Genomic DNA, 115,343 nt, shown 5'->3' on the forward strand with positions numbered 1-115,343 from the left:
GAGTAGCTGAGTAGCTGAGTAGCTGAGTAGCTGAGTAGCTGAGTAGCTGAGTAGCTGAGTAGCTGAGTAGCTGAGTAGCTGAGTAAGCTGGCCGCTGAGTGATTAACGTTGATCTGAACAAGGTTGAGCAAAGAAGCCGTTAGCCGATTAGTGGAAGATAGTTGCGCTGGATCAAGAACTGCGATCTGACAGAGGACTAATGTAAAGCGAATTCAAGCAAGGTTACTCGTTTGTTTAGCTCATAAAAGAGGTCGCTATGTCCCTGAAACTGTCGCTCGGTCTTATCATGCTGGTCTGGCTGGCCTATGTCGCTTTCGCCAGCAATTTCTATATGCACACTTTTGCGCTGTTCAGCTAAAGCCGCCCCATAGCTGGATGCTTTTTCTGAACTGCCCGCCGATAACGGCAGCGCCCCCTATGAGACGACTGCCGCTTAGCGATAACTTTAGCGGCTTGCCGCCAGCCGGTTAACCCTCTTCAGCCTTCTCTTTCTTATCACGCTTTTTCTTCGCTTCGGCTTTCGCTTTCGCCTCCGCTTTAGCGCGGGTGCTCATATCGTTGCGGATCTGCGCGTGGCTAATCAGTGCAAAAATAAAGGTGCCGCCGATAATATTGCCGACCAGCGTAGGAAGAGCAAAAGGCCATAAAAATTCCTGCCAGCTGATAAGACCGTTAAAGACCAGATAAAGGACTTCTACCGAACCCACCACGATATGCGCCAGGTCGCCCAGCGCCACCAGCCAGGTCATCAGCACAATTACCCAAATTTTCGCGTTGCCGGCGGAAGGAAACATCCAGACCATCGTAGCGATAATCCAGCCGGAGATCACCGCATTGGCAAACATCTCGCCCGGCGTGTTTTCCATCACTTTCTGGCTGATAGCCACAAAAGCCTGCCGCGTGGCATCGTCAAAGATCGGCATATGGGTAAAGGCCAGCGAAGCCAGCGCCGTTCCGATCAAATTGCCGAACAGCACTACGGCCCACAGCCTCAGCAGCAGGACCAGATTGCCGCCGGTTGGTTTGTGCATAACCGGCAGTACGGCGGTCACGGTGTTCTCTGTAAACAGCTGCTGGCGCGCCATAATGACAATGATAAAACCAAAGGTGTAGCCAAGATTTTCCAACAGAAAAGCGCCGGGCACGTCGTCAAGATGCGCCTGAAAAATCCCTTTCGCCATCAGCGAGGCGCCCATAGAAAGCCCCGCAGCGATAGCCGAAAACAGCAGCGCCAGTCCGTCGCGCTCCAGCTCTTTCTCGCCGTCCTGGCGTATCTCCTCATGGATAGCCGCCGCACGCGAGGGCAGCGCTTCCTCATCCACCTCTATCTCTTCTCCTTCACGTTCTTCACTCTCGACTTCCACATTATCTTCTTTCATTCTTCCTGCTCCCGTAATCGACACTCTGCCTAAGCGTAGCGGGTTTTAGCGTTGCTGAAATGTAACTGCGTTTCAGAATAAACGTAACAAGGATTTAACGAAGCGGCATTTTTCGCCATTAAGCGGCCTGCACAGGGCATAATAGCGGCAACTTAAGCATCCAGTGATACCGCGCAGGCTGCGATACCATTATCAGCTGTGGTACTATTTCACGCACTATTAACAAGCGCGATGCCACCTGATGCTCCAGGCCCACAATCTGACCTGCGTTCGTGATGAACGTATGCTGTTCAGCGAACTCAGTTTTACCGTTTCCGCAGGCGATATCGTTCAAATAGAAGGCGCCAACGGCGCGGGAAAAACCTCGCTGCTGCGCATTCTGGCGGGCTTAAGCCGGGCTGAGCAGGGCGAGGTGCTTTGGCAGCAGCAGCCTGTGCGCAAACAGCGAGAAGTCTGGCACCGCGCGTTACTCTATCTGGGGCATCAGCCCGGCGTGAAAGCGGTGCTGACCGCACGGGAAAATCTGCAATTTTTTCATGCGCTGGAGCCGGAAGAAAAACTGTGGCAGGCGCTGGAAGAGGTCGACCTGGCGGGATATGAAGAGGTGCCTGTCGCGCAGCTTTCCGCGGGACAGCAGCGTCGCGTTGCGCTGGCCAGGCTCTGGCTGAGCCGTTCCCCGCTGTGGATCCTTGATGAGCCGCTGACCGCTATAGATAAATCAGGCGTGACAAAGCTGATGGCGCTGTTTGCCCGTCATGCCGATAATGGCGGTTCAGTGATCCTGACCACCCATCAGGAGCTGCCGGGATCGGCGCAGCGCGTGCGCAAAATTCGGCTTTCCGTCACGGAGGCGGGATGATGATCGGACGCATTATTATGCGGGAGCTGCGCGTGGCTTTTCGTAGCGGCGCGGAAGTGGTTAATCCGCTGTGGTTTTTCCTGATCGTTATTACGCTGTTTCCGCTGGGGATTGGTCCCGAACCGCAGCTATTAGCGCGTATCGCGCCGGGCATTGTCTGGGTCGCGGCGCTGCTCTCTTCGCTGCTGGCGCTGGAAAGGCTGTTTCGCGATGATTTTATCGATGGTTCGCTGGAACAGCTGCTGCTGTTGCCGACGCCGCTGCCGATAACGGTATTGGGGAAAGTGATCGCGCACTGGCTGGTGACCGGCCTGCCGCTGCTGCTGCTTTCGCCGCTGGTGGCGCTGCTGCTGTCGCTGGATTTCGCCACCTGGCGTGCGATGGCGCTTTCTCTGCTGTTGGGCACCCCGACGTTAAGTTTCCTGGGCGCGATAGGCGTAGGATTAACGGTCGGGCTGCGACGCGGCGGCGTTTTACTGAGCCTGCTGGTGCTGCCGCTGGCGGTGCCGGTACTGATTTTCGCCTCGGCGGCCATTGACGCTGCGGGAATGGGCCTGGCGATAAACGGCCAGCTGGCCATCCTCGGCGCGATGCTGGTCGCCAGCGCAACACTGGCGCCTTTCGCTACGGCTGCGGCACTGCGGGTTAGCGTACACTAACAATAACAGACAGAAACGCGTTTCTTTTTAGATGAGCAATTAACAATGTGGAAATGGTTACATCAGTCAGGGAAGCCCGACAGGCTTTACCAGTTATGTGGTCGCCTGCTGCCCTGGTTTGCAGTTGCCGCGACGGTTACGTTAGCCACCGGCTGGATATGGGGATTTGGTTTTGCGCCGTCCGACTATCAGCAGGGCGACAGCTATCGCATCATTTATATTCATGTTCCCGCCGCGATGTGGTCAATGGGTATCTACGCCGCCATGGCGATTGCCGCGTTCACCGGCCTGGTCTGGCAGTGGAAAACGGCCGATCTTGCCGCTGCGGCGATGGCGCCCGTCGGCGCGGTGTTCACCTTTATCGCGCTGGTCACCGGCTCCGCCTGGGGGAAGCCGATGTGGGGAACCTGGTGGATCTGGGATGCGCGCCTGACCTCGGAACTGGTGCTGCTGTTCCTCTATATGGGCGTAATCGCGCTTTATAACGCCTTTGACGATCGCCGTATGGCGGGCCGGGCGGCCGGCATCCTTGTCCTGGTGGGCGTGGTAAACCTGCCGATAATCCACTATTCGGTGCAGTGGTGGAATACGCTGCATCAGGGCTCTTCCGGCGTCTTCCAACAGGCGATAGCGCCTTCCATGCGCACGCCTTTACGTTGGGCTATTGCGGGCTTCTGGCTGCTGTTTATCTCGCTGACGCTGATGCGTCTGCGTAATTTGCTGCTGTTGAGCGAGCGCCATCGTCCCTGGGTAAGGGAAGTGGCGGAAAAAGGAGCGCGCCAATGACGGCTTTCTCATCCTGGCAGGCCTTCTGGGCGATGGGCGGCTACGCCTTTTACGTCTGGCTTGCCGTCGCCTGCACGCTGATGGCGCTGGGCGCGCTGGTGCTGCACACCATCATTAGCCGTCGGCGGCTGTTGGCCGACATTCGCCAGCGCGAGTCGCGGGAGCGCCGCATCAAAGCGGCAAAAATGAAAAAGCAGGGAGCATCATCGTGAATACCCGTCGTAAAAATCGCCTGCTCGTAGCGATTGCCATCCTGGCCGGACTCGGGCTGGCGACCGCGCTGGTTATGTATGCGTTACGTTCGAATATCGATCTGTTCTACACCCCCAGCGAAATCCTGAACGGCAAAGGCGAAAGCCAGCAAAAACCGACGCCGGGCCAGCGTCTGCGCGTCGGCGGCATGGTGATGCCCGGCAGCGTCAAGCGCGATCCCAACACGTTACAGGTTTCCTTTAAACTCTACGACGCTAACGGCGTGGTCAGCGTGAGCTATCTTGGCATCCTGCCGGATCTGTTCCGGGAAGGGCAGGGCGTAGTCGCGCAGGGCGTGCTGGAGCAGGGCAACCTGGTCGAAGCGAAAGAAGTGCTGGCGAAGCATGATGAAAAATACACGCCGCCGGAAATTGAGGATGCGATGAAAAAGAACCATAAGATTGCGGTGAACCAGCCATGATACCGGAAATCGGCAGTTTTCTGCTTGCACTGGGCGTGGCGCTGGCGCTGCTGCTGAGCATCTATCCCCTGTGGGGCGCTTCCCGTCAGGACAGACGGCTGATGGGGCTGGCCAGGCCGCTGAGCTACGCGCTGTTCGCCTGCGTGCTCGCCGCTTTTATCGTGCTGGTGCACGCCTTTGTGGTGAATGATTTCAGCGTCGCTTACGTCGCCACCAACTCCAACACGCTACTGCCGGTCTACTACCGCATTGCGGCGACCTGGGGCGCGCACGAAGGTTCGCTGCTGCTGTGGCTGCTGCTGCTCAGCACCTGGACGCTGGCGGTCGCGTTGTTCAGCCGCGCGATGCCGCTGGATTCCGTGGCCCGCGTGCTGGCCGTCATGGGCATGATCAATCTTGGCTTTTTGCTGTTTATCACGCTGACCTCAAACCCGTTTACCCGCACGCTGCCTGACTTCCCGATCGACGGCAGCGATCTTAACCCGATGCTGCAGGATATCGGCCTGATCTTCCATCCGCCGCTGCTTTATATGGGCTACGTCGGCTTCTCCGTGGCTTTCGCTTTTGCCATCGCCTCGCTGATGACGGGCAGGCTGGATACCGCCTGGGCGCGCTGGTCGCGTCCCTGGACCACGGCGGCCTGGGTTTTTCTGACCGTCGGTATCGTGCTCGGCTCGGCATGGGCCTATTACGAGCTTGGCTGGGGCGGCTGGTGGTTCTGGGATCCGGTAGAAAACGCCTCCTTTATGCCGTGGCTGGCGGGTACGGCGCTGATCCACTCGCTGGCGGTAACGGAAAAGCGCGGCACCTTTAAGGCCTGGACGGTGCTGCTGGCTATCACCGCGTTTTCGCTCAGCCTGCTGGGGACGTTCCTGGTGCGTTCGGGCGTGCTGATTTCGGTGCACTCTTTCGCCTCCGATCCGGCGCGCGGCATGTTTATCCTGGCTTTTCTGGTGATCGTTATCGGCAGTTCGCTGCTGCTGTACGCCATCAAAGGCAGCAAGGTGCGCGGCCGCGTACAGAACGAGCTTTGGTCGCGCGAATCCTTCCTGCTGGGCAACAATATTCTGCTGATTGCCGCCATGCTGGTGGTGCTGCTCGGCACGCTGCTGCCTTTGGTGCACAAGCAGCTGGGCCTGGGCAGCATCTCTATCGGCGAACCTTTCTTTAATACGCTGTTCACCTGGCTGATGGCGCCGCTGGCGCTGCTGTTGGGCATCGGGCCGCTGGTGCGCTGGCGTCGCGACGAGCCGCAAAAGCTGTGGAAGCGGCTGGCGCTGGCGCTGGTTGCCACGCTGGCGTTGTCCATTTTGCTGCCGTGGCTGATGCAGGACAGCATTGAAGCGATGACGGTAGTGGGACTGCTGATGTCGCTGTGGGTTATCTTCCTGACGCTGATGGAGCTGCACGAGCGCGCTACCCATCGCCATCGCTTTTTCACCGGGCTGCGTCACCTTTCACGCAGCCACTGGGGCATGGTGCTGGGGCATCTTGGCGTCGCCGTGACCGTTATCGGCATCGCTTTCAGCCAGAACTACAGCGTGGAGCGCGATGTCCGTATGCGTGCGGGCGATACGGTTGATATCCATAACTATCACTTTATCTTTCGCGATGTGCGTAACCTACAGGGCGCAAACTACACCGGCGGCGTGGGCATCATCGACGTAACGCGCAACGGCAAGCATGAAGCAACGCTGCATGCCGAAAAGCGCTACTACAGCGTGGCGCACACTATGATGACCGAAGCGGCAATCGACGGCGGCTTTACGCGCGATCTCTACGCGGCGCTGGGCGAAGAGCTGGAGGATAATTCCTGGGCGGTGCGTATCTATTACAAACCATTCGTGCGCTGGATCTGGTTCGGTGGCCTGTTTATGGCGGCCGGCGGCATATTATGCCTGCTCGATCCGCGCTATCGCTCGCGTAAAAAGGTGCCGGCATGAAAAAGACCCTTTATATTCCGCTGGCGCTGTTTCTGCTGCTGGCCGCCGCGCTGATGTGGCAACTCACCCGCAACGCCAACGGCGACGATCCGACAAAGCTGGAATCGGCGCTGGTAGGCAAGCCCGTACCGGTTTTCCGGCTGGAATCGCTGGACAGGCCCGGCAAAATCTACGACCAGTCGGTACTGCATGACGGTAAACCGATCCTGCTCAACGTCTGGGCGACCTGGTGTCCTACCTGTCGCGCCGAACACCAGTATCTCAATACGCTGGCGGTACAGGGCATCCGCGTCGTGGGGCTGAACTACAAGGACGATCGCAGCAAGGCCGTTAACTGGCTCAACTCGCTGGGTAATCCTTATGCGTTGAGTCTCTACGATGGCGACGGTATGCTGGGGCTTGATTTGGGCGTCTACGGCGCGCCTGAAACCTTTTTAATCGATGGCAAAGGGATTATTCGCTATCGCCACGCCGGGGATATGAACGACCGGGTATGGAACAGCGAAGTAAAGCCATTGTGGGATAAATACAGCAAGGAAGCAGGCCAATGAAACGCGTTTTACTTCTCGCCGCACTGATCTTCTCTTTCGGCGTACTGGCGGACAACATAGACACCTACCGATTCTCATCGGTAACCCAGGAGCAGCAGTACCGGCATCTGACGGAATCGCTGCGCTGCCCCAAATGCCAGAACAACAGCATTGCGGATTCAAACGCGATGATTGCCGCCGATATGCGGCTGAAGGTTTATCAGCTGCTGCAAAGCGGCCAGACGCCGGAGCAGGTCAAAGCCTGGATGGTGGCGCGCTACGGTAATTTCGTCACTTACGAGCCGCCGGTGATGGCCTCCACGCTGATCCTGTGGGCTGGCCCCGTGCTGTTTGTAGTCGCGGGCGCGGTGGTGATGGTACTACGCAGCAGAAAACGCACCGGTTCCGGGCTGGATGCGGAGCAGCAGGCGCGGCTTGACGCGCTGTTAAATAACAGGAAGCAACCATGAGTGAATTCTGGCTCACCGTTCTGGCTTTACTGGTGGCCGCCAGTACGCTGCTGCTGATCGCCGGAGGCCGCAAGCGCGCGGCGCTGGCGACAGACCGTGACACGCTGAACAAAACTTTTTACCATCAGCGCCTTCAGGAGCTGGAGCAGGACGAAGCGCAGGGCGTCGTGGCAGAGCGCGCGGAGATGATCCGCGAGCTACAGCAGACGCTGCTGCTGGACATTCCTCAGGAAGCGCCAACCCACGAGCGCGCGCTCAGCCGCTGGGTCTTGTTGCCCGGCGTGGTGATTCTGGTGGTCGTCAGCCTGGGCGTCTATTTCAAAACCGGCGGCTTTGCGCAGGTGCTTGCCTGGCAGCAGGTCAATAACGAACTGCCCGCGCTGCGGGCGCAGCTGATGGATCCGCAGGCAAAGCCGCTGACAATGGAACAGCTGGCCCGGCTTGGGCTGGGGATCCGCACCTCGCTGCAACAGGATCCGCGCAACGTAAGCGACTGGCTGATGCTGGGCCGTATCGGCATGGTGCTGAACAACGCCGCTACGGCAACCCAGGCTTTTCGCCGCGCCATGCAGCTTGCTCCCACGGATCCGGAAGTAAAGCTAAGCTACGCCGATGCCCTGACGCGCTCGCAGGATCCGCAGGATAATCGCCAGGCAACGGCTATGCTCAACGAGATGGTGAAAAGCGACGGCGACAATATTCGCCTGCTCAGCCTGTTGGCATTTAATGCTTTTAGCCAGCAGCGTTACGCGCAGGCCACAGCGGTCTGGCAAAAGATGTTACAATTGTTACCGGCCGACGATAAGCGGGTGGCGGCGATCCGCCGCAGCATCGAGCAGGCTAAAACCGAGTCCGGCGGACAAACCAGCCGCCTGGCGCTGACCGTGACGCTGGCCGCCGGCGCGGAAAAGCAGCTGCCCGAAGGCGGCATGCTCTATATTTCTGTTTCCGACGGCGTGGCGAAAGTGCCGGTGGCGGTGAAAAGAGTGCCGTTGAGCCATTTCCCGCTCTCGCTAACGCTGGATGACAGCAACGCCATGATGCCGGAGCGTCTGCTCTCGGCGCAGCATCAGGTTCAGGTGCGCGTGCGCATCTCGCGAGACGGCAGCGCCAATCCGCAGGCCGGCGACTGGTTCGGTGCCAGCGCGGTCACGCCTTTCGATGGTCATCAACAGCTGGCCGTTGAGATTAACCAACAGCAGCCGTAGTCGGCTTGATTTAACAGGGAGAGAGAGATGAACTACCGCGTGATGGGCGTGGCGTTGGCCAGCGTACTGCTGATTGGCTGCGCCAGTTCGCAGACGGCGGATGAACCCCAGGGGCGCTCCGATCCCCTGGAAGGGTTCAACCGCACGATGTTCGACTTTAATTACAACGTGCTGGATCCCTATGTTGTTCGTCCCGTCGCCGTCGCCTGGCGCGATTACGTGCCGGTGCCCGCGCGCAGCGGCCTGAGCAACTTTCTCGGCAACCTGAGCGAGCCGTCTACCATGGTGAACTACTTTATTGAGGGCAAGCCCTATAAAGCGATGATCCACTTTAACCGCTTCTTCCTGAATACCATTCTGGGTCTGGGCGGCTTTATCGACGTGGCCGGCATGGCCAACCCGACGCTGGCGAAGGAAGAGCCGCGCCGTTTCGGCAGCACGCTGGGCAACTATGGCGTGGGTTATGGCACCTATGTTGAATTGCCGGGCTACGGCAGCTTTACGCCGCGTGAAGACGTGGGCGGCATGGTCGACGATCTTTATGCACCGCTGAGCTGGCTGACCTGGTGGATGACCGCCGGTAAGTGGGCGCTGGAAGGCGTGGAAACCCGCGCGCAGCTGCTGGATTCCGACGCTATTCTGCACAACAGCAAAGATCCCTATGCCTTTGTCCGCGCGGCCTATTTCCAGCGCCACGATTTCCTTGCCAGCGACGGCAAGCTGATCCCGCAGGAAAACCCGAACGCCGCCGCCATTCAGGGCGATTTGGACGATATCGACGCCAACTGATTTGCCGCATGCTGTTTGCAAAAAAGGCCCGAATCGGGCCTTTTTTATTGGCTTAAGCCTCAGAACTTGTAGTTAAAGTTAGCGCCGTAAAGCCAGGCTTTGCCGGTGGAACGGAAAGTATAGGGGCCTTCCTCTACCGTGACGTGCTGGCCGTGCATATAAGAAAGCCCCACGTCCACGGACGCATCCTGATTAAAGGCGTAGGACGCGCCGGTGCTTAGCCACAGGCGATCCTGATCGGGGATAGAGATGGAGCGCTGATCGGCAGGTACCGGGCTGTCATCAAACGCGATACCGGCGCGAAACGTCCAGTTATCATCGTAGAAGTAGGACGTGCCCAGCGCGAGGCGGTAAGCATCCTTATAGCTCTCTTCCTTATAGAACAGCGTCTGACCGCCGCTGCCGGTGGCCTTCAACTCCTGGAACTGGCTCCAGCTGGTATAGGTCAGGCTGTAGTGTACGGCCCACTGCGGGGCAACTTTATGGTAGCCCGAGACTTCCCACATTTCCGGCAGGTTTAGCGTCAGCGCGCCGGGAATGGTCGATCCGCTGGTGCCATAGGGCAGGCCCAGGTTAAGCGCCTGATTAAGCGGGTTGATAGCGCCCGGAATGCTGCTTTTATAGTCGCCGTCGAAATCGACTTTAACCTCGGAACGGTAAGTAAAGCCGAAGCGGTTATCCTCATCCACTTCGTACAGGATGCCCGCGTTCCAGCCGTAGCCCCACTCATCGCCCTTCAGGTGCGCAATTTGCGTATCGGTTGGAAAGCCCAGCGCGCGGCCCGCTTCGCCTGCGTAACGTTCAATCTTCGCGCGCGCATAGACGGCATCAAAGCCGACGCCAAAGCTGAAATGCTGATTCAGTCTATAAGCGGTGCTTAAGTTAAAGTTAACGGTTTGCAGATCCGTTTTACCGGCATACGGCCCGGCGGCGTAATCATTATTAAATTCCGTCGCCAGTCCATAATTAGCGGTCGCGGACGCGCCCAGCCACCACTGGTCGTTTAGCGGCTGCACGTAATGGAGATTGGGCACCCACTGCGTGGGCGCGATATTGTCCGCGTTCAGACTCTGGCCGGACAGGCTGCTGGTGCCGTCAATACTGACGCCCGGATCGATAAAAACCGCGCCTGCCGAAAACATTGGACGATCCATCAACGCCATGGTCGCCGGGTTACGGCTGGCGGAAGCGGCGGTATCGCCCATTGCGCCTTCGCCAGAATAGGCACGACCTAATCCGGCAGAGGAAAATTCATGAAGTTGAAAGCCGGCTGCAAAAGCATGGGAAGAAACAATGGCCACTGCGGCTGCAAGAGCAGACTTCGCAAACAGGTTTTTATGGTTCATGACCACAACCTCTTTATCTGATTTTATTAATACCGTTACGCAGGCAACGGCAGGACGCTACAGAGGGGCTGAAAGACGGCTAACTAATCAGACCAGTGGCCCCAGTATAGGTCTGGCCCCTGTAGTTGTTGCAATATTGTTTTATAAATATTTCTAAATTGATCAATAAAAAGCGATCTGCTTAACAAAAACCTGCGAGTCACAACAGGCGGCGTTGAGTCTAGCCTGTTTCAGATCAAATTTATCTTTGATTTTCATTACCGGATGACGCTTATTCACTGAATCACCGGACAGAAAAAAAGGGCAGGCGTAGAATAAAAGCATTATGACCTTAAGTCCGCCCCGAGCGGCCGCTAACCGGAGGATCTTATGACCCACGCCATCAATAAATGTAGCGCCAACGAAACCGCCGCCTGTTGCTGTGTGGATGTCGGTACTATCATGGATAACACCGACTGCACAGCCAGCTGGCGTCACCTGTACGAAAATCGCCAGCAGGCTGAAGCCGCCCTGCAGGAGCTTATCGGCAAGGCGCGCCAGGTGGAATCCGAACCTTGCGATATCGTCGGCCGTTTCGAAGAGAAGCCGGACGGCGTGCAGCTGGATGCAGATTTTACTTTTAGTTGCCAGGCAGAAACGATGATCTTTCAGCTGGCGCTGCGCTAATTGTTCAACGCGGAACCGCCGGGCCTGGCCCGGCATTCTTAAAAAAATGAGTGGGCTACGCCCGCTCATGGTTCCCAAAACCGTGGTTTCCCTCGCACTTTTCTTTTCCACATTATGCAAAATGTAAAAATCTGGTTAACAATAAACAGGTCTGACCTCTTTTGGCAGTGATGCCGCTGATTTTTACAGGTGAATAATGAAAGCGCTCCCCTTGCTGACGCGTCAGGGTCAACGCATAGCGATAACGCACGGTTTACGCACCCCTTTTGCTCGCCAGGCCACGGCGCTTCAGGCTATCCCGGCTATTGAGCTGGGGCGAATGGTGGTCAGCGAACTGCTGGTACGCAGCGATATCCCGCCCGACGTTATTGAACAGCTGGTGTTTGGCCAGGTGATCCAGATGCCCGAAGCGCCGAATATCGCGCGCGAAATCGTCCTCGGCACTTCCTTAGGTGTACATACCGACGCCTATAGCGTAAGCCGCGCCTGCGCCACCAGTTTCCAGGCCGTCGCTAACGTGGCCGAAAGCCTGCTGGCCGGCACCATTCAGGCCGGTATTGCAGGCGGCGCGGACTCCGCTTCCGTCTTGCCCATCGGCGTCAGCAAACAGCTGGGCCGCGTGCTGGTGGACCTCAGTAAAACCCGCTCTCTGGTACAAAAATTACGGCTGCTCAGCCAGCTTCGCCCGCGCGATTTGCTGCCCGTGCCGCCTGCCGTAGCGGAATATTCCACCGGCCTGCGCATGGGCGATACCGCAGAACAGATGGCGAAAAGCTACGGCATCACGCGCGAGCAGCAGGACGCGCTGGCGCATCGTTCGCACCTGCGTGCGGCAAAGGCCTGGGAAGAGAACAGGCTGGCGCAGGAGGTAATGACGGCCTGGGTGCCGCCGTGGCGCAGCCCTTTACAGCAGGATAACAACGTGCGTCTGCATTCCAGCCTGAAAGATTATGCCCGGCTACGTCCCGCTTTCGACCGTAAACACGGTACGGTAACGGCGGCTAACAGCACGCCGCTCACCGACGGCGCGGCAGCGGTAGTACTGATGACGGAAGCGCGCGCCAGAGAGCTGGGCATTACGCCGCTGGGCTATCTGCGCAGCTACGCCTTCACCGCCATCGGCGTGCAGGAGGATATGCTGCTTGGCCCGGCCTGGGCATCGCCGCTGGCGCTCGACAGAGCAGGCATTACCCTGAAGGATTTAACGCTTATTGATATGCACGAGGCATTTGCGGCCCAGACGCTGGCCAACCTCAACATGTTCGCCGATGAGCGGTTCGCTCGTGAAGTCCTGAACCGGCCTCATGCGCTGGGCGAGGTGGACGAAGAAAAATTTAACGTGCTGGGCGGCTCTATCGCCTATGGACATCCTTTTGCCGCGACCGGCGCACGCATGATCACCCAGACGCTGCACGAGCTACGGCGTCGCGGCGGCGGCCTGGGGCTGGTCACGGCCTGCGCCGCTGGCGGTCTTGGTGCGGCTATGGTTCTGGAGGCGGAATAATGACGGCATCCGCATTTACATTCAGCCTGCGTGCCGACAACGTGGGCGTCATTACTTTCGATGTGCCGGGTGAAAAGCTCAATACGCTAAAGGCAGAATTCGTCGGGCAGATCCGGGAAGTGATTGCGCAGGCGCGTCGTCAGCCGGAGCTGGCTGGCCTGGTTTTTATCTCCGGCAAGCCGGACAGTTTTATCGCGGGCGCGGATATCACCATGATTGCTGCCTGCCGCTCGGCAGAAGAGGCGGCTGCGCTGGCGCGACAGGGGCAAAAGGTCATGGCAGAGATCGCCGCCTTGCCTTTTCCGGCGGTGGCCGCCATTCACGGCGCCTGTCTGGGCGGCGGGCTGGAGTTGGCGCTGGCCTGCCACCAGCGCGTCTGCACGCTGGACGAGAAAACGCGGCTGGGCCTGCCGGAAGTGCAGCTGGGCCTTTTGCCCGGCTCCGGCGGCACGCAGCGGCTGCCCAGGCTGATTGGCGCCTCTCACGCGCTGGATCTGATGCTGACCGGCAAAACGCTGCGTGCAAAGCAGGCGTTAAAGCTGGGCCTGGTGGAAGAGGCCGTGCCGCAGACAATTCTGCTGGAAACGGCGGTGGACATGGTGCTCAGAGGCCGACAGCCGCGCCGCGTGCTGCCATTGAGCGAGCGGATGCTTAACGCGCCCATGGGACGCGCGTTGCTCTTTAAGATGGCGACCAGACGGGCGGAAGCGAAAACGCGCGGTAACTATCCGGCCACGCGCAAAATTCTTTCGGTGGTGCGTACCGGCCTGCAGCAGGGCCGTAGCGCCGGTTACGCCGCCGAGGCTAAAGCGTTCGGCGAGCTGGCGATGTCGCCGGAATCCATCGCGCTGCGCGGCCTGTTCTTTGCGACCACGGAAATAAAGAAAGAGAGCGGGGCACAGGCGGCGCCGCAAGAGGTGAAATCCGTTGCGGTGCTGGGCGGTGGACTGATGGGCGGCGGCATTGCTTACGTCACCGCCTGTCGGGGAAATCTGCCGGTGCGCATCAAAGATGTGCGGCCGGAAGGGATTACGCATGCGCTGAAATATAGCTGGGATCTGCTGGAGAAAAAGATCGCGCGCCGCCAGCTGACGCCGGGTCAGCGCCAGCGGCAAATGGCCCTGATTAGCGGCGGCCTGGACTATCAGGGATTTCGGCGTCGCGACCTGGTGATCGAAGCGGTATTTGAAGACCTTTTTTTGAAGCAGAAAATGGTGGCGGAAGTGGAGGCCAACGCGTCGCCCGACACGATTTTCGCCTCCAATACTTCCTCGCTGCCGATTAGCGATATCGCCGCGCACGCCCGCCGCCCGGAGAATGTTATCGGGCTGCACTATTTCAGCCCGGTCGACAAAATGCCGCTGGTGGAGGTTATCCCCCACGCGCAGACCAGCGAGCAAACCCTCGCTACCACGGTAAAGCTGGCGAAATTGCAGGGCAAAACGCCGATAGTGGTGGCGGACAGCGCCGGGTTTTACGTTAACCGTATTCTGACGCCGTGCATCAACGAGGCGCTGCGCTGCCTGCTGGAAGGCGAGCCGATAGAAAACATTGATGAGGCGCTGGCGGACTTCGGCTTTCCCGTCGGGCCGATCCAGCTATTGGATGAGGTCGGCATCGATACGGGCGCCCATATCCTGCCGGTGCTGGCCGCAGCCTGGGGCGAACGCTTTCAGGCGCCGCCCGCGCTGGACGCCGTCCTGAACGATAACCGCAAGGGACGCAAAAACGGGCGGGGATTTTATCGCTACGGCAAGAAAGGGGGCGGCAAAAAACGGCCCGATGCGACAATTTATAAATTACTGAACGTTCATCCAAAAGCGCACCTGAGCAAAGAGCTTATCGCGCGACGCTGCGTAATGATGTTGCTGAATGAAGCGGCGAGGGCCTTTGATGAAAACGTGATTCGCTGCGCGCGCGACGGCGATATTGGTGCGGTATTCGGGATAGGTTTTCCGCCGTTTACCGGCGGCCCGTTCCGCTATATGGACGCGCTGGGCGCGGGGCAGATAGTGGCGCAGCTGGAACAGCTTTCCCGCACCTGCGGCGCGCGTTTTACCCCCTGCGAACGCCTGCAAAAAATGGCGCAAACGGGAGAAACCTTTTACAAAACTACAGGTAAGGCGAATACCCAGCCTGTTTCAACGGGTTAGAACGGACGCTTCTGAAAGGTGCTGATAACCGTTTGTCAACAGGCGGTTATTTAGTAAACAATCGGTTGACTTGCCTTCTGGCATTAGGGTACAACACAGCGTTCATTCACAGAGTGAAGAGTCGGAAAACCTGATTTTCCGGCGTTTATGTTTAATAACAGCGGTGCAATATGCAAGTTTTCATTATGCGTCACGGCGATGCGGCACTGGATGCAGCCAGTGATGCGGTAAGGCCTTTGACCCACTGCGGCTGCGACGAGTCGCGGCAGATGGCAGGCTGGCTCAACGGTCAGAAAGTGGATATCGATCGGGTGTTGGTCAGTCCCTATTTGCGAGCTGAGCAGACGCTCTCTACGGTACGTGAAGCGCTGATCCTGCCCGTGGAGCAGGAAGTGCTGCCGGAGCTGACGCCGGGCGGCGATCCGGCGCTGGTGGCCTGCTATCTTCAGGCGTTGGCGAAGGAAGGCGTCAAAGCGGTGCTGGTGATTTCCCATCTGCCTCTGGTGGGCTATCTGGTGTCCGAGCTTTGCCCGCAGGAAACGCCGCCGATGTTCGCCACTTCCGCCATCGCCAGCGTCACGCTGAACGACGAAAGCGGCTGCGGCAAGCTGGAATGGCAGGTCAGCCCTGGACGGCTGGCAAAAGCGATGTGATCGCACCGGGCCGGTTGAACCGGCCTGCTTCGTGGCTGGCGTCGCGTCGTAAGATAAAGCGGCCAGCCCCAACGCTGTTCGCCGGGAGGCGGCCTGACTAAGGCAGCTCCGGCGGCTGCCACTCTTCTACTTCAATCAGCACCAGCAAAGCGGCATCGCCGCCAAACATTTTCGGCGCCTGATGAAAGGCCATCACCATAGGATGCTGCGCCAGCCACAGCGGCGTCTGCTGCTTGAGCACGTGCTTGCCGTGACCGTGCATCACGCTGGCGCAAAAGATATGCTCGCGGCGGCAGGCGGCTATCAGCGCGCCCAACTCCTCTTTTGCCTGTTTCTGCGTCAGCCCGTGCAAATCCAGAAAAATCTCCGGCGTATAGTCGCCTCGCCTGAGCTTCTTCAGCTCGTAATGGCTGACGTCGCTTCTGACGTAGCGCACTGGCCCTTCAGCGGACAGCAGAGGCTGAAACTCATCGGAAAAATAGTGGCTGTTGTCTATCTGCTCGGACAGCAGGCGCTTTTGCGGCACCTGCGAGAATGTTTTCCGCAATGGCTTATGCACTATCGTGTCCTGAGCCAGCTTACGCGTGCCGGTCATTAATCCACGGAACAGCGCTTCATCTTCGGCGCTCAGGGGCTGTTTTTTACTCATCTGATCCTCAGGCGGCACGCGGCGGCGGGATTTTTAACAATAATCCCATCAGTTTACCCTGTCTAATCCCTGCAAATAAACAAATGTCAGTTTTTTCACGCCTGCGCGCTGGATTCTCGTCAGCTTCATGGCAAACTAGCTGCCGAGTTGAGTTTGGCCTGTGGAGGGCACTTTGGACAAAATTTTCGTTGATGAGGCAGTCAGTGAGCTGCATACCATCCAGGATATGCTGCGCTGGACGGTGAGTCGGTTTGCCGCCGCGGAGATCTGGTACGGCCACGGCACCGATAACCCCTGGGACGAAGCCGTTCAGCTGGTGCTGCCCACGCTGTATCTGCCGCTGGATATCCCGGAAGATATGCGTACCGCGCGCCTGACTTCCAGCGAGCGTCACCGCATTGTCGAGCGCGTTATTCGCCGCATCAACGAGCGTCTTCCCGTCGCCTATCTGACCAACAAAGCCTGGTTCTGCGGCCACGAGTTTTACGTGGATGAACGCGTGCTGGTGCCGCGCTCGCCGGTCGGCGAACTGATCAATGACCGCTTCGCCGGCATTATCGCGCATGAACCCAGCCATATTCTGGATATGTGCACCGGCAGCGGCTGCATTGCCATCGCCTGCGCCTATGCCTTCCCGGAAGCGGAAGTGGACGCCGTAGATATTTCTGCGGACGCGCTGGCCGTGGCCGAGCAGAATATCACCGCGCACGGTATGGATCATAACGTGACGCCGATCCGCTCCGATCTGTTCCGCGATCTGCCAAAGACCCCTTACGATCTGATCGTCACCAATCCGCCCTACGTGGATGAAGAGGATATGGGCGATCTGCCGGAGGAATATCAGCACGAGCCGGAGCTGGGGCTGGCCGCCGGGCGCGACGGCCTGAAGCTGGCGCGCCGCATTCTGGCCTGTGCGCCGGACTACCTGAGCGAAGAAGGCGTGCTGGTCTGCGAAGTGGGCAACAGCATGGTGCATATGATCGAACAGTATCCCGACGTGCCGTTCACCTGGCTGGAATTCGCCAACGGCGGCGACGGCGTATTTATGCTGACCCGCGAGCAAATTGTTGCTGCGCAACATCATTTCGGCATTTATAAAGACTAAAAAACATCACAGGCATCCCCGGCGCAGGCGGTTTTGCTCCGATCAGCGCGGAAACCGTAGCCTGTGCACGGATTTCGCGCTGGCCGGAACGGAAGCGGCAAACGGGATGGCCTCCTGAAAAGTTCAGAGGACTTCATGGCTGGTAATACGATTGGACAGGTTTTCCGCGTCACCACCTTTGGTGAATCGCACGGGCTGGCGCTGGGCTGTATTGTCGACGGCGTGCCGCCCGGCATCCCCCTGACGGAAGCCGATTTGCAGCACGATCTGGATCGCCGCCGTCCCGGCACCTCACGCTACACCACCCAGCGCCGCGAGCCGGACCAGGTCAAAATCCTCTCCGGCGTGTTTGAAGGCGTCACCACCGGCACCAGCATCGGCCTGCTGATTGAAAATACCGACCAGCGCTCGCAGGATTACGGCGCCATCAAAGACGTCTTCCGTCCCGGCCACGCCGACTATACCTATGAACAAAAGTACGGCCTGCGCGACTATCGCGGCGGCGGGCGCTCTTCCGCGCGTGAAACCGCTATGCGTGTGGCGGCGGGCGCTATCGCCAAAAAATACCTCGCCCTGAAGCACGGCGTGAAGGTGCGCGGCTATCTGGCGCAGATTGGCGACGTGGCCTGCGAGCTGAAGGACTGGGATCAGGTGGAACAGAACCCGTTCTTCTGCCCGGATCCGTCAAAAATCGAGGCGCTGGACGAGCTGATGCGCGCGCTGAAGAAAGAGGGCGATTCTATCGGCGCTAAAGTCTCCGTAATGGCGGAGAACGTGCCGGTTGGCCTGGGCGAGCCGGTTTTCGATCGTCTGGACGCGGATCTGGCGCATGCGCTGATGAGCATTAACGCGGTGAAAGGCGTGGAAATCGGCGACGGCTTTGCCGTGGTCAACCAGCGCGGCAGCGAACATCGTGATGAAATTCGCGCGGGCGGCTTTCAGAGCAACCACGCGGGCGGCATTCTGGGCGGCATCAGCAGCGGCCAGCCGATCCTGGCGACGCTGGCGATGAAGCCAACGTCCAGCATTACCGTGCCGGGCAAAACCATTACCCGCACGGGCGAAGAAACGGAAATGATCACCAAAGGCCGTCACGATCCCTGCGTAGGGATCCGCGCCGTGCCGATCGCGGAAGCCATGATGGCGATCGTGCTGATGGATCATTTACTGCGTCATCGCGGACAGAATGCGGACGTGCAGACGAACATTCCACGCTGGTAATCACCATGAAAAAGACGCTGTTCGCGCTTTGCGGCCTGCTGCTCAGCGCTTCCACGCTGGCGGCTACGCCCTGGCAATCGATCCGGCAGCCAATAAACGGCGCGCCGCACGCTATCGGCTCTTTCGCCAACGGCTGTATCGTCGGCGCGCAGGCGCTGCCGCTTAACGATCCGACCTATCAGGTGATGCGTCAGGACCAGCGTCGCTTTTATGGTCATCCCGATCTGATCCTGTTTATTCAGCGGCTGGGCGCTCAGGTGCATAATTTGCAGCTGGGCGAGGTGCTGATTGGGGATATGGGCATGGCGGCGGGCGGTCGCTTCAGCAGCGGCCACGCCAGCCACCAGACCGGGCTGGATGTTGATATCTGGCTGCAGTTACCGCAGACGCGCTGGAGCTCACAAATGCTGCTGAAGCCGCAGCCGCTGGATCTGGTGGCGGCAGACGGGAAAAACGTGGTGGCGCGCCACTGGCAGCCGCAGATCGACAGCCTGATCAAGCTGGCGGCAAAAGATGACGACGTCACGCGTATCTTTGTGAATCCGGCGATTAAAAAACAGCTCTGCGCCGATGCGGGCAGCGATCGCGACTGGCTGCGCAAGGTACGCCCATGGTTCGGCCATCGGGCGCATATGCACGTGCGCCTGCGCTGTCCTACGGACAGCCTGGAGTGCCAGGATCAGCCCGCGCCGCCGCCAGGGGATGGCTGTGGCGCAGAGCTGGCAAGCTGGTTCGCGCCGCCAAAACCTTCCGGCGCGCCGATAAAACGCGAGCCGCCGCCGTTGCCGCCTTCCTGTCAGGCGCTTCTGGATAACCATCAGCTTTAGGAAGAAAAAATGGAATGGTTTGCCGTCAGCCCGCTGCTGCTTGGGCTACTGTTTTGCATCGCCGTGCTGGCCGCTTTTATCGATTCTATCGCCGGCGGCGGCGGGCTGCTGACCGTACCGGCGCTGCTGGCGGCCGGGCTTTCTCCGGCGCAGGCGCTGGCGACCAACAAGCTTCAGTCCGTCGGCGGCTCTTTTTCCGCCAGCCTCTATTTTATTCGGCGCAAGGCGGTGGATCTTAAAGCGCAGCGGCTGAATATCCTGATGGCGTTTATCGGCTCGATTCTCGGCGCAATGCTGATCCAACACATTCAGCCGGGGCTGCTGCGCCAGGTGCTGCCGCTGCTGATTATCTCGATCGGCCTCTATTTTCTGCTGATGCCTAAGATCGGCGAAGAAGATCGCCATCGTCGCCTGCACGGCCTGCCGTTTGCGCTGGTGGCGGGCGGCTGCGTCGGCTTTTATGACGGCTTTTTCGGGCCGGGCGCAGGCTCCTTCTATGCGCTGGCCTTCGTCACGCTTTGCGGTTTTAACCTGGCGAAATCTACCGCGCATGCCAAGGTGCTGAATTTGACCTCTAACCTGGGCGGCCTGCTGTTTTTTATTTTCGGCGGCAAAGTGGTGTGGGGCACCGGCCTGATTATGCTGCTCGGCGCCATTTGCGGCGCACGGCTCGGCGCACGGCTGGTGCTGAGCCGGGGGCAGCAGCTGATCCGCCCGATGGTGGTCACCGTTTCCATTGTCATGAGCGCTAAGCTGCTCTACGACAGCCACGGCGCAGAGATCGCCGCCTGGTTTCACCATCTGTTTAGCTGAATCTTAATGTTGACGCGTCGCAAGACGTGAAATTTTTGCAGAAGAGAACAATGCGTACTCACGACTATTCGCAGCTGATCGAGATTTTCGACCGCTGTTTTTTTGACGATTTTCAGACCCGCCTGGTGAAGGGCGATGACGAACCCATCTACCTGCCCGCCGATGAGGAAGTCAGCTATCACCGCGTGGTGTTCGCCCACGGCTATTACGCCAGCGCGCTGCATGAAATCTCCCACTGGTGTATCGCCGGAGCCGAGCGGCGCAAGCTGGTGGATTTCGGCTACTGGTATTGTCCCGACGGCCGTGACGCCATGACGCAAGGCCAGTTTGAAGCGGTGGAGGTCAGGCCGCAGGCGCTGGAATGGCTGTTTTGTGTAGCGGCGGGCTTTCCCTTCAACGTAAGTTGTGACAATCTCAATGGCGATTTCGAGCCGGACCGCATTGCGTTCCAGCGCAAGGTACACGCGCAGGTAATGGCTCATCTGGAAAAGGGAATTCCGTCACGGCCAGCCCGTTTTATCACCGAACTGGGTCGCTACTACTCAACGCCGCCGCTGACCGCAGCGCAGTTTCCCTGGCCGGAAGATCTCTGACCAGCATGGTAAATAAGGAATTGTATGATTGATGAATTTGAAGCGCGTATCCTGGCCCTGATCGATAACATGGTGGAGAGCGCCAGCGATGACGAGCTGTTCGCCAGCGGCTATCTGCGCGGGCATCTGACGCTGGCCGTGGCCGAAATTGAGCAGTCGGGCGAGCACACGCCGGAAGCGCTGCAAATCCAGGTGCTGAACAGCCTGGAGACGGCGATCCACGCCGGAGAGCTTTCGCCGCGCGACCAGGCGCTGGTGCTGGGCATGTGGGATAATTTGTTCCTGCAGGCGCGCCATCCCTCCTGATCCCTGACGGCGCCGTCGGCAACAAGCAAGGCCGCCGTGATTTTAGCGGCCTGATGCGTCCGGCGTCTCCGGTTTCCAGTCTGCCCTGGGCGGCATCCCCAATTTCCTGTCTGCTCTACGCGACGTCTCCGGTTTTCTGTCTGCCCTCCGGGGCGGCAGCGGCTTTCAGCCTGCCGCCTTCACCGCTTTACCTTTCAGCAGCTTGCGCACCCAGTAGCGATTAGGATGGGTGGCCGCCAGCGTCTGCCTGTCCAGCGGGATCGGTTCGCCGCACAGCTCCGCCGCCAGCGCTTCTGCCGCCAGCGGCGCGCTGCATAATCCCCTGGAGCCTAACGCGCCCAGCACAAACAGGCCGCGCCAGAGGGGCGCCGGCTGCGCCGTGGCTTTGTTTTGCGCCAGATCTGCGTATTGCGCCAGCGTTTGCTGATAGTCCGGCAGCGGGCCAATCATCGGCAGATGATCGCGGGTGGCGCAGCGCACGCCGTTGCGGGCGCTGCCTGCGCTAACGTCCACTTCGCGAGGCCATTCCGCCTCCGGCAGACAGCGGAGCAGCCGCTCGCGGTTTTCCTGCTGATCTTCTTCGCGATAGGCGGTAGCGCTGTCGGCGCGATGATAGCTTGCGCCGATACAGTGCTGCTGATTATGCGGATTAACCGGCGTCAGATAGCCGTCGTAGCATAAAACCTGTTTAAGCTGGCCCAGCGCGGGCGTAGTCGGGATATGGCTGACCTGGCCGCTGACGGCATAGGCGGGCAGCTTTTCACTCTGCGGCAGCGCGGTCAGCGCGTGGCCGGTCGCCAGCACCACGTTGCGGTGAGTCTGCGCGGGCCGATCGGCAAAATCGAGCTGCCAGCCCGTCGGTGTTGCGGACAGTGCGGTCAGCCTGTGATGCCAGCTCGTAATCAGCCCCTGCTGCTGCGCCAGCGCAAACAGCGCAGGCGTCAGCTGGGCGGGTGAGAGCCAGCCGCCAGCCGGATAGGTAATGCCGCCAAAGCCGGTTTCCACCCCGCACAGCGCTTCGGCTTCCTGCCTGTCCACACCGCGAGCGATGGTTTCCGGCAGCTGCATGGTCAGCATTTTAGTGATTTTGTCCGCGCTTTTTTCATCCCAGCCCAGCTGGGTAACGCCACACCACTCGTGATCGAACGCGACCGGCAGGCTATCGTAAACACGACGGGCAAAGGTAAATGCGGCCGGAAAAAAGCGCGCCAGCGCCGGATCGTGATGGTTCAGCAGCGGATAAAGCGCGCCCTGGCGGTTGCCGGAAGCGCCCCGGGCCGGTTCGCCGTCGGCGCTGTAGAGCGTGACTTTTTTACCGCGACGCAGCAGCGCCAGCGCCAGCAGCGCGCTGGCCACGCCGCCGCCGATTACCGCAATGTCGTCGCCTTCCGCCGCCGGACGGTGATACCACGGCGCTTCGGCTGGCGCGTCGATAGCGTTCTCCAGCACGCCCGCCAGCATTTCCCGTTTGGGGCCGAAGCCTTTACGCTTGCCGACGGTAAAACCCGCCTCCTGCAATCCGCGCCGCACAAAGCCTGCCGAGGTAAAGGTGGCCAGCGTGCCGCCGGGACGCGCCATTTTCGCCATGCAGGCGAACAGTGCCGGCGTCCACATGTCAGGATTTTTCGACGGCGCAAAGCCATCCAGAAACCAGGCGTCGACCTGATGATTGAGGCTGTCATCGAAGGTCGGGATCAGCTGGTTAATATCGCCGAACCAGAGATCGAGCGTGACGCGACCCTCGGCCAGCAGCAGCCGGTGACAGCCGGGCAGGGCGGCTGGCCACTGTTCGCGCAGCGCGCGCGCGTATGCTGCCAGTTCAGGCCAGCTTTGATGCGCGCTGGCGAGATCGTTGACGCTGAGCGGATACTTTTCACAGCTGATAAAGTGCAGGCGCTGCAAACGAGCCTGCGGCTGCTCGGCGCAAAAGCGCTCGAAAGCCTGCCAGAGCGTTAAAAAATTCAGGCCGGTGCCAAAACCGGTTTCCGCCGTGATAAACAGGTCGCGAGAATGGTGCGCAAAACGGTCGGGCAAGCCGTTGCCGCCAAGAAACACGTGACGCGTTTCCTCCAGGCCGTTTGCGTCGGAAAAATAGACGTCGCCAAAGGTTCGGGATACAGGTGTACCCTGTTCATTCCAGCTTAGTTCTGCATACTCTATTGGGGCGCTGTTCACGGCAAAAGCTCAGTTATCTCGCGGTGCGGCGATTGTAACTCTGGGGGTACGCCTACGCAAATTTACAAAAATCAGGCGCTGGTTGGACTTGTTCGGCTTACAACTGTACGCTAAAGTGCGTGTCGAATCCTAATATAAGTAGTTAACGAGGTATTGAATGAAACGTGCAGTGATTACTGGCCTGGGTATCGTTTCCAGCATTGGTAATAACCAACAGGAAGTCCTTGCATCCCTGCGTGAAGGCCGCTCCGGCATTACCTTCTCTCAGGAGCTGAAAGATTCCGGTATGCGTAGTCACGTCTGGGGCAACGTCAAACTCGATAAAGACGAAATCTCCAGCCTCATCGATCGCAAAACCCTGCGTTTTATGAGTGATGCGTCCATTTATGCCTATATTTCTATGCTGGAAGCGGTAAAAGATTCCGGTTTGACCGTTGAACAATACCAGAACAACCCGCGCGTGGGTCTGGTGGCCGGTTCCGGCGGCGGCTCGCCGATCAACCAGGTGGCCAGCGTTGACGGCATGCGCGCCAAAGGCCTGCGCGGCGTCGGCCCTTATATGGTGACCAAAGCGATGGCGTCCGGCGTTTCCGCTTGCCTGGCGACCCCGTTCAAAATCCACGGCGTAAACTACTCCATCAGCTCCGCCTGCGCGACCTCGGCACACTGCATCGGCAACGCCGTTGAGCAGATCCAGCTGGGCAAACAGGATGTGGTATTTGCAGGCGGCGGCGAAGAGCTGTGTTGGGAAATGTCCTGCGAGTTCGATGCGATGGGCGCGCTGTCCACCAAATATAACGAAACGCCGGAAAAAGCGTCCCGTACCTATGACAACAGCCGCGACGGCTTTGTTATCGCAGGCGGCGGCGGCATGGTTGTTGTGGAAGAGCTGGAGCACGCGCTGGCTCGCGGCGCGCACATCTACGCAGAAGTGGTTGGCTACGGCGCCACCTCCGACGGCGCAGACATGGTAGCGCCATCAGGCGAGGGCGCAGCACGCTGTATGCGTCTGGCTATGCACGGCCTGGATACGCCAATTGACTACCTGAACACGCACGGCACCTCTACGCCGGTAGGCGATGTGAAAGAGCTGGGCGCCATCCGCGAAGTCTTCGGCGACAACACGCCGGCGATGTCGGCCACCAAAGCCATGACCGGCCACTCTCTGGGTGCGGCGGGCGTGCAGGAAGCTATTTACTCGCTGCTGATGCTGGAGCACGGCTTTATCGCGCCAAGCATCAACATTGAAGAGCTGGATCCGGCGGCGGAAGGTCTGAACATCGTGACCAAACCAACCGAGCAGCAGCTGACTACCGTGATGTCCAACAGCTTCGGCTTCGGCGGCACCAACGCCACGCTGGTGATGCGCAAGCTGTAATCAGTAAGCAATTTCATAAAAGGATGCTCCGCAAGGGCATCCTTTTTTTATGGCCGCAGTATGCCGATGTATAAGATAAGCCTCGCCAGAGACAAAGGTTAGCAGCCATGCCGTAAGGCCAGGCGTTAGCGTCAAATACGTTAACCTTCCCACTCCGCCGTAATCACAGAAGCGTTGTAGCCGGATGATCATCAGGCATATCGCCCGGCTGAGGGCGCAGGGACATCCACCGTTTCGCGCGGGCTGAATGGCGAAGGCCGCGTCAGTCAGAAAACGCGTGAGAAAGCGGAAGCCGTTAGCCTGCAAAAACACGGGCCAGCTTTTCCACCGCGCTGACAATCTCTGCTGGCGCCAGGGCGGAAAAACCCAGCAGCCAGCCTTCCTGCTGCGCATCTCCCTGATACAGGGGCGACAGGCGCGGCAGCACCAGGCCTGCCTGCAAAGCCTGACGCGTTAATTTTTTTTCGCCGCCGTCCGGCAGCGTGGCCGTCAGCTGTAGCCCATGCTGGTGGCTCAGCGGATGCAGCCTGTCTCCCAGCTTTGTCGCCAGCTCTGTCAGCAGCAGTTCGCGGCGGCTGCCGTAAAGTTTGCGCATCAGCCGCAGATGCGCCTGAAAATGGCCGCGATCGAGAAAATCCGCCGTCACCGCCTGCATCAGCTGCGCGCTGTGTCCGTCCATCACGCTGCGCATCCGGCAGCAGGCGTCAACCAGCGCGGGCGGCACCGCCAGATAAGCCAGCCGCAGGGAAGGGAACAGCGTTTTGGAAAAGGTGCCGAGGTAGAGCACGCGCCCGGCCTTATCCAGCCCCTGAAGCGCGGGCGCAGGCTGTGCGCCGTAATAAAATTCGCTGTCGTAGTCATCCTCAATCAGCCAGCTACCGTGGGCGCGCGCGTACGCCAGCCAGGCCAGACGACGCGTCAGGCTCATGGTCGCGCCGGTGGGATACTGATGGGATGGGGTCAGGTAGATCAGCTTCGCCGCTGGCCGGTCGGGTATTTTTGCGCCCTCGTCGTCCAGCTCCAGCGTGCCGATGGTCGCGCCCGCGCTGTTGAAAGCATGATAAGCGCCGCGATAGCCCGGCTCTTCCAGCCAGATGGTATCGCCCGGATCGCACAGCAGCATCGCCAGCATCTGTAGCGCCTGTTGCGAGCTGGTCAGGATGATAATTTGTCCGGCATCGCAGCGCACGCCGCGCGCCTGGGCAAGATAACGCGCCACCGCTTCACGCAGTTCAGCCAGCCCCTGCGGCGCGCCATAGCCCATCATTTTTTCCGGCGTATGGCGCAGCCGCTGCGCCACCAGCCGCCGCCAGATAGCGTGAGGAAAAGCCCGCAGATCCGGCGAACCGGCGGCAAAAGCCAGGGGAAAAAGCGGATCGTCGCAGCCGCCAGAGGCGACAATGTTGCTGCCGCGTGACGAGAGCGCGGGAGCCGCTGTCGATGACGCTGGCGTGGGGCGTCGCGGCGCCGGCAGATCGGCGGCGACGAAAGTGCCTTTGCCGCTGTGCCGCAGCAGGCAGCCTTCGCTTTCCAGCTGCGCATAGGCCGCTTCCACCGTCACTCGGGACAGCGACAGATCGACGGCAAGCAGCCGGGAAGAGGGTAGCCGCTCGCCTTGCCGCAGCGTGCCATCGGTGATGAGCTGACGCAAGGCGGCGCATAGCCTGTCCCGTCGGGTGCGGGCCTGCTGCGAGGCGAACAGCTGGATTAAGGGCACGTTGGTCAGCGGCATAATGGTCTTATCACCTGATTAAAATGGGTATCCTTTTTAAGGCCGTTTTACCCTATCATCAGGCAGACCTTAAGCAAAGGAGTACACATGATGACCCTGTCCGCCGTTTTACAATTTCCACCGCCTGACGCCGCACGCAGCGAAGCATGGCTACGCGAAAAGCTGGCTTACTACAGCGATGCCTGGGATCTGGCGCAGGATCTCGCCAACGGCATTACCGATATCGTGGTGATCGATACCCGTGCGGCAGAGCAGTATCAGGCCGCGCATATTCCCGGCGCGATAAGCTTTCCTCACCGCACCATGAGCGCAGAAACGCTGGCGGCGCTGGACGGCAGCAAAGTTTACGTGACCTACTGTGACGGCATTGGCTGCAACGGCTCGACCAAAGGCGCATGGAAACTGGCCTCGGCGGGACTGCGGGTTAAAGAGCTGATTGGCGGGCTGGATTTCTGGCTGCGCGACCGTCATCCGGTCGCGCAAGGAGAAGAAGCGGGCAGCTGGCCGCAACAGGATTTACAGGCGTGCGGCTGTTAAGCCTAAAGGAACAGCCACAGCAGAAAAATAAACAGCACCAGCGCGGCAAAAGCGGTTACGGCCGGACGCGTCGCCAGCGGCCTTAGCACCGGCGGCACGTAGCCGGAAATAATCGGCTGCGGATGGATCTCGCTGTCGGCCAGCGGCATCTCCTTCAGCCGTTCGGCCCGCCGCGCAAACAGCAGATTCATCAAATCCTGCGCCTGGGCTGCGGTAAGGATCGCCTGCGGCGGCAGCTGGAAGCGCTGCTGGCTGGCCTCCTCCAGCATGCGCTGCTCTGCATGATCGGAAGGCACCTTCAGCGAGGCGAGAAGCGTATGCAGCGTCGGGGCAGGCTGCTGGCTCAGCGTCTGGCTAACCTGAAGATACTGGGTCAGCAGCGGGAACAGGCGTGAAGGAATGGGATCGCCGCTGTGCAGGTTGACCACCTTCAGCACGGAAGTCCACAGCTTCACCGGCTGTTCGCCGGTAACGGCAGCCAGGCGAGCGACCTGCTGATTGAGCGCGTGGTGCTCCGCAGGCAGCAGCGAGCGATCGGTGACGCGGTTCTGCTGCGGCTGCGGGATCGCCATCTGGCCATTTTGCAGCATGGTCAGCACCTGTCGCAGCTGATCGGGATTCAGCGAGCTGAGCACCGTATGACCAAACTGCTGCCGGATAAAATCGCTCACCGCCTGGCGATTATTGCCCGCAGGCAGCAAATCGCTCAGCTGCTGAAACAGCTGTCGGGTCGCGTGCGTGTTCTGCACCTGCGCAAGCCGCGTATTAAGAAACTGCTCCGCCGCCGGAAAATGACGCGCCAGCAGACCGGCATCGTTCTTCACGCCCACTTCATGACGCAGTCCGGCCCATAGCTCCGGGGCCTTTAGCGAACTGAGCGACATGATTTTGACAATCAGCCTTTCCAGCGTGGTGCGCTGAGCAGGGGTCAGCGGCTGATCGCCCGGTCCGGTTCGGCCGGTATCAGCGACCGTCGCTCGTTCGCCGGGTAATGGCGCGCCTGGGCCATTAAGAGGTTGCATGGCAAAATCCTTAACTCAACACTGTCCGGAAAGCGCCGGAAAAAAGGGGGATTGGCTATGATAACAATCCCGTTACGCGATAGGTAGTAGCGGCGCGCCGCGCGGCGGATTATTTTTCAGGGATCCGCCGTCGCGCGCGCTGTTTTGCCGATCCGCAGCGGCGTACGCAGCCGCTGCGCCAGGATCACGCCGCATAACGTGACGCCGCCGCCGATAAAGTGATAGCTGTGCAGCTTTTCATGCAGAAAAAGCACGGCGATAACTGCTGTAAAGACAGGCGTCAGATTCATAAAAATCGAGGCGGTGCTGGCGCCCATGCGCATCACGCCCTGGATCCATAAAAACGGCGCAAGAATAGAAGCCGGAAGCGCGGCAAACAGCACCAGCGGCAGGTTATGCGCGTTCAGCGCCACATCTTTTGCCAGTAAAAAGCCCGGCAGCAGCAGTATGACGCCAAACACAATTTGCACGTACAGGCTTTGCCAGTTTGGCAGCGGGATCGCCCAGCGACGGGTCAGCACGCCATACAGCGCGTAAGAGGTGGAAGCGGCAAACAGCATCAGCTCGCCCGTGCCCATGCCCTGCGTCAGCAGCCGTTCGGGACTGCCCTGGCTAATCAGCCACACCAGCCCACCAAAAGAGAGCACGCTGCCGATAAGAATGCCCAGCGTGGGCGCCACTTTCAGCAGCACAATGCTGATCAGCACGGTCAGCAGAGGGATCAGCGAAACCAGAATACCCATCGAAAGCGCGCTGACGCTGTGCGCGGCATAGTAGGCAAGGCTTTGATAAAGCACCATGCCGAGCAGACCCAGCGTCAGCAGCCGCCACCACTGCTGCCTGACCTGCGTCCGGTTGCGCCATACCGCAGGCAGCACGAAGGGCGTCAGCGCCACCAGCGCTATCAGCCAGCGATAAAAGGAAATAGCGGCAGGATCGATAACGTTCGCCGAGACTTTGCTGACGATGGCGTTAAACGACCAGATCAACACCGCCATCAAAGGATAAAGAAAATTCATTGTCGAGCCTGAATCAGTAATAAGAGCCGAGAGTGTACCCGTCTGCGGCTACAAATAAATAACCTTTATTACCGCTGCCTGATTTCTCTCCTGCCTCTTCTCTGCATAGTAAAGCGTCACTGCGTAAAACCCTCCAGGCGGAAATAAGAAAAGGCTATGGCAAAACGGCCTGAAGCCTTTTACTCCTTTTTCGGCAACGTCCAGAATTAATTCAGGAAATGACAGTTTTATGACGGCAAAACTGAAAAAAGGAATTTGCACGAGCTAAGCGCTAACGTCCACTACGCTAAGGCAGGAATTACGATGAGTTATTCAGCAAAACCGCCATCCACGCTGGGCGATGGGTTATCCAGTCGCCAGGTCACCATGATTTCCATCGCCGGGATTATCGGCGCCGGTCTGTTTATCGGCTCTGCCAGCGCCATTGCCACCGCAGGGCCGGCTATCTTAATTTCTTATATATTAACGGGTTTTTTGGTGCTGCTGGTGATGAGAATGCTGGGAGAAATGGCGGTTATGCAGCCTGACTCCGGCTCCTTTTCCACCTACGCTTCACGGGCGCTTGGCCCCTGGGCAGGCTTTACCATTGGCTGGCTCTACTGGTGGTTCTGGGTGCTGGTGATCCCGGTGGAGGCGATAGCCGGCGCGAACATCCTTCATACCGCTTTACCCGCCGTGCCCGCCTGGGTTTACACACTCTCTATTATGACTCTGCTGACCTGCACCAATCTTTTCAACGTGAAAAACTTCGGCGAGTTCGAATTCTGGTTTTCCCTGATTAAAGTGGTGGCTATCCTGGCTTTTATCGCGGTGGGCATCGCGGCGGTCGCGGGCTACTGGCCTCTGGCACACGTCAGCGGCGTGTCGCGCCTGTGGGATAGCGGCGGCTTTATGCCACACGGCGGCGGCGCGGTGCTTTCCGGCGTGCTGATCACCATCTTCTCCTTCTTTGGCGCGGAAATCGTGACCATTGCCGCCGCCGAGACAAAGGATCCGGGGCAGCAGATCCGGCGCTCGACTAACCTGGTGGTTTACCGTATTGCCTTGTTCTATCTGCTGTCGATTTTCCTGGTGGTGTCGCTGGTCGCCTGGAACGATCCACAACTGAAAGAACAGGGAACCTTTCAATACGCGCTGAACGTGCTGCATCTGCCGGGCGCGGGTATCCTGGTCAGCTCGGTAGTGTTTATCGCCGTATGCAGCTGCATGAACTCCGGGCTGTATACCGCCTCCCGCATGTTTTACTCGCTGGCGCAGCGTGGTGATGCGCCGCGGGCCGGCGCGCGAATTTCCGCCGGCGGCGTGCCCCGCGTTGCCGTACTCAGCTCAACGCTGGCCGGTTTTGCAGGCTGTTTCGCCAACTACGCTTTTCCCGGCAGGGTTTTCGACTTTCTGCTTTCCACCACCGGCGCCATCGCGCTGCTGGTCTATCTGGTTATCGCCGTTTCCCAGCTGATTATGCGCCGCAGGCTGGAACGCAGCGGCCGGACGCCGGAATTTAAGATGTGGCTGTTTCCGTGGCTGACGCTGTTTACCATCGGCATTATTCTGGTGGTATTGGGCTATATGTTTATTTCGCCCGATTATCGTTATGAAACGCTGATGACCGCCGCCGTGGCCGCTATCGTGCTGATGCTGAGTTTTATTGTCACGCGCAGGCGCACGGCGCAGACGCAAAAAATCGGCAGCGGCAAAATGCAGCCTCGCGCGGTGCAAACGATGCGTTAACGGAGGTTGCTGACAAAATCATCCTCTGTCATCAAGTCGCGTTCAGGCCGGTGAAAAGCAGCGGAGGCCGGAACAACTCGTCCACGGGGGCTCGTTTCGCGCATCCATGCGCGAACGGCTGGCCGTTCAGCCTCTGCTGCTGTGAAGCTGCCGTTTCGCGGCAAAAAATCCAGGCCGTACGAACCCTCTGGCTTTGTCAGCAGTCTGAGCCATTCCTGCGAATGGATTTTTTAATGGCTGCAAGCCGGCTGCGGACTAGCTGCCGGCCCGCTGCGCAAACAGGCGAAAAACAGGGCGAATAACCGGCCGCCGGGCGCTATGCTTGAAGAAAGGCTTTCGCTGTTTAGGCGCCCTCTATCATAAGGCCAGACTATGACCCGGTTTAGTTCACCCGATGCGATCCGCGACGCCTTTTCCAAAGCGATGTCGCTGATGTACCAGCAGGAAGTGCCGCAGTACCGCACGCTGTTGCAGTTAGTGAAAGAGGTGAACGCCCGCTATTTGCAGGCCCATCCCGAGACCTTTGCGGACGCCGACAGCGCGCCGGAGCTGAACCGGCTGGCCGTTGAACGGCACGGCGCTATCCGCCTTGGCAAAGCGCAGGAGCTGGCGACCATGCGCCGACTGTTTGCAGTAATGGGCATGTATCCGGTCAGCTATTACGATCTTTCTGCGGCAGGCGTGCCGGTGCACGCTACCGCTTTTCGCCCCGTCGACGCGCGCTCGCTGCAATATAATCCTTTCCGCGTGTTTACCTCACTGCTGCGCCTGGAGCTGATCGATGATGACGGACTGAAGCAGAAGGTGAGCCAGATCCTCGACCAGCGGAATATCTTTACGCCGCGTCTGCTGGAACTGCTTGAGATCGGCCATGCTCAGCAAGGCTTAACCGCCGCACAGGCGGATGAGTTTGTCGCCGAAGCGCTGAAAACCTTTCAGTGGCACAGCGAAGCGCAGGTGGACGGGGCAACTTATCAGTCGCTGCTGGATCAGCACCGCCTGATTGCGGACGTGGTTTCTTTTAAAGGGCCGCACATTAACCACCTTACGCCGCGCACGCTGGATATTGACGCCGTGCAGCGGCAGATGCCCGCTTATCAGATCGTGCCGAAAGAGAGCATTGAAGGGCCGCCGCCGCGTCGCGTGCCCATTCTGCTGCGTCAGACCAGCTTTAAGGCGCTGAGCGAAAAAATCACCTTTACCGACAACAGCGAGGGCAGGCACACCGCGCGCTTTGGTGAAATCGAGCAGCGCGGGCTGGCGCTGACGCCCGCAGGCCGTGCGCTTTACGATCGGCTTTTGCAACAGCCGACGGCGGGGGATAAAGCCGCCGGGCTGGCCGCGAACTTTGCCGCTTTCCCGGACGATATACACGAGCTGCGTCGGCAGAAGCTGGGCTATTTTAGCTATCGGCTGTCGGCGGGCGCGACGCTGCCGGAGCAGGCCAGCCGTGAGCAGCTGCAAAGCCTGATCGACGACGGCACCATAGAGGCCAGGCCAGTGGTTTATGAAGATTTTCTGCCGGTCAGCGCCGCGGGCATTTTCCAGTCGAACCTGGGCAGCGAAAGGGGAGCAGCGGGCAAGGGCCATCCCAATCAGTTGGCCTTTGAGCAGGCGCTGGGCTGCGCGGTTATCGACGAGTTTTCGCTGTATCAACAGCTGGAAGAGGCGTCGCTGGCGGCCATTTTCGATCGCCCTTGACCGCGCTCTGTCTTTGACGTGGCTGCCGACTTAAGCCTAAAGTTAGCGCGGCGCACAGGCCGCTTTTCAAGGAGAATTTTATGTATACCCGGCTGGCTATTCTGCTGCTATCCCTGTTTCTCGGCATGGGGAACGCTTATGCAGCCACGGCTCAGGAAGTGGATCAGCGTCTGGATTTTCTGTTTGGCTCCCATCAGAAATACCAGGATTTTCTTGGCGAACTGCAACAGGCGGTGGCGGCAAAAGACAAAGCCAAAGTGGCGACGATGATTGCTTATCCGCTTGAGGTCGGTTTAAAAGGGAAAGCGAAAACCTATCGCACTGCGGCAATGTTAAAGAAGCACTACGGCAGCGTATTCACGCCCGATTTAAGCCGCGTCATTATCGCGCAGAAATATGAAGATCTGTTCGCCAGGGATCAGGGCGTAATGGTGGGCGACAGCGGCCAGCTGTGGTTTAGCGAAGTGTGTCAGGACAAAGCCTGTCACAACACCCGCGTGCTGATTACACGCATCAATCAGTAGCCGATAATGCTTCAAGGACTCAATCATTTAACGCTGGCCGTTACGGACTTACGTGTTAGCCTGGCATTTTACCAGCGGCTGGCGGCCTGTCGCAAAAACCCTTATGCAAAAATGATCTTTAAATAGGGCGGCTTATTGGCTCGCCGCACCACGGGCTTATCCCTTTCCCGGCTTTATGGCAGAATAACGTCCCTCACTGTTACCGAGCAGGAACCCCGATTGTGAAAATTCTCGTTGATGAAAACATGCCCTATGCGCGCGAACTGTTTAGCCGCACGGGCGATGTAGTGGCCGTTCCCGGCCGTCCCGTCCCGCAGGCCGAGCTGGATGACGCTGACGGCCTGATGGTGCGCTCCGTGACCAAAGTCAATGCGGAGCTGTTAAACGGCAAGCCGGTAAAATTTGTCGGCACGGCCACGGCAGGCACCGATCATATTGATGAGGCTTTTCTGCAACAACAGGGGATCGCTTTTTCGGCGGCACCGGGCTGTAACGCCATCGCCGTGGTGGAATACGTTTTCTCTGCGCTGCTGTTGCTGGCGGAACGCGACGGCTTCGCGCTGAAAGATCGCACCGTCGGCATTGTCGGCGTCGGCAACGTCGGCGGGCGCCTGCAGGCTCGTCTTGCCGCGCTGGGGATCCGCACTTTGCTTTGCGATCCTCCGCGTGCCGATCGAGGCGACGAAGGGGACTTCCTGCCGCTTTCACAGCTGGTGGCGGAAGCCGATATCCTGACCTTCCACACGCCGCTGTTTAAGCAGGGCGCCTACAAAACGCTGCATCTGGCCGACGAGGCGCTGCTGCGGGCGCTGAAACCCAACGCTATTCTGATCAACGCCTGCCGTGGGCCGGTAGTGGACAATCAGGCGCTGCTGAAGGTGCTGGAAACGCGCCGCGATCTCAGCGTGGTGCTGGACGTGTGGGAGCCGGAGCCGGAGCTTTCCCTGCCGCTGCTGGAAAAAGTGGATATCGCCACCGCCCATATCGCGGGCTACACCCTGGAAGGGAAAGCGCGCGGCACCACCCAGGTATTTGAAGCCTGGACGCAGTTTTTAGGCAACCCGCAGCAGGTGGCGCTGGAAACCCTGCTGCCCGCGCCGGAATTCGGCCTGATCACGCTGCGCGGCGAGCTGGATCAGCCGACGCTGAAAAGACTGGTGCATCTGGTGTATGATGTGCGCCGCGACGACGCGCCGCTGCGAAAAGTGGCGGACGTACCGGGTGAATTCGATCGCCTGCGCAAAAATTATCTGGAACGTCGCGAATGGTCTTCGCTGCGCGTGCAGTGCAATAGCGAAAGCACCGCGACGCTGCTGTCGGCGCTGGGTTTCAGCGCGTACTGGCAGGCCGATTGCTAAAAATTTCAGGCGTCGCGCCCCCACGTAAGGGCGCGACGCCCGCTACGAACAATTCTGAATCGTCGGGCGGTGTCGTCACCGCCCTCTGTTTTTTATGTACATTATCTGGAGTAAACCAACATGTCTGACGGCTGGAATATTGCGCTACTGGGCGCGACAGGCGCAGTAGGGGGAGCAGTACTGGAATTACTGGCCGAGCGTCAGTTCCCGGTTGGTGAGCTGTATCTGCTGGCGAGCGAACGCAGCGCGGGCGAAAACCTGCGTTTTGAAGGCAGAACGCTGCTGGTTAACAACGCCAGCGAGTTCGACTGGTCGCAGGTGCAGCTGGCCTTTTTCGCCGCCGGTCGCGAAGCCTCGGCGCGCTATGCCGAAGAAGCCGCGAGCGCGGGCTGCCTGGTGATCGACAGCAGCGATCTTTTCGCGCTGGAGCCGGACGTACCGCTGGTGGTGCCGGACGTGAACCCGCAGGTGCTGGCCGACTACCGCAACCGCAATATCATCAGCGTGGCCGACAGCGTCACCAGCCAGCTGCTCTGCGCGATCAAACCGCTGGTGGATCAGGCGGGCCTGGGCCGTTTGCAGGTGACCAGCCTGATTGCCGCTTCGGCACACGGCAAGGCCGCCGTGGACTCGCTGGCGGGCGAAAGCGCGCGGCTGCTGAACGGGATGCCGGCGGAAGAGAACTTCTTCGGTCGCCAGCTGGCTTTCAACATGCTGCCGCTGCTGCCGGACGCCGAAGGCAGCGTGCTGCAGGAGCGCCGCCTGATCGATCAGGTGCGTAAAGTGCTGCAGGATGAAGGGCTGCCGATTTCGGTCACCACCGTTCAGGCGCCGGTTTTTTACGGCAACGCGCAAATTGTGCACGTGGAAAACCTGCGCCCGATGTCGGCGGAAGAGGCGCGCGAAGCGCTGATGCAGGCGGAAGATATCGCGCTTTCCGATGAAAACGACTATCCGACGCAGGTCGGCGACGCATCGGGCAGCGCACTGCTCAGCCTGGGCTGTGTGCGCAACGATTACGGCATCCCGGAGCTGCTGCAATTCTGGTCGGTAGCGGACAACGTACGCTTTGGCGGCGCGCTGATGGCGGTGAAAACCGCTGAGAAACTGGTACAGGAGTACTTCTGGTAATGTCGGCGCCGCAAACGTACAAACTGGCGCTGGGCATTGAGTATGACGGCAGCCGCTATTACGGCTGGCAGCGGCAGCAGGAAGTCAGAAGCGTGCAGGAGAAGCTGGAAAAAGCGCTCTCTAAAGTGGCCGATCATCCGGTGGTGGTGTTCTGCGCAGGCCGAACCGATGCGGGCGTGCACGGTACTGGCCAGGTGGTGCATTTTGAAACCACCTCGCTGCGTAAAGATGCCGCCTGGACGCTGGGCGTCAACGCCAACCTGCCGGACGATATCGCCGTGCGCTGGGTGAAGCCGGTTGCGGACGATTTTCACGCCCGCTTCAGCGCCACGGCGCGGCGCTATCGTTACGTCATCTATAACCGTCGTCTGCGTCCGGCGATTTTGCACGGCGGCGTAACGCATTTTTACCATCCGCTGGATGTGGAAAAAATGCAGCGGGCAGGGCAGGCGCTGCTGGGCGAAAACGACTTTACCTCTTTTCGCGCGGTGCAGTGCCAGTCACGCACGCCCTGGCGCAACGTCATACACCTTAATGTCAGCCGTCACGGGGCTTACGTGGTGGTGGATATCAAAGCCAACGCTTTTGTGCACCATATGGTGCGCAACATTGTCGGTAGCCTGATGGAAATAGGCTGTGGAAATCAGCAGGAAAGCTGGATGGCCGAGCTGCTGGCGGCGAAAGATCGCACGCTGGCGGCGGCAACGGCGCGGGCCGAAGGGCTTTATCTGGTCGCGGTCGATTACCCGGAACGTTATGATTTACCCCGTCCGCCGATGGGGCCGCTATTCCTCGAGGATTAACGCATTAAGGAACCTGTATGGAAGTGATTCACACCGTCATCGACTTTATTTTGCACATTGATGTGCATCTGCAGGCGATGGTTGCACAGTATGGCGTCTGGATTTATGCCATTTTGTTTTTGATTCTGTTTTGCGAGACGGGGCTGGTGGTGACGCCTTTCCTGCCCGGCGATTCGCTGCTGTTTGTGGCGGGTGCGCTGGCGGCTATCCCGGACAGCGCGCTGAACGTGCACGTGATGGCGCTGCTGCTTTGCGTGGCGGCGATTGTCGGCGATGCGGTGAATTACACCATCGGACGCCTGTTCGGCAATAAGCTGTTCAGCAATCCGAACTCAAAAGTTTTCCGCCGCAGCTACCTGGATAAAACGCATCAGTTCTATGAGCGTCACGGCGGCAAAACGATTATCCTGGCGCGCTTTGTGCCGATAGTCCGCACATTTGCGCCGTTCGTCGCCGGTATGGGCAAAATGTCCTATCGCCATTTTGCGCTGTTCAACGTGGCGGGCGGTATTCTTTGGGTGGTGCTGTTCTCTTATGCCGGCTACTTCTTCGGCAACCTGCCTGCTATCCAGCAAAATCTGCACTATCTGATCGTCGCTATTATTCTGGTTTCGGTTCTGCCAGGCGTGGTGGAAGTGTTACGTCATCGCCGCGCGGCGCGTCAGCAGAAGCCGCAATAGCCTCTCTGTTATCGTCCGTCCGCCGGCAGCGGCGGCGGACGAGTTCCTTCCTGATGCTTTTGCTCATAAAATACGTTTTCATGGTCGTTGCTGACCGCTTCGCGGCATGATAAATAAACAGCCCGGCCCGCCCGTGCGCGGTGGTGCAAAAGGGAAACGCGGGCCGTTGACGAATTGGTAGCGCGCAAAACGGTTTTATGATGTAATACCGCCTAATTCTCAGGCGATAATCTGTGTTAAGTATCTGATTTAGCACAATAAACAACATAACAGGTCATCAATGAGCTGGATTGAAAGAATTCTCAACAAGAGCACAATCACCCCATCGCGCAAAGCCAGCATTCCGGAAGGCGTCTGGACCAAATGCGACAGCTGCGGCCAGGTTCTCTACCGTGCCGAGCTGGAACGCAATCTGGAAGTTTGCCCGAAATGCGATCACCATATGCGTATGCACGGACGTGACCGTCTGCACAGCCTGCTGGACGAAGGTTCGATGACCGAACTGGGCAGCGAGCTGGAGCCGAAAGATGTGCTCAAGTTCCGGGATTCCAAAAAATACAAGGATCGTCTGGCCGCGGCGCAGAAAGACACCGGCGAGAAAGACGCGCTGATTGTGATGAAAGGCACGCTGCACGGCATGCCGGTTGTGACGGCCGCGTTTGAGTTCTCCTTTATGGGCGGCTCAATGGGCTCCGTGGTTGGCGCTCGCTTTGTGCGTGCCGTTGAGCAGGCGCTGGAAGACAACTGCCCGCTGATCTGCTTCTCCGCCTCCGGCGGCGCCCGTATGCAGGAAGCGCTGATGTCGCTGATGCAGATGGCGAAAACCAGCGCCGCGCTGGCGAAAATGCAGGCGCGCGGTCTGCCTTATATCTCCGTGCTGACCGATCCGACCATGGGCGGCGTTTCCGCCAGCTTCGCCATGCTGGGCGATCTGAACATCGCCGAGCCTAAAGCGCTGATCGGCTTTGCCGGCCCACGCGTGATCGAACAGACCGTGCGTGAAAAACTGCCGCCGGGCTTCCAGCGCAGCGAATTTTTAATCGAGAAGGGCGCTATCGACATGATCGTGCGCCGTCCGGTGATGCGCTTTAAGCTCGCCTCCGTGCTGGCGAAGATGATGAATCTGCCGGCGCCGCAGGAAGAGCGCGTGCCAGAGGTGGAAGAGGCGCCACAAAGCCCTGAAGCCTGACCGATGTCCGAAAGGGCGCGCGTCGCCCTTTCACCAATGAACCGTAACTTGTGAACGGGATACATGGATACTCTTCCTCAAGCCACGTCGCCTCTGGCCACGTGGCTTCATTATCTTGAGAATCTGCATTCTCAGGCTATCGAACTCGGGCTGGCGCGCGTTCAGCGCGTCGCCGCACGGCTTGACCTTCTTAAACCTGCTCCGTTTGTTTTTACCGTCGCCGGCACCAACGGCAAAGGCACCACCTGCCGGACGCTGGAAACGCTGCTGATGGCCGCCGGCTATCGCGTCGGCGTCTACAGCTCGCCGCACCTGGTGCGCTATACCGAACGCGTGCGCATTCAGGGGCTTGAGCTGGCCGAAGCGGAGCATACCGCCTCATTTGCCGATATTGAAAAAGGGCGCGGCGACACTTCGCTGACCTATTTCGAGTACGGTACGCTTTCCGCGCTCTGGCTGTTTAAGCGTGCGCAGCTTGATGTGGCGATCCTGGAAGTGGGGCTGGGTGGCCGCCTGGACGCGACCAATATCGTGGATGCCGACGTATCGGTAATCACCAGCATCGCGCTCGATCATACCGACTGGCTTGGCCCGGATCGTGAAAGCATTGGCCGCGAAAAAGCGGGCGTCTTTCGTGGCGGCAAGCCTGCTATCGTTGGCGAACCTGATATGCCGCATACCATTGGCGAAGTGGCCGATGAGCTGGGCGCGCAGTTATTGAAGCGTGGTCGCGACTGGTCTTACCGCGTTGGCGAGCACGACTGGAGCTTTACCGACGCGCAGGGCACGCTGAACGGCCTGCCGATGCCGCAGGTGCCGCTGCCGAATGCCGCCACCGCGCTGGCCGCGCTGCGCGCATCATCGTTAAAAGTTGATGACGCCACGCTTTACGAGCTGGACAAAGCGATTTTGCCCGGTCGTTTTCAGACCGTTGCACAATCGCCGCGCATTATTCTGGATGTCGCGCATAATCCTCATGCGGCTGGCTACCTGGCCGAACGCCTGGGCGAGCTGCCGAAAGCCGGAAAGGTCCATGCGGTGGTCGGCATGCTGCACGACAAAGATATCGCCGGGACGCTGGCCTGCCTGGCGCCGCAGGTCGACTACTGGTACTGCGCGCCGCTGGCAGGGCCGCGAGGCGCAAGCGCGGAGCAGCTGCTGGCGCATTTGCCGGGCGCGCAGGCCTGTGCCAGCGTGGCGGCGGCGTTTGACCAGGCGCGGCGACAGGCCGGGCCGCAGGATATCGTGCTGGTGTGCGGTTCTTTCCACACCGTAGCGCAGGTAATGGAAACGATGGAAACGGAGAGTGGCAGTGGCAAGTAAGTTTCAAAATCGTTTGGTCGGAACGGTGATCATCGTGGCGCTGGGCGTTATCGTGCTGCCGGGCCTGCTGGACGGTAAGAAAAAGCACTATAAAGAAGAGTTCGCCGCGATCCCGCTGGTGCCTAAGCCTGGCGATCAGCAGGAAACGGAGATGGTGCCGCCGGTCACGCAGTCGCTGCCAGCCCAGCCGCCGGAAGGCGCAGGCACAGCGATAGCGGGCCAGACCAATGAAAATACCTCGCAGGCTGAAAGCGGCTCTACCGCGCCGCAGGCGGGCAACCAGCCGACCGTGGTGTCGCCGCCGCCGGTAAGTCATGTGGTGACGGAAAAACCGGTCGAAAAACCCAAAGCGCAGCCAAAACCCGTAGAGAAGCCGAAGGCGGAACCTAAGCCGGTAGCGAAGCCGGAAACCAAACCGGAACCGAAACCGGAGCCGAAGCCCGTACAGCAGGAGAGCGCGCCGGCAGGTCAGGCGTGGGTCGTGCAGCTGGGCGCGCTGAAGAACGCCGCTAAGGTTAACGAAATCGTCGCCTCGCTGCGCCTTTCCGGCTATCGCGCCTTTACGGTGCCGTCAACGCCAGTGCAGGGCCAGATTACCCGCGTTTATGTCGGGCCGGACGCTTCAAAAGCGAAGATGCAGGCCGCCGTGGGCGAGCTGAAAGGCATCTCCGGACTGAGCGGCGTGGTAAAGCCTTATAGCGCACGTTAGGCTGTTGCTATCGCAGCAAGAGACGGCGCCTTTCAGGCGCTGAAATCGGGCTGTCGTCGTGCCGTTTCAGGCGAGGCGGCAGCCCGTAAAGCAAAGTAAATCAAACAGTTGCCGGGGCGAGTCGGCCAGCCTGTTTTCCCGTTATCTCTGCAGGTTTTGCGCTGGTTTTTTTCACGCCCGGTTTTCATCAGGACGGTTAAGGAAAAGCTACGCAAACGTTTTCTTTTTCTGTTAGAATTCGCCCCGAACTCAGGTTGTGTCCCTGTGCTGCCCGTGCCGACGCGGCAGACAGCAGAGGGATGCAGCCTGATCAGAGGCACAGTCGCTGGAAGAGTTCATGGTCTGGATAGATTACGTCATTATTGCGGTTATTGGTTTTTCGGCTCTTGTCAGCCTGATCCGCGGGTTCGTTCGGGAAGCACTTTCGCTCGTCACCTGGGGTTGCGCATTTTTTGTCGCCAGTCATTATTACTCCTTCCTTGCTGTCTGGTTCACAGGTTTTGAAGACGAACTGGTTCGAAATGGAATCGCCATCGCGGCATTGTTTATCGCCACGCTGATTGTCGGCGCGATAGTCAACTATGTGATTGGCTCGCTGGTTGAAAAAACCGGCCTGTCGGGAACCGACAGGGTGCTGGGAGTCTGTTTCGGGGCATTACGCGGCGTACTGATTGTGTCGGCCATGCTGTTTTTCCTTGATACCTTCACCGGCTTTTCCAAAAGCCCGGACTGGCAGCAGTCCCAGCTGATTCCCCAGTTTAGCTATATAATCAGGTGGTTTTTTGACTACCTGAAAAGCACGTCGAGTTTTTTACCCCGGTAATTGAGCCGGGGTTGCGGCTTATGAGGAAATGACCACATGTGCGGTATTGTCGGGATCGCCGGTTTTATGCCGGTCAACCAGTCGATTTATGATGCGTTAACGGTGCTGCAGCACCGTGGCCAGGATGCCGCAGGCATCGTTACCATTGATGCCCTGAACTGCTTCCGCCTGCGTAAAGCAAACGGCCTGGTGAGCGATGTTTTTGAAGCCCGCCATATGCAGCGTTTGCAGGGCAATATGGGGATCGGCCACGTCCGCTACCCGACCGCCGGCAGCTCCAGCGCTTCTGAAGCGCAGCCCTTCTACGTTAACTCGCCTTACGGCATTACGCTTGCGCACAACGGTAACCTGACCAACGCCCACGAGCTGCGCAAGCAGCTGTTTGAAAGCGGCCGCCGTCACGTGAACACCACTTCCGATTCGGAAATCCTGCTGAATATTTTCGCCACCGAGCTGGATCGTTTTCAGCACTATCCGCTGGAAGCGGAGAACATCTTCGCGGCGGTGGCGGCGGTGCACCAGCACGTGCGCGGCGCTTATGCCTGCGTAGCGATGATTATCGGCCACGGCCTGGTCGCCTTCCGCGATCCCAACGGCATCCGTCCGCTGGTTATCGGCAAGCGCGCAATGAAGGACGGCCGCAGCGAGTATATGGTGGCTTCCGAAAGCGTGGCGCTGGATACGCTGGGCTTTGAGTTCCTGCGCGACGTGGCGCCGGGCGAAGCGGTTTACGTCACTGAGAAAGGGCAGCTGTTCACCCGTCAGTGCGCGGAAAACCCCAAATGCAACCCGTGCCTGTTCGAGTACGTCTATTTTGCCCGCCCGGATTCCTTCCTGGACAAAATTTCCGTATACAGCGCCCGCGTGCGCATGGGCACCAAGCTGGGCGAAAAGATCGCCCGCGAATGGGAAGACCTGGATATTGACGTGGTGATCCCGATCCCGGAAACCTCCTGCGATATCGCGCTGGAGATGGCGCGCATTCTGGACAAGCCTTACCGTCAGGGTTTTGTGAAAAACCGCTACGTGGGCCGCACCTTTATTATGCCGGGCCAGCACCAGCGCCGCAGCGCGGTGCGCCGCAAGCTGAACGCCAACCGCGCGGAGTTTCGCGGTAAGAACGTGCTGCTGGTGGACGATTCCATCGTGCGCGGCACCACGTCGGAACAGATTATCGAAATGGCGCGCGAAGCCGGGGCGAAAAAAGTCTATCTGGCTTCCGCCGCGCCGGAAATCCGCTTCCCGAACGTCTACGGCATCGATATGCCAAGCGCGACCGAGCTGATTGCGCACGGGCGAGAAGTGGACGAGATCTGCAAGCTGATCAAAGCCGACGCGCTGATTTTCCAGGACCTGGACGATCTGATTGAAGCGGTGCGCGAAGAAAATCCGGATATTGCCCAGTTTGAATGTTCGGTGTTTAACGGCGTCTACGTGACGAAAGATGTCGATCAGCGCTATCTGGAGCATATCCAGTCGCTGCGCAACGACGATGCAAAAGCGCTGGCGCGCCAGAACGAGGTCGAAAACCTGGAAATGCACAACGAGGGCTGATGCGCTCGCCGCTTTCCTGGTATCATGGGTCGGAAGCTATTCCGGCCCATTTTTTTTGGGCCGGCCCCAGGAAGGTTAAGGATTATTATGAAACGACTTATCATCGGCATTTCGGGCGCCAGCGGCGTAATTTACGGCATTCGCACGCTCCAGATACTGCAACAGGTCGACGGGGTGGAGACGCATCTGGTGATGAGCCAGGCCGCGCGGCAGACGCTGGCGCTGGAAAGTGACTATTCCGTGCGCGACGTGCAGGCGATGGCGGATGTGGTGCATGACGCGCGGGATATCGCCGCCAGCATCTCTTCCGGCTCGTTCAAAACCGACGGAATGGCTATCCTGCCCTGTTCAATGAAAACGCTGTCCGGCATCGTCCACAGCTACAGCGACGGTCTGCTGACGCGTGCGGCGGACGTGATCCTGAAAGAGCGTCGTCGTCTGGTGCTCTGCGTGCGGGAAACGCCGCTGCATCTTGGGCATCTGCGGATGATGACCACGGCGGCGGAGCTGGGCGCGATTATCATGCCGCCCGTACCGGCCTTCTATCATCGTCCTGAGAACGTCATGGACATCGTTGACCAGACGGTCAACCGCGTGCTGGATCAGTTTGATATCGAGCTGGATAACGATCTTTTCACGCGCTGGCAGGGTGCATAGAAGCCTGTCTCCTGCGCTTTTTTGGTGCGCCCGCTCCCATAAACACGCTTTGCGTGCAGAAAATGCACCAAAGCGAGGCATTCTTCTTCCATAATCCTGCTGTCGGGTCGCGTTTTTTTAACTTCTTTATGCGCCGGTGCGCTTTCGTGACCCTCTGGTAAAGGTGGCATGAAAGCTGCACGTCTTTACGCTGGCCCCTCCATAATAAAAGTGACTCTGAGGATAATCTATGAAGAAGCAGGTGATGGCTCTTTCTCTGCTGCTGGCGTTCTCTGCCGGTAGCGCGCTGGCCGCCGTGCCCAAAACGCTGCGTATCGGCACCGACCCAACCTATGCGCCGTTTGAATCCAAAAACGCGCAGGGCGAACTGGTGGGCTTTGATATCGACCTTGCCAACGAGATCTGTAAGCGTATGGCAACGAAATGTACCTTCGTCGAAAGCGATTTCGACGCGCTGATCCCGTCGCTGAAGGCGAAAAAAATCGATGCGATTATCTCTTCGCTTTCTATTACCGAAAAGCGTCAGCAGGAAATCGCCTTCTCTGAAAAACTTTATGCCGCCAACGCCCGCCTGATCGCCCCTAAAGGTGCCAAAATCGAACCGACCGTGGCGTCGCTGAAGGGCAAAACTATTGGTTTGCTGCAGGGCACAACGCAGGAAACCTATGCCAACCAGTACTGGCGCACGCAGGGCGTAACCGTAACGCCTTATGCCAATCAGGATTTGGTTTATCAGGATCTGACGGCGGGACGTATCGACGCCGCGTTTCAGGATGAAGTGGCCGCCAGCGAAGGCTTCCTCAAGCAGCCCGTTGGTAAAGACTACGCTTTTGCCGGCCCGGCAGTGAAGGACGAAAAAATCTTTGGCGTCGGCACAGGTATGGGGCTGCCGAAAGAAAGCACCGAGCTGAAAGCCGCTATCGATAAAGCCGTGGCGGCGATGCGCCAGGACGGCACCTATGACAAGCTGGCGAAAAAATATTTTAACTTTGACGTCTACGGCGGCTAAGAAAACCTGTCAGGGGGCGGCGCTGGCGGCTCCCGATTTGCCCCCGGCGTTGGGGCAAACGCCTTAAATCAGACAGGAAACTGCTTATGCTGTATGGCTACTCTGCAATCATTTTCAAAGGCGCGATGGTGACGCTGGAGCTGGCGCTCTGTTCGGTGCTGCTTTCGGTGGTGCTGGGCCTTATTGGCGCGGGCGCAAAGCTTTCCGGCCGTCGTCCGCTGGCAATGCTGTTTGAAGGCTACACCACGCTAATCCGCGGCGTGCCCGACCTGGTGCTGATGCTGCTGATCTTCTATGGGCTGCAAATCGCGCTTAACCAGGTTACCGAGCTGATGGGCCTCAGCCAGTTTGATATCGATCCGATGACGGCGGGCATTATTACGCTGGGTTTTATCTACGGCGCCTATTTCACGGAAACGTTTCGCGGCGCCTTTATGGCGGTATCGAAAGGGCAAATCGAAGCGGCCACCGCGTTCGGTTTTACCGCGTCGCAAACGTTCCGCCGCATCCTGTTCCCGGCGATGATGCGCTATGCGCTGCCCGGCATCGGCAACAACTGGCAGGTGATCCTCAAGGCGACCGCGCTGGTGTCGCTGCTGGGGCTGGAGGATGTGGTAAAAGCCACGCAGCTGGCGGGCAAAAGCACCTGGCAGCCGTTTTATTTCGCCATCGTCGCCGGTGTGGTTTACCTGATTTTCACCACGCTTTCTAACGGCGTGCTGTGGTGGCTTACGCGTCGCTACTCCGTGGGCGTGAAAAGGGCGGACTTATGATCGACATTTTGCAGGAATACTGGAAGGCCCTGCTGTGGACGGACGGCTACCGCTTTTCCGGCGTGGCGATTACGCTCTGGCTGCTGATTATCTCCGTGGCGCTGGGCGGCTGTCTGGCGATACTGCTGGCGATCGCCCGCGTGTCGTCCATTAAAGCCGTACGCTTTCCGGTCTGGCTGTTTACCTATCTGTTTCGCGGCACGCCGCTGTATGTCCAGCTGCTGGTGTTCTACTCAGGCATGTATACGCTGGACGTGGTTAAAGGCAACGATCTGCTGAATACCTTTTTCCGCAGCGGCCTGAACTGTACGCTGCTGGCGCTGACGCTGAATACCTGCGCCTACACCACGGAAATTTTCGCTGGCGCCATCCGCGCCGTGCCGCATGGCGAAATCGAGGCGGCGCGCGCCTATGGCTTCTCTACCTTTAAGCTCTATCGCTGCATTATTCTGCCTTCGGCGCTGCGCATCGCGCTGCCCGCCTACAGCAATGAGGTAATTTTGATGCTGCACTCTACGGCGCTGGCCTTTACCGCGACCGTGCCCGACCTGCTGAAGGTCGCGCGCGATATCAACTCCGCCACCTATCGGCCTTTCGTTGCTTTCGGCATCGCGGCGGCGCTGTATCTGATTATCTCTTATGTATTGATTAGCCTGTTCCGCAGGGCGGAAAAACGCTGGCTGGCGCATATGAAACCTTCATCGACCCATTGAGTAGACCTATGTCCAATAAACTAAACGTCACCGAGCTGCATAAACGCTATGGCGATCATGAAGTGCTGAAGGGCGTCTCGCTTCAGGCAAAGGCGGGCGATGTCATCACCATTATTGGCTCTTCCGGCTCGGGGAAAAGTACCTTTTTGCGCTGCATTAACTTTCTGGAGAAGCCGAGCGAAGGCTCTATTGCCGTTAATAATCAGCTGATTAATCTGGTGCGCGACACCGACGGCCAGCTAAAAGTCGCCAATAAAGAGCAGCTGCGGGCGCTGCGCACCAGCCTGACGATGGTGTTCCAGCACTTTAACCTCTGGAGCCATCTGACGGTGCTGCAAAACGTGATGGAGGCGCCCATCCAGGTGCTGGGCCTGAGCAAGGCCGACGCGCAGTCGCGGGCCATTCGCTATCTGGATAAGGTCGGCATCGACGAGCGCGCGCGGGCAAAATATCCGGTGCATCTCTCCGGCGGCCAGCAGCAGCGCGTTTCCATTGCCCGCGCGTTGGCAATGGAGCCGGAAGTGCTGCTGTTTGATGAACCAACCTCGGCGCTCGATCCGGAGCTGGTGGGCGAAGTTCTGCGGATTATGCAAAAGCTGGCGGAAGAGGGCAAAACCATGGTGGTAGTGACGCACGAAATGGAATTTGCCCGCCACGTCTCCAGCCACGTGATTTTTTTACATCAGGGCCGGATAGAAGAGCAGGGGCCGCCGGAGGTGCTGTTTAACCATCCGCAAAGTCCGCGGCTGCAGCAGTTTTTAGCGGGCGCATTGAAATAGGGCCGTTACACCACGTCCGCCAGCGCTTCGTCCAGCTGATACCAGCGAAAGCTGAAGCCTGACGCTTCCAGCCGCTTCGGCAACACGTGCTGACCACCCAGCACCAGCACCGCGGATTCGCCCATCATCAGCTTAATCGCGCTGGCGGGCGTGCGCATAAAGGCTGGTCGGTGCAGCGCATGACCCAGCATGGCGGCGAACTGCTCGTTGCGTACCGCGTAGGGCGAAACCATATTGAACGGCCCGCGCAGATCCGGGTTATCCAGCAGCCACAGGATCGCGTTCAGCATATCGTCCAGGTGGATCCACGGCATATATTGCTGTCCGCTGCCAAGGGGGCCGCCGATGCCTAGTTTGAAGGGCAGCTTCATTTTGCTCAGCGCGCCGCCGGTTTTAGCCAGCACGACGCCGGTACGCAGCAGGCAAACCCGTGTTCTGTCGCTGTCGGCCGCCATCGCCAGCGCTTCCCAGTGCGCGCACAGCTTATGGGTAAATTCCGCATGGCCGGGATCGTCTTCAGTGATCACCACATCGCCGGTATCGCCGTAAAACCCCGTTGCCGAACCGGAGATAAAAACTTTCGGCGGGGTCGTACTGGCATTGATCAGCGTGGCCAGCTTTTCGGTCATCTGCCAGCGGCTTTCACAAAGATGCTGCTTTTGCTGTTCGGTCCAGCGCTTGTCGGCGATAGGCTCGCCGGCCAGGTTGATAACGGCATCCACGCCGTCAAGGTTACGCTGCTGATCCAGCCCGGACCACAGGCTAACCTTTTCCCCCAGTTTCTGCCGTGCGCTGACGACGTCGCGCGTGACCACGCTCACGCTGTCGCCCCGGGACAGAAGACGAGGGATCAGATGGCTGCCGATCAGACCGGTGCCGCCCGTGAGTAAAATGTGCATTTTTTTCTCCTCAAAGGGTGTCGTCAATGCCATAAGCTTAGGCGAAGTTGACGGGAAAGCGCGACGCGCGTCGGCAAAGTAACCGACGCCGGTCAGGAGAGATTGCCTTCTGTTAAAAAAATGGGTAAACAGGTTGCAGACGCCGCCTGATAAGGAACCGAGGATGAATTATCCCAACGTTGTTTTGTGGTCAGATGCCTGTTTTTTTAGTCCCTATGTGATGTCTGTTTTTGTGGCGCTCAGCGAAAAGGGAGTGCCTTTTTCAGTAAAGCGTGTCGATCTGGCCAGCGACCAGCACCTTGAGGCGGGCTATGGCGCGCTGTCGCTGACGCGCCGCGTGCCCACTTTGCAACTTGATGATTTTATGCTTTCTGAATCCTCCGCCATCGCCGAATATCTGGAGGAGCGCTTTCCTGCGCCGGAGTTTGAACGGCTTTATCCGCAGGGCCGGGAAAAGCGCGCCAGGGCCAGAGAGATCCAGGCCTGGCTGCGCAGTGATTTTCTGCCGCTTCGCCAGGAGCGCCCCACGGAAGTTCTGTTTGCTGGCGAAACCTTTGCGCCGCTGTCGACGGCGGCGCAGCGCTCCGCTAATAAACTGATAAGCGCCGTTGAAAAGCTGCTGCCGTCGGGCCAGCAGAATCTTTTTGGCGAGTGGTCGATAGCGGATACGGATTTAGCGATAATGATTAACAGGCTGGCGCTGCATGGCGACAGCGTACCGGCGCGCGTGGCGGATTACGCTCATTTTCAGTGGCAGCGGGCGTCGGTGCAGCTTTGGCTGTCTGAATCTTCTAAAGATACCGCAGAATGACACAGCGGGATCAGTATCTTAAGGCGACCCGTGGCAGACTGCGCGGGCAGGCATCAACGAGCGCGAAGGCGCCAGAAAAGTAAGGGTTGGGGATGGTGGAGCAAGACAGCGGCACGGAGTGGGTGGATATCGTTAACGAAGATAACGAGGTAATCGCGAAGTCCAGCCGGGCGCAGATGCGGGCGCAATGTTTACGTCATCGCGCCACCTATATCGTGGTGCATAACGGCGCAGGCAAGATCCTGGTGCAGCGCCGGACGCAGAACAAAGACTTTATGCCGGGAATGCTGGATGCAACCGCTGGCGGCGTAGTGCAAAGCGGCGAAGAGATGCTGGAGTCGGCGCGTCGGGAAGCAGAAGAAGAGCTGGGCATTGCCGCTGTGCCTTTTGCGGAGCATGGTCTGTTCTATTATGAAGACCAGCACTGTCGCGTGTGGGGAGGCCTGTTTAGCTGCGTGTCTCACGGCCCGTTCGCGATGCAGGAAGAAGAGGTCGAAGAGATATTCTGGATGACGCCGGAAGAGATCACTGGCCGCTGCGACGAGTTTACGGATGATTCGCTGAAAGCGCTGTCGCTGTGGCTGAGCCGCAACGGCGAGCAGAATCGCTAAAAAAAAAGGCCGCATAAGCGGCCTTTTTAGCACTGGTGATTAGCGAGTTTCGCGTACGGCCAGGCGGGGCTGTGTTTTACGACCCAGCATACCCATCCAACCTGCGATCGCGGCTTCCACCAGCAGCGTGATCAGGGCGATCCAGCTGGCTTTTGCCGTAGCGGCGGCGGCTTGCTCACCGGCTTCACGGGCTTTCTGCTCCGCTTGTTTTTTCAGTTCCTGATATTTCTGGTAAGCCTGCTCGTAGCTCTGTTGCGTCTGAGCAACGATCTGATCGACTTCCTGATCGCTCTTACCAGTACGGGCTTTAACGATGTTTTTCAGCGCGTCAACGTCGGCAGCCTGAAGGGTAGCCTGGTTACGCTGCACGACACCTGAGAACCAGCTGGCTAAATCGGTATCGGCATTCTGCTGATCTTTGGCAGTGTCCTCAGCCTGATTTTGCGCGGTATCGGCTTCTTTATTAGCGTCCTGCTGCAGTTTTTCCGGCTGCAATTCTGGCTTGCCGGTCTGACGCAGCGTGGTTTCCAGCTCGTTTTGCAGATTGTTCAGGTCAATATTGTTTTCCTGCAGTTTCTGCTTAATGTTCTGGCCTACAGAAGGCGCTACGCTGGAAATACCGTTGCCCAGCATGTTGAAGCCGGAGCCGATCACGCTGGCAGTACCGCTAACGGCGCTGCTAAGCACAATAGCGAACAGCCACACGCAAACCAGCGTGTTCACGGCCCACATCAGTAATCCGTGCAGCGCGCCTTCACGCTGTGCCAGGCGGCCGGTGATATAGGCGCCCGCACCGACAGAGATCAGCATGCTCAGCCCTGTCCAGATAGTGGCGCCCGTGCCCAGGCCTTCAAGCGGATTTTGTTCTTTTAACGGATCGATCGTGGTCGCGCCAATTGCCGTACCCAGAATGGTTAGCAGCAAATAAATAACCACGGAAAGGATCACGCCTGCGAAAATAGCGCTCCATGAAATACGCTTTAGCGGAATGCCGCTATTTACTTCATTGTAAACCGGATGAACTTGGTGATCGCTCATGAGAGAACTCCCTTGCCTGATATAGGTGTTGTTCCTGAAGACATTATTATCAAAAAGACTCTGTCTCTTGCCATGATAAGCCTGGCACCGGAACCTGGATTCTACCAGGAATAATTTTATTCAGAATTTTTATTTTTTATATCAGAGGGTTGTGTGTTTATTCTTTGCGTAAAAATGAATGTTTCAGGACGGGCGCAAATACCGGGGGTAATGTTATTTCGCCAGGATGACTTTTTTATTTCCGAAAAAAAAAGCGGACCTTTCGATCCGCTTCAATTTAAAGTGCGTATTAACCTTCGGCCTGTTTCGCCTGAATGGCGGTCAGGGCGATAGTATAAACAATATCGTCTACTAACGCGCCGCGCGACAGATCGTTAACCGGCTTGCGCATACCCTGCAGCATCGGCCCGATGGAAATAAGATCGGCAGAGCGCTGTACGGCTTTATAGGTGGTGTTACCGGTATTCAGATCCGGGAAGATAAACACGGTGGCGCGACCGGCGACCGGTGAATCCGGCGCTTTGGATTTGGCGACGTCGGCCATAATCGCAGCGTCGTACTGCAACGGGCCGTCGATCACCAGATCCGGGCGTTTCTCTTTGGCGATGCGCGTAGCCTCGCGCACTTTTTCCACGTCGCTGCCCGCGCCGGAGTTGCCGGTCGAGTAGGAGATCATCGCCACGCGCGGCTCAATGCCGAAAGCGGTAGCGGAATCGGCGGACTGGATGGCGATTTCAGCCAGCTGCTCCGGATTCGGATCCGGATTGATGGCGCAGTCGCCATACACCAGCACCTGCTCCGGCAGCAGCATAAAGAACACCGAAGAGACCAGCGAACTGCCCGGCGCGGTTTTAATCAGCTGTAACGGCGGACGAATGGTGTTGGCCGTGGTGTGCACCGCGCCGGAAACCAGACCGTCCACTTCGCTGCTTTCCAGCATCATGGTGCCCAGCATCACGTTGTCTTCCAGCTGCTCCTGCGCCACAACCTCGGTCATACCTTTGTTTTTACGCAGCTCCACCAGGCGAGGCACATAGTTTTCCCGCACCTGCTGTGGATCGACGATTTCGATGCCTTTCCCCAGCTCGACGCCCTGGGCTGCGGCTACGCGCTGGATCTCATCCGGATTGCCCAGCAGCACGCAGGTAGCGATGCCGCGTTCGGCACAGATAGCGGCCGCTTTAACGGTGCGCGGCTCGTCGCCTTCCGGCAGAACGATGCGCTTGCGGGCATGGCGGGCCAGCTCGGTCAGCTGATAGCGGAAGGCCGGCGGCGACAGGCGGCGGCTGCGCTCGGAGGCGGCGGTCAGCGAGTCAATCCAGTCGGCGCTGATATGGCTGGCCACGTATTCCTGCACCCGCTCAACGCGTTGGGTATCGTCGCTGGGCACTTCCAGGTTAAAGCTTTGCAGGCTCAGCGAGGTCTGCCAGGTATTGGTTTTCACCATAAACACCGGCAGGCCGGTCGCGAAGGCGCGTTCGCACAGGCGCTGGATAGGCGCATCGATCTGATAGCCGCCGGTCAGCAGGATAGCGCCGATCTCCACGCCGTTCATTGCCGCCAGGCAGGCAGCCACCAGCACGTCAGGACGGTCGGCGGAGGTCACCAGCAGCGAGCCGGGACGAAAATGCTCCAGCATATGCGGCAGGCTGCGGGCGCAGAACGTCACCGACTTCACGCGGCGCGTGGCAATATCGCCTTCGTTAATAATCTGCGCATTAAGATGGTGGCACATATCGATAGCGCGGGTAGCTATCAGATCGAAGCTCCACGGCACGCAGCCCAGCACCGGCAGCGGACTGTTGACGGCCAGCTGCTGCGGATCGATATTGGCAATGCTGGCCTTGGTGGAGTCATCAAAAATTTCGGAAAGGTCGGGACGGGTACGGCCCTGTTCATCAACAGGCGCGTTCAGCTTATTAACGATCACGCCCGTGATATTTTTATTTTTGCTGCCGCCGAAACTGCTGCGCGTCAGCTTGATACGCTCCTGTAGCGCTTCCGGCGAATCGTTGCCGGGCGACATCACAAAAACGATCTCCGCGTTCAGCGTTTTGGCGATCTCATAGTTCAGCGCCGTAGCGAACTGATGCTTGCGCGTCGGCACCAGGCCTTCCACCAGCACCACTTCTGCATCTTTGGTGTTCTCGTGGTAGCGCGCGATGATCTCTTCCATCAGCACGTCCTGCTGATTAGCGCCGAGCAGCGATTCCACGCGGCTCATCTGCAGCGGTTCGGCTGCCGGAATCGCGGAGTTTTTACGGATAATCAGCGTGGTCTGGTCAAGCGAATCGCCGCCGGTACGCGGCTGGGCGATAGGTTTAAACACGCTGAGACGGACGCCTTTACGCTCCATCGCGCGGATAACGCCAAGGCTGACGCTGGTAAGACCGACGCTGGTGCCGGTAGGGATGAGCATTATGGTACGAGACAAGGTAAACCTCTCATAATTAGACCCGTTATGCCGATGCTTTAGCGATAACTGCCGGAAAAACAGCGGCGGTGGGTTTCCTGATGTCTGAAACAGCACCGTCAGCCTGAGCTGACGGTGTGCACTTAAGCGGTTAAGCGGCTGGCGTCCTGCGCAATCACCAGCTCTTCGTTAGTCGGGATGACAATAGCAGGTCGGGTGCCTTCTTTATTGATAAAACCCGCTTTGCCGAAGCGAGCGGCCAGATTACGCTCATGATCGGGTTCAAAACCGAGCAGCGCCAGTTTTTTCAGCGTCAGCTCGCGCACCATTGCGGCGTTTTCGCCAATGCCGCCGGTAAAGATAACCGCGTCCAGCCGGCCTTCCATCAGCGCCGTATAGGAACCGATGTATTTGGCAAGGCGATGGCAATAAACGTCCATCGCGCGCTTAGCATCTTCTTTGGTGGTGTAGTTCTCTTCCACGTAGCGGCAGTCGCTGGTCACGCCGGTCAGGCCAAGCAGCCCGGACTCTTTGGTCAGCATTTTGTTGATGGCGTCAACGCTCATCCCCAGCGTGTCGTGCAGGAAAAACACAATCGCCGGATCGATATCGCCGGAGCGGGTGCCCATGACCAGGCCTTCCAGCGGCGTCAGGCCCATAGAGGTGTCCACGCACTCGCCGTTACGAATTGCGCTGACGGAACCGCCGTTGCCCAGATGACAGGTAATGATGTTCAGTTCATGCAGCGGCTTGTTAAGCGCTTTGGCCGCTTCGTGCGTGACGTAGTAGTGGCTGGTACCGTGAGCGCCGTAGCGGCGCACGCCGTGTTCCTTATATAAATGATAAGGCAGGGCATACAGGTAAGACTCTTCCGGCATGCTCTGATGAAACGCGGTATCGAACACCGCCACGTTTTTATCGGAAAGATGCGGAAAGTTTTTCATCGCTTCATCGATACCGATCAGGTGCGCCGGATTATGCAACGGCGCAAAAGAAGAGGCGTCTTTAATACCCTGAACAACGTCCTGGTCAATCACCACGGACTGGGTCAGCTTTTCGCCGCCGTGCACGATACGGTGACCTATTGCAGTAATTTGTGCAGACAGCGCTGGTTTTTGTGCCAGAATAGTTTTAACGATAAAGTTAAGAGCTTCACTGTGAGCTGCGCCAGCGCCCAGGGCCGCTTCCTGTTTTTCGCCTTCCAGTTTCCACTTGATGCGCGCTTCGGGCAGGTGGAAACATTCGGCTAAACCGGAAAGATATTCGTCGCCGTTTGCGGGATCAAGAATGGCGAATTTTAACGAAGAGCTACCGCAGTTCAAAACCAGAACTAACTTACTCGACATGGTAGGTCCTATTGGTTGAGGGTGGCGAAAAAAAACTCAATCAGACTATCAGCGTAGCGCATGAAAGCTGGTACATTATGATGAACATCATGCTGTCGGCATAATTTGTCCGAAAGCAAAAAAATTTCATAAAAACCCAAAGATTTTTTGAATTTGTGCGGGCCGACCCGTGTGAGCTCAGCAGAATCGCAGCAAGCATGTAACAGCCATTCAACAATCGCGCACAGGATAACCAGAGTGCCTTGTAAAGACAAAATTTTTTGAAGGCTGTAAGGTAAAGTTGTTACGTGGTATTTTTTGTTTAATTTTTATCCGTGAAGTTGAGGTCAACCATGGCAAATGAATCCGGCACTGTCGGTTGGGTCAAGCTGTTTCAGAACGGGCAGCATTATATGAAGACGTGGCCAGCCGACAAGCGTCTTGCCCCTCTGTTTCCGGAAAACAGAGTCACCACGGCGACGCGATTCGGCATCCGTTTTATGCCGCCGCTGGCCGTCTTCGCCATGACCTGGCAGATCGCGTTGGGGGGCCAGCTTGGGCCTGCCGTCGCCACCGCGCTGTTCGCCTGTAGCCTGCCGATGCAGGGCCTGTGGTGGCTGGGCAAACGTTCCGCCACGCCGCTGCCACCCACGCTGCTTAGCTGGTTTCATGAAGTGCGCGAAAAACTTCAGGCCGCTGGCCAGGCGCTGGCGCCTGTTGAAGGCAAACCTACTTACCAGGCTCTCGCCGACGTGCTGAAGCGCGCTTTCGGTCAGCTGGACAAAACTTTCCTCGACGATCTCTGAGTTCTACGGTTTTCGCCGCTGCGGCGGCGAAAAACTGCCCTGCATCAAAGAAGTAGCGGTTTGCTGTGCCTCGCCACAGCGCGTTATGCGATCCTTGCGCCATCCTTTCATTTTGTCCACCGTGACACCAGGAGTTGATGATGGAAATGAGCCATGCGCAGCGTTTAATCCTTTCTAACCAGTACAAGCTGATGAGCCTGTTGGATCCCGATAATCTTGAGCGCTATCGTCGTCTGCAAACGATCGTCGAACGCGGCTATGGCCTGCAAATGCGCGAGCTGGATCGCGAATTCGGCGAGCTGCCGGAATCCGTCTGCCGTACGCTGATTGATATTATGGAGATGCACCACGCGCTGCATGTGTCCTGGACAAATCTGAAAGATCCCGGCGAAATCGAAGCGCGTCGCCTGCAGTTTTTAGGCTTCGACGCCGCTACCGAGGCGCGATTCCTTGGCTACGTGCGGTTTATGGTACAGATTGAAGGCCGCTATACTCAGTTTGATGCGGGCAGCCACGGCTTTAACGCCCAGACGCCGATGTGGGAAAAGTATCAACGGATGCTGGCCGTATGGCACACTTGCCCAAGGCAGTATCATCTGAGCGCGAACGAGATCGCGCAAATCATCAACGCCTGAGAAGGAACATGTAGTGAAGTGTAAAGGTTTTCTGTTTGATTTGGACGGCACGCTGGTGGACTCTCTCCCGGTAGTCGAACGCGCCTGGGTAAACTGGGCCTCGCGGCACAACATCGCAGCGGATGAGGTGCTGAATTTTATCCACGGCAAGCAGGCTATCACCTCACTGCGTCATTTTATGGCCGGCGCGTCTGAAGAGGCCATCCAGCAGGAGTTTCTGGCGCTGGAAAAAACCGAAGCGGAAGATACTGACGGCATCGTAGCTTTACCGGGCGCGCAGGAACTGCTCGCCACGCTTAACGAGCTGCATATTCCGTGGGCTATCGTTACGTCCGGCTCTGTTCCCGTTGCTTCTGCCCGGCGTAAGGCGGCTGGCCTGCCGGAACCGGAGGTATTCGTCACCGCTGAACGCGTGCAAAACGGTAAGCCGGCACCGGATGCCTATTTACTGGGCGCCCAGCTGCTGGAGCTGGAGCCAGAAGAGTGCGTGGTAGTGGAAGACGCCGCTGCGGGTATCCTTTCCGGCCTCGCGGCGGGCAGCCATGTGATTGCCGTCAACGCCCCTGCCGGTTCACCTCGTCTGGAAGAGGTCGCCATGCAGCTCAGCTCGCTGGAGGAGCTGATCATCAATAAAAACGGTGACGGCACCATCGACGTGCATCGAAAGCACTAACTTATGATTTAGCCCCGCATCCGCGGGGCTTTTTTATGGCATCCTCCCGACAGTTTTGCTCATAAGCGGGAAGCGGATGTGAATAACGAGCTTATCTGGGTGCTGAGCCTGCTGGCAATGGCGATCGCGCTGTTTGTCAGCGGCAAGGTACGTATGGATGTTGTGGCGCTGCTGGTGATTATCGCCTTTGTGCTTAGCGGCACGCTGACCTTGCAGGAAGCCACGATGGGCTTCAGCGACGCTAACGTGCTGCTGATCGCGGCGCTGTTTGTGATCGGTGAAGGGCTGGTTCGTACCGGCGTGGCGCTGAGAATGGGCGACTGGCTGATGAAAATGGCGGGCAGCAGCGAAGCGAAAATGCTGGCTTTGCTGATGCTGACCGTAGCCGGTCTGGGCGCGTTTATGAGCTCTACCGGCGTGGTGGCGATTTTTATCCCGGTAGTGATGAGCGTCTCGGCGAAGATGAACCGTTCGCCGGGCAGGCTGATGATGCCACTGAGCTTCGCGGGGCTGATCAGCGGCATGCTGACGCTGGTCGCGACGGCGCCCAATCTGGTGATCAACAGCGAGCTGGTGCGGGAAGGGCTGGCGGGTTTCGGCTTCTTCGACGTCACGCCGATCGGGCTGGTCGCGCTGCTGCTGGGTATCGGCTATATGCTTGTCGCGCGTTTCTGGCTGGGCGCGGCGGAAAACAAACAGGCCAGAAAAGGACAGGAACGCACTTTCCGCGATCTGATCAGGGATTACAGGCTGAGCGGCAGAGCGCGCCGCCTGGCCGTGCACCCCGGTTCGCCGCTGATTGGCGAGCCGCTGGACGATTTACGGTTGCGCGAGCGCTACGGCATTAACGTGGTTGGGCTGGAGCGCTGGCGCAAATTCCGGCGGGTGATGGTGCCGGTGACCGGCATGACGCAGTTTCGCGCCCGCGACGTGCTGCTGATCGATATGTCCGCCGCCGATATCGATATCCGCGAATTTTGCAGCGAATACCGGCTGGAACCGATGATCCTGCGCGGCGAATACTTTTCCGATCGGGCGCAGGATGTCGGCATGGCGGAAGTGCTGATTTTTCCCGATTCCGAACTGCAGGGCAAAACGCTGCGGGAAAGCTCGTTCCGTACGCGTTACGGCGTGAGCGTGATCGGCATCCGCCGTCGCGGCGAGGTACTGGAAGGCTTACTGAGCGATCTGCCGCTGGAGCTGGGGGACTGTTTGCTGGTGATCGGCGACTGGAAAAAAATCACTCAGCTGCAGCTACAAAAGCGGGACGTGCTGCTGCTCAGCCTGCCTGCTGAGGTTAAAGACGTCGCGCCCGCCAGCAGCCAGGCGCCGCACGCCATTTTTTGCCTGGCGCTGATGGTTGCCATGATGCTTACCAAGGAAATCCCCAATCCCATAGCGGCGCTCATTGCCTGTTTGCTGATGGGTAAATTTCGCTGCATCGATATGGAAAGCGCCTACCGGGCGATCCACTGGCCGAGCATTATTTTAATTGTGGGCATGATGCCGTTTGCGCTGGCGCTGCAAAAAACCGGGGGAATAACGCTGATTGTCGATGGATTGATGGATCTGGCCGGCGGCTATACGCCGCACGTCATGCTGACCTGCCTGTTTGTTCTGTGCGCGACTATCGGTCTGTTTATCTCTAATACCGCCACGGCGGTGCTGATGGCGCCGGTCGGCGTCGCCGCAGCGCATCAAATGGGCGTTTCGCCTTATCCTTTCGCCATGATTGTCGCGGTAGCGGCTTCCAGCGCCTTTATGACGCCGGTTTCCAGTCCGGTCAACACGCTGGTGCTGGGGCCGGGCGGCTATCGCTTCAGCGATTTTGTCAAAACGGGCGTGCCTTTTACGCTGCTGATTATGGTGGTCAGCGTGCTGCTGGTGCCGCTGCTCTTCCCGTTTTAATCGCGGCTATAGCGATTGCTGGCTGATTTCATCCAGCGACAGGCTGAAGCTCGGCACGAAGACCTCTACAAAATAGTCCATTTCCGGGCTGCGCCGTTGAGTCAGGGTCTTTTCCAGCCGGGCTTTCGCCAGCTGAAACTCATGGTTACCGGCGGCCAGCTCTTCCAGACATTTCAGGTAGGCGCAGAGCGCATCAGCCTGCTTGACGATAGCCGTCTCGTCTTCGCTGCGCTGCTGCTCGTCCAGCAGCGGTCGCCAGGCATCCTGCAGCTCGTCGGGCAGCATCTCGACCAGCTTCTGCTGCGCTATCTTTTCAATCTTCTTATATTCGTTGGCGATCTGCGCGTTGTAATACTTTACCGGCGTTGGCAAATCGCCCGTCAGGACTTCGCTGGCGTCGTGGTACATCGCCATCAGCGCGATCCGTTCCGCGTTAAGGTTGCCGTTGAATTTTTTATTTTTAATCACCGCCAGCGCATGGGCCACCATCGCCACCTGCAGGCTGTGTTCGGAAACGTTTTCCGTGCGCACGTTGCGCATCAGCGGCCAGCGGTTGATGAGTTTAAGACGGGAGAGATGGGCGAAAAAATGACTTTGATTCATCGGACGGTTTCCTGTGCCTGAAGACCAGAGCGGTAAGTATTCCGCTCTGGCATCACGGTAGTTTACAGAATGCAGCGATATTGGCCGATCCGGTTCGGTATCAGACTACTGGCGATAGCCTTCCAGGAAACGGCCGAACTTGCTGATAGCCATTTCAAGATCGTTTACGTGGGGAAGGGTGACGATGCGCACATGATCCGGCCATGGCCAGTTAAAGGCGCTGCCTTGCACCAGCAGCACTTTTTCCTGCAGCAGGAAATCCAGCACCATTTTCTGATCGTCATGGAGATTGAATTTTTTGGCATCGATTTTCGGGAACATATAAAGCGCGCCGTCCGGCTTGACGCAGCTGACGCCCGGAATATCGTTGATCAGTTCCCAGGCGCGCTGGCGCTGTTCATACAGCCTGCCGCCCGGCACGATAAACTCGCTGATGCTCTGGTAGCCGCCCAGCGCGGTCTGAATGGCGTGCTGCGCAGGCACGTTAGCGCACAGGCGCATTGAGGCCAGCATTTCCAGCCCTTCAATGTAGCCTTTGGCATGTTTTTTCGGCCCGTTCAGCACCATCCAGCCCTGGCGGAACCCCGCCACGCGGTAGGTTTTTGACAGGCCGTTAAAGGTAATGGTTAACAGATCCGGCGCCAGCGCGGCGATAGAGTGGTGCTGAGCGGCGTCATAAAGGATTTTGTCGTAGATTTCATCGGCAAAAATGATCAAATTATGCTGTCTGGCCAGCTCCACGACTTCCAGCAGCAGCTCCTTGCTGTAAACTGCGCCGGTTGGGTTATTTGGGTTAATAATCACGATACCGCGCGTGCGCGGAGTGATTTTACTGCGAATGTCGTCCAGGTCCGGGAACCAGCCAGCCGACTCGTCACAAAGGTAGTGCACCGCTTTACCGCTGGAAAGCGAAACGGCGGCCGTCCATAGCGGATAATCGGGCGCCGGTACCAGCATCTCATCGCCGCTGTTCAGCAATGCCTGCATCGATTGCACGATCAGTTCGGAAACGCCGTTGCCGATATAAACGTCCTCGACGGTGATTTCGCGCAGGCCGCGAGCCTGATAGTGCTGCACGATAGCTTTACGCGCCGAATAGAGACCTTTAGAGTCGCAGTAACCCTGCGCGCTCGGCAGGTTGCGAATAACATCGACCAGGATTTCGTCAGGGGCTTCAAAACCAAAAGGCGCAGGATTGCCAATATTGAGCTTGAGGACTTTATTGCCTTCTTCTTCAAGGCGTCTGGCTTCTTTTAATACCGGGCCTCGGATGTCATAACAAACGTTATCGAGCTTGCTGGATTTATCAATTGGGGTCATTTCATTCGCCTTTGGCTGAGCCGCATTCCTGCCGTGGAAAAGTAAACCCGCACAATGTACTCCTCTCGCCAGCGCTTTTGAAGCCCGATAGCGGGTTTGCCCGGCGCGCCTGCGCGTTGTCTGAACGGCACAGCAGCAAAGCCCGTTCAGGTTCGACGCTTTTTCCAGGAGAAGGTTTAATAAAACTTACGCCTGCATTGGGTGCAGGAGCGTGTAAAAAAGCCCGTTTTTTTGCAAGCAAGAAGGCCATTTTTGTAACGATTAGGTAAAATAAGATGCATTGACACCGCATGAAACTATTCAGCTTTGCTTAACTGGCTGGTCAGTGGTTGCCCATCACCGCAGCAACAGGCGACGGTGACAAAAAGCGACAGAACCTTAACGGGAGAGCAGTCGTTGCTGATATATTGTTACTAATTGATAAATTTTTATGGTGCAAAGCGAGCAGAAGGTGCGATCCACAATAAAAAATTATTTTACTGATAAGAATAATCGGATTTGGGCTTAAAAAGTAATCGACAGTATGTCAGGATATCCTTCAGGAAAAAGGACGTATGACGAGCCTGTTTCCGGAACAATATTTAGCGCGTTTTATCGCCAATAATGTTAAGCTTTGTTTATTATTATTCCACTGTGACTACAGTGTTCTGGCTGTTTGATTTTTTATGGTTGTCTTACACTAACAGCGCCGGGCTAATCCAGCGGGCGGCTGGACGGTAACAGGGTGTGGCGGCAGGTAACCTGACGCACGCTGAAGTACCAAACGTATAAATCTGTCAGCGGCCTTGCAACGGCATCAGTCGGGCATATTGGGCCGCTGGGATAACGCGTTTGTGATTAAGGCAATGACGAGCCAACGGGTCGCATTGCCTACGGTTGTCTCTCTATCTTATTGATAAAGCAGATAATAACACCAGGATAGTAGTATCTTAAAAATCTTATAAAAGTGAAGAAAACATGACCAGTGCAAATCGTCCAATTCTTAATCTCGATCTCGATCTGCTCAGAACGTTTGTGGCCGTCGCCGATCTGAATACTTTTGCCGCTGCCGCGGCGGCAGTATGCCGTACGCAGTCTGCTGTCAGCCAGCAGATGCAGCGTCTGGAGCAGCTGGTAGGGAAAGAGCTGTTCGCCCGGCATGGCCGTAATAAGCTGCTGACCGAGCACGGTATTCAGCTGCTGGGCTACGCCAGAAAAATCCTGCGCTTTAACGATGAAGCCTGCACCTCGCTGATGTACAGCAATATCCAGGGCGTGCTGACTATCGGCGCTTCTGACGATACGTCAGACACCATTCTGCCTTTCCTGCTCAACCGCGTGACCTCGGTTTATCCGAAGCTGGCTATCGATGTTCGCGTCAAGCGTAATCCATTTATGATGGAAATGCTGAACCAGGGAGAAGTAGACCTGGTGGTAACCACTTCCAGCCCGATGAACTTTACCTGGCAGGTCCTGCGTACTTCGCCCACGCTCTGGTACTGTGCGGCCGATTACGTGTTCCAGCGCGGAGAAGCAATTCCTCTGGTGCTGCTGGACGAGCCAAGCCCTTATCGTGATATGGCTATTGATCACCTTAACGAAGCGGGTATCCCGTGGCGCATCTCTTATGTGGCCTCTACGCTGGCTGCCGTCCGCGCCGCCGTTAAAGCGGGTCTGGGCGTGACCGCTCGTCCGGTAGAGATGATGAGCCCGGAACTCCGCGTGATGGGTGCAGCCGAAGGGTTGCCGATGCTGCCGGATACGGAATACCTGCTGTGCCGCAATCCGGAAAGCGACAACGAACTGGCGCTGGCTATTTTCAACGCCATGGAGTCGAGCAACGATCCCTACAATCTGACCGCTACGGGTCAGGATCGCTCCGCTTTTGCAGATGAAGACGAGTGATAATTCGGTTTCTCTAACATCCTGATTAATATTCACAAAAATTAGCAGAGTTGTCTAAAAAAGCCTTTCGAAACGGTTAGTGTTTCGGAGGGCTTTTTTTATGCCTTAATTTCCTTTCTCCCGCGTTTTTCTCCTGGTCTTTTTTATGCTGGTGTTTTAAAAAGCGCCAACGCCGTTTGTTGACCTTATCCGGCATCGTGAAAAAATTAAAAATCAAATTGAATTGATTTTGCTCACTTCTGCCTGGCTATTTTTTTCTCATAAAGACTAAAACCGTGTGCTGGATCAAAAAAATAACCCTTGTAAGGGGAAGGAAATGCAGGCAATTCCTGCCAGAATAGCCTGTGTTAAAACCGCGATCCGTGCAGGGAAATACCCGCTACACTTTAGTGCAGGGTCGGTCACTGACACGATTTAGCGCAATCTTTGCGCATCAAATGTTAAATAAATGCTACTTGTGTAAAATAACCTACGGATACTTTTATGAAAGTTGACAGAAGGTTATATAAAGGAGTAAAAAACCCCATAAAATTGCTGCTTAATCAACAAAGACAGCATAGTTTATCTGGTTTTTTATTTTTTCCCGTGAATCGAGGCTTCAGCCAACTGCCGTGCATGAGAGCAGCCCCCTGACGCCCTTTATTGAGTTAAGCAGAGTGTATGTCAACAACCACTGAAGTCGTCGCTCATCATTGGGCGTTTGCCGTATTTCTGATCGTCTCCATCGGTCTGTGCTGTGCAATGTTAGCCGGAGCGTGGTTTCTGGGCGGAAAAGCACGCGGAAGATACACAAATACCCCTTTTGAGTCCGGCGCCGCGCCGGTCGGCACCGCCAAGATGCGCATGTCCGCCAAGTTCTACCTGGTCGCCATGTTCTTCGTCATTTTCGACGTGGAAGCGCTCTATCTGTATGCATGGTCGACCGCCATCCGCGAAAGCGGCTGGATCGGCTTTATCGAAGCCACCATCTTTATTTTGGTACTGCTTGCCGGACTGGTTTATCTGGTGCGGATCCGCGCGCTGGACTGGGCACCCCCACCTCGCCGTGTGGTAGCCAAAACCACTACCGTTTCGCATTCCCATCGTCACACGCAGTAAAAGCGAGGCATAACAATGGATTATACGCTAACCCGCGCAGACCCGAACGGCGATAACGATCGCTACCCGCTGCAGAAGCAGGAGATCGTCACCGACCCGCTGGAAAAGCACGTTCATCAAAGCGTTTATATGGGCAAGCTCGAACATGCTCTGCACGATATGGTGAACTGGGGACGTAAAAACTCTCTGTGGCCGTTTAACTTCGGCCTTTCCTGTTGTTACGTAGAGATGACAACTTCCTTTACCTCCGTGCACGACGTGGCGCGATTTGGTTCCGAAGTTATCCGCGCCTCGCCTCGTCAGGCCGACTTCATGGTAGTAGCCGGTACGCCTTTCACCAAAATGGCACCGGTTATTCAGCGTCTTTACGACCAGATGCTGGAGCCCAAGTGGGTGATTTCGATGGGCGCCTGCGCTAACTCGGGCGGCATGTACGATATCTATTCCGTGGTGCAGGGCGTGGATAAATTCCTGCCGGTTGACGTTTATATTCCCGGCTGTCCGCCACGCCCCGAAGCCTATATGCAGGCTCTGCTGCTGCTCCAGGAATCGATCGGCAAAGAGCGTCGTCCGCTTTCCTGGGTGGTCGGCGATCAGGGCGTTTATCGAGCCAACATGCAGTCCGAACGTGAAAGGAAGCAGGGCGAACGCATTGCGGTCACCAACTTGCGCACCCCGGACGAAATTTAAGAGTTAATGAACAAGGCCCAAACAGCACGCAGAAAAAAATAATACGCGGGCGGCCTGTTCTGACGCCAATACTGAGTGCCTGTCGACAGGCCCACATGGTGAACGACCTATGACAGATTTAACCACGCAAGATCTCGCTCAGCCAGAATGGCAAACCCGGGATCACCTGGATGATCCGGTGATCGGCGAATTGCGTAACCGTTTTGGGCCAGATGCCTTTACCGTTCAGCCAACCCGCACCGGCATTCCGGTGGTCTGGGTAAGACGCGAACAATTATTGGAAATTGTAGAGTTTCTGCGCAAGCTGCCGAAGCCTTACGTCATGCTGTACGATCTGCACGGTATGGACGAACGCCTGCGCACGCATCGCGACGGACTGCCAGCGGCGGATTTTTCCGTTTTCTATCACCTGCTGTCCATTGAGCGCAATCGCGACATTATGCTCAAGGTGGCGCTGTCCGAAAACGATTTGCATGTACCTACCATCACCAAAATTTTCGCCAACGCCAACTGGTACGAGCGCGAAACCTGGGAGATGTTCGGTATTACGTTTGACGGCCATCCGCACCTGACGCGCATCATGATGCCGCAAACCTGGGAAGGTCATCCGCTGCGTAAAGATTACCCGGCGCGCGCTACCGAATTCGATCCCTTCGAGCTGACCAAGCAGAAAGAAGATCTGGAAATGGAGGCGATGACCTTCAAACCGGAAGAGTGGGGCATGAAGCGCGGCACCGCCAACGAGGACTTTATGTTCCTCAACCTGGGCCCTAACCATCCTTCGGCGCACGGTGCTTTCCGCATTATTTTGCAGCTGGACGGCGAAGAGATTGTCGACTGCGTGCCGGATATCGGCTACCACCATCGTGGCGCGGAGAAGATGGGCGAGCGCCAGTCCTGGCACAGCTATATCCCCTATACCGACCGCATTGAATATCTTGGCGGCTGCGTAAACGAGATGCCTTACGTGCTGGCGGTAGAAAAGCTGGCGGGCATTAAAGTGCCTGAGCGCGTTGACGTGATCCGCGTGATGCTTTCCGAACTGTTCCGTATCAACAGCCACCTTCTCTATATTTCTACTTTTATTCAGGACGTCGGGGCGATGTCACCGGTGTTCTTTGCCTTTACCGACCGCCAGAAAATTTATGACGTGGTGGAAGCTATTACCGGCTTCCGTATGCATCCGGCGTGGTTCCGCATCGGCGGCGTGGCGCACGATCTGCCGAAGGGCTGGGATCGTCTGCTGCGCGAATTCCTTGACTGGATGCCGAAGCGCCTGAAGGCCTACGAACAGACGGCGCTGAAAAACTCCGTGCTGATTGGCCGCGCCAAAGGCGTATCCGCCTACAACATGGAAGAGGCGCTGGCATGGGGCACCACGGGCGCGGGCCTGCGCGCAACCGGTCTGGACTTCGACGTGCGCAAATGGCGTCCTTACTCCGGCTACGAAAACTTTGATTTTGAAGTGCCGATTGGTGACGGCATCAGCTGCGCCTACACCCGCGTTATGCTGAAAATGGAAGAGATGCGGCAGAGTATGCGCATCCTGGAACAGTGCCTGAAAAACATGCCGGAAGGGCCGTTTAAAGCCGATCATCCGCTGACCACGCCGCCGCCGAAAGAGCGCACGCTGCAGCATATTGAAACGCTGATCACCCACTTCCTGCAGGTTTCGTGGGGTCCGGTGATGCCGGCCAACGAGTCTTTCCAGATGATTGAAGCTACCAAAGGGATCAACAGCTATTATCTGACCAGCGACGGCAGCACCATGAGCTACCGCACCCGCGTGCGCACGCCTAGCTTCCCGCATCTGCAGCAGATCCCTTCCGTCATCAACGGCAGCCTGGTATCCGATCTGATCGTTTACCTCGGCAGTATTGATTTTGTTATGTCAGACGTGGACCGCTAATTATGCACGATCAAAGAATTGCGATCGAAACGATCGAGCCTTCAGATGCTTTCGTCCTGAGTGCGACAGAGCATGATGCGATAGAACAGGAAAAGCACCATTACGAAGATGCGCGGGCGGCGTCGATTGAAGCGCTGAAAATCGTGCAGAAACAGCGTGGCTGGGTGCCGGATGGCGCTATCAAAGCCATTGCCGACGTGCTGGGCATTCCGGCCAGCGACGTAGAGGGCGTAGCCACGTTTTACAGCCAGATCTTCCGCCAGCCGGTTGGCCGCCATGTGATCCGCTACTGCGACAGCGTGGTGTGCCATATCACCGGCTATCAGGGTATTCAGGCAGCGCTGGAAGCCAGCCTGAACATCAAGCCGGGCCAGACCACGCCGGACGGCCGCTTTACGCTGCTGCCGACCTGCTGCCTGGGCAACTGCGACAAAGGCCCGACGATGATGGTGGATGAGGACACGCATGTGCATCTCACGCCGGAAAACGTCGTCACGTTACTGGAGCAGTATCAATGACCATTAAAGAGATTGTTCGTACTGCAGAGACGCACCCGCTGACCTGGCGTATGCGCGACGACAAGCAGGCGGTGTTCCTCGATGAATATCGCAGCAAAAACGGCTATGCCGGGGCGGAAAAAGCGCTGAAGGGCATGGCGCCTGACGAAATCGTGGCGCTGGTAAAAGATTCCGGCCTGAAAGGGCGCGGCGGCGCAGGTTTCTCCACGGGACTGAAGTGGAGCCTGATGCCGAAAGACGAATCCATGAACATTCGTTACCTGCTGTGTAACGCCGATGAGATGGAGCCGGGCACCTATAAAGACCGTCTGCTGATGGAGCAAATGCCGCACCAGCTGGTGGAAGGGATGCTGATTAGCGCCTTCGCGCTGAAAGCGTATCGCGGCTACATCTTCCTGCGCGGCGAATATATTGAAGCTGCCGTCAACCTGCGTCGCGCCATCGCGGAAGCGACCGAAGCGGGCTATCTCGGCAAAAACATTCTGGGCACCGGCTTTGATTTCGAGCTGATCGTGCATACCGGCGCGGGCCGCTATATCTGCGGTGAAGAAACCGCGCTGATCAACTCGCTGGAAGGCCGCCGCGCTAACCCGCGCTCCAAGCCGCCTTTCCCTGCTTCGGCAGGCGTCTGGGGCAAGCCGACCTGCGTCAATAACGTGGAAACGCTGTCCAATGTGCCGGCAATCCTCGCCAACGGCGTCGACTGGTACAAGAACATCTCTAAGAGCGACGATACCGGCACCAAGATGATGGGCTTTTCCGGCCGGGTGAAAAACCCTGGCGTCTGGGAGCTGCCTTTCGGCACCACGGCGCGCGAAATTCTGGAAGAGTACGCGGGCGGCATGCGCGATGGCCTGAAGTTTAAAGCCTGGCAGCCGGGCGGCGCGGGCACCGACTTCCTGACCGAATCGCATCTGGATCTGCCGATGGAGTTCGCCAGCATTGGCAAAGCGGGCAGCCGTCTGGGCACCGCGCTGGCGATGGCGGTCGACCACGAAATCAATATGGTATCGCTGGTGCGCAACCTGGAAGAGTTTTTTGCTCGCGAGTCGTGCGGCTGGTGTACACCGTGCCGCGACGGCCTGCCGTGGAGCGTAAAAATCCTGCGCGCGCTGGAGCGGAAAGAAGGCCAGCCGGGCGATATCGAAACCCTGCTGCAGCTTTGCCGCCAGCTTGGGCCGGGCAAAACTTTCTGTGCGCACGCGCCGGGCGCGGTAGAGCCGCTGCAGAGCGCCATCAAGTATTTCCGTGAAGAATTTGAAGCCGGCATGGCGCCGCAGGTTTACAGCAACGCGCACGCGATCGCCGGTATCCAGGCGAACCTGTTGAAGGCGCGCTGGTAAAAATACCGTGCAAACAAAGAAATGCGCGAAATAACCAAATTAATTGGCGTTGTAGCCAGGCAGCAAGAGAACGCATCCCCGGCAGCTTACTTCAGTAAGTGACCGGGGTAAGAGAACGCCGCTAACACCGCTACAACGTCAGGTAAGACGGTTATTTAAAGAATTGTGTTTAACGCTCGGTTTCGAGCCTTACTTGAGCAATTTCACTATGGCTACAATTCATGTAGACGGTAAAGAATACGACGTCGACGGCGCGGACAACCTGCTACAGGCTTGCCTCTCGCTCGGCCTTGATATTCCTTATTTTTGCTGGCATCCGGCGCTCGGTAGCGTCGGTGCCTGCCGCCAGTGCGCGGTAAAGCAATTCCAGAATGCCGAAGATACCCGTGGTCGCCTGGTGATGTCCTGTATGACGCCAGCCTCCGACGGCACCTTTATTTCTATTGATGACTGCGAAGCGAAAGAGTTTCGGGAAAGCGTGGTGGAGTGGCTGATGACCAACCACCCGCACGACTGTCCGGTCTGTGAAGAGGGCGGTAACTGCCATCTCCAGGATATGACGGTGATGACCGGCCACAGCTTCCGCCGCTACCGCTTTACCAAACGCACCCACCGCAATCAGGATCTCGGCCCGTTCATCTCGCACGAAATGAACCGTTGTATCGCCTGCTATCGCTGCGTGCGCTACTACAAAGATTACGCGGACGGCAAAGACCTGGGCGTGTATGGCGCGCATGACAACGTCTACTTCGGTCGCCCGGAAGACGGTGTGCTGGAGAGCGAGTTCTCCGGCAACCTGGTGGAAATCTGCCCTACCGGCGTATTTACCGATAAAACGCACTCCGAGCGTTATAACCGTAAATGGGATATGCAGTACGCGCCAAGCATCTGCCAGCAGTGCAGCGTCGGCTGCAACACCAGCCCCGGCGAGCGTTACGGCGAACTGCGTCGTATTGAGAACCGCTATAACGGCACCGTAAACCAATACTTCCTGTGCGACCGTGGCCGCTTCGGCTATGGCTACGTCAACCTGAAGGATCGTCCGCGCCAGCCGATGCAGCGTCGCGGCGACGACTGGATCGCGCTCAACGCCGAGCAGGCGATGCAGGGCGCGGCGGACGTGCTGCGCCAGGCGAAAAAAGTGATTGGTATCGGTTCGCCACGCGCCAGCGTTGAAAGCAACTTCGCGCTGCGTGAGCTGGTCGGTGCCGAGAACTTCTCCACCGGTATTCCGGCTGGCGAGCAGGCGCGTCTGGAACTGATGCTGAAAGTACTGCGCGAAGGCGGTATCCATACGCCAGCGCTGCGCGAAATCGAAAGCTACGATGCCGTGCTGGTGCTGGGCGAAGATCTGACCCAGGTCGGCGCACGCATCGCGCTCTCCGTGCGCCAGGCCGTTAAGGGCAAAGCGCGCGAAATGGCGGCGGCGCAGAAAGTGGCCGACTGGCAGATTGCGGCGATTATGAACATCGGCCAACACGCCAAACATCCGCTGTTTGTCACCAACGTAGACGAAACCCGTCTGGACGACATCGCCGCCTGGAGCTATCGCGCACCGGTGGAAGATCAGGCGCGTCTGGGCTTCGCTATTGCTAACGCGCTGGATGAAACGGCGCCGGCGGTAGACGGTCTCGATCGTGAACTGAGCGGTAAGATCGACGTAGTGGTACAGGCGCTGGCCGGCGCGAAGAAACCGCTGATTATTTCCGGCGTGCACGCGGGCAGCGAGGCGATGATCCAGGCGGCGGCTAACGTTGCCAGAGCGCTGAAAGGACGCGGCGCGGACGTGGGTATCACTTTGCTATCCGGCGCAGCCAATAGCGTGGGCCTGGGCATGATCGGCGGCAAGCCGCTGGATGCAGCGCTCGACGAGCTTTCAAGTGGTTCTGCCGATGCCGTTATCATTATGGAAAACGATCTCTTTCGCCATGCGCCAAAAGCCCGTGTCGATGCGGCGTTGACCAACACGCCGAACGTGATCGTTATCGATCATCAACGCACGGCGACCACCGAGAAAGCGGGTCTGATCCTTTCCACCGCCAGCTTTGCAGAAAGCGACGGCACCGTGGTCAATCAGGAAGGCCGCGCGCAGCGCTTCTTCCAGGTTTACGATCCGTCCTACTACGATGACAAAATCCAGATGCTGGAAAGCTGGCGCTGGCTGCACTCGCTGGCCAGCACCATCAGCAGCCGCGAAGTGGACTGGACGCAGCTCGATCACGTGATCGATGCCTGCGTGGCGGCACTGCCGCAGCTGGCCGGGATCAAGGCCGCCGCGCCGGACGCCAGCTTCCGTATTCGCGGTCAGAAACTGGCCCGCTCGCCGATCCGCGCCAGCGGCCGTACCGCGGCTCGCGCCAATATCAGCGTGCACGAACCGCGTCAGCCGCAGGATAAAGACACCATGTTCGCCTTCTCTATGGAAGGGAACAACCAGCCGAATGCGCCTCGTTCGCAGATCCCGTTTGCCTGGGCGCCAGGCTGGAACTCTCCGCAGGCGTGGAATAAGTTTCAGGACGAAGTGGGCGGCAAACTGCGCTTCGGCGATCCGGGCGTGCGCCTGTTCGAACCGGGCGAAGGCCAGCTGGAATGGTTCACCGCCGTGCCGGAAGCCTTCGCGGGCAAAGAGAACGGCTGGCGCGTCGCGCCTTACTTCCATCTGTTCGGCAGCGAAGAGATGACCCAGCGTTCACCGGTATTCCAGCAGCGTATGCCGCTGCCTTACGTGATGGTTAACCCGCAAGACGCGGCGAAACTGGGCGTCAACGCAGGCGCTACGGTCGCCTTCCGCTGCGCGGGCGAAACGCTGCGTCTGCCGGTTCGCTTCTCGACCGCCTTGCAGGCAGGGCAGGTGGGTTTACCGTTGGGCTTGCCGGGCGTACCGCCGTTCCTGCTGGGGGCAAGTATTGAGGATCTGCAGGAGGCAACACAATGAGCTGGCTGACACCGGAAGTTACAGATGTACTGATTGCCGTCGGCAAAGCGCTGGTGATCCTGTTTGTGGTGGTAGGCTGCGGCGCCTTTATGAGCTTTGGCGAACGTCGCCTGCTGGGCCTGTTCCAGAACCGCTACGGGCCAAACCGCGTCGGCTGGGGCGGTTCGCTCCAGCTGGTGGCGGACATGATCAAAATGTTCTTTAAAGAGGACTGGACGCCGCCGTTTACCGACCGCGTGATTTTTACGCTGGCGCCGATGATCGCGTTCACCTCGCTGCTGCTGGCAATGGCCATTGTGCCGGTCACCTCGACCTGGATGGGCGCGGATCTGAATATCGGTCTGCTGTTTTTCCTGATGATGGCCGGTCTGGCCGTGTACGCGGTGTTGTTTGCGGGCTGGTCGAGTAATAACAAATACTCGCTGCTGGGCGCGATGCGCGCCTCGGCGCAGACGCTGAGCTACGAAGTGTTCCTCGGCCTGTCGCTGATGGGCGTGGTGGCGCAGGCCGGTTCCTTCAATATGGTGGATATCGTCAACAGCCAGCAGCACCTGTGGAACATCATTCCGCAGTTCTTTGGCTTCCTGACCTTTGCCATTGCGGGCGTCGCGGTCTGTCACCGTCATCCTTTTGACCAGCCGGAAGCAGAGCAGGAGCTGGCCGACGGTTACCACATCGAATACGCCGGTATGAAGTTCGGCCTGTTCTTTGTCGGTGAATACGTCGGTATCGTAACCGTCTCTTCCCTGATTGTGACGCTGTTCTTCGGCGGCTGGAACGGTCCGTGGCTGCCGCCCGTTTTCTGGTTCGCGATTAAAACAGCTTTCTTCATGATGATGTTTATTCTGATCCGTGCTGCGCTGCCGCGTCCGCGCTACGACCAGGTGATGTCGTTCGGCTGGAAAGTATGTCTGCCGTTGACGCTGTTGAACCTGCTGGCGACTGCCGCAGTGATTCTGTACAACGCGCAGTAAGAGGTTATTACCATGAAAATAAAAGATATTCTGGTAGGGTTCGGCACCACGGTACGCAGTATCGTCCTGATCGGATCGAATGCTTTTGCCAAGCGTGAAACGCAGATGTACCCGGAGGAGCCGGTCTATTTGCCGCCTCGCTACCGTGGCCGCATCGTGCTGACCCGCGATCCCGACGGCCAGGAGCGCTGCGTGGCCTGTAACCTGTGCGCGGTAGCCTGTCCGGTAGGCTGTATTTCGCTGCAAAAGGCAGAAACGCTGGACGGCCGTTGGTATCCGGAGTTTTTCCGCATCAACTTCTCGCGCTGCATTTTCTGCGGCCTGTGTGAAGAAGCCTGTCCGACCACCGCTATCCAGCTTACCCCTGATTTCGAGCTGGGCGAGTTTAAGCGGCAGGATCTGGTTTATGAAAAAGAGAACCTGCTGATCTCCGGGCCGGGCAAATATCCGGAATATAACTTCTACCGGATGGCGGGCATGGCGATCGAAGGCAAAGACAAAGGTGAAGCGGAAAGCGAAGCCAAACCCATCGACGTCAAGGGTTTGTTACCTTAAGGAGCCAGGCATGGAATTTGCGTTTTATCTTTGCGGACTGGTGGCCGTGCTGACGACGTTGCGCGTTATCACCCACACCAACCCGGTCCACGCGCTGTTATATCTGATTATTTCACTGCTTTCGGTGGCGGGCGTGTTTTTCTCGCTGGGCGCTTATTTCGCCGGGGCGCTGGAAATTATCGTTTATGCGGGCGCTATCATGGTGCTGTTCGTGTTTGTGGTGATGATGCTAAACCTGGGCGACAGCGTGCAGGCGCAGGAGCGCGAGTGGCTGAAGCCGGGCGTCTGGTTCGGCCCCGGTCTGCTGTCGCTGCTGCTGCTGGTGGTGATGGTTTACGCCATCCTGACTATTAATGACCAGGGCATTGACGGCACGATGATCGATGCCAAAGCGGTCGGCATCAGCCTGTTCGGCCCTTACGTTCTGGCGGTGGAGCTGGCTTCCATGCTGCTGCTGGCCGGTCTGGTGGTGGCTTACCATATCGGTCGCGAACAGCGTCCGGGCGAGGTGTTAAGCAATCGCCCTGATGCGGTGAAGAAGGAGGAAAACGCATGATCCCTTTGCAACACGGGCTTATCCTGGCGGCCATCCTGTTTGTGCTTGGCCTGACCGGCGTGGTGATCCGCCGCAACCTGCTGTTTATGCTGATCAGCCTTGAGATCATGATCAACGCGGCGGCGCTGGCGTTTGTGGTCGCGGGCAGCTATTGGGGACAGGCGGACGGTCAGGTGATGTATATCCTGGCGATCAGCCTGGCCGCTGCCGAGGCAAGTATTGGCCTGGCGCTGCTGCTGCAGCTGCATCGTCGCAGCCAGAACCTCAATATTGATAAAGTGAGCGAGATGCGCGGATGAATCTTCTCTATTTAACTATTTTATTCCCGCTGATCGGTTTCGTGCTGCTGGCATTTTCGCGCGGCCGCTGGTCAGAAAATCTGGCCGCTACGGTAGGGATGGGCTCCGTAGGGCTGGCCGCGCTGGTCACGCTCTATGCCGGACTGGATTTCTTTGCGCAGGGCCAGGCTGTTTTTAATCAGGCGCTGTGGACCTGGATGCACGTTGGCAACTTTGATATCAAAGTCAACCTGACGCTGGACGGCCTGTCGCTGACCATGCTGTCGGTGGTCACGGGCGTTGGCTTCTTTATCCATATGTTCGCCTCCTGGTATATGCGCGGCGAAGAGGGCTACTCGCGCTTTTTCGCCTATACCAACCTGTTTATCGCCAGCATGGTGGTATTGGTGCTGGCCGATAACCTGATGCTGATGTATCTGGGCTGGGAAGGCGTGGGGCTTTGCTCTTACCTGCTGATCGGTTTCTACTATACCAACCCGAACAACGGCGCGGCGGCGATGAAAGCTTTTATCATCACGCGCGTCGGCGACGTCTTCCTGGCGTTTGCGCTGTTTATTCTCTACAACGAGCTGGGCACGCTGAACTTCCGTGAGATGGTCGAGCTGGCGCCTGCGCACTTTGCGGCGGATAACCCTATGCTGCAATGGGCGACGCTGATGCTGCTTGGCGGCGCGGTAGGTAAATCGGCACAGCTGCCGCTGCAAACCTGGCTGGCGGATGCGATGGCAGGCCCGACGCCGGTCTCTGCGCTGATCCACGCCGCGACCATGGTAACGGCGGGCGTTTATCTGATTGCCCGCAGCCACGGTCTGTTTCTGATGACGCCGGAAGTGCTGCACCTGGTGGGGATTATTGGCGCGATTACGCTGGTGCTGGCGGGATTTGCCGCGCTGGTGCAAACCGATATCAAACGCGTGCTTGCCTACTCCACCATGAGCCAGATTGGCTACATGTTCCTGGCGCTTGGCGTGCAGGCGTGGGATGCGGCGATTTTCCATCTGATGACCCATGCGTTCTTTAAAGCGCTGCTGTTCCTCTCGTCCGGTTCGGTGATCCTGGCCTGCCACCACGAGCAGAACATTTTCAAAATGGGCGGCCTGCGCAAAAGCATCCCGCTGGTTTATGCCTGCTTCCTGGTAGGCGGCGCGGCGCTGTCGGCGCTGCCGCTGATCACCGCTGGCTTCTTCAGTAAGGACGAGATCCTGGCGGGTGCGCTGGCGAACGGTCATATTAATCTGATGGTGGCCGGTCTGGTCGGGGCCTTTATGACCTCGCTCTACACCTTCCGCATGATTTTTATTACCTTCCACGGCGAAGAGAAAATTCACGCGCACGCAGGCAAAGGCATTACGCACCATCTGCCGCTGATTGTGCTGCTGATCCTCTCCACCTTTATTGGTGCGCTGATTGTTCCTCCGCTGCGCGGCGTGCTGCCGGAAACCACCGAGCTGGCGCACGGCAGCGTGCTGACGCTGGAAATCACTTCTGGCGTAGTGGCGATTATCGGCATCCTGCTGGCGGCCTTTCTGTGGCTGGGCAAACGCTCGCTGGTTAACAGCATCGCTGGCAGCGCGGTTGGCCGATTCTTCACCACCTGGTGGTTCGCCGCCTGGGGCTTCGACTGGCTTTACGACAAAATTTTCGTCAAGCCTTATCTGTTCGTCGCCTGGGCCCTGTCACGCGATCCGCTGAATGCGCTGATGAATATCCCGGCCCTGTTCTCCCGCCTGGCTAACAAAGGGCTGGTGGTCAGCGAAAACGGCTATCTGCGCTGGTACGTCGCTTCGATGAGCGTCGGTGCGGTCGTGGTGCTCGCGCTGTTGATGGTGGTCTAAAAGTTTGTGAGCGGGGTGGGGCGGTTTGCTCCAACCCAATGAAAATATTTTGAAAATATTCCCCTGATAAATGGGCGTCATCGGCGACGGGAGTTTGGTTTTCGCCAGCGCGCAGCAACCGCAGCATACTTTAGTATGTGAGGATTGTGAGCACTGCCGGAAATCAAAATACCGAGCAAGATAGCCCAAACGGGGACAAAAGAAGGGAAAAAACCGCCATGTTATTACCCTGGCTTATACTCATCCCGTTCATCGGCGGCCTGCTTTGCTGGCAGTTTGAACGCTTCGGGAGCAAGGTGCCGCGTTGGATAGCGCTGATCTCGATGGGGCTGACGCTGGCGCTCTCGCTACAGCTCTGGCTGCAGGGCGGCTATTCGCTGACCCAGGCCGCCGGGCTGCCGCAGTGGCAATCCGAGTTTCTGGTTTCCTGGATACCGCGTTTCGGTATCAACGTGCATCTGGCGCTGGACGGCCTGTCGCTGCTGATGGTGGTGCTTACCGGCCTGCTGGGCGTGATGGCTATCCTCTGCTCCTGGAACGAAATTGAGAAATGGCAGGGCTTTTTCCACCTGAACCTGCTGTGGATCCTGGGCGGCGTTATCGGCGTGTTCCTGGCTATCGATCTGTTCCTGTTCTTCTTCTTCTGGGAAATGATGCTGGTGCCGATGTACTTCCTGATCGCGCTGTGGGGACACAAGGCGTCGGACGGGAAAACGCGTATCACCGCGGCCACCAAGTTCTTTATCTACACTCAGGCCAGCGGCCTGGTGATGCTGATTTCGATTCTGGCGCTGGTCTTCGTTAACTACAACGCCACGGGCGTCTGGACGTTTAACTACGAAGATCTGCTGAAAACGCCAATGAGCAACACCGTTGAGTATCTGCTGATGCTGGGCTTCTTTATCGCCTTCGCGGTGAAAATGCCGGTGGTGCCGCTGCACGGCTGGCTGCCGGATGCGCACAGTCAGGCCCCGACGGCCGGTTCCGTTGACCTGGCGGGCATTCTGCTGAAAACGGCGGCTTACGGTCTGCTGCGCTTTGCGCTGCCGCTGTTCCCGAACGCGTCCGCCGAGTTCGCGCCGATTGCGATGTGGCTGGGGATTATCGGGATTTTCTACGGTGCCTGGATGGCCTTCTCGCAGTACGACATCAAACGCCTGATCGCCTACACCTCTATTTCGCACATGGGCTTTGTGCTGATTGCTATCTATACCGGCAGCCAGCTCGCTTTCCAGGGCGCGGTGGTGCAGATGATTGCGCACGGTCTTTCCGCCGCAGCGCTGTTTATCCTGTGCGGCCAGCTTTATGAGCGTCTGCACACTCGCGATATGCGTCAGATGGGCGGGCTGTGGGCGCGCATCAAGTGGCTGCCAGGTCTGTCGCTGTTCTTTGCCGTAGCGAATCTGGGGATGCCGGGCACGGGTAATTTCGTTGGCGAATTTATGATCCTGACCGGCAGCTTCCAGTCGGTGCCGGTGATCATCGTCATTGCTACCTTTGGTCTGGTGTTCGCTTCCGTATACTCGCTGATTATGATGCAGCGGGCCTATTACGGCGCACCGAAGTCAGAAACGCCGCTGCGGGGGATGTCGCCGCGCGAGTTCCTGATGATTATGGTGCTGGTGGTTCTGCTGCTGCTGCTGGGCGTTTACCCACAGCCGATTCTGGACACCTCACATGCTGCAATGAGCAATATTCAGCAGTGGTTTACCGCTTCAATTTCAACTACAAGGCCGTAATTCGCCATGACAATAACTCCTCAACATTTGATCGCGCTGCTGCCCATGCTGATCGTCGGATTGACGGTGGTAGTCGTGATGCTCTCCATTGCGTGGCGGCGCAACCACTTCGTCAATGCCACGCTGGCGGTAGTAGGGCTGAACCTGGCGCTGTTCTCACTCTGGTTCGTGGGACACGCGGGCGCGATGGACGTGACGCCGCTGCTGCGCGTCGATGGCTATTCAATGCTCTATACCGGCCTGGTGATTTTAGCCAGCCTGGCAACCTGCACCTTCGCCTATCCGTGGCTGACCAACTACCCGGATAACCAGGAAGAGTTCTACCTGCTGGTGCTGATTGCAGCATTGGGCGGCGTGGTGCTGGCAAGCGCTAATCACCTGGCTTCGCTGTTTATCGGTATTGAGCTGATTTCCCTGCCGCTGTTCGGCCTGGTGGGCTACGCCTTCCAGCTGAAGCGCTCGCTGGAAGCCAGCATCAAATACACCATTATGTCCGCTGTGGCTTCCTCTTTTCTGCTGTTCGGTATGGCGCTGCTTTATGCCAACTCCGGCAACCTGGGCTTTATTGCGCTGGGCCGCAGCCTGAACGACGCAATGCTGCAACAGCCGCTGCTGCTGGCGGGGCTGGGCATGATGATTGTGGGCCTGGGCTTTAAGCTGTCGCTGGTGCCTTTCCACCTGTGGACGCCGGATGTCTACCAGGGCGCGCCTGCGCCGGTGTCGACCTTCCTGGCGACCGCCAGCAAAATCGCCATTTTCGGCGTGGTGATGCGCCTGTTCCTGTACGCGCCGGCCGCCGACAGCGAAGCGGTACGTCTGGTGCTGGCGATTATCGCGTTTGCCTCGATTCTGTTCGGCAACCTGATGGCGATTTCGCAGAGCAATATCAAACGTCTGCTGGGCTACTCTTCCATTGCGCATCTGGGCTATCTGCTGGTGGCGCTGATTGCTATCCAGACGCATCAGCTGTCGCTGGAAACGGTGGGCGTTTACCTGGCCGGTTATCTGTTCAGCAGCCTGGGCGCTTTCGGCGTGGTCAGCCTGATGTCCAGCCCGTATCGCGGCCCGGACGCGGACTCGCTGTATTCCTATCGCGGCCTGTTCTGGCACCGTCCGATCCTGTCGGCGGTGATGACGGTAATGATGCTGTCGCTGGCGGGTATCCCAATGACGCTGGGCTTTATCGGTAAATTTTACGTGATTGCCGTAGGCGTGGGCGCGCAGCTGTGGTGGCTGACTGGTGCGGTAGTGGTAGGCAGCGCAATCGGCCTTTACTACTATCTGCGCGTGACCGTTAGCCTGTATCTGAACCCACCGGAGCTGTTGCAGCGCGATACGCCAGCTAACTGGGCCTTTACCGCCGGCGGCGTGGTTGTACTGATCTCGGCGATTCTGGTGCTGGTGCTGGGTATTTATCCGCAGCCGCTGATCTCGCTGGTGCAGATGGCGCAGCCGCTGATGTAACTCAGCAGGCTGTTAAAAAATCCCGGCTCCTGACTGACAGGCCGGGATTTTTTTGTGCGCAACCGGGCAGGCTTCAGTCCACCAGGTTGACGCCCAGGCTTTCCAGCAGGCTTAACGCTTCCAGACGGGAAAACGTTGCGCCTGCCACCGAATTGTTCAGTACATTGATGGAGAAATCGCGCGAGTCGGTCAAATCCGCCGCCTGAAGATTGGTTCTGTTAAACAAGCTTCCGGCCAGATCGCAGTTCAGTATTTCGGCTTTGCTCAGATCGCACTCTCTGAAATCCACGTCATGCAATTGGCACTCCATCATTTTCACTTCTTGCAGCGTCAGGCCGAAAAAGGAGGCGTTGGACAACAGGCATTGCGTAAAACGCAGCTCGTGATCCAGATTAAAAGCGGGCCAGTAAGCGCGCGTCCAGTCTGTGCCGCTGAGTTTGCATTCGGTAAAGCTGACCTCGTTAAAACGCGAATCGGGCATTTCCATCACGCTGAGATTACACTGGTCGAAGCGGCAGTTAATAAATTTGCAGCGGATAAACCTGGCGGCGGTAAAGTTGCAGTGGCTGAAGTCGCATCCTTCAAAAATGACGCCTTCAAAACAGGCGGACGGCAGCGCCTGCCTGTCGAAGCAGGTATCGAAATACTCTTTATGATCGGTTATTTTTGTCATATAAAACCTTAGCCTGTGCGGAAGGGAATGGCAGTATCCCTCACCCGACAGTCACAAAATTGACGCACATCGGGAGAAAGAAAATGGAGATCCGCTGGCAGAATCTACATCATAGCGAGCTGAATGCAACTCAGCTGTACCAGATCCTGGCGTTACGCAATGCGGTGTTTATCGTCGAGCAGAACTGTCCTTATCAGGACGTGGACGGCGCGGATCTGGCCGGTGAGAACCGTCATTTACTGGGCATAGCGAATAACCAGCTGCTGGCCTATGCGCGCCTGCTTGCGCCAAAAAACGACGAGGAGCCGGTGAAGATTGGGCGAGTGATCGTCTCTGGCGAGGCGCGAGGCCTGAAGCTGGGCAACCGGCTGATGGAGCAGGCGATTGTTGACTGCGAGCGCCACTGGCCGCAGCACGACATCTTTTTATCCGCTCAGGCGCATCTGCAGGATTTTTACGGACAGTTTGGCTTTAAGCCGACGGGCGAGGTCTATCCGGAAGACGGCATCCCGCATGTGGATATGGAAAGGGCGCGGATACACAAATAAGTAAGAGAGCGGAAAGACGCCTTAACAATGGCTTCTTAACAGCACGTCGGCTGCTGACGTTTGCCAGCGGTGGCAAGCCCTGCGTTAGCAGGGCTATCCGGGCGGGTCACGCCACTTTTTTTGCTTTCTTGCCGGACTGTTTTTTCATCTCTTCAGAGTGAACCTGGCGTAAAATTCTTTTTTTCTCGCAGTCGGTAAATCTTGTCAGCACCTGCCTGATCAGCGGCTGATAGCCCAACCCCGCAAGCTCTGCAATCATTTTGAGATCTTCAATCAGCGACTTGTTAAGACGTATTGAGATGGGCTGTAGCTCAAGCGCCTCATTAATCTCTTTTTCAAACGCCGCAGCGCTTGCCTCGCTGGAAATTTTAACATGCGCTTCGCTACGCCCAAGCACGCCTTCTTCCCATGCGGCATCCGTTGAGGCGATGAGAGAGGCGTTTTGGTCTGGCTTGTTAACGTTGTTACTCATAGTTTTTCGTATCCATATTTGTTGTAGATGCGTATTTCGTCATCGTTAGGGGCGTAGGCCGTCCTGATAGCTACCCCTCTACCCGGATAAAAGATAAAAACCACTTTGAGTTTTATTCCATAATCCGTTTCAGCAATAAACCAACGCGTCGGAGGATCTGACTGATGATCCTCTCTGTTATCTTCAAGAAAATGCCCGTCCCTGTTGGAAAAGCACTGGATTATTTCATCTTCCGTTACGGGAGGCTTTTTTTCAGACAGTTTCAGCCTGATTTTCTGAGAAATCATCAGCTCCATGATGTTTCATCCTTCTTCCCTGATTTTTGTATATACAAGATAAGTCCACTTTATAGCCATTTCAAGTGGTTTTCTTATTTTAATACCAAATTTAAAGGATTTTTTGTATATACAATTTTCCATTGCGGATATTGGCGATCGGATTGATGACAGAGGCCAGCAAGCTCGATACGGAGTGGCTGGCTTAGAATTACTTAGCTCAACCGGGCGTGAGGCAGGGGCGTCAGGTTGGCTTGCGCTACCCGATGGGATAATGCTGTCCGATTTTTTCTACAGCAGGCAGCGCCGTTCTTCTCGCGCCAGGCATCGTAGCCTGATGTCGGCACAGGACTTTCTTTGTAGGTAACAGAAATTAGCCGGACGGCTTTTGCGAGTACCCCTGTGCCATTTGCCTGAATTGAACAGGGATAAAAAAGGCGAGGAGTTCCTCGCCTGTTAACGTTTAGCCCGCCGTCATCTGCCGGTCATCAACGTATTTACGCTTATCCGGCGCCGGTGGGAAATACTGATAGAGCCAGGTTTCGGTCAGCGTCTGGTCTTTGGTGCGCAGGAACAAACGCAGGTTAACCGGCTCGACGGAATCGCTGTTCGGATACCAGTCAAACAGAATGCGATAGCCGTCAATCGGCTCGACATACAGGATCTCGACCTGTTTAACGGTGCCCGAGGTGACCGTAATCACCGGTTCGATGCCTTTTGGCGCGGCCGCTTTCAGATCGCCGCCGACAAAATCCACCGCAAAACGGCGTGCCCAGACGTCCGGATAATGCTCGCCCGGCGCCCAGCCTTCAGGGAAGCCGCCCATACCGGTGCGGGTTGCCTTCACGCGCGACAGATCGCTGTGAACCGGCGGCAGGCCGCTCCAGTAAAGCTTGTAGCTGAAGCTGTGCGCGCTGCCGGCCTTGATGCTTTCTGTAGGACGCCAGAAGCACACGATATTATCCAGCGTTTCGCCCGTGGTCGGGATCTCCATCAGGTTAATTGCGCCTTTGCCCCACTTGCCGACCGGCTCCACCCACAGGCTCGGACGCTTGTTGTACCAGCCGATCACATCCTGATAATTCTCAAAGTCGTGATCCAGCTGCAACATGCCGAAGCCGCGCGGGTTCTCGTCCTGATAGGCGTTAAACGTCAGCCGCTGTGGATTATTCAGCGGGCGGCAAATCCACTCGCCGCTGCCGGTCCACATCGCCAGGCGATCGGAGTCGTGGATCTGCGGATGGATAGTGTCACACATGCGGCGCTCGTTGGTGCCGCAGCTGAACATGGTGGTCATTGGTGCAATGCCCAGCTGGTCGATATCTTTACGGGCATAAAGGTGGTTTTCCACCTCCATGACTACGCGTTTCTCTTCGCAGTGAATAATAAATTTAAACGCGCCGGTGCAGCTCTCGCCGTCCAGTAAGGTATAGACGGTGAAGGTGGTGTCATCGGCTTTTGGCGTTTCAAACCAGAAGGCGGTAAAGTCCGGAAACTCTTCTTTGCTGCCGAAGGTGTTGATAGCCACGCCGCGTGCGGAAAGACCATACTGATAAGTATCGTCAACCGCGCGGAAGTAGCTGGCGCCCAGAAAGGAGACGATATCACGGCTGGCCAGCTCCGGCTTTTTAAACGCGCGGAAACCGGCGAAGCCTAAATCGGTTTTGCCTTCCAGCTGTTTAGTATCGACTTTGGCGTCGTTGTAGTTAAACAGCTCGGGGCGGAAGTGAATTTCACGCGCCTGCCGATCGGCATCCACGGAGAACATGCGTAAACGGCGTTTAAACCCCATGCCGACGTGGAAAAACTGCACGTCAAGCTCGCGATCGGCGTTGCCGTTCCACAGCGAATGATTCGCATCGTACTGAATTTCGTTGTAGGCCTGCGGCGTCAGGGTGGCCAGCGTTTCGGGCAGGGGAGCGGGCGCGCCGCCGTAAGGTTTCTGCGCAAGGGTTGCGGCCATTTTTTGCAACACGTCAAAATCGAAACGCTTTGCCGAGCCGTCGGCGATATCGGTGTCGGCCCAGGCGGCCTGTGCAAACAACGTCGATAAACCGGACATCCCGCTTACCGTAGCGAAAGCCATTGACGCCTTCATAAACATTCTTCGATTCATGCCAGAGTCATATCCTTTGCTGAACGGAACTGTAAAAACTGCGCTAGATCTGTGGCTATAAGAGCCTGTTTTAGCTGAATTGTGAGCGGGTCACAGGGAGTTACGACAGCGTGTGGCGTCAGAAATTCATTCAGGCAAAATTTAGCAGATAAATCTGACAAAAGCAGGCATTTAACGGGAATCAATATCAGCCGATTCCTGGGCGGATAAACAAGCAAAGCGGCAAAAAGTGTCTATAGTTAAAGGTATTATTCGCACAAGGAGATGTTATGGCTAAGACAACTGACCCACAAGAACTCGACACCCGCCTGGATGACGATCTGGCTCTGCTGACCGAAACGCTGGAGGAAGTGCTGAAATCATCTGGCGATCCGGCCGATCAGAAATATGTTGAGCTGAAAGCCAAAGCGGAAAAATCGCTGAACGACGTTAAAGCACGCGTCAGCAACGCCTCAGATAACTACTACCATCGCGCTAAACAAGTTGCCAGCCGTGCTGATGAGTATGTTCATGAGAAGCCGTGGCAGGGCATCGGCGTAGGCGCTACGCTGGGCCTGGTGGTAGGACTGCTGCTGGCGCGTCGCTAAGCGATAACGCCGGGCGCTACGCCAGTAATAACGGGCACCTTCAGGGTGCCCGTTTTGTTTTTGCCGCCCAGGTTGCCAAAGTGAAAATAACACGTTAATCCTGCCCTAAATCAAAATCGGCCCACCTGGGCGCTCTTATACTGCCCGCTGCTTGTTTGATCTGGAGTGGGTGATGTCGCACAGTATCTTCAACCGCCGCTGGGCCGCCGTTATACTGGCAGCCCTTAGCCGTCATGGCGTGCAGCACATCTGTATTGCACCCGGTTCCCGATCCGCGCCGCTGACGCTGGAAGCCGCCGCGGGCAACCTGATCTGTCATACCCACTTTGACGAGCGCGGCCTCGGCTATCTGGCGCTGGGCCTGGCGAAAGCGACGCAGCGTCCGGTAGCGATAATCGTCACTTCAGGCACCGCCGTCGCCAATCTTGCGCCCGCCGTGATCGAAGCCAGCCTGACCGGCGAACGCCTTATCGTGCTCAGCGCCGATCGCCCGCCGGAACTCATCGGTTGCGGCGCCAATCAGGCCATCATCCAGCCCGGTATTTTCGCCAGCCACGTCGGCGGCGCGCTGGATCTTCCCCGACCCTCTGCAGATATTCCGTCTCGCTGGCTGGTTTCGGCCATTGATGCGCTGCTGCAACAGCATCCTACAGGCGCCGTACATATCAACGTGCCTTTTGCCGAACCTTTATACGGCGAAGCGTCCTCGGCGTTCCAGACCTGGCACGATGCGCTGGGCAAATGGTGGCTCGAAGACACGCCCTGGCTGAACATCCATGCGGAGCGGGCCACGCCTGTGCTCGACAGCTGGCCGCGCTGGCGGCAAAAGCGTGGGCTGATTATCGCGGGCAAAATCACGGCGCAGGAGGGCGTGGCGCTGGCTGAATGGGCAGAGACGCTGGGCTGGCCGCTGCTGGCGGATATACAGTCCCATACCGGCGCGCCGTTTCCCTGTAGCGAACTCTGGCTCCAGGAGGAACATGCGCGGCAGGCGCTCGATCGGGCGGAAATCCTTATTCAGTTTGGCGCCCGGCTTACCGGGAAAAGGCTGACCAGCTGGCTGGCGGCAGCGGATCCGGCGGCATACTGGCTCATCGATCCGCTGCCCGGCCATCTGGATCCCGCCCATCATCGCAGTCAGCGCATAGTGGCCGACATCGGCAAATGGCTTGTCGCGCATCAAGCCGTTTCGCAACCCGCATGGCTGCCTTCTCTACAGGCGCTGGCGCTGGAAACCCATGCAGCGCTCGCCGAAAGGCTACAGGATTTTGGTGAAGCGCAGCTGGCGCAGCGGCTGGCAGAGCTGCTGCCGGAGCAGGGCGCGCTGTTTCTGGGCAACAGCCTGACCATCAGGCTGGCCAACGCCTTTGCCCGACTGCCTGCTGGCTATCCCGTCTATGCCAGCCGCGGTGCCAGCGGCATTGATGGGCTACTTGCCACCGCGACCGGCGTACAGCGCGGCAGCGGCAAACCGTTGCTGGCGATAGTGGGCGATCTCTCGGCGCTGTATGACCTCAACAGCCTGGCGCTGACCGCCGGGCCGCTGGTGCTGATTGTGGTCAATAACGGCGGCGGACAGATTTTTTCCCTGCTGCCGACGCCTGAAAACGAGCGGGCGCGCTTTTTCACCCTGCCGCAGCAGGCGTGTTTCGCCAGCGCCGCCGCTATGTTCGGCCTGGATTACCGTCAGCCGGAAGACTGGCCATCGCTGCAGGCCGCTGTTGAAGCGGGCTGGCGCAGCACCACCGCCACGCTGATTGAGCTGAAGGTTGAGGCGGGCGCACCGTGGCTCGCCGGAGCATGGCGAAAATGATGCTGCACGCGCGCTGGCAGGGCGAACACCGCAGCGACAGGCCGACGCTGGTCTGGCTGCACGGCTTTTTGGGCAGCGGTCGGGAATGGCAGCCGGTGCAGGATTTTTTCCGCGACTGGCCGCAGCTGAGCATTGACCTACCCGGACACGGCGGCTCACGGGCGCAGCAGGTCAGCGGTTTTGAACAGCTTTCGGCGCGGCTGAACGCCACTTTGCGACAGCATCGCATTCAACGCTACTGGCTGATCGGCTATTCGCTCGGCGGCCGCGCGGCGCTGTATCACGCCTGCCGCTATGCAGATTCGTCGCTGGCTGGCGTGGTGGTGGAAGGCGCTCACTTCGGGCTGGCGTCGCCCCATGAGCGGGCGCAGCGGCTGGCTGACGATCGCCACTGGGCCAGCCTGTTCCGCCAGCAGCCGCTGGGCGACACGCTGCATAAGTGGTATCGCCAGCCGGTGTTTGCCGATCTGCGCGAACCGCAGCGGCAACAGCTGATCGCCCTGCGAGCCGATAACGATCCGCAGGCGCTGGCCGCTATGCTGCTCAATACCTCCCTCGCCCGCCAGCCGTATCTGCTGCCGGAAATCCAGCGCCTTCCTGTTTTCCACTATCTCTGCGGCGAGCACGACCTCAAATTTCAGCGTCTGGCCGCCGGGGCCGGGCTGCCGGTTACCACTATCCCGGCGGCGGGTCACAACGCCCATCGCGCCTGCCCACAGGCCTTTGCCGCCGCCCTGGCGCAAAAGCTCAACCCCGTTTAAGGAGAAATCATGATTTATCCCGATGAAGCGATGCTGTATGCGCCGACAGAGTGGCGGCCATGTGGCGACTACAGCGATATCCTCTATCACAAAACGTCGGACGGCATCGCCAGGATCGCCATCAACCGGCCCGAGGTGCGCAACGCTTTTCGGCCGCAAACCGTTAAGGAGATGCTGTATGCTCTGAGCGACGCGCGGCACGACGAGCAAATCGGCGTCATTATCCTTACCGGATCGGGCGATAAGGCTTTCTGCGCCGGCGGCGATCAAAAAATTCGCGGTGACTACGGCGGCTACCGCGACGAGGCAGGCGTACATCATCTTAACGTGCTGGATTTTCAGCGTCAGATCCGCACCTGTCCCAAGCCGGTAGTGGCGATGGTGGCAGGCTACGCGGTCGGCGGCGGGCACGTGTTGCATATGCTGTGCGATTTAACGATAGCGGCGGACAATGCGCAGTTTGGCCAGACCGGCCCCAAAGTCGGCTCTTTCGACGGCGGCTGGGGCGCGTCTTATATGGCGCGCATTGTTGGTCAGAAAAAGGCGCGTGAAATTTGGTTCCTGTGCCGGATGTACAACGCGCAGCAGGCGCTGGAAATGGGCCTGGTTAATACGGTCGTGCCGCTGGCTGAACTGGAAAAAGAGACGGTGCGCTGGTGTCGTGAGATGCTGCAAAACAGCCCGATGGCGCTGCGCTGCCTGAAGGCGGCGCTGAACGCCGACTGCGACGGCCAGGCAGGCTTGCAGGAGCTGGCGGGCAACGCGACCATGCTGTTCTACATGACGGAAGAGGGCCAGGAAGGGCGCAACGCTTTTAATCAGAAGCGGCAGCCGGATTTCAGCCGCTTTAAGCGAAATCCCTGATGCGCCGGGCGACGCTCTTTAATTACAACATACTAGTGACGGCGGGCGTGGTACTGCGCGATCGGCGGGTAGCATCGCGCCACGGGCTGCTGGTCAGGCTGGAAGAGGCGGGCCGGGAAGGCTGGGGCGAGATAGCGCCGCTGCCCGGCTTCAGTACGGAAACGGCGGCGCAGGCGCAGGCTGAAACGCTGCGTTGGCTGCAAGGCTGGCGATCGGGCGCGGAAACGGGACACGGCTTGCTGACGCCCGTGTCGCCATCGCTTTCGTCCTCAGCGCCATTACCAAAAGAGCACGGCCTGTCGCCTTCCGTGGCGTTTGGCCTCAGCTGCGCGCTGGCGGAACTGGCTGGCCTGCTGCCGTCAGCGGGCAACTATTCTGGCGCGATGCTGTGCACAGGCGATCCCGACGAGCTGATTGTTCAGCTTAACCAGCGGCCGCAGCCGGTAGCCAAGCTGAAAGTGGGCCTTTACGAAGCGGTGCGCGATGGCATAACCGCATCGCTGCTGCTGGAAGCGGTACCGACGCTGAGGCTGCGGCTGGATGCGAACCAGCAGTGGAGCCTGGAGAAAGCCAGGCAGTTCGCCCGTTTTGTGCCGGAGACTCTGCGCTCGCGTATCGCTTTTATCGAGGAGCCGTGCCGAACGCAGGAGGATTCACGTCTCTTTGCGCAGGAAACGGGCATCGCGCTGGCCTGGGATGAGAGCAGCCGAAGCCCAGGGTACGTCCCGACGGCGGAACCCCATTTGCGCGCTATCGTGATCAAGCCAACGCTTGTCGGCAGCCTGGCGACGGTTTGCGAAACTATCGCCCGAGCCAGCGAGGCCGGCCTGACGGCGGTGATTAGCTCGTCGGTGGAGTCGAGCCTGGGCCTGACGCAGCTGGCGCGGATAGCCAGCTGGCTGACGCCTGGCGTCGCGCCCGGTCTGGATACGCTTTCGCTAATGCAGCAGCAGCTGGTGCGCGCCTGGCCGGGGTCGCCGCTGCCGCTGACGGCTGCTGAAGACCTGGAGGAAGTATGCTGAGCGCTGACTGCTGGCCCTGGCTGTCGCTGACGGCTGCTGAAGACCTGGAGGGAGTATGCTGACTTCAGGCTGCTGGCCCTGGCTGCCGCTGACGCCTGCTAAAGACCTGGAGGAAGTATGCTGAGCGCTGACTGTTGGCCATGGCTGTACTGGGCGAAGCTGGCGCCGACTCGCCTCGCGCTGACGGTTGACGATCGCGCCTACTGCTGGGCGCAGCTGGCAGACCAAATCGAGGCGCTGGCGGCAGGCTTCCACGCGCAGGGCGTAAGCGCCGGAAGCGGCGTGGTGTTACAGGCCGCCAACAGCGAACGGGCCGTGCTGGCCTGGCTGGCGCTGCTGCGCTGCGGCGCGCGCCTGCTGCCTGTCAATCCCCGGCTGCCGGCCTGGCAGACTGCCGCGCTGCTGCCTTCGTTAAATATGGACTATGCGCTGACGCTGAACGGCGAGGGGCCAGCAAATATCCCTGCGTTAAAGACAATCAATCAAGCTGGCCCGATCCCGGCCCGCTGGCAGCGCGACGCCATCGCCACGCTGACGTTAACCTCCGGCTCCACCGGCCTGCCGAAAGCCGCTGCACACAGCTTTAACGCGCATTTCGCCAGCGCGCACGGCGTAACGACAAGGCTGAACTTTGGGGCGGACGACAGCTGGCTGCTCTCGCTGCCGCTGTTTCATGTTTCCGGCCAGGGCATTTTCTGGCGCTGGCTTTACCGCGGCGCAAGGCTGGTGCTCAGCGATAACAAAATCAGCCCGGAAGCGACTTTTGCCTCGCTGGTGCCTACGCAGCTCTGGCGTTTGCTGCAGGAGCCGACGCTGCGGCTGGGCACCGTTTTGCTTGGCGGGGCGGCTATTCCGCCAGCCTTGACCGCTCAGGCGGAAGCGCGCGGCATCGCCTGCTGGTGCGGCTACGGCATGACGGAAACGGCCTCGACCGTGGCGGCGAAAAGGGCGGACGGCGAGCCGGGCGTCGGCGAGCCGCTGCCCGGTCATAGCATCAGGCTAAACGAGGGAGAAATTACGCTACGTTCAGAGGCGTTGGCCTGCGGCTACTGGCAGGACGGGAAGCTGCTGCCGCTTACCGATAAGGAAGGATGGTTTCACACGCGCGATGGCGGTGTGCAGCGCGGTAACAATCTGCTGATTAGCGGGCGTCTGGACAATCTGTTTTTCTCGGCGGGGGAAGGTATTCAGCCCGAACAGCTGGAAGCGGTGCTGGCCCGGCACGAAACGGTGGAGCAGATTTTTATCGTGCCGCAGCCTGATGAGGAGTATGGTCACCGGCCGGTTGCGCTGGTGGCGCTCAAGGGCACGTCTTCGTTCGCGCCGCTGCAGGACTGGGCGGCAAAAAATCTGGCCGGGTTTCAACGCCCGGTGCGCTGGTACACACTGCCGAAGCTGAGCGGCGGCGGCATCAAGCCTTCCCGCAGGCAGCTGGCGGAGTGGGTGTTACGGCAGGAAAAACAGTAATGCCGGAACAAATTCCGGCATTACTGACTGTTGACAAAACTATGCTCAGCCGTCAGTTCGCTACTTCGTTGGGTGAATAGCCGCAGAGACAGAGCGGAACACGGAGATGCCGTGAATACGACTATCCAGGCTTGTTTCGCGCGTCCATGCGCGATCGCCTGTCCGCTCAGCCTCTACCGCTGTGGTGCTGCTGTAAAAAACGGCAATACACCCGCAGGCTTTTAAGTTGGTCATCAAACAATAATGCCGGGAAAATATCCCGGCATGGCTATGCTGACTGACGCTATCGAGGCCAAAGACGGCCCGACATTTAGCCCTGTTTTGCTTCTTTCAGCGCCTGTTCCACGCCTGCGCCGTAGGCCGGATGCACCTGATAAAAGAGCGCGAGCTGGCGCTGCTGGATAAACTCCGGTATCTGACGCAGCTCTCCGGCGATACGCTGGAACATCCGCTGGTGTTCCTCTTCGCTCAGCAGGTTAAACAGCGCGCGCGGTTGGGTGAAGTAGTCATCATCTTCGCGATGGTTCCAGTGGTCGGCTGCACCTTCCAGCGACAGCGGCGGCTCGCTGAAATCGGGCTGCTCCTGGAACACGTTAAAGCTGTTGGGTTCGTAGGTGGCGCCGTTGCCGCTGTTGCCGTCCACGCGCATCGCGCCGTCGCGATGATAGTTGTGGAAGGGACACTTCGGCGCGTTCACCGGGATCTGATGATGGTTGACGCCCAGACGATAGCGGTGCGCGTCACCATAGGAGAACAGGCGACCCTGTAGCATCCGATCCGGCGAGAAACCGATGCCGGGCACTACGTTAGCCGGGCTCATGGCGACCTGTTCCACTTCGGCAAAGTAGTTGTCCGGATTGCGGTTCAGCTCAAACTCGCCCACTTCAATCAGCGGATAGTCGGCGTGCGGCCAGACTTTGGTCAGATCGAACGGGTTGTAAGGCGTGGAGGAGGCTTCGGCTTCCGGCATAACCTGCACAAAGAATTTCCAGCGCGGGAAGTTGCCTTGCTCAATGGCGTCGAACAGATCGCGCTGCGAGCTTTCACGGTCGCGACCAATCAGCAGCGCGGCCTCATCGTCCATCAGGTTCTGAATGCCCTGTTCGCAGCGCATATGGAATTTAACCCAGAAGCGCTCCTGCTGGTCGTTGATAAAACTATAGGTGTGGCTGCCGAAACCGTGGATATGGCGATAGGAAGTGGGCAGGCCGCGATCGCTGAAGTCGATAGTCAGCTGGTGCAGCGACTCTGGCAGCTGCGAGAAGAAATCCCATTTGTAGGTTGGGTTACGCAGGTTGGTACGCGGATCGCGTTTCACCACGTGGTTCAGATCGGGGAACTTCAGCGGATCGCGCAGATAGAAAACGGGGGTGTTGTTGCCGACCAGATCCCAGTTGCCTTCTTCGGTATAAAATTTCATCGAGAAACCGCGAATATCACGCTCGGCATCGGCACCGCCGCGCTCGCCGGCCACGGTAGAAAAGCGCATAAACAGGTCGGTTTTTTTGCCCACTTCGGAAAAAATCTTCGCCCGGCTGAAACGGGTAATATCTTTAGTTACGGTAAAGGTGCCGTAAGCGCCGGAGCCTTTGGCGTGCATACGGCGCTCCGGGATCACTTCGCGGTCGAAGTGGGCCAGCTTTTCCAGAAACCAAACGTCCTGTAGCAGCATCGGGCCGCGGCGTCCGGCAGTCATTACATTATTATTATGGGCGACTGGCGCGCCTGAGGCGGTGGTGAGTCCTTTTTTGGTCATGAGCGCATATCCTCGTTAACTGAAGTGATACCTTTCAAAATTTCTTTTTCAATCGGCACTGGCTATTGTGTGGGCTATATTGCCCGCTTCGGTTAATCGACGGCAATCTGGCGTTAGCTATTGCTGCCATTTGCCGTATTGATGGTGAAATGACGTTGTAATTTCCCGTGAGGCTTCATACTGTTAAACAGGTCTGAACAATGCGGAGAAGAACATGATCAGAGTGGAAATGCTGTCTACCGGCGATGAAGTGCTGCACGGGCAAATCGTGGATACCAATGCGGCCTGGCTGGCCGAACTGTTGTTTCAAGAGGGATTACCCATGACGAGCCGCCAGACCGTTGGCGACAGTATGGAAGAGCTGGTCAGCGTGCTTACCGAGCGCAGCAAGGTGGCGGATGTGCTGATCGTCAACGGCGGCCTGGGGCCGACCAGCGATGATTTAAGCGCGGTTGCGGCGGCGAAAGCGGCAGGCGTCGGGCTGGTGATGCAGGAAGAGTGGCTGGCGAAGATGGAGGCGTTTTTTGCCGGACGCGGCCGCAAAATGGCCGACAGCAACCGCAAGCAGGCGGAAATCCCGGCGGGCGCCGAGATGATTGACAATCCGATCGGCACCGCCTGCGGTTTTGCGCTTCAGCTCAACCGCTGCTGGATCTTCTTCACCCCCGGCGTGCCGTCAGAATATAAAAGAATGGTCGAGGAGCAAATTCTGCCTCGTCTTAAAGCTCGCTTCCCGGTGTCAGACCCGCCGGTATGCCTGCGGTTGACTACCTTTGGTCGCGGAGAAAGCGATCTGGCGTCAGAAATCGAACCGCTGCCGCTGCCGGAAGGCGTGGTAATGGGATACCGCGCCTCAATGCCGATTATCGAGCTGAAGCTGAATGGCCCGGCCTCTAAGCTGCCTGAGATGGAGCAGTTCTGGCAGCAGGTGCGCGAGATCGCTGGCGAAAGCACGATTTTTGAAGGTACGGAAGGGCTGCCCGCGCAGCTGTCGCGTCGCCTGCAGGAACAGACCCATCGCCTGGCGGTCAGCGAACAATTTACCGCCGGACTGGTGCAGTATCAGCTCGCCTCGGTACAGGCGCCGCTGGCGGCGGGCAACGTGCTGCCGTCACAGGATGAAAGCCTGGCTGAACTGATGCAGCGCGCGCAACGGTTAGCCGAAGCGGATAAAGCCGATCTGGCGCTGGTGGTTGGCGCAGAAAAAGAAAATCACCTCGGCTTTGCCCTCTTTACGCCGCAGGGCTGCTGGAGCCAGCGGGTAAAGTTCAGCAACAACCGGCACGGGCTGAAGGCGCGTCAGGACGTTTCTGCCATGATGGCGCTGAATATGCTGCGGCGCTGGCTGGATGGTCTGGAGGTTACGGGCGGCCACGGCTGGATTGACGTGGTGGAGACGCAGCGAGGCTAAAAAAACCGCGCCGGAGGGCGCGGTTATTCAGCGTACAACTAAAGGTGCAGGATCTCGATCTCAATATCACCTTTAGCCTTGCAGCAGCACGGCAGGATCTCTCCCGGCTGAATAAAGGCCAGCGGTTTCTCCGCATAGCTGACTTCCCCTTTTACCAGGCGCATACGACAGGAGCCGCAGTAGCCTTCACGGCACTGAAACTCCACCTGATAGTTGTGGGCTTCCAGCGTCGTCAGCAGGTTAGGGTGATCCTCAGCGCATTCCAGACGCGTGCCGCAGGCGCTGAGGGTAACGTACATCCGCATGTTACAGCTGGAAGTCGTCGAAGTCGTTTTCGCCTACTTCGGAATCGATCTGCCCAACCAGATAAGAGCTGACCTCTACTTCCTGCGGCGCAACCTGCACGTTGTCCGAAACCAGCCAGGAGTTGATCCACGGGATCGGGTTAGAGCGGGTTTTAAACGGCAGCTCCAGACCCACAGCGTTCATGCGGATATTGGTGATGTATTCGATGTACTGGCAAAGAATATCTTTGTTCAGGCCAATCATCGAGCCGTCGCGGAACAGGTATTCCGCCCACTCTTTCTCTTGCTGCGCGGCCAGCACAAACAGGTCGTAGCACTCCTGCTGGCACTCTTTAGCGATTTCCGCCATCTCCGGATCGTCTTCGCCGCTTCTCAGCAGGTTCAGCATATGCTGAGTGCCGGTCAGGTGCAGCGCTTCATCACGGGCAATCAGCTTGATGATTTTCGCGTTGCCTTCCATCAGTTCACGCTCGGCAAAAGCAAACGAGCAGGCAAAGCTGACGTAGAAGCGGATCGCTTCCAGCGCGTTCACGCTCATCAGGCAGACATAAAGCTGTTTTTTCAGCGCTCTCAGGTTAACGGTCACGGTTTTGCCGTTGACCTGATGTGTGCCTTCGCCCAGCAGATGCCAGTAGTTGGTCATCTCGATCAGATCGTCGTAGTAGCCGGAGATATCTTTGGCGCGCGACAGGATCTGCTCGTTGGTAACGATATCGTCAAACACCACCGCCGGATCGTTAACGATGTTGCGGATAATATGCGTATAAGAGCGCGAGTGGATGGTTTCAGAAAACGCCCAGGTCTCGACCCAGGTTTCCAGCTCGGGGATCGAAATCAGCGGCAGCAGCGCCACGTTCGGGCTACGTCCCTGAATGGAATCCAGCAGCGTCTGGTATTTCAGGTTGCTGATAAAGATATGCTTTTCGTGGTCCGGCAGGCCCTGGTAGTCGATGCGGTCGCGCGACACGTCCACCTCTTCCGGACGCCAGAAAAAGGAGAGCTGCTTTTCGATCAGCTTTTCAAAAATGCCGTATTTCTGCTGGTCGTAGCGGGCGACGTTGACCGGCTGGCCGAAAAACATCGGTTCGTTCAGCTGGTCGTTTTTATTTTGCGAGAACGTGGTGTAAGCCATGACATTATCCAGTGAGGAAGGGCAGGGAAAACCCGGCCCGACGTAAAATCAGGGGGCGAAGCTCGCCCCGCTTTGGTTAAATCTTGCAGGCGCCGCTTTCACAGCCGTCATCCTGAATGGATGGCGCCAGGTCGTCCTGAGCATCTTCCGCGCCGTCGCGGGTGTTCTGGTAATAAAGCGTTTTCACGCCGAACTTATAGGCGGTCAGCAGATCTTTCAGCAGCTGTTTCATCGGCACGCGACCGTTGGCAAAGCGCGTCGGATCGTAGTTGGTGTTCGATGAAATCGCCTGGTCGATAAACTTCTGCATCAGGCCGACCAGCTGCAGATAGCCGTCGTTATTCGGCATATCCCACAGCAGCTCATACTGATCTTTTAGACGCTCATACTCCGGCACCACCTGACGCAGAATGCCGTCTTTGGAAGCCTTGATGCTGATATGGCCGCGCGGCGGCTCAATGCCGTTGGTGGCGTTGGAGATCTGCGAAGAGGTCTCTGACGGCATCAGCGCGGAAAGCGTGGAGTTGCGCAGGCCGTGCGTTTTAATCGCCTCGCGCAGCGCTTCCCAGTCCAGGTGCAGCGGCTCGTTGCTGATCGCATCCAGATCTTTCTTGTAGGTGTCGATCGGCAGAATGCCCTGCGCATAGGTGGTTTCGTTAAACCACGGGCAGGCGCCTTGCTCCTGTGCCAGCTCGTTGGAGGCCTTCAGCAGGTAGTACTGAATGGCTTCAAAGGTTTTGTGCGTCAGGTTGTTGGCACTGCCGTCGGAATAGCGCACGCCGTGCTTCGCCAGATAGTACGCGAAGTTGATCACGCCGATACCCAGCGTACGACGGCCCATCGCGCCGCGTTTGGCGGCCGGGATTGGGTAATCCTGATAGTCCAGCAGCGCATCCAGCGCGCGCACTGCCAGCGTGGCCAGCTCCTGCAGATCGTCCAGGCTTTCAATGGCGCCAAGGTTGAACGCCGACAGCGTACAGAGCGCGATTTCGCCGTTCTCGTCGTTGACGTCCATCAGCGGTTTGGTCGGCAGCGCAATCTCCAGGCAGAGGTTGGACTGGCGCACGGGCGCGATAGCCGGATCGAACGGGCTGTGGGTGTTGCAGTGGTCAACGTTCTGAATATAGATACGGCCGGTTGAGGCGCGTTCCTGCATCATCAGTGAGAACAGGTCTACCGCTTTTACGCGCTGCTTGCGGATGCTGTCGTCCTTCTCGTATTTGGTATACAGGCGCTCAAACTCTTCCTGATCGGCAAAGAAAGCGTCATACAGGCCAGGCACGTCGGACGGGCTGAACAGGGTGATTTCTTCGCCCTTCAGCAGACGGGTGTACATCAGTTTGTTGATCTGTACGCCGTAGTCCATGTGACGCACGCGGTTGCCTTCCACGCCACGGTTGTTTTTCAGCACCAGCAGGCTTTCTACTTCCAGATGCCACATTGGGTAGAACAGCGTCGCTGCACCGCCGCGCACGCCGCCCTGCGAGCAGGATTTCACCGCCGTCTGGAAATGCTTGTAGAAAGGAATACAGCCGGTGTGGAAGGCTTCGCCGCCACGGATCGGGCTGCCCAGCGCGCGGATGCGGCCAGCGTTGATGCCGATACCGGCGCGCTGGGAAACATATTTCACGATGGCGCTGGAGGTGGCGTTAATCGAATCCAGGCTGTCGCCGCACTCGATCAGCACGCAGGAGCTGAACTGGCGGGTTGGGGTGCGCACGCCGGACATAATCGGCGTCGGCAGGGAAATCTTAAAGGTAGAAATCGCGTCGTAGAAACGTTTTACGTAATCCAGACGTGTCTCACGTGGATAGCCGGAGAACAGGCAGGCCGCCACCAGAATATAGAGGAACTGCGCGCTTTCGTAGATATCGCCGCTCACGCGGTTCTGCACCAGATATTTGCCTTCCAGCTGCTTAACGGCGGCATAGGAGAAGTTCATATCGCGCCAGTGGTCGATAAAGCCGTCCATCTGCTCGAACTCTTCCACGCTGTAGTCTTCCAGCAGGTGGCGATCGTATTTACCCAGATCGACCATGCGCTTCACCTGATCGTAAAGTTTCGGCGGCTCAAACTGGCCGTAGGCTTTTTTACGCAGGTGGAAGATAGCCAGGCGCGCGGCCATGTACTGATAGTCCGGCGCATCGCGGGAGATCAGGTCGGCAGCAGACTTGATGATCGTCTCGTGGATGTCGGAGGTCTTGATGCCTTCGTAAAACTGGATATGGGAACGCAGTTCAACCTGAGAGACGGAAACGTTTTGCAGACCTTCTGCAGCCCAGTCAAGCACGCGGTGGATTTTATCCAGATTGATGCGTTCGGTGCGGCCATCGCGTTTAGTGACAAGCAGGCTCTGATTCATGTGGCGTTTTTATCCTGTCCGTGAGATCGAAAATATCCCCCGTTTATACACAGACTGCTCACGTGTGAGTAACTCTGTGGATAAACACTATATATAGGGGGTGGATGAAGTATTGATAACAATATGGTGGTTATTTTAGTAATTTCTGCGATCTTAACAAGCCTTGACGCAGCGGCAATTTTACTGATCGCGGGCTGGCCGTTTTCCTAAGTCCGCGTTTCTCAAGGCCCTGGGTCCATGTCAACAGGGCGAGAAATTTTTTCTTATTTTTCCTGAATGCGGGATCTTTGCGCACCCTTGATCCGCCGCCTTTTTTTTTGGCCAAAAAGTATACTTCAGATGCTGAAAATATCCTGACGAATGGCGAAAAAAGCGACGCAGGCACGAAATAAAATTTACGCCGAAGCTAATAAGAAATTCCTGCAAAGGCAGAAGGACAAAAAGTGCGGTGCGAGAAGGGAAGTGCAGCCAAAGCGGAGGCAGGAAAAAATTTCCCTTAAGAAACAGCGTCCTTAAGGGAAGAGGCGTTATTCCGCAGGGCGGTGCGTATGCACCATATAGTTAACGTCGACGCCCGGCGCCAGCTTGAACTTGTTGGTCAGCGGATTGTAATGCAGGCCAATCATATGACGCTCGCGCAGCGAGGTTTCATCAACCCAGTTCAGCAGCTCGCCGGGGCGGATAAACTTTTTAATATCGTGCGTACCGCGCGGCACCATGCGCAGCACATACTCCGCACCGATCACCGCCATCAGCCAGGATTTGCTGTTGCGGTTAAGGGTGGAAAAGAACACTTCGCCGCCGGGCTTAACCAGCTTCGCGCAGGCGTGCACCACCGAGCGCGGATCCGGCACGTGCTCCAGCATCTCCATACAGGTCACCACGTCGTACTGACCGGCGAACTGCTCCGCATGCTCTTCAACGGTTTGCTGTACGTAGTCGACCTTCACGCCGCTTTCCAGCGCATGGAGACGGGCGATCTCCAGCGGTTCCGCGCCCATATCCAGGCCGGTCACTTCGGCGCCTTCACGCGCCATGCTTTCCGCCAGGATGCCGCCGCCGCAGCCGACGTCCAGCACCTTTTTGCCAAACAGGCCGTCGCTGTGCTGAGCGATATAACCCAGGCGCAGCGGGTTAATGCGGTGCAGCGGTTTAAACTCGCCTTCCAGATCCCACCAGCGCGACGCGACCGCCTCGAACTTGGCAATTTCCTGATGATCCACGTTAGCCGTGGCGCTGTTTTGCTCTGCCTTCATTGTTTCTTACTCCCTGGAAGTTTGGCTTCAGTATACATCTTTCCGCAGGCGAACGGCCGACAGGATAAAAGCGCGCGATTAAAGCGGGCGGAACGACGCTTTCCGTTCACCATAGTGCCTAAAGGTGATATACTTTCGCACCTTTAAATCCGGGTATAATTTAGAAGGAAAGCGCCTCCATGAGTGACCTGGCCAGAGAAATCACACCGGTCAATATCGAAGAAGAGCTAAAGAACTCTTACCTTGATTATGCCATGTCGGTCATCGTTGGCCGTGCATTGCCAGACGTCCGCGATGGCCTGAAGCCAGTACACCGTCGCGTGCTCTATGCCATGAACGTGCTGGGCAATGACTGGAACAAACCTTATAAAAAGTCAGCCCGTGTTGTCGGCGACGTTATTGGTAAATATCACCCGCATGGCGATACCGCCGTGTATGACACTATCGTGCGTATGGCGCAGCCTTTCTCGCTGCGCTACATGCTGGTAGACGGCCAGGGCAACTTCGGTTCCGTTGACGGCGACTCCGCTGCGGCAATGCGTTATACCGAAGTGCGCATGTCTAAAATCGCTCACGAGCTGCTGGCGGATCTGGAAAAAGAAACCGTCGACTACGTGCCGAACTATGACGGCACCGAGCAGATCCCGGAAGTCATGCCGACCAAGATCCCGAACCTGCTGGTTAACGGTTCTTCGGGCATCGCCGTGGGCATGGCGACCAACATTCCGCCGCACAACCTGACGGAAGTGATCAACGGCTGTCTGGCCTATATCGAAGATGAGAACATCAGCATTGAAGGGCTGATGGAACACATTCCGGGGCCTGACTTCCCGACCGCCGCCATCATCAACGGCCGTCGCGGCATCGAAGAAGCCTATCGTACCGGGCGCGGCAAAATCTATATCCGCGCGCGTGGCGAAGTGGAAGTGGACGCTAAAACCGGCCGCGAAACCATCATCATCCACGAAATTCCCTATCAGGTGAACAAAGCGCGCCTGATCGAGAAAATGGCGGAGCTGGTGAAAGAGAAACGTCTGGAAGGGATCAGCGCGCTGCGCGATGAGTCCGATAAAGACGGGATGCGCATCGTGGTGGAAGTGAAGCGCGATGCGGTAGGCGAAGTGGTGCTGAACAACCTCTACTCGCTGACCCAGCTGCAAACCTCTTTCGGCATCAACATGGTGGCGCTGCATCAGGGCCAGCCGAAGATCATGCCGCTGAAGGATATTCTGGAAGCCTTTGTTCGCCACCGCCGTGAAGTGGTGACGCGCCGGACTATCTTTGAACTGCGCAAGGCTCGCGATCGCGCGCATATCCTTGAAGCGCTGGCGATCGCGCTGGCCAACATCGATCCTATTATCGAGCTAATCCGCCACGCGCCAACGCCAGCGGAAGCGAAAGCGGGTCTGGTGGCGCGTCCGTGGGAGCTGGGCAACGTTTCCGCCATGCTGGAACGCGCGGGCGACAACGCGGCGCGTCCGGAGTGGCTGGAAGAAGAGTACGGCATTCGCGACGGCCAGTATTACCTGACCGAACAGCAGGCCCAGGCGATCCTGGATCTGCGTCTGCAGAAGCTGACCGGCCTGGAGCACGAAAAGCTGCTGGACGAGTACAAAGAGCTGCTGGAGCAAATTGCCGAGCTGATCCGCATTCTGGAAAGCGCAGAGCGCCTGATGGAAGTGATCCGCGAAGAGCTGGAGCTGGTGCGTGACCAGTTTGGCGACAAACGCCGCACGGAAATCACCGCCAACAGCGCCGATATTAATATTGAAGATCTGATCAACCAGGAAGATGTGGTCGTGACCCTGTCGCATCAGGGCTACGTGAAATATCAGCCGCTGACGGATTACGAAGCGCAGCGTCGCGGCGGCAAAGGCAAGTCGGCAGCACGCATCAAGGAAGAAGACTTTATCGACCGCCTGCTGGTGGCCAACACCCACGATACGATCCTCTGCTTCTCCAGCCGTGGTCGTCTCTACTGGATGAAGGTCTACCAGCTGCCGGAAGCGAGCCGTGGCGCGCGTGGACGTCCTATCGTCAACCTGCTGCCGCTGGAAGCGAACGAGCGCATCACCGCAATTCTGCCGGTGCGTGAATACGCGGAAGGCTGGAACATCTTTATGGCGACCGCCAGCGGCACCGTGAAGAAAACCGCGCTGACCGAGTTCAGCCGTCCACGCAGCGCCGGCATTATCGCCGTCAACCTGCGTGAAGACGATGAGCTGATCGGCGTGGCGTTGACCAACGGCAACGATGAAGCGATGCTCTTCTCTGCGGCGGGTAAAGTGGTGCGCTTCGCCGAGAACGCGGTGCGCGCGATGGGCCGTACCGCATCGGGCGTGCGCGGCATTAAGCTGGCGGAAGGCGATCGTGTGGTCTCGCTGATCGTGCCGCGTGATGACGGCGCTATCCTGACGGTGACGCAGAACGGCTACGGTAAGCGTACCGCCAACAGCGAGTACCCGACCAAGTCTCGTGCGACCCAGGGCGTTATCTCGATCAAGGTCACCGAGCGCAACGGGCCGGTTATCGGCGCGGTGCAGGTGGTCGACAGCGATCAAATCATGATGATCACCGATGCCGGTACGCTGGTGCGTACCCGCGTGTCTGAAGTCAGCGTGGTTGGCCGTAACACCCAGGGCGTTATTCTGATCCGTACTGCGGAAGATGAAAACGTGGTGGGCCTACAGCGCGTGGCCGAGCCGGTTGCTGAAGAAGAGCTGGATGCTATCGACGGCAGCGTGGCCGAAGGCGACGAGGACATCGCGCCGGAAGTGATGGAAGATGACGCGCCGGAAGGCGACGAAGAAGAGTAATTTCTTCCGCTTAAGGTGCCAGAGGCCGGTTCAGTGAACCGGCCTTTTTTTATGCGCCGAAGAAAATGCGGAAGACGCTACGCAGGATTGGCGTCCGAAACGGACAGCGGCGAAGAGGATTGCTATACACGCAGGGCGAACTACGGAGGGTTGCCATGCAAATCAAAGCCGAACGTTATTTTTCTCCGCTGACGGGCAGGGGAGGATGTTATCTGGTCAGCGTAATTAAGCGGGACGGAAGAAAACGGGAATACATTGTTGAGATCAATCCATTACACAGGGCAATGTACTTTCTTTTTACTGGAAACTGGACGCATGATTATGTTGAAAATTTCGCCTGGATAGTAAGCTTTTATCCGCACGATGCGCTATTGTTGCCAGGCAAAGAGGGACGTTTTAAGCCTGACGGCGGCATGAACTTTACGCGTAGCGAGCTGGAGAAGTTTATGGTGCAGGGAATTGGGGCCGCCATAGAGGATTTTTCGCAACGGCATCGGCCGATGATGCTGGTAGCGGTGGCGATCCGGAAAAAGCTGGGCAGGTTGTATCATCGTCTTCTTATCCGGCACGCAGAGGCGGCCGGTTATCTTTATCATCAGACATATGTGCAGGAGGCTATTTATGTTATCGAGAAAAAATCAAAAAGCGCAAAGCCAGAGCGCGCGCCGACCTTCCAGAGAGGAGATTATTGCGCTATCGCTGGGTTGTATGAATGAATCTGCCGAGAAACTGGCCGCGCTGGCGCAAAAAAGCGACGTTTTTGCGGCCTGTCGCCGTTCCGCTGACGGTTATCCGGAAAAGTCTTAAGTAAGCGCGGCGTTTTACGCAGAAAACAGCGCGTTGAGCGTACGGGTAACTGGCTTTTTAACGGCTCTGGCGGTACTGTAGCGGGATCGTATTTGTCATCCCGACCAGCCGCCACTGTAGGTTCCGTTTGAAATATTTAGTCTCGTTCAGAACAACGTTAAGGATCTCTCGCTATCTGTTCCGGGCGCTGGCGCTGATGCTCTGGACGCTCGGTGCGCTGCTCACCACCTTTTATATTATTAACGTGCTGCACGAGAAAGAGGCGCAGGTACGGCAGGAGTTCAACGCCAGCTTTGAGCAGGCGCAATGGTATATTCGCCATTCCACAGACGTTACGCGAGAACTGAAATATATCGCCGAGAACCGGCTGAACGCGTCCGCCAATGGCCTTGACGTGCTCAACGGCGTTTTTCCCGGCAAAACGGCGCTGCCACAGTTTTATCCGCTCTATTCCGACTCTGACTGTAGCGCCATGAGCGACGTCTGGCGCAATTCGCTGGAGTCGCTGAGCTATTTCCTGCACTACTGGAAAGCCAATTTCGCTTCCGCCTATGAGCTGAACAGGGTGTTCTTTATTGGCGGTGAAAGCCTGTGCCTGGCAGACTTTGGCGTCGGCAACGCCTCCGCCGACCGCGAGCGCGCGCTGAAAGCGCTGCACGAACGCATCCTGAAATACCGCAGCGGCAATGATGAAGAGCGCAAAAACAGCTTCTTCTGGATCGCGCCGGCCAGCCAGCCCGGTACGGGCTACTACTATATGGTGACGCCGGTGTATGTCGCCAGCAAAATGGCGGCGCTGCTGGGTATTGAGCAAACCATCCGCCTGGATGATTTTGTGGTGCCGGGCAGCTTCCCGGTCAACGCTATGCTGCTGGACGCAGACAATCAGCGCGTGCTGACCTCTTCCCGGCCCGGCAGCCGGATATCGCTGGACGATCTGCCCGACGACAGCACCTGGTTCGGCTATATCAACGGCTACAAACAGCTGGTGCTGAAAAAAACGCTGACGCCGTCTTCGCTGACCATGGTCTATTCGGTGCAGACCAACGAGATGGTCGAAAAGCTGAAAATGCTGATCATCAATGCCATCCTGCTGAACGTCATCAGCGCCATTATTCTGTTTACGCTGGCCTGGCTGTTTGAGCGGCGCATGTTTTTGCCCGCCGAAGATAATGCCCATCGCCTGGAAGAGCACGAGCAGTTTAACCGTAAAATCGTCGCCTCTGCTCCGGTCGGCATTTGCATCCTGCGCACCAGCGACGGCACCAATATCCTCAGCAACGAGCTGGCACATAACTACCTCAGTATGCTGACGCAGGAAGACAGGCAGCGCCTGACCGAAATTATTTGCGGCCAGCAGGTTAACTTTGTCGACGTGCTGACCGGCAGCAATACCAATTTGCAAATCAGCTTTGTGCATTCGCGCTATCGCAACGAAAACGTGGCGATTTGCGTGCTGGTGGACGTCAGCGCACGCGTGAAAATGGAAGAGTCGCTACAGGAAATGGCACAGGCTGCCGAGCAGGCCAGCCAGTCGAAATCCATGTTCCTGGCCACGGTCAGCCACGAGCTGCGCACGCCGCTGTACGGCATTATCGGCAACCTGGATCTGCTGCAAACCCGCGCGCTGCCGAAAGGCGTAGAGTCGCTGGTCACGGCGATGAATAACTCCTCCAGCCTGCTGCTGAAAATCATCAGCGATATTCTCGACTTCTCTAAAATTGAGTCCGAGCAGCTGCGTATTGAACCACGGGAATTCGCGCCGCGCGAGGTGATCACCCATATCGCCTCTAACTATCTGGCGATGGTGGTGAAAAAACGCCTGACGCTCTGGTGCTTTATCGACAGCGACGTGCCGGTCACGCTGGACGGCGATCCGATCCGCCTTCAGCAGGTCATCTCTAACCTGTTGAACAATGCAATTAAGTTTACCCACACCGGCGGCATTATTTTGCAGGCCTACGTTAAAGACGGCTATCTGGCTTTCCGCGTGCGTGATACCGGCGTGGGCATACCGGCCAAAGAGATCACCCGCCTGTTCGATCCGTTCTTCCAGGTCGGCACCGGCGTGCAGCGTAATTTCCAGGGCACCGGCCTGGGGCTGGCTATCTGTGAAAAGCTGATCAATATGATGGACGGTGATATTGAGGTCGATTCCGAACCGGGAATGGGCAGCCAGTTTATCGTGCGCATTCCGCTTTATAACAGCAAGGTGAAAACCCCACAGCGGCACGAAGGCCTGGAAGGCAAAACCTGCTGGCTGGAACTGCGTAACGAGGCGCTGGCCGCTTTCCTGGAAAAATTGCTCGACGGGCACGGCCTGAAGGTGCAGCGCCTGCATGAGCTAAGCCGCTGCGAGCCGGATGACGTGATCGTGACCGATTACGACTTCCAGAGTCAGCAGGTGCACCGGGCGACTATCCGCTTTGACGGCAGCCATAACGATGGCCCGCAGGAGCTCTCGCCGGGGCGTTGGGTTTACGGCACCACCACGCCGCACGAGCTGCCCGCGCTGTTGGGACGCATCTATCGTGTTGAAGTAGAGATGCCGGACGCTTCGTCAGAGCTGCCGGAAACGGACGAGAAAAGCGTCACCAACGAAGATATTCTTATCCTGGTGGTGGACGATCATCCTATCAACCGCATGCTGCTGTCCGATCAGCTTGGCTCGCTGGGCTATCGGGTGAAAACGGCGCAGGATGGCGTGGATGCGCTCAACGTGCTGAGCCGCAACGAGATTGATATTGTCCTGACCGACGTCAACATGCCGAATATGGACGGTTATCGCCTGACGCAGCGCCTGCGGCAGCTGGGCCTGACCTTCCCGGTGGTCGGCGTCACCGCCAACGCGCTGGCGGAAGAAAAACAGCGCTGCATGGAAGCGGGTATGGATAACTGTCTGTCGAAGCCGGTTACGCTGGACACGCTACAGCAGACGCTGGCGTTTTACGCGGATCGGGTCAGGAAAAGCCGGGAAGGGTAACGCGGACAATAAAAAAAGCCTGGCGGGAGCCAGGCTCAGGACAAGCCTTGGGGGTTTAGTCTTTATCCACCGGCATGGTGCTGACGGATGAAAGATAGTTCAGCAGCGCGATATCGTTATCCACGCCCAGCTTCATCATCGCCGACTTCTTCTGGCTACTGATGGTTTTGATGCTGCGGTTCAGCTTCTTGGCGATTTCGGTTACCAGGAAACCTTCCGCAAACAGGCGCAGCACTTCGCTCTCTTTCGGGGACAGGCGCTTGTCGCCGTAGCCGCCCGCGCTGATTTTCTCCAGCAGTTTAGCCACGCTTTCCGGCGTATACTTCTTGCCTTTTTGCAGTGCGGCCAGCGCTTTAGGCAGGTCGGTTGGCGCGCCCTGTTTCAGCACGATCCCTTCAATGTCCAGGTCCAGCACGGCGCTGAGGATGGCCGGGTTGTTGTTCATGGTCAGAACGATGATCGACAGGTCCGGATAGTGACGCTTGATATACTTAATCAGCGTAATACCGTCGCCATATTTTTCACCAGGCATCGACAGATCGGTGATCAGGACGTTGGCGTCGAGCTTGGAAAGGCTGTTGATTAATGCTGTGGAATCTTCGAACTCACCGACAACATTGACCCATTCAATCTGTTCAAGTGACTTGCGAATGCCGAACAGAACAATAGGATGGTCATCGGCAATAATTACGTTCAGGTTGTTCATATTATTGGTTACCTTGCTGCAGCAGTTCGTTGACGTAGCGGTCAATTTCACTGGTGGTATTTTTAATGTTTGAATTGTCACACTCGGTTATGTGCTGTTCTAACGTTTCACAAAGCTGCTTGCCCGGTGTCAAATTAAGCATGGCAAACACACCCTTCAGGCGATGCGCAGTCTGAGCAAGCGAACTCAAGTCCCTTTCTGCTGCCTCATTATACAATCTCTTTACATCATCTGGTACTGTCTCAACAAACAGCTGGAAATAGCCTGGCGCGAACAGCTGCGCAGGCGTCTCCTCTTCTTCGGTCTCATCCAGGGCCAGCTGAAGCTCAATAAGCTGCAGTAACGCATCCTGCATAGCGCTGCTGATATTGAAATTCACCCTGAAGCGATCGCGGGAAAGCGCGGTGTAGCCCGCCTCATCATCCGTCAGCAGCAGCGACCAGGCCGTCAGGCTGGCCGGGTCGTCCGTGACCAGCACATCGTGATCCTGTCCGGAAAAGCGCTCGTCCGGCGTAATACAGCTGGCGCCCCAGTTTTCTAACTGGTGCACCACAATTTTTCTGACCTCATCCACGTTGATATCAATTAACGCGGTCAGACCTTCCAGCAGCTTCTCTTCCTGAGCCTGCTGATGTTCCTGCGGCGCATGAACCTGGATGCTGTAACGGGTGCCGATATCGGGACGCGCGACAATTTCAAGATGCCCGCCAAGCTGTTTGCACAGCTGCTTACAAAGGAAAAACGCCAGCCCCGAAGCCTGACCAAAACGGTCAAAGCTGGTTTCGCCGAGGAAAGGAAAATCGGTGTTGCCCATCTCGTCCACCGTCAGTCCGGCGCCGGTATCCACCATTTCAATCGCCAGCCTGTCCGGCCGATCGGCAGGATGGCTGACCTCAATAGAGATGCGGCCCCAGCTGGTGCTGGTAATGGAATAGTGCAGCAGAGTGGTCAGGATTTTGTAAATAGCGCGCCGATCGCCAAAACGGTTCTCGTCGCTGTTCAGACGGTTGCTGACCACCAGCTTCAGACCCTTACGCCGCAGCGAGGGCAGGGCCTCGGTCACCAGCTCATCAAGCACGCTTTGCAGGTTAAAGGCTTCGGCGTCCGGCGCCCAGTCGTGCGTTTCCAGACGATTTAACAGCACGATATCATCCACCAGCCGACGCAGCGCCTGCGCTTCCTGCAGCGCGTCTTCCAGCTGCTCGCCAGGCTGCGCGGATTCGATAGCCTGCAAATGGCCGATCACATCGCCCAGCGGCCGGTTCAGCGCGTGTCCCAGATTCTGCAACAGCTGCTGACGCGTCTGGTGGCTTTTATCCAGCACCTGCTGCGCTTTTTGCAGCTTTTTATTCACCAACAGCTCGCGATCCTGATCGCGCATCATAAACAGCTGGGTGCTGGCTGCCAGCATACTGCGCGCATGGCGGATCTCATAAACTTCGTTGTTAACGGTAGCCTGCAACACGCCCTGATGCTGATCGGACATATTGATGATCTTTTGCAGATTGAGATGCGGCAGCAGGTGCTCGGCGATTTTGTTGCTGATAATCGTGCGGTTGCTGGCAAAGTCATACACCAGCAGGCCAACCGGCAGGCTGGCCACAATCTCTTCGTTGAGGATGCGCAGCGACTCCAGTTCGGCGCTCTGGTTTTCGCTTGGGCGCAGCGACTGCTGGCGCAGCAGCAGCAGACCGGCCAGCGAAAGCAGCAGCAGCACAAAATTCGCCAGCAGCGGCCACATCAGGTTACGCAGCGTGTCGGCGATCAGGCCGAGGATCGGCACGCGATAAACCAGCTGCAACGGCGTGCTGGTCAGCGAGGCGGCGATTTCTACATTGGGATTCAGCAGCGTGACTTTAGTGCTGTGCGTACTGTCTTCATTCACGCTGGCGCTGCTGCCGGTACCGGCCATATCCTGCTTCAGCTGGAAATTTTCCAGCGGCATATTCAGTGGGATCAGATCGTTAATCGGCAAATCGAAGGCGACCACGGTGGCCAGGTGGCCCGGCTGGTTAAAGGTGGTGCGCACGGTAAAATAGTGGTCATTCTGCCAGGTAAAGCGGCGCAGCGGCGAGAAGCTTTCCCGCTCGTCCAGCGCGTTGGCCTGCTGGAGCATCTCCGCGCGGCGCGCATCGACAATAGTGCTGATGGCGCTCTCTTTATAACGCGTCGCCATATCTTTTAACGGCAGCGTCGAAATTAAAATCAGGCTGTTATCCTGCCCGTTGAGAAAATACATTGACCAGGTGCTGTTTTCGGCGCCCCATAGCGTATCCAGATAGTTAGACATACGCAGCGTCATATCCAGCGTGCTGCTGTCGTGCGAGCCAAAAATCAGCGCTTCGGTTTTACGGCGGGTTTTCTCAAGATAATAGACATCGGGACGCAGGCGGGTTTCCTGCAGGCTGTTCGGCGGCGAGCCTGCGGCATTGGCCGCAAGATTTTCATAAATCTGCCAGGTAGCGAACCGGTAGGTGTCGATACGCTTCTGCATAACGTGAGCGATATCCGCCATCGCATAGCGTTTATCGGTCAGCCAGGCGTTAACGGCGTTGTGGATCATAAATCCGGATGCCAACAGCAGTACCAGGATAAACATCACGAAAAACCGGGTGACGTTACCGGAAGTCAGTGGAAATTTGTAGGGCATCATAGCCGTGGAACCCCAGTTAACGAGCCATCAGTCAGGCACAGGTAAAGGCAAGCCGCGAACAAAAGGCCGGATGAGACAACGGAAGACGGGCAGTGGCTGCCTGGCGATTCATGGGAACACACGGATCTGTTGTGCGGCCACGCGCGCGTAAACAAAGAAATCGCGTGGGGTGCTGCCAGCGCGCAGGCGCTTGCGGGTCTGGCATCCTGAATCGTCATAGGTTCCGTTAAAAGCTTGTCGCGGTAAACACTACTTTTTATCACATTTCGCTAAATTAAAGAAGAACGCGCCACGGGCAAGGCGCATATTATATCGCGACAAAACCACAGCGACGCGGGCGTTTGTGTTAAATAACCTGAAAAAAAGCCCCTGTTAATCAAATATTGAGGCTAAAGGTGATTTTACAGATAACTCCTGGTGGATAGCGCGCGATCTTCGCTTAACTCAAATCATTGGCTAAAGGTAAAAAAAACGTTTTGACGCGCTTTAGCTCCGCTTTACGCTCTTGCTGTTTTTTTGTACTGCCCCTGCCGTTTGCCTTTGCCGATTTCTGCACGCTGATATGAAAATTTGCGCGCGGTCAAAAAAAACGAGCCGCAGCAGCAGCAGAAAATTTTCTGGAAACTGTTACAGTTTTTACACTTCCTTAAAAAAACTCCTTAAGTTAAATCAATTTATTAATGCGTTATTTCATCAATTTTACTTGATAGTTGACAGTTTCCAGAATTGTAAACTAAGTCAAATTATAAATTATGTTTATCCTGTCGATAAATATTAATCAAGGCGAGTGGCGGGGTTTTTCATACTATCAGAAAGATAAAAGTTAAAAAAAATAGCGTATCAGCGCCTCTTTTTAGATTGTTTTTAACATTTCTACGCCGTCCGGAAATGTCGTTGCACCAGGTAAAGCCGCCTGCCCTCGGGTAAGGCGATCTATTACTTTGCGCGTAAAGCTGAAGGTTTTCTTCATGTTTACGTGCGAAACATCCAATGTCTGGTGTACACGAGGTTACTATGGCTCAGCTTACTGATGGCAGCGTGGAAATACTTTCGCGCGACGATGGCAGCATTCTTTCTCAGGTCGCAGCAGGGAATTCCAACAATACCATCCTCCTGAATCAACCCAGCGTAGTCCGCATTCATGGAACCCGCGCCATGGTGACCGAGTTCGAACGCCAGGGTAACGATCTCATCGTCCACATGCGTGACGGCAGCGTTAAACGCTATCAGCAATTCTTCCTGGATGACGTTGACGGCGATCACAGCGAGCTGGTTTTTGATGACGGCGTCAATCCGCCTGAGCACGCACTTTTCCCGGTCACCAACGAATTCGCCGATGCGCAGGCGGTGGTAGCGATTACGCCACAGTATGAGTCGCTTGGCTCGCTGGAACCGCTGCTGCTGGCTGATACCGGTGCTACCACCGGCGTTATCACCGCCGCAGGTATTGGCGCGCTTGGTCTTGGCGCAGCAGGCGTCGCCGCACTGGCGGGCGGCGGCGGTGGCGGTGGCGGCGGTGATGATGCAGTGACAGTAGCGCCATCCCTTACCGTCAATCCGTTAACCGGCGATAATACCCTGTCGACGGCGGAAAAAAATTCTGACCAGACGCTGAACGGCACCACCAGCGGCACGGAAGCGGGCAACACCGTTACCGTCGTGCTCAACGGCGTGACCTATACCACCACGGTCGGGGCAGACGGCAGCTGGAGCATCACCTTACCGGCCGCCGCGCTGGCTACGTTGCCGGAAGGCAGCAATACGCTGACCATCAGCGTGACCAACAATGCAGGCGCCACGGCGACCACCGCTGAAATCTTTACGGTAGAGGCCGGTGCGGTCACGCCGACCACGCCTTCCATCGCTATCGCCGCTTTTGCAGGTGACGACGTGCTGGATAACGGCGAGCAGCAGCAGGCGCAGATCATCAGCGGCACTACCACCAACGTGCAGCAGGGCCAGACCGTTACCGTTACCCTGAACGGCCAAACCTACACCACCACCGTTGACGGCAGCGGCGCGTGGAGCGTGGCCGTTCCGGCTGCGGCCGTGCAGGCGCTGGCGGCGGGCACCACGACCATTACCGCCACCGTTACCGATGCGGCGGGCGCGGCGGCAACCACCACGCACGATTTCACCGTTAACGCCCCGGCGACCGTACCGGCCATCACCATCGCTGCCTTTGCGGGCGACGACGTGCTGGATAACGGCGAGCAGCAGCAGGCGCAGACCATCAGCGGCACCACCACCAACGTGCAGCCGGGCCAGACCGTTACCGTTACCCTGAACGGCCAAACCTACACCGCCACCGTTGACGGCAGCGGCGCGTGGAGCGTGACCGTTCCGGCTGGCGCCTTACAGGCGCTGGCGGCGGGCACCGCGACCATTACCGCCACCGTTACCGATGCGGCGGGCGCGGCGGCAACCACCACGCACGATTTCACCGTTAGCGCCCCGGCTACCGCTCCGGCCATCACCATCGCCGCCTTTGCGGGCGACGACGTGCTGGACAACGGCGAGCAGCAGCAGGCGCAGATCATCAGCGGCACCACCACCAACGTGCAGCAGGGCCAGACCGTTACCGTTACCCTGAACGGCCAAACCTACACCGCCACCGTTGACGGCAGCGGCGCGTGGAGCGTGACCGTTCCGGCTGGCGCCTTACAGGCGCTGGCGGCGGGCACCACGACCATTACCGCCACCGTTACCGATGCGGCGGGCGCGGCGGCAACCACCACGCACGATTTCACCGTACCAGCCTTTGGCATCGGCAGCATTAGCGTTAATGCGCCGGGCGGCGACGGCTATCTCAGTATTACCGAAGCGCAGTCCGATCTCACCGTTTCCGGCTCTTCAGCCGATCTTCCTGCCGGCACGGTTATCCGGGTATCGCTGGGCGGGCGCGAATATACTGCCACCGTGGCGGCAGACGGCAGCTGGAGCGCCACCATCCCCGCCGCCGATCTGCAACAGCTGTCGCAGGGTCAGAATCTCATTATCGCGTCAGCCACCCTGGCGGACGGCACCGTCGTACAAAATGGCTCTGCCGCTTCGCTTAACGTTATTACCACCGAACCGAACGCCGGGCTTAATGTGCCCTTCGGCGACAGCGTTATCAGCGGCAGTGAAGCGGGCGCCGATCAGACGCTGACCGGCAATACCGGCGTGGCGGGCGCAGGCCAGTCGGTCACAGCGACAATAGGCGGCACGGACTATACCGGCACGGTCAACAACGACGGCAGCTGGAGCGTGACGCTGCCAGCCGGCTCGCTGCAAAACCTGCCGCAGGGCAGCAACGATATCACCGTAGTGATTACCGATCCGGCAGGCAACAGCAGCACCTCGACCACGCCGGTAAACGTAGCGACCGCCGCGCCAGCTCTTACCGTTACGCCACCGGATGCGACGCTGAACCAGGACGATGTGACCCAGCCGCTGATCCTGAGCGGCGTCAGCGCTGACAGTCAGAGCGTCACCGTCACGCTGAACGGCGTGACCTATAACACCACCGTTAACCCGGACGGCAGCTGGAACGTGAATATTCCGGCTTCCGATCTGCAACAGCTTGCCGATGGTGATTACACGCTGGGCGTGGTCGCTACCGACGGTTACGGCAACAGCACCACGCAAAATATTCCGCTGGCCGTGGACGCCACGCCGCCGACGGCGACGGTTAATCCGCTGGGCGGTGACGGCTATGTGAATGCGGGCGAAGTTGGTCAGCCGCTGGTTATTACCGGCACCACCCAGCCGGGCAGCACGGTGCTGGTGCGTTTTGACAGCGTTGACGTGCCCGCCACTGTCGACCCGGTTACCGGCGCCTGGACGGCGACGTTAAGCCCGGACAGCCAGGCCGCCATTGCTGACGGCACCTACGTCGTCACCGTCGTTACCACCGATGCGGCCGGTAACGCCAGCGAGACCTATACCACTGTAACCTATGCAACCACCACGCCGATCGTGACGGTTAATGAACTCACCGCCGACGGCTCGCTGAACAGCGCAGAAGTTACGGTCGATCAGGTGCTGACCGGCACGGCTACCAACGTCGCCGTGGGCAGCCCCGTCACGCTCACGCTGGCGGATGGCACGGTCTTTACCGGCAGCATTGAGCCGGGCGGCAACTGGAATATCACGCTGCCTGCGGCCACGCTAACGGCGCTGGCGAACGGCACGCAAAACTATACCGTTAGCGTCAGCGATGCGGCGGGCAATACCGGCAACGCCACCGGCAGTTTTGCGGTGGCCGTCGATAACACCGTGGCCGTGCTGGCTATTGCGCCGGTCAGCGGCGATAACGCTATTAACGCGACAGAAGCGCAGGCGGATCTGGTTATCAGCGGCGGCAGCGCTGGCCTTGCCGCCGCCACGCCGCTGACGGTTACCTTTAACGGCGTGGATTACGCCTCTACGGTTAATCCGGACGGCAGCTGGACGGTAACCGTGCCTGCCGCCGCCTTGACCGGCATTGCCAACGGCAGCTATGCCGTTACCGTGACGGGCACGGACGCCAACAGCAATCCGATCGCCGGCACCAGCGACGTGAACGTGCGTACGTCGTTCCCGACAGAAATCATCCTTAACTCGCCGTTTGGCGACGGCGTGCTGAACGCGGCTGAAAGCACGGCGGCGCAAACGCTGACGGGCAATACCGGCGTCAACTTCCCGGATCAGGCGGTAACGGTAACCGTTGACGGCGTAAGTTATCCCGCTACCGTCGATACCCTTACCGGCAGCTGGAGCGTGGCGCTGCTGCCGCCGGCGCTGGCCTCGCTACAGGACGGCACCGCAGATATTGTCGTTACCGTTACGGATTCGCTGGGCAATACGGCCAGCTCAACCACGCCGATCGTGGTCGATACCGCCGCGCCAGCGTTGGACGTCGCCATTCCGGGCGATAACGGCGTGATTAACGCGCAGGCGCAGAACCAGCCGCTGACCGTGAGCGGCACGGCGGAAGCGGGCAGCACGCTCAGCATAGTGCTGGCGGGCGTCACTTATTTGACCGGCGCGGATGCGGACGGCAACTGGAGCCTGGCGATTTCGCCTTCCGCGCTACAGTCGCTGCCGGACGGTAAATATGATATTACCGTGACCGCTACGGACGCGGGTGGTAACCAGACCACCTCATTGACGCCGGTAACCCTGGATACCGCGACGCCTGCGTTGACCATTGCACCGGTTTCCGGCGACGGCTATCTGAACGCGGCGGAACACGACGCCGCGCTCAGCGTAGCGGGCACGGCCGATGCGGGATCGGCGATTGTCGTTACGCTTAATAACGTTACCTATAACGCCGTGTCCGACGCCAACGGCAACTGGAGCGTCAGCGTGCCTGCTGGCGACGTCAATGCGCTGACGGACGGCACCTATGCGGTGAGCGTGCAGGCCACGGACAGCGCGGGCAACGCTACGTCAAGCCTGCAACCGCTGACGGTAGTGGCGGGCGCGGGCGCGCAGCCAACGATCGCCGTAGACGCCTTCACGGGCGACGGCGTGCTGGACGGCGCGGAGCAGGATCTCAATCAGCTGGTTACCGGGACCACGACCAACGTTCAGGCAGGCCAGATCGTTACGCTGACCATGAACGGCGCGCAGTATACGGGTACCGTGCAGGCGGACGGCAGCTACAGCGTGCTGGTGCCGGCTACGGCCTATTACGGACTGGCCAACGGCACGCAAACCTTTACCGTTGATGTGGCCGACGTCGCGGGCAATCCGGCCACGGCGACCAGCGGCTATACCATCGATAATACCTTTAGCTCAATTGCTATTGGCGTCATCAGCGATGATAACGCTATCAACACCGTCGAAGCGCAAAACCCGCTGGTGATCCACGGCAGCACCCGCTTTGTCGCCTTTGGTGCGCGCATCCTGGTGCGCTTTAACAATGCGGATTATGAAACCACCGCCAATAATGACGGCAGCTGGAGCGTGACCGTTCCGGCCAGCGCGCTGAGCGGCCTGCCTGACGGCAACCAGACGATCACCGCGACGGCGACCGACGTTAACGGCAACCAGATCGCTACCACGCAGAGCCTGGATTCCGCTATTAATCCAGACTTTACCGTGACGCTGAACGAGCCGTTTATCGATGGTGCGCTGAACGGCACGGAGGCGCTCAGCGACCAGTCCCTTTCCGGCTCGACCGGTATTACCGGCAGCGGCCAGGCCGTTAGCGTGCTGCTGAACGGCATCACCTATACGGCAAACGTGGATGCGGACGGCAACTGGTCGGTCACGCTGCCTAATGCGGTGCTGCAAGGCCTGCCGCAGGGCGATAACACGCTGACCGTGACCGCCACCGATCCGGCTGGCAATACTTCTTCACTGACCAATACCTTTACCGTAGATACCTCAACGCCGACGCTGACGCTGAATGCGCTGGCGGAAGATAACCGCCTGAGCCTGGCGGAGCAGGGCCAGGCGCTGACGGTAACGGGCGATGGCGAGCCGGGCAACGTGGTCACGCTGGTGCTGAACAACACCACCTATACTGCGACGGTGACCGGCACCGGCAGCTGGAGCATTGAGCTGCCGGCGGCGGCGCTGCTGGCGTTAACCGACGGCAGCTATCCTGTTTCGGTCAGCGTGGTTGATGCGGCAGGCAACGTCTCTGCGCTGACCCGCACGCTGGATGTGGATCTGACGCCGCCAGCGTTGACGGTGAACCCCGTCTCCGGCGATGGCTATCTTAACGCTGCCGACACCAGCCAGCCGCTGGTGGTCAGCGGCACGGGCGAAACCGGCAACACTATCGCCGTCGAGCTGAACGGCACCGTTTACAACACTGTTGTTGGCGCTAACGGTCAGTGGACGCTGACCGTGCCAAACACGGCGGTGAATACGCTGGCGGAAGGTAACTATACGCTTGCCGTTACCGCCAGCGATGCGGCCGGTAACGTGACCACCGCCAGCACGCCGCTGGTGGTGGATACCAGCGCGCCGGTTATTGCCGTTGACGATCTGACCGCTAACAATATTATCGACGGCGCGGAACAGCAGACCGACCAGCTGCTCAGCGGGACGGTAACCAATGCGGAAGTGGGGCAAACGGTCACCGTGACCCTTAACGGTGCCGATTACGTGACCACGGTGCAAACCGGCGGCGGCTGGCAGGTGGCGATCCCGGCCGCCGATCTGAGCGCGCTGGCCAACGGCACGCAGACGCTCAGCGTCACCGTAGCCGATCTGGCAGGCAACAGCAGTACCGTTGCCAAAACCTTTACCGTCGACAGTACGCTCAGCAGCGTGGCGTTCGATCCGCTCAGCGGCGACGGCTATCTGAACGCGCTTGAGGCGCAGACGGATCTGACCGTTACCGGCTCTACGGCGAACGTGGCCGCTGGCAGCACGGTCACCTTTACGCTCGGCGGCCAAACCTACACCGGCACCGTAGCGGCAAACGGCAGCTGGACGGCGACTATCCCGGCAGCAGATTTGCAGGCGCTGGCGGAAGGGCCGCAAACCGCGACGGCCAGCGTTATCGCGCAGAACGGCAATACCGTGACCAGCGAAAACACGCTGAACGTGTACGTCGATCGCGTGCCGGATCCCACGCTGCAAACGCCGTTTATTGACGGCACCCTGACCGGCCAGGAAGCGGGCATCACACAGACGCTGACCGGCACCACGGGGCAGGAAGGCGTTGGTCAGACCGTAACGGTCAACATCGGCGGCACCGATTATGCCGCCACCGTTAACAGCTCCGGCGTCTGGACGCTGGATCTGGCGCCGGCGGTGCTTCAGGCGCTGCCACAGGGACAGTCTGCCGTGACGGTGACGGTCACCGACGTGGCGGGCAACGTTTCCGCCATTACGCCAGCGCCAGTTATCACCGTGGCCACTGCGCTGCCAACGCTGACGCTGGATCCGGTCGCAGGCGGCGATAACATTATCAACGCCGACGAGCAGGGCGCAGCGCTGGCTATCAGCGGCACGGGCACGGCTGACAATGACGTTACCGTTACGCTGAACGGCGTAACCTATACCACCACGGTCAATACGGACGGCAGCTGGAGCGTAACCGTTCCGGCGACCGATCTGGCGGCGCTGGCCGACGGCCCTTATGCGCTTCAGGTCAGCACCAGCGATGCCTTTGGCAATACCGCTACGCAAAACCTGGGTCTTTCCGTGGATACCGCGACGCCAGCCTTTACGGTGGATCCGGTCACTGGCGACAACACCATTGACCAGGTCGAGCAGGGCCAGGCGCAGAACATTACCGGCAGCGGCAGCGAAGGCGACACTATCTCCGTTACGCTGGGCGGCGCTACCTATACCACTACCGTCGGCACTGGCGGACAGTGGACGATTAGCGTACCGGCCAGCACGCTGGCTAACCTCACGGAAGGCGCTAATACGCTGACCGTAACGGCGACCTCGCCTGCGGGCAACGTCGCGAGCCAGGACACCACGCTGACGCTGGATACGGCGGTAGACGTGACCCTGATTATCAATGCCGTTTCCGGCGATGATTTAATCAACGCCGCCGAAGCCGCCCAGGGCTTTACCGTGACCGGCAGCGTGCCTGATGACACCAGCACGGTAGTCGTAAGCTTTAACGGCACGGATTATCCGGCGACCGTGGGCGCAAACGGCCTGTGGAGCGCGGCGATCCCGGCCGCGGCGCTGGCGGGCGTAGCGGACGGTGATTACACCCTGACCGTCACCGCCTCGCCTGCCAGCGGCGGCAGCCTGTCGCTGCCTCACGCCATTACCATAGATACCGCTGCGCCAGTTCTGACCGTCGCGGCTATCGCTGAAGACAACTTCCTGAACGCCGCCGAACAGGGTCAGCCGCTGGCTATTACCGGCACCGGCGAAGCGGGCGACAGCGTGCGCGTGGCACTGAACGGCAGCGTCTATACCGCCACCGTAGACGGCGACGGCAACTGGACGGTTACGGTTCCCGCGACGGCGACTATTGCTTTAACCGGCGGCAGCTATCCGGTCACCGTCACCGCGACGGATCCGGCGGGCAACGCCGTCACGCAAACCAGCGCGCTGGTTGTGGATGTCAGCACGCCTGTGCTGACGGTTAATCCGCTGAGCGGCGACGGTATCCTGAACGCCGAAGAGCAGGCGCAGCCGCTGACCGTTAGCGGCACGGCAGAGAACGGTTCAACCGTTACCGTCACGCTGGAGGGCACGGACTACACCGCCACGGCAGGCGCTAACGGCCAGTGGTCGCTGGCTATTCCGGCTGCGGATCTGGCCGGGCTGGCCAACGGCGACTACACGCTGACCGTAGCGACCGCCGACGCGG

At 58.1% G+C, this 115,343-nt stretch carries 95 protein-coding genes and 2 pseudogenes (1 of these 97 only partly in view); 73 read left to right on the forward strand and 24 right to left on the reverse strand.

Features of this window, described 5'->3' with window-relative positions; all coding sequences use genetic code 11:
- Positions 1-467: 467 nt before the first annotated feature.
- Positions 468-1,379, reverse strand: a complete 912-nt coding sequence (locus ACMGEE_RS10935; protein WP_436830037.1) for a formate/nitrite transporter family protein — start codon at positions 1,377-1,379, stop codon at positions 468-470.
- A gap of 241 nt (positions 1,380-1,620) precedes the next feature.
- Here ACMGEE_RS10935 and ccmA point away from each other — a divergent pair, with 241 nt between their 5' ends.
- Genes ccmA through mlaA form a run of 10 tightly spaced genes read left to right on the forward strand, consistent with a single transcriptional unit; the run spans position 1,621 to position 9,296 of the window.
- A complete protein-coding gene (gene ccmA / locus ACMGEE_RS10940) occupies positions 1,621-2,238 on the forward strand; it encodes a cytochrome c biogenesis heme-transporting ATPase CcmA (RefSeq protein WP_253459658.1) in 618 nt (205 codons plus the stop codon).
- Complete coding sequence (ccmB, locus tag ACMGEE_RS10945) at positions 2,238-2,897, forward strand: heme exporter protein CcmB (protein ID WP_253461261.1); 660 nt, start codon at positions 2,238-2,240, stop codon at positions 2,895-2,897. The genes ccmA and ccmB overlap by 1 nt, the downstream gene beginning before the upstream one ends.
- A 45-nt stretch (positions 2,898-2,942) precedes the next feature.
- Positions 2,943-3,683 (forward strand): heme ABC transporter permease, encoded by a 741-nt coding sequence (locus tag ACMGEE_RS10950; protein WP_253459661.1) that lies wholly within the window; start codon positions 2,943-2,945, stop codon positions 3,681-3,683.
- Positions 3,680-3,895, forward strand: coding sequence for a heme exporter protein CcmD (ccmD, locus tag ACMGEE_RS10955; RefSeq protein ID WP_301251963.1), 216 nt, complete (start codon positions 3,680-3,682; stop codon positions 3,893-3,895). Before ACMGEE_RS10950 ends, ccmD begins: the two co-directional genes overlap by 4 nt.
- Positions 3,892-4,356, forward strand: coding sequence for a cytochrome c maturation protein CcmE (gene ccmE, locus ACMGEE_RS10960; protein WP_301730521.1), 465 nt, complete (start codon positions 3,892-3,894; stop codon positions 4,354-4,356). The genes ccmD and ccmE overlap by 4 nt, the downstream gene beginning before the upstream one ends.
- Positions 4,353-6,299 carry a heme lyase CcmF/NrfE family subunit gene (locus ACMGEE_RS10965; RefSeq protein ID WP_253459668.1) on the forward strand — a complete coding sequence of 649 codons (1,947 nt, stop codon included), beginning with the start codon at positions 4,353-4,355 and terminating at the stop codon, positions 6,297-6,299. Before ccmE ends, ACMGEE_RS10965 begins: the two co-directional genes overlap by 4 nt.
- Positions 6,296-6,850, forward strand: coding sequence for a DsbE family thiol:disulfide interchange protein (locus ACMGEE_RS10970; protein ID WP_253459670.1), 555 nt, complete (start codon positions 6,296-6,298; stop codon positions 6,848-6,850). The genes ACMGEE_RS10965 and ACMGEE_RS10970 overlap by 4 nt, the downstream gene beginning before the upstream one ends.
- Positions 6,847-7,299 carry a cytochrome c-type biogenesis protein gene (locus ACMGEE_RS10975; protein WP_301251960.1) on the forward strand — a complete coding sequence of 151 codons (453 nt, stop codon included), beginning with the start codon at positions 6,847-6,849 and terminating at the stop codon, positions 7,297-7,299. The genes ACMGEE_RS10970 and ACMGEE_RS10975 overlap by 4 nt, the downstream gene beginning before the upstream one ends.
- Entirely contained in the window at positions 7,296-8,507 is a 1,212-nt protein-coding gene (gene ccmI / locus ACMGEE_RS10980) for a c-type cytochrome biogenesis protein CcmI (protein ID WP_436830038.1), read from the forward strand. The genes ACMGEE_RS10975 and ccmI overlap by 4 nt, the downstream gene beginning before the upstream one ends.
- 27 nt (positions 8,508-8,534) lie before the next feature.
- Positions 8,535-9,296 carry a phospholipid-binding lipoprotein MlaA gene (mlaA, locus tag ACMGEE_RS10985; RefSeq protein WP_253459676.1) on the forward strand — a complete coding sequence of 254 codons (762 nt, stop codon included), beginning with the start codon at positions 8,535-8,537 and terminating at the stop codon, positions 9,294-9,296.
- Positions 9,297-9,355: 59 nt separating this feature from the next.
- Here the strand turns inward: mlaA and fadL are convergent, their stop codons facing one another.
- On the reverse strand, positions 9,356-10,642 hold the full coding sequence (fadL, locus tag ACMGEE_RS10990; protein WP_253459678.1) for a long-chain fatty acid transporter FadL: 1,287 nt from the start codon (positions 10,640-10,642) through the stop codon (positions 9,356-9,358).
- Positions 10,643-11,011: 369 nt separating this feature from the next.
- Here fadL and ACMGEE_RS10995 point away from each other — a divergent pair, with 369 nt between their 5' ends.
- The 4 genes from ACMGEE_RS10995 (at position 11,012) to sixA (ending at position 15,618) form a co-directional block, all read left to right on the forward strand.
- Positions 11,012-11,308, forward strand: a complete 297-nt coding sequence (locus tag ACMGEE_RS10995; RefSeq protein WP_253459680.1) for a YfcZ/YiiS family protein — start codon at positions 11,012-11,014, stop codon at positions 11,306-11,308.
- A gap of 193 nt (positions 11,309-11,501) precedes the next feature.
- The gene (gene fadI, locus ACMGEE_RS11000) at positions 11,502-12,812 is read left to right on the forward strand and encodes an acetyl-CoA C-acyltransferase FadI (protein WP_301251981.1); all 1,311 of its coding nucleotides are present in this window, start codon (positions 11,502-11,504) and stop codon (positions 12,810-12,812) included.
- On the forward strand, positions 12,812-14,965 hold the full coding sequence (gene fadJ, locus ACMGEE_RS11005) for a fatty acid oxidation complex subunit alpha FadJ (protein ID WP_253459683.1): 2,154 nt from the start codon (positions 12,812-12,814) through the stop codon (positions 14,963-14,965). Before fadI ends, fadJ begins: the two co-directional genes overlap by 1 nt.
- A gap of 170 nt (positions 14,966-15,135) precedes the next feature.
- The gene (gene sixA / locus ACMGEE_RS11010; RefSeq protein ID WP_125288302.1) at positions 15,136-15,618 is read left to right on the forward strand and encodes a phosphohistidine phosphatase SixA; all 483 of its coding nucleotides are present in this window, start codon (positions 15,136-15,138) and stop codon (positions 15,616-15,618) included.
- Positions 15,619-15,715: 97 nt separating this feature from the next.
- Here sixA and smrB read toward each other — a convergent pair whose 3' ends face one another.
- Positions 15,716-16,267: an endonuclease SmrB gene (gene smrB, locus ACMGEE_RS11015; RefSeq protein ID WP_125288301.1), complete on the reverse strand. Its 552-nt coding sequence runs from the start codon at positions 16,265-16,267 to the stop codon at positions 15,716-15,718.
- A gap of 172 nt (positions 16,268-16,439) precedes the next feature.
- Between smrB and prmB the strand changes: the two genes are divergently transcribed.
- The 6 genes from prmB (at position 16,440) to ACMGEE_RS11045 (ending at position 21,132) form a co-directional block, all read left to right on the forward strand.
- A complete protein-coding gene (gene prmB, locus ACMGEE_RS11020) occupies positions 16,440-17,372 on the forward strand; it encodes a 50S ribosomal protein L3 N(5)-glutamine methyltransferase (RefSeq protein WP_253459685.1) in 933 nt (310 codons plus the stop codon).
- A gap of 135 nt (positions 17,373-17,507) precedes the next feature.
- Positions 17,508-18,593 carry a chorismate synthase gene (gene aroC / locus ACMGEE_RS11025; RefSeq protein ID WP_253459687.1) on the forward strand — a complete coding sequence of 362 codons (1,086 nt, stop codon included), beginning with the start codon at positions 17,508-17,510 and terminating at the stop codon, positions 18,591-18,593.
- A gap of 5 nt (positions 18,594-18,598) precedes the next feature.
- A complete protein-coding gene (gene mepA / locus ACMGEE_RS11030) occupies positions 18,599-19,420 on the forward strand; it encodes a penicillin-insensitive murein endopeptidase (RefSeq protein ID WP_394149463.1) in 822 nt (273 codons plus the stop codon).
- Between the two features lie 9 nt (positions 19,421-19,429).
- Entirely contained in the window at positions 19,430-20,233 is an 804-nt protein-coding gene (locus ACMGEE_RS11035) for a sulfite exporter TauE/SafE family protein (protein WP_301730514.1), read from the forward strand.
- Between the two features lie 50 nt (positions 20,234-20,283).
- Positions 20,284-20,826, forward strand: coding sequence for an elongation factor P hydroxylase (locus tag ACMGEE_RS11040; RefSeq protein ID WP_253459693.1), 543 nt, complete (start codon positions 20,284-20,286; stop codon positions 20,824-20,826).
- Between the two features lie 24 nt (positions 20,827-20,850).
- Positions 20,851-21,132, forward strand: a complete 282-nt coding sequence (locus ACMGEE_RS11045; RefSeq protein ID WP_125288295.1) for a YfcL family protein — start codon at positions 20,851-20,853, stop codon at positions 21,130-21,132.
- A 165-nt stretch (positions 21,133-21,297) separates the two neighbouring features.
- Here ACMGEE_RS11045 and mnmC read toward each other — a convergent pair whose 3' ends face one another.
- Positions 21,298-23,307: a bifunctional tRNA (5-methylaminomethyl-2-thiouridine)(34)-methyltransferase MnmC2/FAD-dependent 5-carboxymethylaminomethyl-2-thiouridine(34) oxidoreductase MnmC1 gene (gene mnmC, locus ACMGEE_RS11050; RefSeq protein ID WP_301251952.1), complete on the reverse strand. Its 2,010-nt coding sequence runs from the start codon at positions 23,305-23,307 to the stop codon at positions 21,298-21,300.
- Positions 23,308-23,464: 157 nt separating this feature from the next.
- Here mnmC and fabB point away from each other — a divergent pair, with 157 nt between their 5' ends.
- Together fabB and ACMGEE_RS11060 are read left to right on the forward strand one after the other, a co-directional pair.
- Positions 23,465-24,685, forward strand: coding sequence for a beta-ketoacyl-ACP synthase I (gene fabB, locus ACMGEE_RS11055; RefSeq protein WP_125288293.1), 1,221 nt, complete (start codon positions 23,465-23,467; stop codon positions 24,683-24,685).
- Positions 24,686-24,916: 231 nt separating this feature from the next.
- Positions 24,917-25,021: pseudogene (locus ACMGEE_RS11060) on the forward strand (hypothetical protein); the annotation flags it as partial.
- On the opposite strand, the gene pdxR reads toward ACMGEE_RS11060, so the two are convergent.
- Complete coding sequence (pdxR, locus tag ACMGEE_RS11065) at positions 24,981-26,417, reverse strand: MocR-like pyridoxine biosynthesis transcription factor PdxR (protein ID WP_436830039.1); 1,437 nt, start codon at positions 26,415-26,417, stop codon at positions 24,981-24,983. The pseudogene ACMGEE_RS11060 and the gene pdxR sit on opposite strands and share 41 nt — an antisense overlap.
- A gap of 87 nt (positions 26,418-26,504) precedes the next feature.
- On the opposite strand from pdxR, the gene ACMGEE_RS11070 reads away from it, so the two are divergent.
- On the forward strand, positions 26,505-26,954 hold the full coding sequence (locus tag ACMGEE_RS11070; protein WP_369896419.1) for a rhodanese-like domain-containing protein: 450 nt from the start codon (positions 26,505-26,507) through the stop codon (positions 26,952-26,954).
- 2 nt (positions 26,955-26,956) lie between these two features.
- Here the strand turns inward: ACMGEE_RS11070 and flk are convergent, their stop codons facing one another.
- On the reverse strand, positions 26,957-27,976 hold the full coding sequence (gene flk / locus ACMGEE_RS11075; RefSeq protein WP_253459707.1) for a flagella biosynthesis regulator Flk: 1,020 nt from the start codon (positions 27,974-27,976) through the stop codon (positions 26,957-26,959).
- A 116-nt stretch (positions 27,977-28,092) separates the two neighbouring features.
- Entirely contained in the window at positions 28,093-28,995 is a 903-nt protein-coding gene (locus ACMGEE_RS11080) for a DMT family transporter (protein ID WP_253459710.1), read from the reverse strand.
- 303 nt (positions 28,996-29,298) lie between these two features.
- Here ACMGEE_RS11080 and ACMGEE_RS11085 point away from each other — a divergent pair, with 303 nt between their 5' ends.
- The 18 genes and pseudogenes from ACMGEE_RS11085 to hisP all read left to right on the forward strand — a co-directional run bounded on the left by ACMGEE_RS11085 (position 29,299) and on the right by hisP (position 46,449).
- Complete coding sequence (locus tag ACMGEE_RS11085; protein WP_369896418.1) at positions 29,299-30,723, forward strand: amino acid permease; 1,425 nt, start codon at positions 29,299-29,301, stop codon at positions 30,721-30,723.
- Positions 30,724-31,095: 372 nt separating this feature from the next.
- Positions 31,096-32,424, forward strand: coding sequence for a 2-oxoadipate dioxygenase/decarboxylase HglS (hglS, locus tag ACMGEE_RS11090; protein WP_436830040.1), 1,329 nt, complete (start codon positions 31,096-31,098; stop codon positions 32,422-32,424).
- 80 nt (positions 32,425-32,504) lie between these two features.
- A complete protein-coding gene (locus tag ACMGEE_RS11095) occupies positions 32,505-32,948 on the forward strand; it encodes a hypothetical protein (RefSeq protein ID WP_369896417.1) in 444 nt (147 codons plus the stop codon).
- Positions 32,949-32,954: 6 nt separating this feature from the next.
- Positions 32,955-33,041 (forward strand): annotated as a pseudogene (locus ACMGEE_RS11100) (glutathione transferase); the annotation flags it as partial.
- Positions 33,042-33,169: 128 nt separating this feature from the next.
- The gene (gene pdxB / locus ACMGEE_RS11105; protein ID WP_436830041.1) at positions 33,170-34,306 is read left to right on the forward strand and encodes a 4-phosphoerythronate dehydrogenase PdxB; all 1,137 of its coding nucleotides are present in this window, start codon (positions 33,170-33,172) and stop codon (positions 34,304-34,306) included.
- Positions 34,307-34,426: 120 nt separating this feature from the next.
- A complete protein-coding gene (locus ACMGEE_RS11110) occupies positions 34,427-35,437 on the forward strand; it encodes an aspartate-semialdehyde dehydrogenase (RefSeq protein ID WP_301251943.1) in 1,011 nt (336 codons plus the stop codon).
- Positions 35,437-36,240, forward strand: coding sequence for a tRNA pseudouridine(38-40) synthase TruA (truA, locus tag ACMGEE_RS11115; protein ID WP_253459728.1), 804 nt, complete (start codon positions 35,437-35,439; stop codon positions 36,238-36,240). Before ACMGEE_RS11110 ends, truA begins: the two co-directional genes overlap by 1 nt.
- Positions 36,241-36,257: 17 nt before the next feature.
- Positions 36,258-36,920 (forward strand): DedA family protein, encoded by a 663-nt coding sequence (locus ACMGEE_RS11120; protein ID WP_125288277.1) that lies wholly within the window; start codon positions 36,258-36,260, stop codon positions 36,918-36,920.
- Between the two features lie 280 nt (positions 36,921-37,200).
- On the forward strand, positions 37,201-38,109 hold the full coding sequence (accD, locus tag ACMGEE_RS11125) for an acetyl-CoA carboxylase, carboxyltransferase subunit beta (protein ID WP_125288276.1): 909 nt from the start codon (positions 37,201-37,203) through the stop codon (positions 38,107-38,109).
- 63 nt (positions 38,110-38,172) lie between these two features.
- A complete protein-coding gene (gene folC, locus ACMGEE_RS11130; RefSeq protein ID WP_436830042.1) occupies positions 38,173-39,432 on the forward strand; it encodes a bifunctional tetrahydrofolate synthase/dihydrofolate synthase in 1,260 nt (419 codons plus the stop codon).
- Positions 39,422-40,141, forward strand: a complete 720-nt coding sequence (dedD, locus tag ACMGEE_RS11135; RefSeq protein ID WP_253459733.1) for a cell division protein DedD — start codon at positions 39,422-39,424, stop codon at positions 40,139-40,141. Before folC ends, dedD begins: the two co-directional genes overlap by 11 nt.
- A 337-nt stretch (positions 40,142-40,478) precedes the next feature.
- On the forward strand, positions 40,479-40,964 hold the full coding sequence (gene cvpA, locus ACMGEE_RS11140) for a colicin V production protein (RefSeq protein WP_125288273.1): 486 nt from the start codon (positions 40,479-40,481) through the stop codon (positions 40,962-40,964).
- 36 nt (positions 40,965-41,000) lie between these two features.
- Positions 41,001-42,518: an amidophosphoribosyltransferase gene (gene purF / locus ACMGEE_RS11145; RefSeq protein ID WP_125288272.1), complete on the forward strand. Its 1,518-nt coding sequence runs from the start codon at positions 41,001-41,003 to the stop codon at positions 42,516-42,518.
- Positions 42,519-42,605: 87 nt separating this feature from the next.
- Complete coding sequence (locus tag ACMGEE_RS11150) at positions 42,606-43,175, forward strand: UbiX family flavin prenyltransferase (RefSeq protein WP_253459736.1); 570 nt, start codon at positions 42,606-42,608, stop codon at positions 43,173-43,175.
- A 229-nt stretch (positions 43,176-43,404) separates the two neighbouring features.
- Positions 43,405-44,184, forward strand: coding sequence for a lysine/arginine/ornithine ABC transporter substrate-binding protein ArgT (gene argT, locus ACMGEE_RS11155; RefSeq protein ID WP_253459738.1), 780 nt, complete (start codon positions 43,405-43,407; stop codon positions 44,182-44,184).
- An 86-nt stretch (positions 44,185-44,270) separates the two neighbouring features.
- Complete coding sequence (locus tag ACMGEE_RS11160; RefSeq protein WP_301251939.1) at positions 44,271-44,957, forward strand: histidine ABC transporter permease HisQ; 687 nt, start codon at positions 44,271-44,273, stop codon at positions 44,955-44,957.
- Complete coding sequence (locus ACMGEE_RS11165) at positions 44,954-45,670, forward strand: ABC transporter permease (RefSeq protein WP_301251938.1); 717 nt, start codon at positions 44,954-44,956, stop codon at positions 45,668-45,670. Before ACMGEE_RS11160 ends, ACMGEE_RS11165 begins: the two co-directional genes overlap by 4 nt.
- 8 nt (positions 45,671-45,678) lie before the next feature.
- Entirely contained in the window at positions 45,679-46,449 is a 771-nt protein-coding gene (hisP, locus tag ACMGEE_RS11170) for a histidine ABC transporter ATP-binding protein HisP (RefSeq protein WP_394149445.1), read from the forward strand.
- A gap of 5 nt (positions 46,450-46,454) precedes the next feature.
- On the opposite strand, the gene ACMGEE_RS11175 is transcribed toward hisP, so the two are convergent.
- Entirely contained in the window at positions 46,455-47,348 is an 894-nt protein-coding gene (locus tag ACMGEE_RS11175) for a TIGR01777 family oxidoreductase (RefSeq protein WP_253459749.1), read from the reverse strand.
- A 163-nt stretch (positions 47,349-47,511) separates the two neighbouring features.
- Between ACMGEE_RS11175 and yfcF the strand changes: the two genes are divergently transcribed.
- On the forward strand, positions 47,512-48,159 hold the full coding sequence (gene yfcF, locus ACMGEE_RS11180) for a glutathione transferase (protein ID WP_253459752.1): 648 nt from the start codon (positions 47,512-47,514) through the stop codon (positions 48,157-48,159).
- 92 nt (positions 48,160-48,251) lie between these two features.
- The gene (gene yfcD, locus ACMGEE_RS11185; RefSeq protein WP_125288264.1) at positions 48,252-48,770 is read left to right on the forward strand and encodes an NUDIX hydrolase YfcD; all 519 of its coding nucleotides are present in this window, start codon (positions 48,252-48,254) and stop codon (positions 48,768-48,770) included.
- Positions 48,771-48,809: 39 nt separating this feature from the next.
- On the opposite strand, the gene ACMGEE_RS11190 is transcribed toward yfcD, so the two are convergent.
- The 3 genes from ACMGEE_RS11190 to ackA form a co-directional block, all read right to left on the reverse strand.
- A complete protein-coding gene (locus ACMGEE_RS11190) occupies positions 48,810-49,808 on the reverse strand; it encodes an APC family permease (protein WP_253459757.1) in 999 nt (332 codons plus the stop codon).
- A 289-nt stretch (positions 49,809-50,097) separates the two neighbouring features.
- Complete coding sequence (gene pta, locus ACMGEE_RS11195; RefSeq protein ID WP_253459759.1) at positions 50,098-52,242, reverse strand: phosphate acetyltransferase; 2,145 nt, start codon at positions 52,240-52,242, stop codon at positions 50,098-50,100.
- Positions 52,243-52,364: 122 nt separating this feature from the next.
- A complete protein-coding gene (gene ackA, locus ACMGEE_RS11200) occupies positions 52,365-53,567 on the reverse strand; it encodes an acetate kinase (RefSeq protein WP_253459762.1) in 1,203 nt (400 codons plus the stop codon).
- Between the two features lie 332 nt (positions 53,568-53,899).
- On the opposite strand from ackA, the gene yfbV reads away from it, so the two are divergent.
- From yfbV to ACMGEE_RS11220, 4 genes are all read left to right on the forward strand, one after another.
- On the forward strand, positions 53,900-54,352 hold the full coding sequence (gene yfbV, locus ACMGEE_RS11205) for a terminus macrodomain insulation protein YfbV (RefSeq protein ID WP_253459766.1): 453 nt from the start codon (positions 53,900-53,902) through the stop codon (positions 54,350-54,352).
- 140 nt (positions 54,353-54,492) lie between these two features.
- The gene (locus ACMGEE_RS11210; RefSeq protein WP_301251980.1) at positions 54,493-54,987 is read left to right on the forward strand and encodes a YfbU family protein; all 495 of its coding nucleotides are present in this window, start codon (positions 54,493-54,495) and stop codon (positions 54,985-54,987) included.
- 13 nt (positions 54,988-55,000) lie between these two features.
- The gene (locus tag ACMGEE_RS11215) at positions 55,001-55,660 is read left to right on the forward strand and encodes a sugar phosphatase (protein WP_253459770.1); all 660 of its coding nucleotides are present in this window, start codon (positions 55,001-55,003) and stop codon (positions 55,658-55,660) included.
- Positions 55,661-55,738: 78 nt separating this feature from the next.
- Entirely contained in the window at positions 55,739-57,568 is a 1,830-nt protein-coding gene (locus ACMGEE_RS11220; protein WP_436830043.1) for an SLC13 family permease, read from the forward strand.
- A gap of 6 nt (positions 57,569-57,574) precedes the next feature.
- Here ACMGEE_RS11220 and yfbR read toward each other — a convergent pair whose 3' ends face one another.
- Positions 57,575-58,171: a 5'-deoxynucleotidase gene (yfbR, locus tag ACMGEE_RS11225; RefSeq protein WP_253459774.1), complete on the reverse strand. Its 597-nt coding sequence runs from the start codon at positions 58,169-58,171 to the stop codon at positions 57,575-57,577.
- A 105-nt stretch (positions 58,172-58,276) separates the two neighbouring features.
- The gene (locus tag ACMGEE_RS11230; protein WP_253459776.1) at positions 58,277-59,491 is read right to left on the reverse strand and encodes a pyridoxal phosphate-dependent aminotransferase; all 1,215 of its coding nucleotides are present in this window, start codon (positions 59,489-59,491) and stop codon (positions 58,277-58,279) included.
- A gap of 957 nt (positions 59,492-60,448) precedes the next feature.
- On the opposite strand from ACMGEE_RS11230, the gene lrhA reads away from it, so the two are divergent.
- The 14 genes from lrhA (at position 60,449) to nuoN (ending at position 77,290) form a co-directional block, all read left to right on the forward strand.
- On the forward strand, positions 60,449-61,375 hold the full coding sequence (gene lrhA, locus ACMGEE_RS11235) for a transcriptional regulator LrhA (protein WP_125288256.1): 927 nt from the start codon (positions 60,449-60,451) through the stop codon (positions 61,373-61,375).
- A 660-nt stretch (positions 61,376-62,035) separates the two neighbouring features.
- Entirely contained in the window at positions 62,036-62,473 is a 438-nt protein-coding gene (locus tag ACMGEE_RS11240) for an NADH-quinone oxidoreductase subunit A (RefSeq protein ID WP_253459778.1), read from the forward strand.
- A gap of 15 nt (positions 62,474-62,488) precedes the next feature.
- Entirely contained in the window at positions 62,489-63,163 is a 675-nt protein-coding gene (locus ACMGEE_RS11245; RefSeq protein ID WP_125288254.1) for a NuoB/complex I 20 kDa subunit family protein, read from the forward strand.
- 109 nt (positions 63,164-63,272) lie between these two features.
- A complete protein-coding gene (nuoC, locus tag ACMGEE_RS11250) occupies positions 63,273-65,072 on the forward strand; it encodes an NADH-quinone oxidoreductase subunit C/D (RefSeq protein ID WP_253459780.1) in 1,800 nt (599 codons plus the stop codon).
- A 2-nt stretch (positions 65,073-65,074) separates the two neighbouring features.
- The gene (gene nuoE / locus ACMGEE_RS11255) at positions 65,075-65,590 is read left to right on the forward strand and encodes an NADH-quinone oxidoreductase subunit NuoE (protein WP_253459782.1); all 516 of its coding nucleotides are present in this window, start codon (positions 65,075-65,077) and stop codon (positions 65,588-65,590) included.
- A gap of 2 nt (positions 65,591-65,592) precedes the next feature.
- Positions 65,593-66,933 (forward strand): NADH-quinone oxidoreductase subunit NuoF, encoded by a 1,341-nt coding sequence (nuoF, locus tag ACMGEE_RS11260; RefSeq protein ID WP_370734465.1) that lies wholly within the window; start codon positions 65,593-65,595, stop codon positions 66,931-66,933.
- Positions 66,934-67,141: 208 nt separating this feature from the next.
- Complete coding sequence (gene nuoG, locus ACMGEE_RS11265) at positions 67,142-69,868, forward strand: NADH-quinone oxidoreductase subunit NuoG (protein ID WP_436830044.1); 2,727 nt, start codon at positions 67,142-67,144, stop codon at positions 69,866-69,868.
- Complete coding sequence (gene nuoH, locus ACMGEE_RS11270) at positions 69,865-70,842, forward strand: NADH-quinone oxidoreductase subunit NuoH (protein WP_253459787.1); 978 nt, start codon at positions 69,865-69,867, stop codon at positions 70,840-70,842. The genes nuoG and nuoH overlap by 4 nt, the downstream gene beginning before the upstream one ends.
- Positions 70,843-70,854: 12 nt before the next feature.
- Entirely contained in the window at positions 70,855-71,397 is a 543-nt protein-coding gene (gene nuoI, locus ACMGEE_RS11275; protein ID WP_253459790.1) for an NADH-quinone oxidoreductase subunit NuoI, read from the forward strand.
- A 10-nt stretch (positions 71,398-71,407) separates the two neighbouring features.
- Positions 71,408-71,953 carry an NADH-quinone oxidoreductase subunit J gene (gene nuoJ, locus ACMGEE_RS11280; RefSeq protein ID WP_125288247.1) on the forward strand — a complete coding sequence of 182 codons (546 nt, stop codon included), beginning with the start codon at positions 71,408-71,410 and terminating at the stop codon, positions 71,951-71,953.
- Positions 71,950-72,252 carry an NADH-quinone oxidoreductase subunit NuoK gene (gene nuoK, locus ACMGEE_RS11285; RefSeq protein ID WP_034894855.1) on the forward strand — a complete coding sequence of 101 codons (303 nt, stop codon included), beginning with the start codon at positions 71,950-71,952 and terminating at the stop codon, positions 72,250-72,252. The genes nuoJ and nuoK overlap by 4 nt, the downstream gene beginning before the upstream one ends.
- The gene (nuoL, locus tag ACMGEE_RS11290) at positions 72,249-74,087 is read left to right on the forward strand and encodes an NADH-quinone oxidoreductase subunit L (protein WP_253459793.1); all 1,839 of its coding nucleotides are present in this window, start codon (positions 72,249-72,251) and stop codon (positions 74,085-74,087) included. The genes nuoK and nuoL overlap by 4 nt, the downstream gene beginning before the upstream one ends.
- A 218-nt stretch (positions 74,088-74,305) precedes the next feature.
- Positions 74,306-75,826, forward strand: a complete 1,521-nt coding sequence (gene nuoM / locus ACMGEE_RS11295; protein ID WP_253459796.1) for an NADH-quinone oxidoreductase subunit M — start codon at positions 74,306-74,308, stop codon at positions 75,824-75,826.
- Positions 75,827-75,832: 6 nt separating this feature from the next.
- Positions 75,833-77,290, forward strand: coding sequence for an NADH-quinone oxidoreductase subunit NuoN (gene nuoN / locus ACMGEE_RS11300; protein ID WP_436830045.1), 1,458 nt, complete (start codon positions 75,833-75,835; stop codon positions 77,288-77,290).
- A gap of 73 nt (positions 77,291-77,363) precedes the next feature.
- Here nuoN and ACMGEE_RS11305 read toward each other — a convergent pair whose 3' ends face one another.
- Positions 77,364-77,963 (reverse strand): pentapeptide repeat-containing protein, encoded by a 600-nt coding sequence (locus ACMGEE_RS11305; protein WP_370734319.1) that lies wholly within the window; start codon positions 77,961-77,963, stop codon positions 77,364-77,366.
- A gap of 83 nt (positions 77,964-78,046) precedes the next feature.
- On the opposite strand from ACMGEE_RS11305, the gene ACMGEE_RS11310 reads away from it, so the two are divergent.
- A complete protein-coding gene (locus tag ACMGEE_RS11310; protein WP_253459804.1) occupies positions 78,047-78,511 on the forward strand; it encodes a GNAT family N-acetyltransferase in 465 nt (154 codons plus the stop codon).
- A 106-nt stretch (positions 78,512-78,617) separates the two neighbouring features.
- Here ACMGEE_RS11310 and ACMGEE_RS11315 read toward each other — a convergent pair whose 3' ends face one another.
- The 3 genes from ACMGEE_RS11315 to ACMGEE_RS11325 form a co-directional block, all read right to left on the reverse strand.
- Positions 78,618-78,983, reverse strand: coding sequence for a hypothetical protein (locus ACMGEE_RS11315; protein ID WP_125288240.1), 366 nt, complete (start codon positions 78,981-78,983; stop codon positions 78,618-78,620).
- Positions 78,980-79,279 carry a hypothetical protein gene (locus tag ACMGEE_RS11320; protein WP_125288239.1) on the reverse strand — a complete coding sequence of 100 codons (300 nt, stop codon included), beginning with the start codon at positions 79,277-79,279 and terminating at the stop codon, positions 78,980-78,982. The genes ACMGEE_RS11315 and ACMGEE_RS11320 overlap by 4 nt, the downstream gene beginning before the upstream one ends.
- Before the next feature lie 442 nt (positions 79,280-79,721).
- Positions 79,722-81,374: a glucan biosynthesis protein D gene (locus ACMGEE_RS11325; RefSeq protein WP_125288238.1), complete on the reverse strand. Its 1,653-nt coding sequence runs from the start codon at positions 81,372-81,374 to the stop codon at positions 79,722-79,724.
- Positions 81,375-81,643: 269 nt separating this feature from the next.
- On the opposite strand from ACMGEE_RS11325, the gene elaB reads away from it, so the two are divergent.
- The 6 genes from elaB to menE all read left to right on the forward strand — a co-directional run bounded on the left by elaB (position 81,644) and on the right by menE (position 87,888).
- On the forward strand, positions 81,644-81,961 hold the full coding sequence (gene elaB / locus ACMGEE_RS11330; RefSeq protein WP_253459807.1) for a stress response protein ElaB: 318 nt from the start codon (positions 81,644-81,646) through the stop codon (positions 81,959-81,961).
- Between the two features lie 172 nt (positions 81,962-82,133).
- Entirely contained in the window at positions 82,134-83,774 is a 1,641-nt protein-coding gene (gene menD / locus ACMGEE_RS11335; RefSeq protein ID WP_436830046.1) for a 2-succinyl-5-enolpyruvyl-6-hydroxy-3-cyclohexene-1-carboxylic-acid synthase, read from the forward strand.
- Entirely contained in the window at positions 83,771-84,535 is a 765-nt protein-coding gene (menH, locus tag ACMGEE_RS11340) for a 2-succinyl-6-hydroxy-2,4-cyclohexadiene-1-carboxylate synthase (RefSeq protein ID WP_436830047.1), read from the forward strand. Before menD ends, menH begins: the two co-directional genes overlap by 4 nt.
- 9 nt (positions 84,536-84,544) lie before the next feature.
- Positions 84,545-85,399: a 1,4-dihydroxy-2-naphthoyl-CoA synthase gene (menB, locus tag ACMGEE_RS11345; protein ID WP_436830048.1), complete on the forward strand. Its 855-nt coding sequence runs from the start codon at positions 84,545-84,547 to the stop codon at positions 85,397-85,399.
- Positions 85,399-86,421 (forward strand): o-succinylbenzoate synthase, encoded by a 1,023-nt coding sequence (gene menC, locus ACMGEE_RS11350; RefSeq protein ID WP_369896406.1) that lies wholly within the window; start codon positions 85,399-85,401, stop codon positions 86,419-86,421. Before menB ends, menC begins: the two co-directional genes overlap by 1 nt.
- A 120-nt stretch (positions 86,422-86,541) precedes the next feature.
- On the forward strand, positions 86,542-87,888 hold the full coding sequence (gene menE / locus ACMGEE_RS11355) for an o-succinylbenzoate--CoA ligase (protein ID WP_436830155.1): 1,347 nt from the start codon (positions 86,542-86,544) through the stop codon (positions 87,886-87,888).
- A gap of 310 nt (positions 87,889-88,198) precedes the next feature.
- Here the strand turns inward: menE and ACMGEE_RS11360 are convergent, their stop codons facing one another.
- A complete protein-coding gene (locus ACMGEE_RS11360; RefSeq protein WP_253459819.1) occupies positions 88,199-89,644 on the reverse strand; it encodes a catalase in 1,446 nt (481 codons plus the stop codon).
- Positions 89,645-89,858: 214 nt separating this feature from the next.
- Between ACMGEE_RS11360 and ACMGEE_RS11365 the strand changes: the two genes are divergently transcribed.
- Positions 89,859-91,055, forward strand: coding sequence for a nicotinamide mononucleotide deamidase-related protein YfaY (locus ACMGEE_RS11365; protein WP_301251916.1), 1,197 nt, complete (start codon positions 89,859-89,861; stop codon positions 91,053-91,055).
- Positions 91,056-91,093: 38 nt separating this feature from the next.
- Here ACMGEE_RS11365 and yfaE read toward each other — a convergent pair whose 3' ends face one another.
- The 4 genes from yfaE to ubiG form a co-directional block, all read right to left on the reverse strand.
- Positions 91,094-91,354 (reverse strand): class I ribonucleotide reductase maintenance protein YfaE, encoded by a 261-nt coding sequence (gene yfaE, locus ACMGEE_RS11370; RefSeq protein WP_199746382.1) that lies wholly within the window; start codon positions 91,352-91,354, stop codon positions 91,094-91,096.
- 7 nt (positions 91,355-91,361) lie between these two features.
- A complete protein-coding gene (nrdB, locus tag ACMGEE_RS11375) occupies positions 91,362-92,492 on the reverse strand; it encodes a class Ia ribonucleoside-diphosphate reductase subunit beta (protein ID WP_253459825.1) in 1,131 nt (376 codons plus the stop codon).
- Positions 92,493-92,568: 76 nt separating this feature from the next.
- Positions 92,569-94,854 (reverse strand): class 1a ribonucleoside-diphosphate reductase subunit alpha, encoded by a 2,286-nt coding sequence (gene nrdA / locus ACMGEE_RS11380; protein WP_253459827.1) that lies wholly within the window; start codon positions 94,852-94,854, stop codon positions 92,569-92,571.
- A 527-nt stretch (positions 94,855-95,381) separates the two neighbouring features.
- Positions 95,382-96,110 carry a bifunctional 2-polyprenyl-6-hydroxyphenol methylase/3-demethylubiquinol 3-O-methyltransferase UbiG gene (gene ubiG / locus ACMGEE_RS11385; protein ID WP_125288228.1) on the reverse strand — a complete coding sequence of 243 codons (729 nt, stop codon included), beginning with the start codon at positions 96,108-96,110 and terminating at the stop codon, positions 95,382-95,384.
- Between the two features lie 179 nt (positions 96,111-96,289).
- Here ubiG and gyrA point away from each other — a divergent pair, with 179 nt between their 5' ends.
- From gyrA to rcsC, 3 genes are all read left to right on the forward strand, one after another.
- Positions 96,290-98,926: a DNA topoisomerase (ATP-hydrolyzing) subunit A gene (gene gyrA, locus ACMGEE_RS11390; RefSeq protein WP_253459830.1), complete on the forward strand. Its 2,637-nt coding sequence runs from the start codon at positions 96,290-96,292 to the stop codon at positions 98,924-98,926.
- Between the two features lie 155 nt (positions 98,927-99,081).
- Complete coding sequence (locus ACMGEE_RS11395) at positions 99,082-99,642, forward strand: hypothetical protein (RefSeq protein WP_436830049.1); 561 nt, start codon at positions 99,082-99,084, stop codon at positions 99,640-99,642.
- A gap of 218 nt (positions 99,643-99,860) precedes the next feature.
- On the forward strand, positions 99,861-102,716 hold the full coding sequence (rcsC, locus tag ACMGEE_RS11400) for a two-component system sensor histidine kinase RcsC (protein WP_436830050.1): 2,856 nt from the start codon (positions 99,861-99,863) through the stop codon (positions 102,714-102,716).
- 55 nt (positions 102,717-102,771) lie between these two features.
- Here rcsC and rcsB read toward each other — a convergent pair whose 3' ends face one another.
- Positions 102,772-103,422 (reverse strand): response regulator transcription factor RcsB, encoded by a 651-nt coding sequence (rcsB, locus tag ACMGEE_RS11405; RefSeq protein ID WP_034938033.1) that lies wholly within the window; start codon positions 103,420-103,422, stop codon positions 102,772-102,774.
- A gap of 1 nt (position 103,423) precedes the next feature.
- Positions 103,424-106,075, reverse strand: a complete 2,652-nt coding sequence (rcsD, locus tag ACMGEE_RS11410) for a phosphotransferase RcsD (RefSeq protein WP_394149417.1) — start codon at positions 106,073-106,075, stop codon at positions 103,424-103,426.
- 1,014 nt (positions 106,076-107,089) lie between these two features.
- On the opposite strand from rcsD, the gene ACMGEE_RS11415 reads away from it, so the two are divergent.
- A protein-coding gene (locus ACMGEE_RS11415) for an Ig-like domain-containing protein (protein ID WP_436830051.1) crosses the window boundary here: on the forward strand, positions 107,090-115,343 show its 5' end (the start). 10,532 nt of this gene lie beyond the right edge of the window; 8,254 of the gene's 18,786 nt are visible here — the first part of the coding sequence; the start codon lies at positions 107,090-107,092; its stop codon lies beyond the right edge, outside the window.

Origin of the sequence: Erwinia artemisiae, from assembly GCF_051400835.1 — a bacterium.
GTDB classification, from domain to species: Bacteria; Pseudomonadota; Gammaproteobacteria; order Enterobacterales; family Enterobacteriaceae; genus Erwinia; species Erwinia aeris.

What these genes read in the sequence shown, in the direction of transcription:
- fabB (WP_125288293.1), top strand. Translation starts at nt 23,465, where the DNA reads ATGAAACGTGCAGTGATTACTGGCCTGGGTATCGTTTCCAGCATTGGT.
- fadL (WP_253459678.1), bottom strand. Translation starts at nt 10,642, where the DNA reads ATGAACCATAAAAACCTGTTTGCGAAGTCTGCTCTTGCAGCCGCAGTG.
- nuoH (WP_253459787.1), top strand. Translation starts at nt 69,865, where the DNA reads ATGAGCTGGCTGACACCGGAAGTTACAGATGTACTGATTGCCGTCGGC.
- gyrA (WP_253459830.1), top strand. Translation starts at nt 96,290, where the DNA reads ATGAGTGACCTGGCCAGAGAAATCACACCGGTCAATATCGAAGAAGAG.
- ACMGEE_RS11085 (WP_369896418.1), top strand. Translation starts at nt 29,299, where the DNA reads ATGAGTTATTCAGCAAAACCGCCATCCACGCTGGGCGATGGGTTATCC.
- mepA (WP_394149463.1), top strand. Translation starts at nt 18,599, where the DNA reads ATGAAAAAGACGCTGTTCGCGCTTTGCGGCCTGCTGCTCAGCGCTTCC.
- ACMGEE_RS11360 (WP_253459819.1), bottom strand. Translation starts at nt 89,644, where the DNA reads ATGACCAAAAAAGGACTCACCACCGCCTCAGGCGCGCCAGTCGCCCAT.
- menB (WP_436830048.1), top strand. Translation starts at nt 84,545, where the DNA reads ATGATTTATCCCGATGAAGCGATGCTGTATGCGCCGACAGAGTGGCGG.
- argT (WP_253459738.1), top strand. Translation starts at nt 43,405, where the DNA reads ATGAAGAAGCAGGTGATGGCTCTTTCTCTGCTGCTGGCGTTCTCTGCC.
- ACMGEE_RS10995 (WP_253459680.1), top strand. Translation starts at nt 11,012, where the DNA reads ATGACCCACGCCATCAATAAATGTAGCGCCAACGAAACCGCCGCCTGT.
- mlaA (WP_253459676.1), top strand. Translation starts at nt 8,535, where the DNA reads ATGAACTACCGCGTGATGGGCGTGGCGTTGGCCAGCGTACTGCTGATT.
- nuoL (WP_253459793.1), top strand. Translation starts at nt 72,249, where the DNA reads ATGAATCTTCTCTATTTAACTATTTTATTCCCGCTGATCGGTTTCGTG.
- nuoC (WP_253459780.1), top strand. Translation starts at nt 63,273, where the DNA reads ATGACAGATTTAACCACGCAAGATCTCGCTCAGCCAGAATGGCAAACC.
- ACMGEE_RS11320 (WP_125288239.1), bottom strand. Translation starts at nt 79,279, where the DNA reads ATGGAGCTGATGATTTCTCAGAAAATCAGGCTGAAACTGTCTGAAAAA.
- ACMGEE_RS11120 (WP_125288277.1), top strand. Translation starts at nt 36,258, where the DNA reads ATGGAAGTGATTCACACCGTCATCGACTTTATTTTGCACATTGATGTG.
- hglS (WP_436830040.1), top strand. Translation starts at nt 31,096, where the DNA reads ATGACCCGGTTTAGTTCACCCGATGCGATCCGCGACGCCTTTTCCAAA.
- ACMGEE_RS11080 (WP_253459710.1), bottom strand. Translation starts at nt 28,995, where the DNA reads ATGAATTTTCTTTATCCTTTGATGGCGGTGTTGATCTGGTCGTTTAAC.
- truA (WP_253459728.1), top strand. Translation starts at nt 35,437, where the DNA reads ATGTCGGCGCCGCAAACGTACAAACTGGCGCTGGGCATTGAGTATGAC.
- ACMGEE_RS11210 (WP_301251980.1), top strand. Translation starts at nt 54,493, where the DNA reads ATGGAAATGAGCCATGCGCAGCGTTTAATCCTTTCTAACCAGTACAAG.
- ccmA (WP_253459658.1), top strand. Translation starts at nt 1,621, where the DNA reads ATGCTCCAGGCCCACAATCTGACCTGCGTTCGTGATGAACGTATGCTG.
- ACMGEE_RS11395 (WP_436830049.1), top strand. Translation starts at nt 99,082, where the DNA reads ATGCAAATCAAAGCCGAACGTTATTTTTCTCCGCTGACGGGCAGGGGA.
- ACMGEE_RS11240 (WP_253459778.1), top strand. Translation starts at nt 62,036, where the DNA reads ATGTCAACAACCACTGAAGTCGTCGCTCATCATTGGGCGTTTGCCGTA.
- ACMGEE_RS11160 (WP_301251939.1), top strand. Translation starts at nt 44,271, where the DNA reads ATGCTGTATGGCTACTCTGCAATCATTTTCAAAGGCGCGATGGTGACG.
- aroC (WP_253459687.1), top strand. Translation starts at nt 17,508, where the DNA reads ATGGCTGGTAATACGATTGGACAGGTTTTCCGCGTCACCACCTTTGGT.
- ccmD (WP_301251963.1), top strand. Translation starts at nt 3,680, where the DNA reads ATGACGGCTTTCTCATCCTGGCAGGCCTTCTGGGCGATGGGCGGCTAC.
- ACMGEE_RS10935 (WP_436830037.1), bottom strand. Translation starts at nt 1,379, where the DNA reads ATGAAAGAAGATAATGTGGAAGTCGAGAGTGAAGAACGTGAAGGAGAA.
- ACMGEE_RS11190 (WP_253459757.1), bottom strand. Translation starts at nt 49,808, where the DNA reads ATGAGCGATCACCAAGTTCATCCGGTTTACAATGAAGTAAATAGCGGC.
- nuoN (WP_436830045.1), top strand. Translation starts at nt 75,833, where the DNA reads ATGACAATAACTCCTCAACATTTGATCGCGCTGCTGCCCATGCTGATC.
- flk (WP_253459707.1), bottom strand. Translation starts at nt 27,976, where the DNA reads ATGCAACCTCTTAATGGCCCAGGCGCGCCATTACCCGGCGAACGAGCG.
- yfaE (WP_199746382.1), bottom strand. Translation starts at nt 91,354, where the DNA reads ATGTACGTTACCCTCAGCGCCTGCGGCACGCGTCTGGAATGCGCTGAG.
- fadJ (WP_253459683.1), top strand. Translation starts at nt 12,812, where the DNA reads ATGACGGCATCCGCATTTACATTCAGCCTGCGTGCCGACAACGTGGGC.
- ACMGEE_RS11245 (WP_125288254.1), top strand. Translation starts at nt 62,489, where the DNA reads ATGGATTATACGCTAACCCGCGCAGACCCGAACGGCGATAACGATCGC.
- yfcD (WP_125288264.1), top strand. Translation starts at nt 48,252, where the DNA reads ATGGTGGAGCAAGACAGCGGCACGGAGTGGGTGGATATCGTTAACGAA.
- rcsB (WP_034938033.1), bottom strand. Translation starts at nt 103,422, where the DNA reads ATGAACAACCTGAACGTAATTATTGCCGATGACCATCCTATTGTTCTG.
- purF (WP_125288272.1), top strand. Translation starts at nt 41,001, where the DNA reads ATGTGCGGTATTGTCGGGATCGCCGGTTTTATGCCGGTCAACCAGTCG.
- nrdA (WP_253459827.1), bottom strand. Translation starts at nt 94,854, where the DNA reads ATGAATCAGAGCCTGCTTGTCACTAAACGCGATGGCCGCACCGAACGC.
- sixA (WP_125288302.1), top strand. Translation starts at nt 15,136, where the DNA reads ATGCAAGTTTTCATTATGCGTCACGGCGATGCGGCACTGGATGCAGCC.
- ACMGEE_RS11095 (WP_369896417.1), top strand. Translation starts at nt 32,505, where the DNA reads ATGTATACCCGGCTGGCTATTCTGCTGCTATCCCTGTTTCTCGGCATG.
- pdxR (WP_436830039.1), bottom strand. Translation starts at nt 26,417, where the DNA reads ATGCCGCTGACCAACGTGCCCTTAATCCAGCTGTTCGCCTCGCAGCAG.
- menD (WP_436830046.1), top strand. Translation starts at nt 82,134, where the DNA reads ATGTCGCACAGTATCTTCAACCGCCGCTGGGCCGCCGTTATACTGGCA.
- cvpA (WP_125288273.1), top strand. Translation starts at nt 40,479, where the DNA reads ATGGTCTGGATAGATTACGTCATTATTGCGGTTATTGGTTTTTCGGCT.
- ACMGEE_RS11070 (WP_369896419.1), top strand. Translation starts at nt 26,505, where the DNA reads ATGATGACCCTGTCCGCCGTTTTACAATTTCCACCGCCTGACGCCGCA.
- nuoM (WP_253459796.1), top strand. Translation starts at nt 74,306, where the DNA reads ATGTTATTACCCTGGCTTATACTCATCCCGTTCATCGGCGGCCTGCTT.
- ACMGEE_RS11110 (WP_301251943.1), top strand. Translation starts at nt 34,427, where the DNA reads ATGTCTGACGGCTGGAATATTGCGCTACTGGGCGCGACAGGCGCAGTA.
- accD (WP_125288276.1), top strand. Translation starts at nt 37,201, where the DNA reads ATGAGCTGGATTGAAAGAATTCTCAACAAGAGCACAATCACCCCATCG.
- menH (WP_436830047.1), top strand. Translation starts at nt 83,771, where the DNA reads ATGATGCTGCACGCGCGCTGGCAGGGCGAACACCGCAGCGACAGGCCG.
- ACMGEE_RS11230 (WP_253459776.1), bottom strand. Translation starts at nt 59,491, where the DNA reads ATGACCCCAATTGATAAATCCAGCAAGCTCGATAACGTTTGTTATGAC.
- ACMGEE_RS10950 (WP_253459661.1), top strand. Translation starts at nt 2,943, where the DNA reads ATGTGGAAATGGTTACATCAGTCAGGGAAGCCCGACAGGCTTTACCAG.
- ACMGEE_RS11045 (WP_125288295.1), top strand. Translation starts at nt 20,851, where the DNA reads ATGATTGATGAATTTGAAGCGCGTATCCTGGCCCTGATCGATAACATG.
- nrdB (WP_253459825.1), bottom strand. Translation starts at nt 92,492, where the DNA reads ATGGCTTACACCACGTTCTCGCAAAATAAAAACGACCAGCTGAACGAA.
- ACMGEE_RS10970 (WP_253459670.1), top strand. Translation starts at nt 6,296, where the DNA reads ATGAAAAAGACCCTTTATATTCCGCTGGCGCTGTTTCTGCTGCTGGCC.
- hisP (WP_394149445.1), top strand. Translation starts at nt 45,679, where the DNA reads ATGTCCAATAAACTAAACGTCACCGAGCTGCATAAACGCTATGGCGAT.
- nuoJ (WP_125288247.1), top strand. Translation starts at nt 71,408, where the DNA reads ATGGAATTTGCGTTTTATCTTTGCGGACTGGTGGCCGTGCTGACGACG.
- ACMGEE_RS11310 (WP_253459804.1), top strand. Translation starts at nt 78,047, where the DNA reads ATGGAGATCCGCTGGCAGAATCTACATCATAGCGAGCTGAATGCAACT.
- ccmB (WP_253461261.1), top strand. Translation starts at nt 2,238, where the DNA reads ATGATCGGACGCATTATTATGCGGGAGCTGCGCGTGGCTTTTCGTAGC.
- folC (WP_436830042.1), top strand. Translation starts at nt 38,173, where the DNA reads ATGGATACTCTTCCTCAAGCCACGTCGCCTCTGGCCACGTGGCTTCAT.
- nuoG (WP_436830044.1), top strand. Translation starts at nt 67,142, where the DNA reads ATGGCTACAATTCATGTAGACGGTAAAGAATACGACGTCGACGGCGCG.
- ACMGEE_RS11305 (WP_370734319.1), bottom strand. Translation starts at nt 77,963, where the DNA reads ATGACAAAAATAACCGATCATAAAGAGTATTTCGATACCTGCTTCGAC.
- ACMGEE_RS11315 (WP_125288240.1), bottom strand. Translation starts at nt 78,983, where the DNA reads ATGAGTAACAACGTTAACAAGCCAGACCAAAACGCCTCTCTCATCGCC.
- yfbR (WP_253459774.1), bottom strand. Translation starts at nt 58,171, where the DNA reads ATGAATCAAAGTCATTTTTTCGCCCATCTCTCCCGTCTTAAACTCATC.
- ACMGEE_RS11035 (WP_301730514.1), top strand. Translation starts at nt 19,430, where the DNA reads ATGGAATGGTTTGCCGTCAGCCCGCTGCTGCTTGGGCTACTGTTTTGC.
- nuoE (WP_253459782.1), top strand. Translation starts at nt 65,075, where the DNA reads ATGCACGATCAAAGAATTGCGATCGAAACGATCGAGCCTTCAGATGCT.
- lrhA (WP_125288256.1), top strand. Translation starts at nt 60,449, where the DNA reads ATGACCAGTGCAAATCGTCCAATTCTTAATCTCGATCTCGATCTGCTC.
- nuoK (WP_034894855.1), top strand. Translation starts at nt 71,950, where the DNA reads ATGATCCCTTTGCAACACGGGCTTATCCTGGCGGCCATCCTGTTTGTG.
- ACMGEE_RS11150 (WP_253459736.1), top strand. Translation starts at nt 42,606, where the DNA reads ATGAAACGACTTATCATCGGCATTTCGGGCGCCAGCGGCGTAATTTAC.
- smrB (WP_125288301.1), bottom strand. Translation starts at nt 16,267, where the DNA reads ATGAGTAAAAAACAGCCCCTGAGCGCCGAAGATGAAGCGCTGTTCCGT.
- ACMGEE_RS10965 (WP_253459668.1), top strand. Translation starts at nt 4,353, where the DNA reads ATGATACCGGAAATCGGCAGTTTTCTGCTTGCACTGGGCGTGGCGCTG.
- yfbV (WP_253459766.1), top strand. Translation starts at nt 53,900, where the DNA reads ATGGCAAATGAATCCGGCACTGTCGGTTGGGTCAAGCTGTTTCAGAAC.
- ACMGEE_RS11175 (WP_253459749.1), bottom strand. Translation starts at nt 47,348, where the DNA reads ATGCACATTTTACTCACGGGCGGCACCGGTCTGATCGGCAGCCATCTG.
- ACMGEE_RS11165 (WP_301251938.1), top strand. Translation starts at nt 44,954, where the DNA reads ATGATCGACATTTTGCAGGAATACTGGAAGGCCCTGCTGTGGACGGAC.
- ACMGEE_RS11040 (WP_253459693.1), top strand. Translation starts at nt 20,284, where the DNA reads ATGCGTACTCACGACTATTCGCAGCTGATCGAGATTTTCGACCGCTGT.
- rcsD (WP_394149417.1), bottom strand. Translation starts at nt 106,075, where the DNA reads ATGATGCCCTACAAATTTCCACTGACTTCCGGTAACGTCACCCGGTTT.
- ubiG (WP_125288228.1), bottom strand. Translation starts at nt 96,110, where the DNA reads ATGAAGGCAGAGCAAAACAGCGCCACGGCTAACGTGGATCATCAGGAA.
- ACMGEE_RS10975 (WP_301251960.1), top strand. Translation starts at nt 6,847, where the DNA reads ATGAAACGCGTTTTACTTCTCGCCGCACTGATCTTCTCTTTCGGCGTA.
- ccmI (WP_436830038.1), top strand. Translation starts at nt 7,296, where the DNA reads ATGAGTGAATTCTGGCTCACCGTTCTGGCTTTACTGGTGGCCGCCAGT.
- ackA (WP_253459762.1), bottom strand. Translation starts at nt 53,567, where the DNA reads ATGTCGAGTAAGTTAGTTCTGGTTTTGAACTGCGGTAGCTCTTCGTTA.
- ACMGEE_RS11365 (WP_301251916.1), top strand. Translation starts at nt 89,859, where the DNA reads ATGATCAGAGTGGAAATGCTGTCTACCGGCGATGAAGTGCTGCACGGG.
- yfcF (WP_253459752.1), top strand. Translation starts at nt 47,512, where the DNA reads ATGAATTATCCCAACGTTGTTTTGTGGTCAGATGCCTGTTTTTTTAGT.
- menC (WP_369896406.1), top strand. Translation starts at nt 85,399, where the DNA reads ATGCGCCGGGCGACGCTCTTTAATTACAACATACTAGTGACGGCGGGC.
- ACMGEE_RS11325 (WP_125288238.1), bottom strand. Translation starts at nt 81,374, where the DNA reads ATGAATCGAAGAATGTTTATGAAGGCGTCAATGGCTTTCGCTACGGTA.
- nuoI (WP_253459790.1), top strand. Translation starts at nt 70,855, where the DNA reads ATGAAAATAAAAGATATTCTGGTAGGGTTCGGCACCACGGTACGCAGT.
- elaB (WP_253459807.1), top strand. Translation starts at nt 81,644, where the DNA reads ATGGCTAAGACAACTGACCCACAAGAACTCGACACCCGCCTGGATGAC.